This window comes from Streptomyces sp. XY006 (assembly GCF_002237655.1).
Classification (GTDB): domain Bacteria; phylum Actinomycetota; class Actinomycetes; order Streptomycetales; family Streptomycetaceae; genus Streptomyces; species Streptomyces levis.
On the sequence record NZ_NOKT01000015.1, the window covers coordinates 114,137 to 207,843 of the forward strand.

Genomic DNA, 93,707 nt, shown 5'->3' on the forward strand with positions numbered 1-93,707 from the left:
TTCTTCAGCAGCTCGGCCTTCTCGTCCCCGGACGCCTTGGGGATCAGCTTGCCGAGCGCCTTCTGCTCGGCGCGCAGCTCGTCGAAGCGGACGCCGGACGACCTGCGCCGCTCGTCGGCAGACAGGAGGGAGTCGACGAGCGCGACGTCCTCTCCACGGGCGCGCTGGGACGCGCGCACACGGTCGGGGTCCTCACGGAGCAGGCGAAGGTCAATCACGCGCCCCAGGCTACCGGTGTGGGATGACCGCCCACGACTCACTATTCCTGTCGCGCCTTACGTACCGTTATGAGGCAATTGCGTGCAGTGTCAATAAAAGAGGATGCCTCTCCCCGGAACGAGGCATCCGGCGGGCGTCGCCTTGACTCGAATCCCTTGTGGGAAGCGGGACTTGGGGTTTGGTTGTCCACAGGGATCCACACCCGCGGAAGAGTTATCCACAGGCTGTGTGGAAGATCTGTGGACGTCGGAATTGATCACTTCGGAAGGCGGGATCGTCCTTGAGAATTCCCGCCGCAAACCCCCTCTACCCTCACTTTCGAGTGGAAACGGGTCACTCCAAAGAGTGACGCAAGGGGAAACGGTGGACGAAGGGTGACCTGCCCGTCGATGGACGCATCAGGGGCCTGTAGGGCGATTTGTCGACTGCCTCATGGTTCGTTGTCGACTTGTCCCCAGGTCGAGAAGCGGACCTGTGGATAACTTCTGTGGATAACGACTATCAGCAGGTACGACCGCCCAGGAGCGCCCACGACCACCCCGGGAAGCGACCGCTAGAAGCGGCCGTCCTGGCACCGGGCGACCCAGTCCGCCGCCGCCACGAACTCCTCGTCCGACGTACCGAGCCGCGGCGGCCGCACCTCCGCCGGCTGCATGTCGGCACGCGGATACGAGCCCAGGTAGCGCACCTGGAGACAGATCCGCTTCAGGCCCATCAAGGCCTCGGCCACCCGGCGGTCGGAGATGTGGCCCTCGGCGTCGATGCAGAAGCAGTAGTTGCCGATGCCGGCACCGGTCGGGCGGGACTGGAGCAGCATCAGGTTGATGCCCCGGGTGGCGAACTCGCCGAGCAGGTCGCGCAGACCGCCGGGGTGGTCGTCGCGCTGCCACAGCACGACGGAGGTCTTGTCCGCGCCGGTCGGGGCGGCGGGCCGTGCGGGCCGGCCGACCAGCACGAACCGCGTCTGGGCGTTCTCGGCGTCGTGGATCCCGGTCTCCAGGGCCTCGAGACCGTAGCGCGCGGCGGCGAACTCACCCGCGAAGGCGGCGTCGTACTGGCCCTCCTGGACCAGCCGCGCGGCGTCCGCGTTCGAGGCGGCCGACTCCCAGTGCGCGTCCGGCAGGTGCTTCCGCAGCCAGTTGCGCACCTGCGGCTGGGCGGCCGGGTGCGCGGAGACGGTCTTGATGTCCGACAGCGTCGTGCCCGGGCGGACGAGCAGCGCGAAGGTGATGGAGAGCAGCACCTCGCGGTAGATCATCAGCGGGGCACCGGCGACGAGCTCGTCGAGCGTGGTGGTGATGCCGCCCTCGACGGAGTTCTCGATCGGCACGAACGCGGCCTCGGCCTCGCCGGCGCGTACCGCGTCGAGCGCGGACTGGACGGACACGTACGGGATGAGCTCCCGGGTGGCGGCCTCGGGAAGCGTACGCAGGGCGACTTCGGTGAAGGTGCCCTCGGGGCCGAGATACGCATAGCTCGCTGGCATGAGCTCACCCTAATGGGCTCGCGGAAGCGCTATCCCCCACAAGCCCGCACACAGGCCAGCTTCACCCCTCCAGCAACTTCTGCCCCACGTACTCGCCCTCCGCCGCCCCGCCCGGCACCGCGAACAGCCCGCTCGACTCGTGCCGGATGAACGGCGACAGGGCGTCGCCCCGGTCGAGCTTGCGCTGCACCGGGACGAAGCCGCGCAGCGGATCGGCCTGCCAGCAGATGAAGAGCAGACCGGCGTCGGGCATGCCGTCGTGGTTGATGCCGTCGTGGAAGGAGAAGGGGCGGCGGAGCATGGCGGCGCCGCCGTTCTGGTCCGGCCGGGTGATGCGGGCGTGGGCGTTGATCGGGACGACGAGGTTGCCCTCGGCGTCCGTCTTCTCCAGGTCCATCGCGGTCGTCTCGGTGCCGCCGGACAGCGCCGCCCCGTCGGCCTTGCGGCGCCCGATGACGGCCTCCTGCGCCGTGACGGAGAGCTTCTCCCAGTCGTCGAGGAGCATGCGGATCCGGCGGACGACGGCGTAGGAGCCGTTCGCCATCCAGGCCGGTTCACCCTTCTCAGGGACGAAGATCCGCCGGTCGAAGTCGGGCTCGCCCGGCTTGGGGTTCCGGGTGCCGTCGATCTGGCCCATGAGGTTGCGGGCGGTCATGGGGTGGGCAGTGGCGCCGGGCGAGCGGTTGAAGCCGTTCATCTGCCACCGCACCTTGGCGGCCCGCCCCGCGTCCTTCTGGATCGCGCGCAGGGCGTGGAAGGCGACCAGGGCGTCGTTCGCACCGATCTGGACCCACAGGTCGCCGTTGCTGCGGTTCTTGTCGAGGCGGTCGGAGGAGAACTCGGGCAGCGGGTCCAGGGCCACCGGACGCTGCTTCTCCAGGCCCGTCCGGGCGAAGAAGCTGTGCCCGAAGCCGAAGGTGAGGGTCAGCGACGAGGGTCCCGCGTCGCGGGCCACGTCGGTGTCGCCGTGGGCGCTCGGCTCGCCCGCCATCAGCCGCCGGGCCGTCTCCGACCAGCGGCGGAGCAGGGCCGCGGCCTCCTTGCGGCCGGCGCCCGCCGCCAGGTCGAAGGCGACGAGATGGCCGCGGGCCTGGAGGCCGTCGGTGATGCCGGGCTGATGTTTCCCGTGAAACATCGCCCGGTCGGTGCCGAGTGAGGTGAGCGGAACGGCCGCCTCGGAGGGGGCGGCGGCGTATCCCGCCGCGGTGCCCGCCGTGCCGAGCACGAGCCCGGTGGCACCGGCGGTACCGAGCAGCCGCCGCCGGGAGATGCCCCCGTGGGCGGCGGCCGCCACGGCGTTCTCCGGGGCGGCCTCACGGGTGCGGGCCTGGGGGATGGACTGGTCGGGCATGGTCGTTCAGCCGATCTGCGCGTTCTTGGTGACGGTCACCTCGTCGATCTCGGAGGTCCGCACGGTCACGTCGACCTGCCAGTCGCCGGCCATGGGGATCTGCACTCCGTTCGCCGACCAGTGTCCGGCAGCGAGGTGGTCGGGGACGACGGGCAGGGGCCCGATGTCCTTGGCCTTGAGGGTGAACTCGACCTTGACCTCGGGGATGTCGAAGGCCTTGCCGTCGGGCCGCTCCACGTACGCGTGCATCTCGTTGGCACCCACGCGGGCGGGGTCGAGGTCGATGGTGACGACGCCCTTGCCGTCCTGGCCGCCGGTGTCGAAGGGCATGTTCAGGGTGAGTGCGCCGGACGTCCCCGTGTCGGCGGAGGCGGAGGACGACGACGAGGTGGCCGCCCTGGCCTCCTGCTCGGTACGTCCCGGCTCGGTCTGGGTCAGCACGGTGGTGACGGCGAGCAGGACGACCGCGATGCCGGCCTCGGCCAGCACCGAGCGGCGCAGCCCGAAGCGGTGGGGGTCCGCGTCCCGCAGCCGCTTCTGCCGGGCGGCGTCCCGGGCCGCCCGCTGCCGGGCGAGCTGCGCGGCGCGCTCGGGATCGGCGGGTTCGGGGCCGACGGGCTCGGTGGCGGGCACCTCGGCGGCGGACTCTTCGGCGGTGGGTTCACCGGCCGTGGGTTCACCGTCCGTGGGCGCGGCGGCGTCGGCGCGAGTGCCGGCACCAGCATGGGTACCGGTACCGGCGCGGGCGTCCGTCTCGCCCGAGGCTCCCGCCCCGGCCCGCACCTTCGTCCGCTCCGCCGCGGCCGGCACCGCCTCCGCCAGCCGGCCCGTCCACCGGCGCGAGATCCACGCGACGCCGACGAGGACGACGACGAGGGCGATCTTCGCCAGGAGGAGCTGTCCGTAGCGGGTGTCGGTGAAGGCCGACCAGGAGCCGAGCTGGCGCCAGGACTGGTACGTCCCGGTCACGATCAGCACGAGCACGCTGCCGAACGCGACCCGGGAGAAGCGGCGTACGGCGGACGCGTCGACCGGGGCGTCGGCGGGCGCCCGGTACAGGGCGACCAGGAGCGCGCCGAGTCCGCCGAGCCAGGCGGCGACGGCCAGCAGGTGGAGGACGTCCACCGGCATGGAGATGCCCGCCTGGAGCCCGACCGAGGCGTGCTCGGACATCGCCCAGCTCGCGGCGAGCCCCGCGGCCACGACGACGCCCCCGATGGCGAGCCCGAAGCTCAGGTCCCGCTTCTCCTGCGGGTCCTCACGCTTGTCGTACGCCCCGAACAGCACGGCGATGAACAGCGCCGCGGCGGCGAGGAGCAGCAGCCGGGAGACCAGGGCGGCACCGGTCTTGGTCTGCAGGACCTGCCCCAGCAGGGACAGGTCGAAGACGTCGGAGACCTTCCCGGAGCCGGTGAAGGAGCCGCGCAGCAGGAGCAGGGCGAGGGTCGAGGCGGTGAGCGCCAGCCAGCCGGAGACGACGAACCGCTGCACCGGCCGCACTCCGGAGCCGCGCGGCCAGCAGGCGAGCACGAAGGCGGCGCCACCGGCCATAACGATGAACCCGGCGTACGACACGTACCGCCCGAAGCCGTACAGCCAGCCGACGACCCCGTCGTCGGCGCCCTGCCCGGACACCGCGACAGACGTCTTGGAGGGGGCGCCGATCGAGAAGGTATAGGCGCCGGCGACGGGGTGGCTGTCCGCCGAGACGACCTGGTAGGCCACCGTGTAGGTGCCGTCGGACAGGCCCGACTGCAGGCGCACGGCGTAGGTCGTGCCGCCGACGCCGGACGGCTCGCCGGTGTCGACGCGCTTGCCCTCGGGGTCGAGCACGCGCAGCGAGTCGCCGGAGAGCGCGACCTGCTCGGAGAAGGTGAGCGAGATCCGGGACGGGGCCTGGTCGACCACCGCCCCCTGCGCCGGGTCGCTGCCGGTCACCGCGGCGTGCGCGGAGACCGGGCCGGCCCCGGCGAGCAGGGCGCAGACCGCGGCCAGGAGCAGCAGCACCAGGGTCCGGACGCGGGGGGCGATGGTCTGGGTCACAGGGGTCCCTCCGTCAGTGTCCGGTCGTCGGGGTGTAGGTGGCGGCCTTCACCGGCATCTCCACCTCGACGGGGTCGGAGTGGGCGAAGCGCAGCTCGACGGTGACCGTCTGGCCTTCCTTCGGCTTGCGCTTGAGCTGCTCGAACATCAGGTGGTCGCCGCCGGTCCTGAGCACCAGCCGCCCGTGGGCGGGGATCGTGAGGCTCTCGACCTCCTGCATGGCCCCGCCGGTGGTCTCGTGCACGGTGACCTGGCCGGCGATGTCGCTGCTGACCGAGGTCAGCTCGTCGTCGGAGCCGCCCTTGTTGGTGACGGTGAGGAAACCGGCCGCCATCTCGTCGGAGACCGGCTGCGGCATGTACGCGGAGCCGACGGAGAGCTTCGCCTCGCCGCCCGAGCCGCCGTCGCCGCCCGAGTCCGAGCCGCCGCAGCCCGCCAGGGCCAGGGCCCCCGCTATGACGAGGGCCGTCGGGGCGAGCCGTCGCCTCACGGGGTCTCCCCCTTGAGGATCTTGGGCAGATCCTTGCTGTAGTCCTCGACGGTGGCGTCCTCGCCGTAGAGCACGTAGCCGCCGTCGGTCTTCGGCGAGAAGGCGATGACCTGGGTGCCGTGCTCGGAGACGACCTTGCCGTTCTTGTCCTTGCGCGGCGGGTCGATGGAGATGCCGAGGGTGCGGGCGCCGGCCTGGACGGTGGCGAAGTCGCCGGTGAGGCCGGTGAAGCGGGAGTCGATGCCCTTGAGCCACTTGCCGAGTTCGGCCGGGGTGTCGCGCTCGGGGTCGGTGGTGACGAACACGACGCGCAGGTCGTCCTGCTCGGCCTTGGGGAGCTGCTTCGCGGCGACGGCGATGTTGTTCATCGTCAGCGGGCAGACGTCGGGGCAGTGCGTGTAGCCGAAGTAGATCAGCGTGGGCTTGCCCGCGGTCTCCTTGCGGAGGTCGTACTTCTTGCCCTGGGTGTCGGTGAGGACCAGGTCCGGCTTCTCGAAGGGCTTGTCGAGGACCGTGGCGGCCTTCTCGGTACCGGCCTCCTCCGACACCACGGCGACGGGCTTGTTGCTGTCGTCGCCGCTGCCGCAGGCGGTCAGGGTCAGGGAGGCGGCGGCGAGCAGTGCGGCCGCGGCGAAGGTCTTGGTGCGCATAGAGAAATGTCCCAGATGTCGGTGGCCCGGCGCGCACCGGGGTGCCTCCGTGAACCGGAGGCGGGCACCCGGCGCGCGCCGTGCGAGGAAGCGGCGTCAGGCGTTGCTGCGCCGACGCCCGGCGAGCACGCCGTAGGCGACACCCGCGGCGCCGACGACGATGCCGACGATGCCCAGGACGCGGGCGGTGGTGTCCGTGCCGTCGGAGGAGCCGGAGTCGTGCGCGGCGGTCTCGGCGGAGGCCTTCTCGGCCGACTCGGCGTCGGCGTCCTCACCGGCCGCCGAGCCGTGGTGCCCGTCCTCGGAGGCGGCGGACAGCTCCAGCACGGGGGCCGGGTTGTCGGGCTCCTCCTGGCCCTCCTGCGGCACCTCGATCCAGCGGACGACCTCCTTGTTGGAGTACGTCTGCAGGGCCTTGAAGACCAGCTGGTCGGCGTCCTCGGGCAGCTGGCCGACGGAGAGCGGGAACTTCTCGAAGTAGCCGGGCTCGATGCCCTTGCCGTCGGCGGTCCAGGTGACCTTGGAGACCGCCTCGGTGATCTTCTCGCCGTGCATCTCCAGCGGCTTGTCCAGCTTGGACTTGGTGACCTCGATCTTCCAGCCGGGCATCGGCTCCGGCATGACGGAGGCCAGCGGGTGGTCGGTCGGGAAGGTGACCTCCAGCTTGGTGGTGGAGGCGTCGTCGCGCTCGTTCGGCACCTTGAAGTCGACGACCGCGTAACCGCCCTTGGCGGCCGTGCCCTCGGGCTGCACGGAGACGTGCGCGAAGGCGGGGGCGGACAGGGCGAGAACGGTGAGACCGGCGGCGGCACCGGCCGCGGCGATACGGGAAGCCTTCATGGAAGGGAGCACTCCGCTGTGAGTCGGGATGAGGAAGAGGGATCGCGCACGCGCGCGTGCCGCACGACGGCGGCCCCTCCTCCCGGGCGTCCGGGGACCCGTGGGTTCGGAGAACCAGGGTTCCGGGACGGCACAGCGGTGGTGGTCGCGTCGCGTCAGGCGGCGAGGGCGAGTGCGGCTGCGGAAGCCGTCGCGGCGGGCGGGCCCCGCCGGATCACCGTGTGCTGGAGCGCGGCGGTGCGGGGCATCGGGGGCACGGGCCGCGCGGCGTGCGCCGGGCGCGGGCTCGCCTCGGGCGCGCCGGGGAGCCCGGCGCGCAGGGCGCGGACCAGTGCGAGCGCGGCCCGCAGCGAACGGACGGGCGCCCCTTCGGCGACGCCCTGCGCCGACAGTTCGGCCAGGCGCAGCACCGCCAGGTCGCCGCGGCGCAGCAGCCAGCCCGCGGCGAGCGCGGCGAGGACGTGACCGAGCAGCATCGGCAGGGACGGCCACAGCGAGACCGACGCCCCGGACGCGGCGTCCGCGGCGAGGTGCGCGTGCGACCCCGTGGACGGCTGCACCCGGGCGTCGGTGAGGATCCTGTGGGCCTGCGCCGGACTGATCGCCGCCGCCGTCGTGCCGCACACGAACCGTGCGGCCTGCTCGACCAGTGCGGCGTCGCTCACAGCCGCCGGCCGGGGCGCGGCGACGGCGGCCGTGCCGTGCTGGCCCAGGCCGAACAGCGTGTGCAGCACCGTCTGGCCGACCGCGAGCAGGGCGGCGATGCCCGGCAGGGTGCGGGAGCGCCCGGCGAGCGGGACGGCCACCGCGGTCACGCCGAGGAACCCGGCGCCCAGTGTCCACAGCGGGATGCCCTCGCAGGAGGCCAGTGCGTGACCTGCCCCGGCCAGCACGACGCAGACCGCGGCGAACACCGCGGCCCGCAGGATCCGGAGCCTGGCTCCGGAGCGTGTCGTGGACGTGTGGGGGGCAAGCATGGCGGGCTCATCATCGCACTGGCCCCGTGGGTCCCGTGCGGCAGGTCCACAAGATGCCGTACGACCGGAACATCACGTTCTGGCGTGGCGCGCCCCCGGTTGCGCCGATCCGTGCTCCCCCGCCGCACCGACGCACGCCCCCACATACACCGATCAGGACCAGCGCGCATCCGCCGTATGGGCGGCATCACGTCGACTTCGCGCTTACAGACGGGCACGGAGGGCAATACGTAACGGTATGTCGAGCCGCGGCCAGGAGGCTGGAGCATGAGCATCTGGTGGTCACTCCATCTGCGGCGCGAAGCCGCGAGCGTGCCCCTCGCCCGCCGCCTGCTGATCGGCACGATGGAGACCGCGGGCGTGGACCCCGACATCTCCTACGACCTCTCCGTCGCCCTCAGCGAGGCCTGCGCGAACGCCGTGGAGCACGGCGGGGACACCGGGCGCGGCCCCGGTTCGGAGGCCTATCGGGTCACCGCCTACCTGGACGGCGAGAAGTGCCGGATCGAGGTCGCCGACGCGGGCCCCGGATTTCCCGCTGCCGCCGCCGGCCGGTCCCGCCCTCCGGTCCGGCAGGCCCACACCGACGCCGAGAACGGCAGGGGGCTGTGTCTCATCGAGGAGCTCGCCGACCATGTGCACATCGGCAACAAGCCGGGCCGTGGCGGAGCCGTGGTGAGCTTCGACAAGGTCCTCAAGTGGCGCGAGGACGCACCGCTGATGGCGGTCTGACCTGCGGCGGTCGCACCTGCGGGACGGGGCGGTGTTTCACGTGAAACACCGCCCGCACACAAGCGAACCCGGAAGCGAACCCGGACGACGCCCTACAGCGCCCCCCAGTCCAGCGTCGTCCGGGCCAGCCCGGCCACCTCCGTGAGCAACGCCAGGCGCGCCGCCCGAAGGGCCGGGTCCGGGTCCATCACCAGAACCTCGTCGAAGAACGTGCCGATGGCCTCGACCAGCGGGGCGGAGACCTCGATCAGCGCGCCGAGGTCGTCCTCACGGCCCTCCAGGGCCTGACGCACGGTCTGCACGCTCTCGGCGAGACGCAGTTCGGCGGGCGCGGTCAGCAGGGACGGATCCGCCGCGCCGACACCGTCCTCGGGGAGGATCCGCACCACCCGCTGGAACGCCGCGGCGAGCGCCTCGAACGCCTCGCTGCCGACATGCCGCTCCAGCGTGGCGAGCGTCCGGTCCCCGTGGGCGGGACGGTCCGCCCACACCAGCACGGCCTGCACCAGCCGGTGCTCGTGCCCGGCGTCCGTGAGCTGCTGCTCGTAGCGCCGGGTGATCAGCTCGGCGGCCTCGGCGACCCGGTCGGCGGGCACCGCGACTCCCTGGGCGGCGTACCGCACGGCCGCGGCACGCAGTCCGTCGCCCACCCGGATCCCGGCCACGGCCGGCACGTTGCGCAACACGTTGAGCAGGCCGATCGCGGCCCGCCGCACCCCGTACGGATCGGAGCTCCCGGTCGGTGCCGCGCCGATCACGAACATGCCCGTCACCAGGTCGAACCGGTCGGCGAGCGAGAGCACGGCCCCCGCGTCCCCGGCGGGCAGCGCGCCCCCGGCGGACCGCGGCAGCTCCATCTCCGCCAGCGCCCGGGCGACCTCGGGAGACTCACCGGCCCGGCGGGCGTACTCCTCGGCCATCACCCCGGCGAGACCGGAGAACTCGATCACCATCTGCGAGGCCAGATCGAACTTGGCCAGCGCACCGGCCCGCCGTACGACCTCCACGGCCTCCTCCGGCAGCCCGGCGCGTCCGGCCAGGTCCAGGGCGAGGGACCCGAGCCGCCCGGCGCGGTCGGCGACCGTGCCGAGCCGGTCCTCGAAGGTCAGCTTGTCCAGCCGGCGGCGGAACTCCTCGGGCGCCACCTTCAGATCCGCCCGCCAGAAGAACGCGGCGTCCTCGTAGCGGGCCCGCAGCACCGCCTCGTTGCCGGCGCGCACCACGTCGTCGTCGCACAGGGCGTTGGCGAAGGTGACGAAGTACGGCATGAGGCGGTCGCCGTCCATCACGGGCAGATAGCGCTGGTGCTTGCGCATCACGGTGGTCAGAACGCTCGCGGGCAGTTCCAGGTAGCGCTCATCGAACGACCCGCGCACGGCGTAGGGGAACTCCAGGATGTCGGTGATCTCGTCGATCAGCCCGGCCTGGCCCTCCACGTCGATCCGTCCGCCCACCTCGGCCGCCGCCTCCAGGGCCCCGCGCACCACCGCACCGCGCCGGGCCTCCCGGTCGAGCAGGATGCCGTGCATGTGCAGGAAGTGCGGGTAGCCCTCGGCGGAGGTCACCCGGACCTCCGGGTAGGGAGCCTGCCGCTGCACCCGGGTCGTGTCGCCCGAGGAGAGCGAGGAGACCACCACGGGCAGGGGGGTACGGCCCAGCAGCGCCAGCAGCCAGCGCACCGGACGCGAGAACGACAGGCCCGGGTCGCTCCACCGCATGTTCCGCCCGGCGCGCAGCCCGGACACCACCTCGGCGAGCAGGTCGCTGAGCACCTCGACGGCCGGGCGCCCCGGCTCGTGCCGGGTGAGCGACACGTACTCGGCCCCGTTGAACTCGACGATCCGTACGTCGGACGGTTCGGCGCCCTGACTGCGGGCGAAGCCCTGCAGCGCGGGCGTGGGGGCGCCGTCCTTGAAGGCGGCGGCGACCTTGGGGCCGCGCACGGTCCGCACGGTGTCCCGCTCGCGCGGCTGCACGCCGTCGACCGTGATCACGATTCGGCGCGGGGTGGCCATCACGGTGATCGCCCCGTGCCCCAGCCGCGTCTCGGCGAGCTTCGCGGTGACCGACTCGCGCACCGCCTCGGTGGTGGCGACGACGTCGGCGTAGGGCAGTTCCTCCACACCGATCTCGAACAGCAGCGTCTCGGTGCCGGGCACCTTGGGCAGCGGGGCCCGTACGGCCGGGGCGGGCGCGGGCGCGATCCCGAGGGGATGCTCCAGCGCCGCCCGCCGCTTCTCCCACAGCTTGGCCGACTCGTGGGTGAGGCCGCGCATCAGCGCGAACGCCTTGGCCCGCTCGGTGGTGCTGATCGCGCCGCGCGCGTCGAGCACGTTGAAGGTGTGGCTGCACTTGAGCACGTACGTGTACGCCGGTACGGGCAGCTCCAGGTCCAGCAGCCGCCGGGCCTCGGCCGCGTAGGCGTCGAACAGCCGGTGGTTGGTGTCCAGGTCGGCGTCGTCGAGGTAGTACCGGCTCATCTCGTACTCGTTCTGCCCGAACACCTCGCCGTAGGTGATGCCCGGCGCGTAGGCGATGTCCTTGAAGTGGGACACGCCCTGGAGGTTCATCAGGATGCGTTCGAGTCCGTAGGTGATCTCCACCGACACCGGGTCCAGCGCGACACCGCCGACCTGCTGGAAGTAGGTGAACTGGGTGATCTCCATGCCGTCCAGCCAGACCTCCCAGCCCAGCCCCCAGGCGCCGAGCGCGGGGGAGGCCCAGTTGTCCTCGACGAACCGCACGTCGTGCGCGTTCAGGTCGACGCCCAGGGCGCGCAGGCTGCCGAGGTACAGCTCCTGCGGGTTGCCCGGGTCGGGCTTGAGGATCACCTGGAACTGGGTGTGGGTCTGGAGGCGGTTGGGGTTCTCGCCGTAGCGCGAGTCGTCCGGCCGTACGCTCGGCTCCACGTAGGCGACGCTCCACGGCTCCGGGCCGAGCACCCGCAGGGCCGTGGCCGGGTTGGCCGTACCGGCTCCGACCTCGGTGTTCAGCGGCTGCGTGATCATGCAGCCGTTGTCGCTCCAGTACTTCTGCAGGGTGAGGATGGCGTCCTGCATGGTCAGTGCCGTCTGAACGTTCTTCATGGTGATCGCGCCCGTCCCCGAATCGGCCCGGCAAGGTCGGCCATGATCTCACACGTCAACTTGCGCTGACCTGCTGTTATTTACGGGCGCCCGGTTCCCGGGCGCCCGTGCGGACGCGGGGAGTCAGGCCTTGAGCCCGGCCATCCACGCCTCGACCTCGTCGGCGCGCCGGGGCAGCGCGGCGCTGAGGTTGCGGTTGCCGTCCTCCGTCACAAGGATGTCGTCCTCGATCCGCACGCCGATGCCCCGGTACTCCTCCGGCACCGTCAGATCGTCGGCCTGGAAGTACAGCCCGGGCTCCACCGTCAGGCACATGCCCGGCTCCAGCACGCCGTCCACGTAGGTCTCGGTCCGCGCGGCGGCGCAGTCGTGCACGTCCATGCCCAGCATGTGGCCCGTGCCGTGCAGCGTCCAGCGCCGCTGCAGCCCGAGCTCCAGCACCCGCTCGACCGGGCCCTCGACGAGCCCCCACTCCACGAGCCGCTCGGCCAGCACCCGCTGCGCCGCGTCGTGGAAGTCCCGGTACTTCGCGCCGGGCTTCACCGCGGCGATCCCGGCCTCCTGGGCCTCGTACACGGCGTCGTAGATCTTGCGCTGGATCTCGCTGAACCGTCCGCTGACCGGCAGCGTGCGCGTGACGTCGGCCGTGTAGTACGTGTGCGTCTCCACGCCCGCGTCGAGCAGCAGCAGGTCGCCCGAGCGGACGGGGCCGTCGTTGCGCACCCAGTGCAGCGTGCAGGCGTGCGGGCCGGCCGCGGCGATCGTGCCGTAGCCGACGTCGTTGCCCTCGACGCGGGCGCGCAGGAAGAACGTGCCCTCGATGTAGCGCTCGGAGGTCGCCTCGGCCTTGTCGAGGACCTTCACCACGTCCTCGAAGCCGCGCACGGTCGAGTCGACCGCCTTCTGCAGCTCGCCGACCTCGAAGGAGTCCTTGACCAGGCGCGCCTCGGAGAGGAAGACCCGCAGCTCCTCGTCGCGCTCGGCGGTGACCTTGTCGGTCAGCGCGGCCTCGACGCCGGCGTCGTAGCCGCGCACCACGCGCACGGGGCCGGTGGCCTCGCGCAGCTTCCCGGGCAGCTCGCGCACGTCGGAGGCGGGGATGCCGTACAGCTTCCCGGCCTCGGTGAGGGAGTGGCGGCGGCCGACCCACAGCTCGCCCTGGCCGTCCAGCCAGAACTCGCCGTTCTCGCGGTCGGAGCGCGGCAGGAGGTAGATCGTCGCCTCGTGGCCCTCGCCCCTGGGCTCCAGGACCAGGACGCCGTCCTCGGTCTGGTTGCCGGTGAGCCAGGCGTACTCGACGGAGGCGCGGAAGGCGTACTCGGTGTCGTTCGAGCGGGTCTTGAGGTTGCCCGCAGGGATCACCAGACGCTCGCCCGGGAAGCGCGCGGACAGCGCGGCCCGGCGGGCGGCGGTCTCGGCGGCCTGGGGGATGGGGTCGAGGTCGCGCAGCTCGGTGTCGGCCCAGCCGCTCTTCATGTTCTCGGCCAGCTCGTCGGACACGCCGGGGTACAGTCCGTTCTTCCGCTGCTTGATCGGCTCTTCGCTCTCGTCCGGGATCGCCGGTGTGAGCTCCTCGGCCACGGTCATCCTCCTCGATACGCCACTGGACCACCGTCCACTGTACGGCCGGGCGGAAGAGGGCCCGGGCCGGTGACGAGGAGCGTTACTCGAAGCGGGCCGCCAGCAGCACCACGTCCTCGGCCCCGTCCGCGGCGTCCAGCCCGTCCGGCAGCACGCTGCGCAGGACGTGGTCGGCGATCGCGCCCGGGTCGCTGCGCAGGGCCCGGGGCACCCCGGCGGCGGCCGCGTGCAGCCGGGCGAAGGCCCGGTCCGTGGCCTCGCCGGTGCGGTGCAGCAGCCCGTCGGTGTAGAGCAGAACCGTCTCTCCCGGTTCGGCGAGGACCTCCACGCTGGGCGCCTCCCAGCAGGCGAGCATGCCGAGGGGGGCGGAGACGGAGGTCTCCACGTACTCCGTGCGGCGCTGCCCGATCAGCAGGGGCGGGCTGTGGCCCGCGCCGGCCAGCGTGATCTTGCGGGCGGCCGGTTCGCAGTAGCCGAACAGGGCGGTGGCCGAGCGGGCCGGTTCGGTCAGCCGCAGCAGCAGCTCCAGGTCGGACAGGACCGCGACCGGGTCCTCGCCCTCCATCACGGCATAAGCGCGCAGGGACGCCCGCAGCCGCCCCATCGCCGCGACGGCGCTGGGGCCCGCCCCGGTGACGGAGCCGACGGCGAGACCGAGGGCGGCGTCGGGCAGCGGCAGCGCGTCGTACCAGTCGCCGCCGCCGCGCGGGCCGGTGCGGTGCCGGGCGGCGAGCTGGACACCGGCCACCCGGGGCAGCCGGGAGGGCAGCAGCTCGTCGGACATGGTCGCCATGGACGCGCGCGTGCGCTCCAGTTCCAGGAGGCGGGCCAGGTGCTCGGCGGCGTACCGCGCGTAGAGGCCGGCGAGGTGGCGCTGCCGCTCGCCGGGCTCGGCGGGTTCGTCGTAGAGCCAGACGGCGGCGCCGAGGCGGCCGGTGGCCTCGGGGGTCAGGGGGAGGGCGTAGCTGGCGGCGTAGCCCAGGCGGGCCGCGACCTCGCGGTGGCGGGGGTCGAGTTTCTCCTCGGCGAAGAGGTCGGGCTCGGCGATCGCGTCCTCGCCGCCGGGCAGGCCGTCGAGGATCCGGCCGTGGGACAGGGCGCTGCGCGGGACGGTCTCGATGTGGCCGAGGTCGGCACGGGCCAGGCCCAGGCCGACGGTGGTGTCCGGGCCGAGTCCGTCGGCCGGTTCCAGGACGACGAGGCCGCGGCGGGCCCCGACGAGGGCGGCGCCGGCCCGCAGCGTCTCCTGCAGCGCCTCGTCGAGCACGGTCGTGCGGGCCAGGCGTTCGGTCAGTTCGTGCAGCGTGGTGAGGTCGGACACCCAGCCGGCGAGACGGTCCTGGAGTACCGCGCCGGGTGGGGCGGGTGGGTTTGCCGGGGCGGCCGGGGAGGTACCCGCGACAGGCGCGACAGTGTGTGCGGGGGCCGGAACCGTTGAATCGATTCCAGCCACTTTCGCAGGGTGCGGGGCGTTCATGGCGTCCGGCCTTCCGACCGGCGCGTACTGCTCAAAAGCATCGCAAACCCCCATGTCATTCTGCGCCGCCAGCAGTGTCTCCACATGTACACGCACTCGTGAGGAGATGTCCAGCATTGTCCTGCCGGGATTCCTGGTGTCCGTGAGGTCCGAGAGAACAACTTCCCTTCCTCTTGCGGAAATGCAAAGTTGGCTTAAAACTGCCGCAGGGGACGGCTTATTGCGGTCGACTGGGCTTGCTCGACGGAGCGTCACAACGGTCGTGATGGGTACGTACTCGGAGAAGGCCAGGGGTGGTTGGGAACCACCCGGAACCTGGTGACGGAACCGGGCGTCCTATCCACCGACGACCGTGCCCCATCCTCCCGTGGCGGAGGCGGAGAGAAATACGCGCGACGGCAAACGCCATACTTCGCCACCCCTACGCCACGCCCGTGCTTTTGACCGACGCAGTATGGGCGGGACGGCCGCGGAGGCAGCCCTTGCTCGACCCATAGGGGTTCCCCTTGCTTCAAGCAGGGGTGTGATGCGCCAACAGGTACGCACAGTGAAGTGATCGACACATGTTGTGATGTGGACCACGGTGTTGCCAGGCGTGCAACGGAAAGGACGAGCGCTCATGCGCGAGATCCCTGGAAGGCGACGCAGGCTCCTGTTCCAGCGCAGTGACGGGAGGCCTGAGCCGATCGGCGCGGCCCTGACCTACGCGACGGAATGGCAGTGGCCCGTACTGCCGGGCGTGGCGGCGGACCCGCAGGGGCACTCCCGCTGCAGCTGCCCCGACCCCGACTGCACGGTGCCCGGCGCGCACCCCTTCGACCCTGGCCTCCTCGCGGCCACCACCGACGGGCGCATGGTGCGCTGGTGGTGGAGCAACCGGCCGACGGCGCCGATCGTCCTGGCCACCGGTGGCAAGGCCCCCTGCGCGGTCTCCCTGCCGGCGCTGCCGGCGGCCCGGGCCCTCGAAGCGCTCGACCGCACGGGCATGCGGCTCGGCCCGGTCGTCGCCTCGCCCACCCGCTGGGCGATCCTGGTGAAGCCGTACTCCATGGAGCAGCTCGGCGAACTGCTCTACGCCAAGGACTTCGTGCCCGGCTCCCTGCGCTTCCACGGCGAGGGCGGCTATCTGGCCCTGCCGCCCTCCGAGACGGGCCAGGGCGAGATCCGCTGGGAGCGGGCGCCGCTGCCCGGCTCCGCCTCCCCCTGGGTGCCCGACGTCGAGGCCGTGGTGGACGCCGTGGTCGAGGCCCTCACTCGTACGGGTGTGAGCGCGCCCGAGTTCTAGGGACGTCGGGCGCGCCGGGCGCCGCACACGCCCCGGCGCGTTAAGTTCCGGGGCCATGCCGCGTCATTCCCGGGGCCGCCGCCGGGACCCCCGTAAGACCCGACTGCTCGCTCTCGCGGGCGTCGGAGTGGCCTGCGCGGTCGCCCTGCCGCTGGCGGTGGCGGCAGCCGGGGCCGTGCGGTCCGAGGGGACCCCGAGCGGTACGTCCGCTTCCGGCGCGGACCACCTCGCGCGGCGTTCCTCCCCGCCCGACGGCAAGGCTCCCGGGGCGTCCGCCGCCGTCCCGCGCCCGCCAGGCTTGGGCTTGCCGGCCGCCGTGCGCTGCGGTCCCGAACTCTCCTCCCCCGACGGCGTCGAGGCGCAGACCTGTGTGATGAGGCAGGGTGCGCGGACCTGGGCGCGGACCTACTACCGCAACGCCACCGGCGAGGCGCTGGACGCCGCGCTCACCCTGATGGGGCCCGAGGCGCGCACTGTGCGGATCACCTGTGCCGTGGGCGCCGAGGACGAGCCGGGCACCTGCGAGACGCCGCGGGAGCCCGCACGGGGCGAGCCGGCGGCGTACACGGCGGTCACGGAGTTCGCCCGGCGGGCCGGACAGGGGCCGCTGCTGCTGCGCTCGGGAAGCAACTCGCCCACGGAAACGGGCAGTTGACGCGCCATCGCGTTGCGTCAGCGTACGGGCCCATGAAAAGACCCGGTTGCTGGCGACGGGGGATGCACCAGCAACCGGGCTACAGGAACGGTAACAAGAGATCGGCGGTTCGCAAATTCGATCTCGCCCTTTCCAGTCACCGACTGGCTTGTCCGCGACGGGAGTTGTGATCCGTCGGGGGCGCGGGAGACCGGCCGGCCGGTGCCCCGGCCGGCCGTTGCGCGTGCCGGGTCTCAGCTCAGCGTGACCTGCCGGTTGGTGAGTCCGCCCCGGGCCCGGCGCTCGTCCGCCGTCAGCGGCGCGTCCGTGGCCAGGGCCGTCGCGAGGCGCTCGGCGAACTCCGCCGCCGGCTTCTCCACGTCCTCGGCCGAGACGCCGCTCGGCAGGTCCCACACCGGCACCGTGAGCCCGTGAGCGCGGAAGGAGCCGACCAGGCGGGTGCCCTCGCCGAGGCTGGAACGGCCCGCGGCGTGCAGCCGCGCGAGAGCGTCCAGAAGCTGCTCCTCCGGGTGCGGCATGACCCAGCGCAGGTGGTTCTTCTCGGGCGTCTCGCACCAGTACGCGGCGTCCACGCCCTGGAGCTTGACGGTCGGGATGGCGGCGGCGTTGGCCCGCTCCAGGGAGGCGGCCACCTCCGGCGTGGCGTTCTCCGGGTCCGGGACCCAGAACTCGAAGCCGCTGTGCACTTCTGGCTCGAAGCCGCCCTCGGGATCGAGCAGGTCCTGCAGGCGCGGACCGTCGGCGGGGGCGCGGCGGCCCTGCACCGGCGTGCCCGGCTCCGCTTCCAGGGCGCGCAGCAGCGTGTCGGCGAGGTCGCGGCTGATGTCGCCCGAGGACGTGTCGTTCTGCAGGCCGAGCAGGACCGAGCCGTCGTCGCGGCGCAGGGCGGGCCAGGCCATCGGCAGGACCGTGGCCAGCGTGACCGCGGGGACGCCTTCGGGGAGGCCGTCCTTCAGGGGCAGCGCGACCGTGGCCGCCGGGACCAGCTCGCGCAGGGCCACCCAGTCGCACTCGCCGGGCAGGCCCTCGAAGGGGCGGCGCACCAGCTCGGTCACGGCGTGGGCGGCGGCGCGGCCGTGGCACGCCTTGTAGCGGCGGCCGCTGCCGCAGGGGCAGGGTTCGCGGGCGCCGACGACCGGAACGTCTCCCTCGGCGCCGACGGCGCCGCCCGTGGTCTGCGGGCGCTTGGCCTTCGTCTGGGGTCGCTTCTTGGCCATCGATGGATCTCCCGGTTACGGCTCGTCTCGTACGGTCGCGAGCCTAGCCGTTCGTGCCCCGCGGGACGGGGTCCTGTGGACAACGCCGGGTCCCGCGGGGCGTACCGGACTCGGTCGGTCGCGGCACGTCCAGGTCGGGGCGGGCCGGGGTCGGCCCTGGTCGGCGTGTGCCGGGCTCAGTCCATGTCCTCGAAGGCGTCCGCGAAGTCCAGGCCCGGTATCCGGGACACGGACGGGGCCGTGACGCGGGTCGCGAAGTCGTCACGGCGGTGACCGGCGTCCGGGTCGTGCACGTCGTCGTGGACGACGACCCAGACCGTGACCTCGCCGCGGACGTCGTCCCGGACGCCCCAGTCGTCGGCGAGCGCGGTGATGATGTTCAGCCCGCGGCCGCCGTGTGCCGTGACGGACGGGGTCGCGGGGGCGGGGCGGGTCGGGCCGCCGCCGTCCGTGACCTCGACGATGAGCCGGCCGGCCGGGTCCACGCGCCAGGCGGCCCGGACGTCGCCGTCACCCGCGAGCGCGTCGCCCAGGGGCCTGCCGTGCTTGCACGCGTTGCTCAGAAGTTCGGAAAGGATCAGCACGGCGTCGTCGATGACCGATTCCGCCACACCGCCGCTGCGCAACTGCGCCCGCATACGGTGTCTCGCTTTCCCCACGCCCGCAGGGCCATGGGGTACGGCCATGCTCGACGACGTGGGCACCTCCTGTGCCACCACCAACGCCACCCCCGAGACCTCCTTCGCCCCACGCCACGGTGTGGATGCCCCATTGGCCTGTACCGGAAACCGGCCAATCCACGTCCGGTGACGCACTCACCACGGTCGAACACGGAGCGAACGTGCCGGAGCACTCCTGGTGACCGCGTGGCTGGAAATCGTCGGTGTGGCCGAGAGGGGAGCATCCCGTCGGTCGAGGGGTGAGGTCAAGAGGTGTGCGGGGGTCTGGTGGGACATGTGAGGCCGGCGGAGCCGTGGAGTCGTGGAGCCGTGGAGCCGTGGAGCGGGTGGAGCGGGTGGAGCGGGTGGAGCGGGTGGAGCGGGTGGAGCGGGTGGAGCGGGTGGAGGGGGTGGAGCAGGTGGAGCCGGTGCCCGGTGTCAGCGGCCCAGCTGATCGAGCACCGCGCGCGGGCGGTTGGTGATGATGGCGTCGACGCCCAGGCCCACGCACAGGTCCACGTCCTCGGGCTCGTTCACGGTCCACACGTGCACCTGGTGACCGGCCCGCTTCAGCCGCTCGATGTGGGCGGGGTGGTTGCGCACGATCCGGACCGAGGGGCCCGCGATCCGCACGCCCGGGGGCAGCCGGCCGTCGCGCAGCCGGGGTGTGACGAACTGTGTCAGGTGGACCGTCGGCAGGGTCGGCGAGGCGGCACGCACACGGTGCAGGGAGCGGGCCGAGAAGCTCATGACCCGGATCCGCGACTCCTCCGGCGAGGCCGGAGCGTCCAGGCCGAACCGCTTGAGCAGGGTCAGCAGCCGCTCCTCGACCTGTCCGGCCCAGCGGGTGGGGTGTTTGGTCTCGACGGCCAGGTCCACCGGGCGCCCGGCGTCGGCGACGAGTTCCAGCAGCCGCTCCAGGGTGAGGACGGAGGTCGCCTCGCGGTCCTCCGGGCGGTGCTCCCAGTCGGGTTCCTCGTCGCGCCCCTTCCAGGCGTCGCGCGTCTTCCAGGAGCCGAAGTCCAGGGCGGCGAGATCGGCCAGCTCCAGGGCCGAGACCGCGCCCCGGCCGTTGGACGTACGGTTGACGCGTCGGTCGTGCACGCACACCAGGTGGCCGTCGGCGGTCAGGCGCACATCGCATTCGAGCGCGTCCGCGCCGTCCTCGATCGCCTTGGTGTAAGCGGCCAGGGTGTGTTCCGGGGCGTCCTCGGAGGCGCCGCGGTGGGCCACGACCTGAATCGGATGCTGTCGTGCGTGGGTCACCGCGTCATGGTGCCACCGCGCGTGGGTACGCGTCCGGTCGGACGGACCCGACGGATGGGCGGGGCCGTACGGAGGCACTGGGATTGCATCCCTTTCGTCAGTAATGACCTATATAAAGAATGGCCCCGGACCCACAGCCACCGCTTATGGTGCTCTGACGGCCTGTGGGAAAAGCTGACGGCATACAAATACAAGGGACAAGCACAGCCGTATCGCGCCGAACCCGTCGGCCGGCGTGGACGCGTGCGACCCAGTGCGACCCAGGACGAACTGCCGTGGACCGAGGAGAGAAGCTGTGAGCACCGAGAACGAGGGCAACGCGGTACCCCCCGCCCCGTCCGCACCCCCCGTGCCGGTGGACGCTCCCGCTGCTCCGGCGCCCCAGGGGTCGTACGGACAGGGCGCGCCCGGTCAGACCGGTCACCCCGGCGTCGCGCCCGGTCAGACCGGTCAGTCCGGTCACCCCGGCGTCGCGCCCGGTGAGGCCGGTCACCCCGGCGTCTCCTCCTCCGCCCCGGACCCCTCCTGGCCCCCGCCCCCGCCGCCGGCCGGTGCGCACGACGGCGGCGGCTCGGGCCCGGGCGGCTGGGGCGCGTCGTACCAGCAGCCGGCGCCGAAGTCCGGCCGCGGGCGCGGCGGGCTGGTCGCCGGGGTCCTGATCGCCGCGCTGGTCGCGGGCGGTCTGGGCGGCGGCCTCGGCTACACGCTGGCGAAGAACAACGACGACAGCACCGGCTCGACGACCGTCTCCGCCTCCACCAGCGGCGGCGACGTCAAGCGCGACCCGGGCACGGTCGCGGGCGTGGCCGCCAAGGCCCTGCCGAGCACGGTCACGATCGAGGCCGAGAGCACCAGCGGCGAGGGCGGCACCGGCACGGGCTTCGTCTTCGACAAGCAGGGCCACATCGTCACCAACAACCACGTGGTGGCGGACGCCGTGGACGGCGGCAAGGTCACGGCCACGTTCCCGGACGGCAAGAAGTACGACGCCGACGTGGTCGGGCACGCGCAGGGTTACGACGTGGCGGTCATCAAGCTGAAGGACGCTCCCGGTGACCTGAAGCCGCTCACCCTCGGCGACTCGGACAAGGTGGCCGTCGGGGACGCGACCATCGCGATCGGCGCCCCCTTCGGCCTGTCCGACACGGTGACGACGGGCGTCATCAGCGCGAAGAACCGCCCGGTGGCCTCCAGCGACGGCAGCGGCAGCCAGGCGTCGTACATGAGCGCCCTGCAGACCGACGCGTCGATCAACCCGGGCAACTCGGGCGGGCCGCTGCTGGACGCGCAGGGCAACGTCATCGGCATCAACTCCGCGATCCAGTCCACCGGCAACGGCGGCTTCGGCACCGGCCAGTCCGGCTCGATCGGCCTGGGCTTCGCCATCCCGATCAACCAGGCGAAGTACGTCGCCCAGGAGCTGATCCGGACGGGCAAGCCGGTGTACGCGAAGATCGGCGCGTCGGTCTCCCTGGACGACAGCTCCGACGGCGCGCAGATCACCGACCAGGGCGCGGGCGGCTCGGCACCGGTCGAGCCGGGCGGCCCGGCCGCGAAGGCGGGCCTGAAGCCGGGCGACGTCATCACCAAGCTCGACGGGCACGTGATCGACTCCGGCCCCACGCTGATCGGTGAGATCTGGACCCACAAGCCGGGCGACAAGGTCACGATCACCTACGAGCGCGACGGCAAGCAGCGCACGACCGAGGTCACCCTGGGCTCCCGCGTCGGCGACAACTGACCCCCACCCGCCCGCACCGACCCGTTACCCTTGTCCCCGCGCCGCCGATCACGGCAGGCGCGGGGAGGCGTGCCCGAGCGGCCGAAGGGAACGGTCTTGAAAACCGTCGTGGCAGCGATGTCACCGTGGGTTCAAATCCCACCGCCTCCGCTTGATCAGCAGTGAGTACGGCCCCCGGCCCGGTTCTCCGGTCGGGGGTCGCTTGCGTGTCCGGTTCCGGCAGGAGCGTCCCGTATCCGGAAAGGCTGTGAGCCCCCTGTGAGTCGGTGCATCGTCGTCGTCACCGCTGTGCACGGACCCCATGCCCGCTTCCTGCCGGAGGCCTACGCGTCGCTGTGCGCGCAGCGGTTACCCGGTGGCTGGGAGTGGCACTGGGTGATCCAGGAGGACGGGGAGGGCGACGGCGTACGGCCGTATGTGCCCGAGGACCGGCGGGTGACCTTCCGACAGGGGCGGGGCGGCGGGCCCGGGGTGGCCCGGACCATGGCCCTGGCGCATGCCGAGGGTGCGTATGTGAAGGTGCTGGACGCCGACGACCTGCTCGCGCCCGGGGTGCTCGCGCGGGATCTGGCGGTGCTGGAGGGGGACCGCGGCCTGGCCTGGGTGACGTCCCGGGTGCTGGATCTGCTGCCCGACGGGTCGACGGCCGGGTTCCCGGGCGATCCCGACGAGGGGGTGATCGAACGCGGGGAGGTGCTGGAGTACTGGAAGGCCAACGGGTTCCTCGCCCAGGTCCATCCGGCCTCGCTGTTCGTGCGGCGGGAACTGCTGCTCGCGCTCGGCGGCTGGATGGCGCTGCCCGCCTCGGAGGACACGGGCCTGCTGCTTGCGCTGAACGCGGTGAGCCGGGGGTGGTTCTCGCGGGAGGTGGGGCTGCTGTACCGCAAGTGGGAGGGGCAGGTCACCGGGAAGGCCGCGCACATGGAACGGGGCGAGCGGGAGGCCCGGATGGCCGTGGTGGAGACCCGGGCGCGAGCGCTGTCCCGCCTGAAGTGGAGCTTCGGCGCGGCGCTGTGAACGGGAGTCCGTGCCCCCGGGCGAGGGGACGCGGCGCTGTGAGCGGAAGTCCGTGCCCCGGCCGAGGTCACGCTGCGCTACGACCAGAGGCCCGTGCCCCGGCCCGGGGGCGTGGGCCTGAGGCCGAGGCGGGTGTACCACTCCGTGCCCAGCAGCAGCGCCCGTTCCCGCTCCGGCAGTGCGGCGATCAGGCCCGGGGCGGCTCCCCGTTCGACCTCGGTGCGGTGCGCCAGGATCGCGGCGACCTTGCGATCGAGCCAGGGGGTCACGTCGACCGCGGCGGTGACGTCGTCGTCCGGGACCGTGTACATCCGCTTGCCGGCGGGGGCCAGGAGACCGGTCCAGGAGCGGACGGCCGAGTGCGGGTGTGTGGCCAGGTGCAGGGCTTCCGGCCGCCAGGGATCACCGGCGTCCGGGTAGAGGCGTTCCAGGCCGGCGGCGTGGACCGCGAGCAGGGTCACGCGGTGGGTGTGTACGTGGTCCTCGTGGCCGGTCAGGCCGCCGTACGCGTCATGGGTGAGGACGATCCGCGGGCGCAACGCGCGGATGTGCGCGACCAGTTGCCGCACGACGTCGTCGAGTGGGGCGTCCAGGAGGCGGGGGCGGCCCGGGGCCGAGTGCGGGACGCGGGAGTCTGCGTACCCGAGCATCCGGGGCGGGCCGGTGCCCAGCACGCGCAGGGCTTCGGCCAGTTCCGCGGCGCGCGGGGTGTCCGGGGCCCATGTCGTGGTGACGACCGTGGTGTGCGCGTCCGCCGCCGCGTGACGGGCCAGCACGCCGCCCGCTACCAGGGACTCGTCGTCGGGGTGGGCGAAGACCGCCAGGAGGGCGGACGGGGGCATCCGGTTTCTCCCGGTTACGGGTGGTCCTGTGGGGGTGTTCCGGTGAGAGCGATCGCCTGACTCGGGCATTTCTCCGCCGCCTCCAGGACGTCCGGGTCGGCTCCTTCCGTGCGCTCCCGGCCCGGGCGGACCACGCCGTACCCGTCGACGAAGTCGAAGACCTCCGGGGCCCGGTGGGCGCACTCGGCGGATCCGTAGCAGAGCTCGCGGTCGACCGAGACCCGCATGACGACCTTCATGACCCTTTGTCCCCCTCCGGACGCGTCACGAGCCGTGGACATCACCAGGTGACTGCCCAGCGGGACTTCGGTCGAACCGGACCGAGGCGGCGCCGGCCGGTCCGGCTAGCGCGTGCCCGCGGCCGTGGCGAGCCAGTGCGCGACCCGGCGTACCGCGGCCTCGTCGAGACCGTCGACGAGCGCCCGTACGGCCGTGTCGTCCTCGGGCGTGAGGTCGTACAGGCCCGCCGTGTTCAGCGCGGCGAGGAGGACCTGGTGGCGGCGGCCGGTCATCCGCTGGGCGAGGACGGTGGGTTCGCCGGGGGCGGACGCCGGGCTCGTCCGGGGTGCGGCCTCCTGCCGCGCCGGGGCGTCGTAGCGGTGCCAGGCGCCGTCCTTGGGCCCCCAGACGGCGACGGTGGCCTCCTCGCCCCGCGCGCGCAGGGTCTGGGTCATCTCGCCGACGGCGTGCAGCACGGGAGCGCGGTGCGGGGACTCGGCGGCCGCCTGCCAGGAATCCGTGGCCGGCCGGTGGAACATCGCCACCCAGCGGGGAGCACCCTGCGGTCGCGGGCTCTCGGGACGTGACTCCACTGCGCTCACCCCTGTACGTCGCTGCGAAGGCGTTACGGCAGCCCGAAGATAACTGACGGACCGTCAGTTATCCAGGGGCGCCCGGGGGCGGAAGAACCGGTCGGCGGAGCCGGAGAACGCGGTCGGCAGGGTTGCAGGGCGCCGTCCGCAGGGGAGGATCACCACGTCGTCCGACACCGGTCCCTCCCCTCGTGGGGACCGGTGCCGAACGGTGGAGTCACCGTCGTCCGACTCGGATGAAAGCTGACCGGATGGGTGCGTTGCTGCGTCCGGATCCTGCCATTTCCGGCCCTGGACGGGGAGGTTCCGGGGTCAAACGGAGGGTATTACCGCAGGTCAGCTGTATAGAGTGAGTTTTCCGGACCGGACGTCGGACGTCCCGGCGCGAGCAGTGAGGAGTGGAGACCTTGAGTTCCGACTCGGGGGCACGCACCGCCTTCGCGGAACGCCTCGCACTGCTGTACAAGGAAGCAGGCAACCCTCCACTCAAGCGCGTGTCCGAGTCGGTCGGGCGGCTGCAGCGGGTCGACGAACGCGGGCGGCCGGTGCGGGTGTCCGCCCAGCGGATCAGCGACTGGCGCCGGGCCCGGAACGTCCCCGCTCAGTTCACCGCCCTCGCGGCGGTGCTGCACGTGCTGATACCCGAGGCGCGCCGGGCGCGGCCCACGCCGGTCTCCCCCGGCCTGTACGACCTGGCGCAGTGGCAGCGGCTGTGGGAGCGCGCGGTGGCCGACCCGGTCGGGGAGCGCCCCGCGGCGTCGGCGCCGGAGGAGGGGCCCGCCGCCGAGCCGCCTCCCGCGCCGGGCGGGGTGTGCCCGTACCGGGGGCTGGCCTCCTACCGCCGGGAGGACGCCCGGTGGTTCTTCGGCCGGGAGCGCAGCACGCACGCGCTGGTCGGCCAGCTCCGGGCGGTGGGGGGCACGGGCGGTCTGGTCATGCTGGTGGGCGCGTCGGGGGCGGGGAAGTCCTCCCTGCTGAACGCCGGCCTGGTGCCCGCCCTGCGCGACGGCGCGCTGACCGGGGACGACGGCAGGGGAGGCAGGGGCGGCAGAGTCGGGGCCGCGCAGGTCGACGGCCGGCTCCACGAGGGCCCGCTCCCCGCCCCCCGGGCCGACTCGGAGGACCAGACGGACACCCCCGGCCCCGGCGGCCGGGGCGGTGACCATGGCCAGGGGGATCCGGGCAGGCCGGGCGGCAGCTCCGGGCAGGGGCAGGGTGACCAGGGCAGGCCGGGAGGCAGCTCCGGGCATGGCGGCACAGGTGGAGCCCGGGTCGACGGGGTCCGTCCGGCCGGGCACGTCGTACAGCTCGTGCCGGGGGCCGATCCCCTCGCGGAGCTGATCCGGCGCATACCGGACCTGGAGTCCGTCGTCCCGGCGAGGGCCGGGCGGGCCGCGGCCCAGCAGGAACGGACCCGCGCGCCGGCCGAACAGCAAGGGACCCGCGCCCCGGCCGGGCAGGAACGGGCCCGCGCCCCGGAGCAGCGCGAGACCCGCGCCCCGGCCGAGCACGAACAGCCCCGAGCCTCAGCCGAGCAGGAGCAGACCCGCTCCCCGGCCCAGCAGGAACAGGGCCGCGCCGAGGCCGGGCAGGAACGGGCCCGTGCCCCGGAGCAGCGCGAGACCCGCGCCCCGGCCGAGCACGAACAGCCCCGATCCTCAGCCAAGCAGGAACAGACCCGCGCCCCGGCCCAGCAGGAACAGAGCCGCGTCGAGGCCGGGCAGGAACGGGCCCGCGCCCCGGAGCAGCGAGAGACCCGCGCCCCGGCCGGGCAGCGAGAGGGCAGTGCCGCCGAGACGGGGGAGGCCCCCGCTTTCCTCCGCCCGGACGCCGTCCGCGCCGCCGTCGCCGCCTGGGCCCGGCGTGAGGCCCCCGCCGGTGGCCGGCCGGTCGTCATCGTCGACCAGTTCGAGGAGACGTTCACCCTCTGCCCGGACGAGGCGGAGCGGCGCACCTTCGTCGAGGTCCTGCACGCCGCCTGCACACCGGCCCGGCCCGGCGAACCGGCCCCGGCGGTCGTCGTCCTCGGCATACGCGCCGACTTCTACGAGCGCTGCCTGCGCTATCCCGAACTGGCCGACGCGCTCCAGCACCGCCACATGGTGCTCGGGCCGCTCACCGCCGCCGAGCTGCGCGAGGCGGTGACCGGACCGGCCAAGGCCGTCGGACTGGAACTGGAACCGGGCCTGGCGGAGCTCATCGTCCGCGAGGTCAGCGCCGACGGCCCGCGCGGGGCGCACGACGCCGGCGTGCTGCCGCTGCTGTCGCACGCCCTGCTCGCCACCTGGCAGCGCAGGAAGGCGGGCCGGCTGACCCTGGCCGGCTACCGCGCGGCCGGCGGCATCCAGGGCGCGGTCGCGGCGACCGCCGAACGGGCCTGGTCCCGGCTCGACCCGGCGGCCCGCACGGCGGCGCGTCTGCTGCTGCTCCGGCTGGTCAGGCTGGGTGAGGACACCCAGGCCACCCGGCGGCGCGGCACCCGGCGGCAGCTCGCGAACGAGTCGAACGACCCCGGCAAGACCGAGGAGTCCCTCGAAGCGCTGGTCCGCGCCCGGCTGGTGACGCTCGACGCGGAGACCGTGGAGATCACACACGAGGCGCTGCTGCACGCCTGGCCGCGCCTGCGCGAGTGGATCGACGAGGACCGGCAGGGCAACCTGCTGCGCCAGCGCCTGGAGGAGGACGGCCGGGCCTGGGAGGAGTCGGACCGCGACACCTCCCTGCTCTACCGGGGCTCGCGGCTGGAGCAGGCCGACACCTGGGCCCGATCGGCCGGGGACACGTTCCTGACCCGCAGCGCGGTGGAGTTCCTGGCCGCCTCGCTCCGGCTGCGCCGGCGCTTCCTGTGGATCACCCGTGGCGCGGTGGCGGCGCTGGTCGTGCTCGCGATGCTGGCCGTCGGGTCGGCGGTGATCGCGTTCAAGCAGCGCGACGACGCCGTGTTCGAGCAGGTGCTGGCCCAGGCCGACCGCGTCCAGGACACCGATCCCTCGCTCTCCGCGCAGCTCGACCTGGTCGCCCACCGGCTCCGGCCGGACGACGAGGGCGCGAACAGCCGCCTGATGTCCATCGTGAACGCCCCGCTGGCCACTCCCCTCATCGGCCACACGGGGGCCGTCTACCTCACGACGTTCAGCCCGGACGGCAAGACCCTGGCCACGGCCAGCTACGACCGGACCGTCCGGCTGTGGGACGTGTCCGACCCCCGGCGCCCCGAGCCCCTGGGCGGTCCGCTGACCGGCCACACGAGCTGGGTGAGCAGCGCGGTCTTCAGCCCGGACGGCAAGACCCTGGCCAGCGCCGCCGACGACGGCACGATCCGGCTCTGGGACGTCTCGGACCCGGGCCGTCCGAAGCGGCTGGGCAGGCCGCTGACCGGCCACGACGGCACGATCTACCTGATCGCCTTCAGCCCGGACGGCCGGTCCCTGGCCTCGGCCGGCGACGATCACACCGTGCGGCTGTGGGACGTGGCCGACCCGCACCGGCCGCGGGCGCGCGGAGAGCCGCTGACCGGGCACACGGCCGCGGCGCGCTCGGTGGCGTTCGCCCCGGACGGCCGGACCCTGGCGGCGGGCGGCGACGACGGCACGATCCGGCTGTGGGACGTGTCGGACGTGGACCGTCCGGAGCGGCTCGGCGCGCCGCTGACCGGCCACGGCGCCCTCGTGCACTCCGTGGCGTTCAGCCCGGACGGCAGGACGCTCGCCAGTGGCGGCGAGGACAACACCGTCCGCCTGTGGAACATGGCCGATTCTCGACGCCCGAAGCAGATCGGAGCGCCGCTCACCGGCCATACCGGCCCGATCTGGTCCGTGGCGTTCAGCCCCGACGGCACGATGCTCGCCGCCGCCAGCGCGGACAGCACCGCGAGCCTGTGGAAGGTCAGCGATCCGGAGTACCCGTCGCAGGTCGGCGGGCCGCTGGCGGGCAGCAGCGGCGAGATGTACGCGCTCGGCTTCAGCCCCGACGGGCGCACGCTCGCCACCGGCACGGGTGACAACAAGGTCCGCCTGTGGGCGGTGCCGCGGTCGGACATGACCGGCCGGACGGGTTCGTTCCGCTCCGACGGGCGGGTGCTCGCGACGGCGGGCCGGGACGGCCGGGTCCGGCTGTGGGACGTGCGCAGGCCCGGCGGGCCCGTACGGATCGGTGAACCGTTCCGGCCCGGCAAGGACGGCGTGCGCACGCTGGAGTTCTCCCCGGACGGCCGCACTGTCGCGGCCGTCACCGGCGACCGGACCGTGCGGCTGTGGAACCTCAGCGATCCGGAGCACCCCGTTCCGTACCGCTCCTCCATCCCCCTGCGCATCCGGTACGCCGACCCGCTGGCCTTCAGCCCGGACGGACGCGTGCTGGCCACCGCCCACGACGACCGGACGATCCGGCTGTGGGACATCGCCGACCCGTCCCGGCCCCGGCCGCTCGGCGCGCCCCTCACCGGTCACAAGGGCTATGTGAACTTCCTGGTGTTCAGCCCCGACGGCCGTACGCTCGCCAGCGGCAGCGCGGACGGCACCATCCGGCTGTGGAACGCGGGCGACCCCGCCCGGATCACCCTGATCGGCACCCCGCTCAGGGGGCACCGGGGAGCCGTGAACGCCCTCGCCTACCGCGGCGACGGCCGGACGCTGGCCAGCGCCGGCGACGACAGCACCGTGCGGCTCTGGGACGTCGCGGATCCCGCCCGCGCCTCCGAGGAGAAGCGCCTCACCGGCCACACCGAAGCGGTCGTGTCCCTCACGTTCAGCCGCGACGGCCGCACCCTGGCCAGCGGCGGCAACGACAGCACCGTCCGGCTGTGGGACGTCGCCGACCCCTCCGGGGCCACCGCGATCGGCCAGTCGATGAGCCCCGGCGCCAAGACCGGCAACTTCCTGGCGTTCAGCCCCAGCAGCCATCTGCTCGGGGTGTCCAGCGGCGCCGACACCATCCGGATCTGGGACCTGGACGTCGGCCGGGCGGTGGACCGCATCTGCTCGATGACCCGGGGCGTGCTCACGCCGGACACCTGGCGCGCCTATCTGTCCCGCCTCTCGTACGACCCGCCGTGCGACGGCTGAGCCGCCCGGTTTTCTCAACAGGCCCAATTGTCAAGGAAGTTGCGTGATACCGCTCACAACTCCGATTTACCGGCGGTCAGTCGTCTCGCAGTGGGCAAGCGCTTGTTACCCTTGGCCATAGCCCGACCGCTGGTGCATCCCCCGTCGCCAGCGGTCGGGCCTTTGCGTCAGCGCAGGTCCCGCCGCATCAGGACCCGGGGATGACCGGCCAGGACCGAGGTGGTGGCCGCCGCCCAGGTGAAGCCGGCGCGTTCGAAGTTCTTCCGCAGACCGGCGTAGGCCATGGTCAGGTCGACCCTGGCGTCGCCGTTGTCGAGCGGGTACGCCTCGATCACCGGCGCCCCGTGGGCCCGGGCGAAGTCGACGGCTCCGGCGATCAGGGCGTGCGAGACGCCCTGCCTGCGGTGGCCGGGGCGCACCCGGACGCACCACAGCGACCAGACGGGCAGGTCGTCGAGGTGCGGGATCTTGCGGTTGCGGGCGAAGGAGGTGTCGGCGCGCGGGGCGACGGCGGCCCAGCCGACCGGCTCGTCACCGTCGTAGGCGAGCACGCCCGGGGGCGGGTCCGCGCGGCACAGCTCGGCGACGAGGGCACCACGGGCCGGGCCGCGCAGCTCGTTGTTGAGCTTGGAGGGGATCCGGTAGCTCAGGCACCAGCAGACGTTCGCGGTCGGCGACTTGGGGCCGAGCACGGCGCGGACGTCCTCGAACTCCGTCGCGGGGCGCACCTCGATGCTCATGCCCTCACGATGCCACGGGCCGTGCGGCGGCGCCGCCGGATCACGGCCTCGGCCGGCGGCACGGCCCGGCCGAACAGGGTGTGCAACGGCCGGGCCGTGTCCGCCCACTCCGGCGAGCGGCCTCCGCGCGGGTCGTGGGCGCGAGGTCAGTGCGGTGGACGTACCGCCGAGGCCGCCCGCAGCAGCCGCAGCCGGCCGATCTCGGTCACGTTCCTGGTCAGTTCGGTGTTCACCGAGGCCACCATGTGCGCCACGGTGTACCGGGGGTCCTCCGGCCAGGGGAAGGGCGCCGTGGCGTCCAGGTCGGACTCGGTCAGGCCGTCCAGGACGGACAGCCACCGCGTGCGCAGCTCCCGCAGCCAGGTGACGGTGGGGGCGCCCTCGCCGGGCCGGACGACGTCCGCGCGGTCGCGGGGCGGGCGGCCCTGCGCGTGGTCGAGGGCGACGCTCCACCACCAGCCGATGTGCCGGCTCACTCGAACAATGACCAGGTCGACCGGAACTGCTCGCGCAGCAGTTCCGTGCGGGAGACGCTCATCGCACGACCCTACGCAACGGTCCGGGCGTCCCGGGCCAGTCCCGCCCAGTCGAGGTCCCGCAGCGCCGGCTCGGCGTCGCAGCCGGACGGCAGGCGGGTCGTGGCCTGGAACCAGACGACGACCAGGCGCGAGCGGTAGGTGACCGGGTCGCGGCCGGGGTCCAGGGCCGTCGACTGGAACGTGCCCAGGCAGGCCACGGCCGGCAGCACCTCCACCGGCCCGAGACCGCCCGCGTACTGGTCGGGGTACTCGCGCGCGGGCGGCACCAGATGGACCGGCGTACCGGGGTGGGCCCGCTCGGCGGCACGTACCAGGCGGGCGATGCGCAGGTCGTTCACCGGCTTGCAGGGGTAGCCGGCCGGGAGATCGCCGTAGGTCGACGAGAAGCGCAGCTCGGCGAGATCCACCGAGCGGCCCGAGGCCAGGACGAGGCGGGTGAGCGCCATGGCCGGCGTTTTGCCGTACGGGTGCATGGGGGTCTTTCGGTGCTCAGGGGCGGTGCTCCGGTCACGGCCGGTGTCCCGCCGGCCGGGCCGCCGACGGGGCCGGTCACGGCCGGTGTCCCGTCATGCGGGCCGCCGACGGGGCTCGGGTCACGGCCGGTGTCCCGTCATGCGGGCCGCGGACGCGATCGTCGCCCGGGCCTCACGCTCGGACAGGCCGGTGTTCAGGGCCGCCTCGACCAGGGGGTCCACGAGCGCCGGGCCGATGCCGTCCTCGTAGGCCCGGCAGGCGGCCCAGAACAGGCGGGTGTTGCGCTGGCCCTCGTGCGCGGCCAGGACGAACTGGACCAGGCCCTGGCCGTGTCCGTCGGCCGCCGCGGACGCGGGGTGGTGGGCGCGGGGCGGCGGGAGCAGCAGCCGCAGCAGGGAGCGCGGGCAGCGGGCGGGGGGCAGATGGGCGGTGCCGGGCGCGGCGGCGTACACGCCCCGGTCCGTGCGGGAGCCGGGGCCCACGAGGTAGCCGCCGGCGCCCCGGATGTCGATGCCGGGGGCGAGGCGGCCCGCCGAGTTGGGGACGACCACGTCGGGCGGGCCGCTCAGCCACAGGTGACGCCCGCCGGAGGGGGTCAGCACCACCACCGTCGGGGGGATCGTGAACAGGTGCCGCAGGGCCAGCTCGCGCAGGGCGGCCGAGGAGTCCGTGCCGGTCTTCACGTCCAGGTCGACGCCGATCAGGTGGTGCGGGGGCAGACCGCAGGCGATGCCGTAGCCGGTCGCCCAGGGCGCCGCGGCGAACAGTTCGCGGATGCGGGCCGGGTCGCTGGAGGCGTCGTACACCCCGTGGCCGAGGCGGCCGCACTCGCCGTGGCAGGGGGAGGGGACGGGTTCGTCGCGGTGGGGGGAACGCAGCGCGGGCAGCTTGGTGCGCGACAGGGGGATGACGGCCAGCCCGCGCTCGGCGGCTGACAGGGCGTGTGCGAGGGCCAGCGTCGTGGCCTGCCGGTCGGTGGTGGCCATGACTCTAGTTTCGTACGTACGTTCGAAAAAGGAAAGGGGGAGCGGCTGCGACGCGCCGGGGTGAGGTGCTCTGCCCGAAAAGTGCGGGAACGCTTCGTCCCTTGCGGCACCCGGGTTCGAACGCCCCGTTGCACCCCACTTCGGGACGGAAGTGAAGCGAAGTGGTTTATCGACTTGTCCTCACGCTTGCGTGCGAATGGCGGCTTCCGGGGTGGTTCGCCGGGGATTCGGTGGGCAACTCTGGACTCGCGACGTCGCGCAGAAAAGCCAGGGCGGCCGGCCGACTTCCCTGGTGGCAGCAGTACTTCAGCAGCACTTCGCGCACTCACGGCCATGAGCCGGTGCGCACCGTTCTCGGAGTCCTGGAGGGACCACAACATGGCAAGCATCCGTACCGCCCGCGTCATCGCCGCCGTCTCCGCCCTTCCGCTCGCCGCCGCTCTCTTCACCGGCGTCGCGACGGCGGACAACGGCGCCTTCGCGGACAACGGATCCATCGCCGCCGTCACCGAGGCCGAACAGGGCATCCTCGGCAGCGGAGTCGGCGGTGACAACTTCGGCAACGCGGCGACCACCCAGCAGCAGGCCGTGGGTGAGGGCGCCTCGAACCAGAGCAACACGGCCCAGGTCAACGGCTCGGCGTTCACGGCCGTCAACCAGGGCAATGCCAACACCGCCGTCAGCTTCGCCCCGCTGTGGTGGTGAGCTGAGCGGGCCGGTGCGCCGGCCCGCCATCCGTGTGGGGTGTGCTTCGTGGGGTGACAAGCGTCTGAGCGGCGGTGCTCCGGTACCGCCGCGCAGGCGTTTTTCCTTGCCTGTCCGCCCTCTTGACGGCTCGACGGATCTGACGGACAGTCAGAAACCGTGAGTGGTGAGCCGGAGATCCACGAGGAGTTCGAGGCACGCCTGAAGGCCTGTGCGGGCCGGCCGGCGGCCGCCACCGGGGTCGGCCGCGACCCGGTCAACGAGCCCATGATCAGGCACTGGTGCGAGGCCATGGGCGACACCAACCCGGCCTACAGGGGACCGGACGCCATCGCTCCGCCCACCATGCTGCAGGCCTGGACCATGGCGGGCCTGTCCCGCCGCCCGGAACGCGCGGCGGCCTACGACGAACTCCTCACCCTGCTCGACGCCTCGGGCCACGAGGCCGTGGTCGCCACCGACTGCGAGCAGGAGTACCTGCGCCCCCTGCGCCCGGGCGACCGCGTCACCTACGACTCGGTGATCGAGTCGGTCTCGGAACGCAAGACCACCCGGCTCGGCACGGGCTACTTCGTCACCACCCGCACGGACGTCCGGGCCAACGGCGAACCGGCCGGCACCCACCGCTTCCGCATCCTCAAGTACGCCCCCGCGCACCGGCCGGACCCGCCCCGGGAGAAACGCCCCCGCCCCGTCGTCAACCGCGACAACGCCGGCTTCTGGGCGGGCGTGGCCCGCCACGAGCTGCTCATCCAGCGCTGCTGCGGCTGCGCCCGGCTGCGTTTCCCCTGGCTGCCGGGGTGCAACGACTGCGGCTGTCCCGACTGGGACACCGTCGCCGCGCGCGGCACGGGCACCGTGTACTCCTGGGTCGTGATGCACCACCCGTCCTTCCCCGCCTTCGACCCGCCGTACGCGGTCGGCCTGATCGAGCTCGCCGAGGGCGTGCGGATCGTCGGCGACCTGGTCGGGGTGGAGCACGAGCGGGTGCGGATCGGCATGCCGGTACGGCTGGAGTTCCGGCGCTTCGACGAGGAGCTGGTGCTGCCGGTGTTCCGCGGGGTGGCGCCGTGAAGGCCGGCGACCGTCTGCCGCCCCTGGAGATCCCCGTGACCCGCACCCTGATCGTCGCCGGGGCGATCGCCTCCCGCGACTACCAGGACGTCCACCACGACCCGGACGCGGCCCGGCGCAAGGGCTCCCCCGACGTCTTCATGAACATCCTGACGACCAACGGCCTGGTCGGCCGCTACATCACCGACCACTTCGGCGCCCGGGCCGAACTGCGCCGGGTGGCCATCCGGCTCGGCGCGCCCAACCACCCCGGTGACACGCTGGTGCTGACCGGCACGGTGGAGGAGGTCGACGGCGACCTCGCGACCGTCCGGGTCACCGGCGCGAACGGCATCGGTACGCACGTCACCGGCACGGTGACGGTGAGGGTCCCGGCGTGAGCCCGCGCGGACGGCCCGACGCTCTCGGCGGGCGCGCGGCGATCGCCGGCATCGGAGCCACCGCGTTCTCCAAGGACTCCGGCCGCAGCGAGCTGCGCCTGGCCGTCGAGGCGGTGCGGGCGGCCCTGGCGGACGCGGGCCTGGCCCCGGCCGACGTGGACGGCATGGTCACGTTCACCATGGACACCAGCCCCGAGATCACCGTCGCCCAGGCGGCCGGCATCGGCGAGCTCTCCTTCTTCTCCCGCGTCCACTACGGCGGCGGCGCGGCCTGCGCCACCGTCCAGCAGGCCGCCCTCGCCGTCGCCGCGGGCGTGGCGGAGGTGGTGGTCTGCTACCGGGCGTTCAACGAGCGCTCCGGCCGCCGCTTCGGCTCCGGCGTACGGCACCGGGAGCCCTCGGCGGAGGGCGCGGCGCTCGGCTGGACCCTGCCGTCCGGCCTGCTCACCCCGGCCTCCTGGGTGGCGATGGCGGCCCGGCGCTACCTGCACGTCCACGGCCTGACACCGGAGGCCTTCGGGCACGTGGCCGTCACCGCGCGCGCCTACGCGGCGACCAATCCGGCGGCGTACTTCCACGGCCGGCCCCTCACCCTCGCCGAGCACGCCGCCTCCCGCTGGATCGCCGAACCGCTGCGGCTGCTCGACTGCTGCCAGGAGACCGACGGCGGGCAGGCGCTGGTCGTCACCTCCGTCGAGCGGGCCCGTGACCTGCCCCGCCCGCCCGCCGTGATCGCCGCGGCCGCCCAGGGCGCCGGACGCGCGCAGGAGCAGATGACCGGCTTCTACCGCGGCGACCTCACCGGGCTGCCCGAGGCCGCGGTCGTGGCCCGGCGGCTGTGGCGGACCTCGGGGCTCACGCCGGCCGACATCGACGTGGGGATCCTCTACGACCACTTCACGCCGTTCGTGCTGATGCAGCTGGAGGAGTTCGGCTTCTGCGGGCGCGGGGAGGCCGCGGACTTCGTGGCTGGGGCGCGGCTGCCGCTCAACACCCACGGCGGCCAGCTGGGGGAGGCGTACCTGCACGGCATGAACGGCATCGCGGAAGCCGTCCGGCAGATCCGGGGCACGGCGGTGAACCGGGTGCCGGACGCCCGGCGGGTCCTGGTCACGGCCGGCACCGGCGTCCCCACGTCGGGACTCGTCCTGACCGCCGACCCCCAGGGGTGAACCCGCAGTACGCCGGGCCCTCCGCTCCACCTACAGGAGGTGCAGTCACCCCCACCCCTACAACCTGAGGGGGACCCCGCTTCGGGACCTGCGGCCGATCCGCCCGGCACCGCCCCGCTCATAGCGTTGAGCCATGACCCCACTCGTCTGCACCAGCGCTTCGAAGGCGGCCGCACCCGCGGCGCAGACCCTTCCGTACCCGTCGTTCTCGTCGTACGTCAGGGCCCGCCAGCCGGTGCTGCTGCGCACCGCCCGCTCGCTCACCGGCAACCCGAGCGACGCGGAGGACCTGCTGCAGACCGCGCTCGCCAAGACGTACGTCGCCTGGGAGCGCATCGAGGACCACCGCGCCCTCGACGGCTATGTGCGCCGGGCGCTGGTCAACACCCGGACCTCGCAGTGGCGCAAGCGCAAGGTCGACGAGTTCGCCTGCGACGAGCTGCCCGAGCCGGACCCGGTGGCCGGCGCGGACGACCCGGCCGAGCAGCAGGCGCTGCGGGACGCGATGTGGCGGGCCATCATGCGGCTGCCGGCCCGGCAGCGGGCGATGGTCGTCCTCAGGTACTACGAGGACCTCAGCGAGGCCCAGACGGCGGAGGTGCTCGGCGTGTCGGTGGGCACGGTGAAGTCGGCCGTCTCCCGCGCCCTCGGCAAGCTGCGCGAGGACGCCGAACTGGGGCTCGTCCGCCAGTGAGTCCCGCGGTGACCCGTCGGCACTTCGTCGACGGCCGCTCCGGCGACCTCCTCGGGTGTGACCGCCGGTAGTCCCAGGTGGGAGCCCGGCCGGACGCCGTCCGGCCCCGCTGTGAGCTGCTCCGCCCGCATGGCGTGATGCGATCGATCACCCGGTCCTAGTGACATACCGCGTGGTATGTGCGCAGAATCAGCGCAACCTTTACCACCGCGTAGGCAATGTCGCCCCGGGAGGACGCCGTGCTGAGCACCATGCAGGACGTACCGCTGCTGATCTCGAGGATCCTGACCCACGGGTCGACGATCCACGGGACATCGCAGGTGACCACGTGGACCGGTGAGGACGAACCGCACCGCCGCTCCTTCGCGGAGATCGGCGCCCGAGCGGCCCAGCTGGCCCACGCGCTCCGCGAGGACCTCGGCGTCACCGACGACGAGCGCGTGGCGACCCTCGCCTGGAACAACGCGGAGCACGTCGAGGCGTACTTCGCGATCCCGTCCATGGGCGCGGTCCTGCACACCCTGAACCTCCGCCTCCCGCCCGAGCAGCTGGCCTGGATCGTCAACCACGCCGCCGACCGCGTGATCATCGCCAACGGTTCGCTGCTCCCCCTGCTCGCGCCGCTGCTGCCGCACCTGAAGACCGTCGAGCACGTGGTCGTCACCGGCCCCGGGGACCGCTCCCTGCTCGCGGAGGCCACCGCGCGGGTCCATGAGTACGAGGACCTCCTCGCCGGGAAGCCGACCTCCTACGACTGGCCCGAGCTGGACGAACGCCAGGCCGCCGCCATGTGCTACACCTCCGGCACCACCGGCGACCCCAAGGGCGTGGTCTACAGCCACCGCTCCATCTACCTGCACTCCATGCAGGTCAACATGGCCCAGTCGATGGGCCTGACCGACGAGGACACCTCGCTGGTCGTGGTCCCGCAGTTCCACGTGAACGCCTGGGGCCTGCCGCACGCGACCTTCATGACCGGCGTGAACATGCTGATGCCGGACCGCTTCCTGCAGCCCGCCCCGCTCGCCGCGATGATCGAGGGCGAGAAGCCGACCCACGCCGCCGCCGTCCCGACCATCTGGCAGGGCCTGCTCGCGGAGCTGACCGCGCACCCCCGGGACGTCTCCTCCCTCACCCAGGTCACCATCGGCGGCTCGGCCTGTCCGCCGTCGCTGATGGAGGCCTTCGACAAGCTGGGCATGCGGGTCTGCCACGCCTGGGGCATGACGGAGACCTCCCCGCTGGGCACGGTCGCCCGTCCGCCGGCCTCCGCGGTCGGCACCGACGAGGAGTTCGCCTACCGCCTCACCCAGGGCCGCTTCCCGGCCGGTGTCGAGGCCCGGCTGACCGGCCCGGGCGGCGAACGCCTGCCGTGGGACGGGGAGTCGGCCGGTGAGCTGGAGGTGCGCGGCGCCTGGATCGCGGGCGCCTACTACAACGGGCCCGACGCCGAGCCGCTGCGGCCCGCCGACAAGTTCAGCGAGGACGGCTGGCTCAAGACCGGCGACGTCGGCACCATCTCCCCCGACGGCTACCTCACCCTCACCGACCGGGCCAAGGACGTCATCAAGTCCGGCGGCGAGTGGATCTCCTCGGTGGAGCTGGAGAACGCGCTGATGTCCCACCCGGACGTCGCCGAGGCGGCCGTCGTCGCCGTCCCCGACGACAAGTGGGGCGAGCGCCCCCTGGCCACGGTCGTCCTCAAGGAGGGCGCGAGCGCCACCTTCGAGACCCTGCGCGCCTTCCTCGCCGAGGAGGGCAAGATCGCCAAGTGGCAGCTCCCGGAGCGCTGGACGGTGATCGAGGCGGTCCCGAAGACCAGCGTCGGCAAGTTCGACAAGAAGGTGCTGCGCCGGCAGTACGCGGAGGGCGAGCTGGACGTCACGTCCCTCGCCTGACCGGCCGCAGGAAGGAGCCTCCGGCGACCGCCGGGGGCTCCCGCGTTTCCGGTGACCGCCTGATCACGCTTCTGAGTACCGGTACTCATGCGCCGGCCGGTGCCGCGCCGGGAGGGTGGGGGCGGAGGTGCGCCGATGCAGAGGACCACGCCGTCACCCAGGCGCCGAGTGCGCGCACCGCTGCTGGTGTCCGCGCTGGTGGCGCTGACCGCGGCGTGCTCGTCCGGGCCGTCCGAGGAGGAGTTGAGGCGGGAGGCGACGTCCCCGGCGGCGGCGTCCCGCCGGGCTGCGGAGGAACGGAAGGCGCGCGGCCTGGTGGAGCGCCTGTCGGCGGTCGAAGGCCTTGAGCACGTACTGACCCGCTTCACCGACACCTGCGCCCGGCCCCCGGAGGACTCGCTCCTCGAACAGGACGCCTCCCCCCACGCCCTCGTCTGCGACATCCGCGCCGACGCCTACTTCGGCGTCCGGGGCGACATCACGGACGTGCTGCGCCGCATCCGCGCGGCCGGTCTCGCCGAGTGGGGCCCGCACGACGGCACGGGACGGGAGATGCCGAACGCCGCTGGCACGGTGACCTACGCGCTCGCCTACCACCGGGCGCACGGCCGGTTCAAGGACGGCAGCCTCATGCCCGGTCCCGCGCTGGAGGCCCCCGGGCTGCGGATCGACTGGGACCGCGACCGGCTGCCCCTGCCGAACCGGATCGAGGAGCCCGCTCCGTGTCCCCCGCGCAAGGGCGTCATCCACGAGCGCTGCTCGATCACGCCGAAGCCCTCGACGACCGTGTCAGCCGCCCGCGCCCGCCACGGCACCGTCCTGACCCTCCACCTGGGCGGCCCGGGCGCGACATGGCACGAGTACTTCACGGTGCCGCGCGGGGACTGAGTACGGAGGGGCCGGTGGCCGGTGGCTGACGGTTCACGTGGGATGGGAGACGGCGGCCGGCGGCCCCGGGTGGGATGGGCCGGTGGCCGATGGTCCCGGCGGGACGCGAAGGCGCCCGGGACGAGGGACGCGCAGGCGAGGGCGCGCAGCACGAGGGCGCCCGGGAGGGCGCGCAGCACGAGGGCGTGCAGTACGCGAGCGCCCGGGACGAGGGCGCGCAGCACGAGGGCGGGCAGTACGCGAGCGCGTCGCCGCCGTCTCACCGCCGCGACCAGCTCAGCCCCCACCCCAGCACCAGCCACACCCCGGCGACCACGCTCACCCCGACCCAGCCGAAGTGGCTGTACGCGGTCCCCGCGAGGGCCGACGCACCGGCGCCGCCCGCGAAAGAGGCCACGACATAGGCCGTGTTGGCGGTGGCCGGAGTGGAGGTCGCGGTCAGCGCGAGCGTCTGGTTGGCGACGTGCGAGGCGACCAGCGCCGCGTGGATCAGGACCGCGGCGGCGAACAGGGCGGCCAGCACGTGCCCACCCAGCCAGAACAGCGGCACCGACACGGCGGCCAGCCCATACGCGGTCCGCACGACCCGCGCCGCCCCGAACCGGTCCACCAGCCCGCCGGCCAGCGGCGCCACCGCGGTCGCCGTCAGCCCGAACAGCCCGAAGAGTCCGGCCGTCGCGGTGGACAGCCCGTACGCCGGCCCGGTCAGCAGCAGCGCGAGCGACGTCCACAGCGCGCTCCACGCACCGAACATCCCGGCCTGCCGTACGCAGGCCCGCCACAGGTCGGGCGAGCTGCGCAGCACCGACGGCAGGGCGGCCGGGCCCGAGAGGAACGAGCCGGTGCCGCGCCGCAGCGAGGGCAGGACGGCGGCGGTGGCGAGCCCCAGCGCGAGCGTGAGCAGGGCCGCGCCGGCGAACACCCAGCGCCAGCCGAAGGCCTGCCCGGCCAGACCGCCCAGCACCCGGGCCCCGACGATGCCGGTGAACAGGCCCGCGACCACGGCGGCGACATGCCGCGCCCGCCGGTCGGCCGGAGCGCGTTCGGCGACCAGCGGCACGAGCAGCTGCGGTATCACGGTCGCCGCCGAGGCGACGAACACGGCCACCGCCAGCACCCCGACGCCCGGCGCGAGGGCACTGGCCCCCAGCGCGGCGGCGGTCACGAGCGTCAGGACGGTCACCAGCCTGCGCCGGTTCGCGCTGTCCCCGAGCGGGGCGAAGAACAGCAGGCCGACGGCGTACCCGAGCTGGGCGACCGAGGCGATCCAGGCGACGGCGGAGGGCGCCGAGCCGAAGTCGCGGGCCATGAGCGAGAGCAGCGGCGCGGCGAGATAGATGTTGGCGGCGGTCACCGCGCTGCACACGGCGATCAGCGTGAGGAAGAGAGCGGGGGCGGGCGTACGGCCCCGCCGCGTGGGGGCCGTGCGGCGCGGTGCGGTCGTGGTCGCTGACGACATGAGGGGAGGACTCCTTGGAGTCGGCTCTAACAACTAACTGGTTGGTTGGCTATCTGCCGAACAGCATGGGCGGCCCGTTCATTCCTGTCAACCAAACGGTTGGTTACCTGGCGCGCTACCCTCTCCCCATGGCAGCAAGGGACCCCGAGGCCACCAAGGCCCGGATCTTCGAGGCGGCGGTCGCCGAGTTCGCCCGGCACGGCATCGCCGGTGCCCGGATCGACCGCATCGCCGCCGAGGCGAAGGCCAACAAGCAGCTCATCTACGCCTACTTCGGCAACAAGGCGGAGCTGTTCGCCATCGTCCTGGAGCGCAAGATGCTCCACCTCGCCGAGGCCGTTCCGGTCGACCCGGACGACCTGGAGAGCTGGATCGACCGCCTGATGGACTACCACGCCGACCACCCCGAGCTGCTGCGCCTGCTCTTCTGGGAGGGCCTGGAGTACGGCAGCGCCGAACTGCCCCACGAGTCCGACCGCCAGGAGCACTACCGCCGCAAGGTCGCCGCCCTCCGGGACGGCCAGGCCCGGGGCGTGGTCACCGACGCGATCCCGGCGGCCGACCTGCTCTTCCTGCTGACCGCCCTGGCCAACTGGACCGCCGTCGTCCCGCAGATGCGGCGCATCCTGGTCGGCGAGGAGGACACCGACCGGGACCGCCTGCGCGCCTCGGTCAAGGAGGCCGCCCGCAGGCTCGCGGCCCGCTGAACCCCCGGGCGTACGGCTAGTTGGTGCCGATCCGGCTGAGCAGTTCCACGATCCGGGACTGCACCTCGCCGCTGGTGGACCGCTCGGCGAGGAAGAGCACCGTTTCTCCCGACGCGAGCCGCGGCAGGTCGGCCTGGTCGACGGCGGCCGTGTAGACGACGAGCGGGGTGCGCTTCAGCTGCCCGTTCGCCCGCAGCCAGTCGATGATCCCGGCGAACCCGGGCTGCCGCCGGTGCACCTGCATCAGGTCCATCACGACGAGGTTCGGCCGGAACTGCCCCGCCAGCGTCACCGCGTCCGCGTCGCTCGCGGCCCGCGCGACCTGCATCCCGCGCCGCTCCAGCGTCGCCGTCAGCGCGAGCGCGATCTCCGCGTGCTCCTCGATGAGCAGCACGCGCGGCGGATGCTGCTCGCTGTCCCGGGGCGCCAGCGCCTTCAGCAGCACCGCCGGATCCGCGCCGTACGCCGCGTCCCGCGAGGCCTGCCCGAGCCCGGCCGTGACCAGCACCGGCACCTCGGCGGCCACGGCGGCCTGGCGCAGCGACTGCAGCGCCGTCCGCGTGATCGGCCCGGTCAGCGGGTCGACGAACAGCGCCGCGGGGAAGGCCGCGATCTGCGCGTCGACCTCCTCGCGCGAGTGCACGATCACCGGCCGGTAGCCCCGGTCGCTCAGCGCCTGCTGCGTGCTGACGTCCGGCGCCGGCCACACCAGCAGCCGCCGCGGGTTGTCCAGCGGCTCCGGCGGCAACTCGTCGTCCATCGGCTGCGGCCGCGGCGGATCGGCCACCTCGACGGCACCGCCCGGCCCGTCCAGCGGCTCGGGCCCCTCGGCGGCGTTCTCGTCCGGGGCGCCTATGGCGTACGAACGTCCGCCGCCCTCGGCCGGCTGCGCCAGCCGGGACTGTCCGGCCAGGGACGGCTGCGCCGGAACGGGTGCGGAGACCTGCGCGGGCACCTGCGCCTGCCCCGGCGCCGGCGCGGGCGTCGGCTCGCCCGCCGGATGCGCGCGGGCGGCCTGCTCCGGACGGGCCGCCTGCTCGGGGCGGGACGCCTGCTCCGGTCGGGCCGCCTGGTCCGTACGCGTGGCCGGGTCGGGCGGTGTGCCGAGCTTGCGGCGCCGGCCCGAGCCGCCCGGCTGGTGCGGGGGAGGCGTCGCCGACGGCTGCCGGACCTGGGCCGCCTGCCGGTTGAACGGCACGCCCTGCCCCAGCGTCCGCACGCTGATCGCCCGTCCCTGCGTCGAGTGGGGATCGGCGGGCGCCGCGGCCTCGGCGGGCAACGGCTGCGCCGCCCGCGGCATGCCCTCCGCGGGCAGCGGCGTGCCCGGCGCCGGCGTCGTACCGGGCTGCGGGGCGGCGCCGTTCGGCGGTACGGCGACACCGGCGACACCGGCTCCCGAGGTGTCGTCGGCGGCGGGCCAGGACTGCGGCGCGGGGGTGCCCTGGGCCGGGGTCGTGGGGGCGGGGCCGGCGGTGTGCGGCCCGGCGGGTGCGGCTTCGGCGGGCAGCGGCTGACCGGCGGAGACCTGCGCCTCCGGCGCGACGCCGCCCTGCTGCGGCAACGGCTGAGCACCGTGCGGCCCGGCGTGAACCGGCACCTGCGGCACCTGTCCCGGAAGAACGGCCTGCACACTCTCCCCGAGCCCACCCTGAGCGGGCACGGACACGACCTGCGGCTGCACCCCGACACCCTGCGGCGGCGCGGCAGCGCCCTGGGGCGGTACGGCGACACCCTGCGGTGGTACGACGCCCTGCGCAGGTGCTGCGACGCCCTGGGGCGGTACGGCAGCGCCGTGCGGCGGTACGGCGACGCCCTGCGGTGGTACGGCGGCGCCCTGCGCAGGCACGGCGACGCCCTGGGGCGGGACCGTGCCCTGAGGGGGAACGGCCGTGCTCTGCGGCTGGGGGAGGGCGCCCTGCGGGACGGCGCCCTGGGGGGCGTTGCTCTGCGGGGCGATGCCCTGCGGCGGCACGGCCGCACCCGGCGCCATCCGACCGGCGGGCACCCCGCCCTGCGCGGGCACGCCCTGCCCGAGGCCGACCTGACCAGGAGGGATCTGCTGACCAGCAGGGACCTGACCAGCGGCGTTCTGCTGCGCGGCAGCGGCCGGCTGAGGCCCGGCGGGTACGGCACCCGGCACGGCACCCACGGCCGCCGGCGGCACGGGCTGAACACCCCCGGCCGCACCAGGACCTCCGGCGCCCGGAACTCCCGCACCCGGAACTCCCACACCCGGCGCCTGCGCCTCTGTCGTCCCGGCGGCCCCGGGGGTCCCGGTCGCCTCGGCCGGCTGCGGAGCGACGGCTCGCCTCCGGCGCCCGGTCGGCGCGCTCGTGGGATGCGGCTGCGGGGGTGTGTGATCGGCGGACTGGTCATGCGGCACGGCGTCATGCCGCCCCTCATCGGCAGTCCCGCCCCCGGCCACCCCGGCGGCCCCGGCGGCCTGGGCAGACCCGTCGGAAGCCACCGCCCCGGGCGGGACCGTCACGCCCGTCTGCCCGGACGGAGCCGTCTGGTCGGCCTCGGCGGGCGGAAGCGCGAACACCGGACGCGGCCCCGCCGCCTGCTGTGCGGCCGCAGCCCTCTCGTTCGCGGCGGCCAGCGCACGCCGCCGGCGCCCGGTCGGCTGCTGAGCCTGCCCCTGCGCCGCGTCGCCGGGGCCACCGGAGGCCTCACCGGACGACGGCGCGGGCAAGGCCGGCGGCAGCGCGTGCTGCTCACCCGGCTCCCGCCGGGCCCGCCGCCCGGACGGCGGCGCGGGCACACCCTGCGGCGGCACCGTCCCGCCCAGCCCCGTACCCGAGGCCGCGGTCCCGGCCGCGTGCTCGGCGGCCGTGACGACGGCCCCCTCGGCGACACCCTGGACGGCACTGCCGATGGCGGCGGGGGCACCCGCGGCAGCGGCGTCCTCGGCCGCCCGGCCGCGCCGCCGCCCGGTGCCGCCCGACACCGCGCCTTCCTCGGACGCCTGCGCGGGAAGAGCGGCCGGTTCCCCGGCGGCCCGCCGCCGACGCCGCCCGGTCGGCACGCCCCCTTCGGAACCACCAGGACCACCGGCACCACCGGCACCACCGGCACCATCACCAGCACCGGCCGCGCCTGCCGCACCGGCACCGGCCGCACCGACGGCCCCGTCACCCTCAGCCGCCGGAACATCTGGAGCATCCCCGTCGAGGAACGCGTCGGTCGAGCCGCGCCGAGCCCTGCGGCGTCCTCCCCCGGAGGTCTGCTCCTCCGGAGCGGCGGCGCCGACCTCGTCCGCCGGCTGCGCGGCGACGGCCCCGGCCCCACCCCCCAACGGCACTTCCAGGACGTACGCGCTGCCGCTCATCCCCGGCACCTCGTGCGTCTGCAGCACACCGCCGTGCGCCCGGACGATCCCTCGCACGATGGGCTCATGGACGGTGTCGCCCCCGGCGTACGGTCCGCGCACCTCGATGCGGACGACCTCGCCGCGCTGCGCCGCCGCCACCACGACGGTGTTGTCCAGATAGCCGCCCGCCGACACGGGCGTGTTGCCGGTCGCGTCGACACCGGCCACGTCGGCGACCAGATGCGCGAGGGCGGTCGCCAGCAGCCGCGGGTCCACCTCGGCCTCGATGGGCGGCGCGTGCACGGCGAACTGCACCCGCCCGGGCCCGATGAGCTCGACGGCCCCGTCGACACCTGCGGCGACGACGGCGTCCAGCATCACCTTCGTCCGGGCGACGTTCTCGCTGCCGGCGTCGAGCCGCTGGTAGCCGAGGACGTTGTCGATCAGCGTGGTGATGCGCGAGTAGCCGGCCGAGAGGTGGTGCAGCACCTGGTTGGCCTCGGGCCACAGCTGCCCGGCGTCGTCGGCGGCGAGCGCGGCCAGTTCGCGGCGCAGCTCCTCCAGCGGCCCGCGCAGGGAACGCCCGAGCAGGGTCAGCAACTGCTCGTGCCGGGCGGCGAGCGCCTCGAAGCGGTCCTTCTCCCGCTCCCCGAGGGCGGCGTAGCGCTCCTCGTTCGCGGCGAGTTCCTCGGCGTGCCGCTCGCGCAGCTCCTCCACCTCGGTGACGTGCTGCTGGCGCAGGGCGGTGAGCTCGGAGGCGTGCTCCTCGGCGATCCGCTCCAGTTCCTCGGCGTGCGCCCGCTCCGCCGCCTCCTTCTCCTCGACGACGGAGTCGTAGGGCCGCCGGTCGGTGAAGGTCATCACGGCGCCGACGAGCTGGTCGCCGTCGCGCACGGGCGCAGTCGTCAGGTCGACCGGCACCTTCGAGCCGTCCTTGGCGTACAGCACCTGTCCGCGCACCCGGTGCTTGCGGCCGGAGCGCAGCGTGTCGGCCAGCGGCGAGTCGTCGTAGGGGAAGGGGGAGCCGTCGGGGCGGGAGTGCAGGACGAGGGTGTGTAGCTCGCGCCCGCCGAGGTCGCTGGCCCGGTAGCCCAGTATCTGGGCGGCGGCCGGGTTGACGAGCACGATCCGTCCGTCGGTGTCGGTCCCGACGACGCCCTCGGCCGCGGCCCGCAGGATCATCTCGGTCTGCCGCTGCGAGCGCGCGAGCTCGGCCTCGGTGTCGACGGTCCCGGACAGATCGCGTACGACGAGCATCAGCAGCTCGTCGCCGGTGTAGCCGTAACTGTCGTAGGCCTGTTGCCCGTTCTCCAGATTCGCACTGGTGACCTCGACGGGGAACTCCGTCCCGTCGGTCCTGCGCGCGACCATCCGGGTGGGCTTGGTCCGGGCCCGCGGGTCGAGGTGTTCGGGCCGCCGCATGGAGCCCGGGATGAGCTTGGAGTCGAACTGCGGCAGCAGATCCAGCAGGCCCCGCCCCACCAGGGCGGTCCCCGGGGTCTCGAAGGCCTCCAGGGCGATGGTGTTGGCGTTGACCACCGTCCCGTTGGCATTGACCAGCACCAACGCGTCCGGGAGGGCGTCCAGTATGGCTGCGAGGCGAGCAGCGCCTCGGGATGGCCTGCTGCTCACGAGACGCTTCCTCCCTGTTACCGCACCTTGCCGACCGCTCGGGCCATCTTGCCAACCGTCCCGCGGCGTGTCACGCGAGGGAGTCTAAGGGCTGCGGTTGCGCTCGCGACGCCGGATGAGAGGGAGGTCGCACGAGGAAGTGACCCCGAACTGACGACCGAGTAAGCGTCAGACGCCCGCCCTCCTGCGACGACGTCGCGGGACCTTCGCGGGACCTTTACGAGAGCGGCGTTTCTGTACGTTTCGGCCGAGCCGCCCGGAGCTGGCGGAATGAGGACGGAGCCTGGCGCAAACGCCCCGGAACCGGCCGCCCTCCCACCCCGGGCCGCGCCTCACCGCTGTCGGCCCGGTGTCAGCCCTTCCCCGCGGCCTTCATGTCCGGCAGCAGCGGCACGAGCCGGTCCCAGCGGGAGATCCCGCAGCCGTCGCGGCGGTCGTAGGTCGCGTCCACGGGGCGTCCGGCCCAGGTGCCGGTGACGTGCGCGGTGGCCGGCCCGCCGTACTGCATGGTGCAGAAGCCGCCGTCCGGGGCGGGCGCGAAGAGGTCCTGCCCCCAGCGCGTGTCCCGCTGCAGCGTGGCGCAGGCTCCGCGCGGGTCGGGGTGGCTGCCGCCGTCGGGGTCGCAGTACAGCTCGTAGGTCCCGTCGGCCCCGCCGCCCGCGTTCCGCACGGTCACGGTGAGGTGGTCGCGGTCCGGCCCGGCGTCGACGCGGGCGGGCGACGACGGTCCGGCCGCGTCGGCCCGGGCGTACGCGGTGGGGGAGACGGCAGCCAGCGACCCGGCGGCGGCGACGGAGGCGGCGGCACCGACGAGGAGGCGCCGCAGGGCGGGGCGGGCGGTGGCCCGGGGAGTGGCACGCAACATGCCCTGACTAACGCGGCACGCGCCCGGACGTTGCGCACGCCCCCGCGCACGCCCTCCCCCGGGCCTCCCGCGCCCTCCGGCCCCGGGCCCTCCCCGGCCCCGCCGCAGCGGGGTCGGCCGGGGCCGGGCAAGGCCTTTGCCCTGCGCCCTTCCCGCCTAGTACCGTGGGGGTCGATTGGTGACACCCCGCTCGACTGTGTCATCATCGGCACGCACCGACCCGCGCTCGCGCGGGTGGATGTGTGGAGGCGTCGCCTAGTCCGGTCTATGGCGCCGCACTGCTAATGCGGTTTGGGCCTTAAAGCCCATCGAGGGTTCAAATCCCTCCGCCTCCGCCGTGATCACGAAGCCCCGGTCAGCCGACCGGGGCTTCGCCGTTCCCGGGGTTGCCGCACACCCCGCCCGGACGGCCTTTCCCCAGGTCACAAGGGGTACGGCTAACGGATTTCACATGGCGGCGGCAGTCATGTAATGTTCTTCCTGTCGCCGCGAGCGAGCCGGAAGGCCCGGGAGCGGCGATAAAACAGAACAAGCACTCGTAGCTTAACGGATAGAGCATCTGACTACGGATCAGAAGGTTGCAGGTTCGAATCCTGCCGAGTGCACAGCACACCAGAGGCCCTGTGGAGAGATCCACAGGGCCTCTGGCGTTTGTCTTGACGAGGTGATCGACGGTCACTCTCTTCTCTGCCGATAGAACCCGGTACGTGCAGAGGCGCGGCTACGGGAACTCCTCCCGCCGGTCAGCGGATCGCTTCATCCATGAGCAGGTAGAGCAGGCCCACGAGCGATCCACTACTCACAACCTCGCGGCGGTCGATCATCCCGCGCACCTCGGAGAGGGGGATCCACTCGATGCGGTCGGACTCGTTCTTCTCCGTGGGCGGACCGGCGTAGGTGGCGCCGTCGATACGGAACACGTGGTGCTGCGAGTCGGTGATGCCGTTGGCCGGCTCGGCGTAGATCAGGGGCTTGACGGGGCCGGGGCGGTAACCGGTCTCTTCCAGCACTTCGCGGGCAGCGGCTTCCTCCGGGGTCTCCCCGTCCTCGACCAGGCCCATGGGCAGCTCCCAGGCCCACGAGTTGGTGATGAAGCGGTGCCGCCACATCATCAGGACCTCTTGGCGATCATTGACCACGGCGGCCACGGCCAGGTGCCGGAGGCGGACGACGTGGTACTCCCACCTGCGTCCGTCCGGCTGCTGGACGTCGACCAGACAGAGATTCACCCACTTGTTGGTGTAGACCTGACGCTCGCCGTGCGTCTTCCACTCCATACCTGCGGCCCCTCTCGATCGGTCTCCAGGATCTCAGACCGATCTGGAGCCAGGTGCGTGTTCCCCTTTTTTCGCGTCACCTTGACGAGATGGGCTGCACGAGGCCCCGCCCTCGGCTTGGTGCCTAGAGTCAGACGGGCACGCCGTTCAACTCCGGTCGTGCCCCCGTCCGTTCGCATTACGATCACGGCGCTGGTGCTGGGCATGACATTGCGAGGGGACACGGACGTGCGGAGAAGCGAGGGGCACGGTAGCCACCGTCGGAGCGGGGGCGTGGGCGCGTTGGCTGTTGCCGTGGTGCTGGTTCCGCTGGTCGCGGGGTGTGGTGGAGGGCATGACAAGGCCGACACCGGGGCCGAGGGCCCTCGGGCGAGTGCCGGACAGCCGGGCGGGGGAAGGAGCACGGACCGTGGGAGCGGGGACTTCCCGGAGAGGGGGGTGATCGTCACCGCCTCCTGTTCCGTGCCCGCGAGCAATCCGGCCCGTGTGACGGTCACGGGCTGGGATCCGGCGACGTGGGAACAGACCGTCTCCCGGACGTTCACCGTCCCGGCCGAGGCCGTGGTCGCGGAGGCCGACGACGTCGCCTCCCCGCTGGTGGAGCTGTGCGCTGACAATTTCCCCGGTGCCGGCACGTCCGAGGAGGGGCCGCGCGCCGTCGCCGACACCCGGCTGCGGCAACTCTTCGACAAGGACTTCTCCCGGATGGCCGTCGTCCTCGTCGATCGGGAGACCGAGGCGACCGGGGTGGGTTACGTCGACACGAGCGGCAAGCTGACCAGGCTGTCCGGCGAACCGAGCGAGGACTTCGGCGACACGCCCAAGGAGGAGAACGCCGTCTTCGCCCAGGACGGCAGTGCGGTCTGGTTCACCGAGACCGACTCCTCGGACCGGGTGCGGATCGCCAGCCGGTCCCTCGCGGGAGAGCACGCGGTGACCGAGCGGGCGGTCGGAGACGCCGACTACATGGACGGGGCCGGACTCGCGCTCGCGGGTGACCCCGTGCGCGGATTCTTCGGCAAGGAAGTCCGGGTCAGTCCCGACGGGAGCAAGGCGACGGCCTTCATCACGTGGAAGGGCTACAACGTGGTTGCCACGCCGCGGCGCAGTGCGCTGTTCAAGGTCGACGGTGTGACGGCGACCGGCATTCCCTCCGGGGCCGACTGCCACCCCTACGGCTGGGTCGACGACAGGAACGTGCTGTGCGGGCCCCGCCTCGGCAAGACCGAGGAGCCGAAGCGGAAGAACTCCTTCTGGACGCTGGACACTTCCCGGCTCGACGGCACGGCGGATCTGCCGAAGGGTGCCCTGGGTGATCCGATCATCCCGGCGACCGACCGGAAGAACACGGTGCGGGCCATCTCGCCGGACGGAAAGCAGCTGATCTTCGCCTCGCTCCAGGGCACCCGGCTCGAGTTCTTCGTCTCGGCCGTCGCTCCCGGGGCGACGCCGAAGAAGATCACTGCGGCCGCCGCCGACAAGGCGCTGGGCGTGGGGGACGTCGTGGAGTGGCGGTAGAGGCCGACCGGCGCCGGGACGTCCGCCGGCCTGCCGACCGGCCAGGCGCGCGTTCCGCATCCGCCGCCCGGCCTGCGGTTCTCAGTCGGTGCGGCAGTGTTCCTCCAGGTAGTCCGCCGCCAGGGTGCTCGCGCGGTTGAACCAGTCGGTGAGGACCGCGATCTCGGCCGGGGAGTAGTCCGCGAAGAGGTCCATGAGGCGGGCGTAATACGGCTCGTAGACCTCGCGGACGCGGGCGACCGCGTCGGGCTCGGCCGCCACGCGGATCCGGCGGCGGTCGTGCGGGTCGGGGCGGCGGGTGATGTATCCGGCGCGCTCCAGGCGGTTGAGGATGCCGGTGACCGCGCCCGTGGTGACGTGGACGCGGGCCGCCAGGTCGCCGGCGGTGGGGAGGTTCTCCCCGGCCTGGATGACGTACGCGAAGCATGTGAGGTCGGTCACGCTCAGGCCGACCTGCTGGGCGATCTCGTGCTGTCCGACCAGGTGAGTCGCGATGAGGTGATCCATCGCCGACAGTGCCTGGTCCGGCGTGGCGGCCGGACGCGGCTTGGCTTGCATTCCCATTTCCCTTAGTTCGTGAGAGGTTCGCGCCGTAAAAGTCTTAGCAAGTGAGGGGTTCCGGGTATTCCTCCGGGCAAACCCCGTGGCTGAGGGGGAAGCACGTGAGCGCACATCAGTATGACCACGGGCACACCGTCGCGGGCTGGGTCGGCTTCGGCATCGCGAGCGTCGGCGCCGGCGTCGTGGGAGCGGGGGTCTGCACGGTCTCGGGCCTGCTGATCGCCGGGGGGCTCGGCATCGGTGCGGTGAGTCTGCTCGTCACCTGGGCGCTCCATCTCTCCGGGTGGGGCAAGGGGCCCGGCGTGCGGCCCCGGCCGGAGTGGGACTGGCGGGTACGGGACTCGGCGGCGCCGGGCGGCCACGCGGACTGCCTCGGCTGCCGGCTGGCCGGCCGCGGCCGGAGCGGCGGCCGGGCCGACGGCACGCCGGACCTCTCCATGCCGGCCCAACGAGAGGGCGAGCAGGAGCCGGCAACGACCCTGCGAGCGGACTCCGCCCGCTGACGCGGGGTGTGTGGACGCCGACTCCGGGGCGGACGGCGACTCCGGGGCGGACGCCCGTCCCCGAGCCGCGTCCCCAGCGCCGGGCCCTTGCCGCGCGGCGTGCCGCCACCGGCCCGGGCCTGGCCGCGCGGCGTGCCTCGCGCCGGGCTCTTGCCGTACGGCGTGCTCCGCGCTTGGCGCTTGCAGCGGACGCCGTCTCCGGGGCGAGCGCCCGTCCCCAAGCCGCGTCCCCAGCGCGGGGCTCTTGCCGCGCGGCGTGCCGCCACCGGCCCGGGCCTTGCCGCACGGCGTGCCTCGCGCCGGGCCCTTGCCGTACGGCGTGCCGTCACCGGCCCGGGCCTTGCCGCGCGGCGTTACGCGGCCCGCCCCGCCCCTGCCGTGCGGTGGCTCATCCGTCCGGATCCCCGTTGTCAGTGGGCCCCTCTACTCTCGTCGGTGATGGCGCACGCATGGAAGTGCTCGGGACTGCGGTGGTCCGTGGAGGGGCCCGAGCTGGTGTGGGACGGGGGGCGGCGCAGTGTGCTGGCCCGGGGCAGACGCGTGGCCTTCGGGGTCGCGGAAGGGGGCGTGCGGGCGTGCTCGGGGGCCCGGGGGCACGCATGCCCCGTGGGGGCCGTCGTCGCGGCGCGCAGTACGGGGGCGCGATGCGAGGAGTGCGCGCGGCTGGACCGGGCGCACTCCGTCGCGGCGGACACCCTCGCGGACGACCCGCGGCCGTACCACGTGTACCTGGCGTGGTTCGGGCCCGGCATGCTCAAGGTCGGGATCACCGCCGTGGAGCGGGGCCCGGCCCGGCTGCTGGAGCAGGGAGCCGTCTGTTTCAGCTGGCTCGGTGCCGGGCCGCTCATGGCCGCACGGCGTACGGAGGAGCTGCTGCGGGCCGCGCTGGCAGTGCCCGACCGGATCCCCTACGCGGAGAAGCGGGCCGTACGTGCCGCCCTGCCGGAGTCGGCGGCCGACCGGGCCGGTGAGATCGCCGAGGTGCACGCGCGGGCCGTCGCGCTCGCCGGGTGGCCGGAGTCGCTGGAGCGCAGGCCGCTGGACGTGGTCGATCACGTGGACGTGTTCGGGCTCGCGGGCGTTCCCGCCGCCGTCGGGGAGGTGACCGCGCTGGCCGCCGGGGGTGTGGTCGGCGGGGAGCTGCTCGCCGCGGCCGGGCCCGATCTCCACCTGTCGACCGGGGCCGGCGTCGTCGTGCTCGACACGCGGCTGATGACCGGCTGGGAGCTGGTGCCCGCCCCGGACGGCGGACTGACCGTGCCCATACGGGAGTTCAGGGCCGCGGCGGGCGTACAGGACGGGCTGTTCTGACCCACGCGCCCCCAAGCCAACACCCCCCAGCCACGCGCCCCCAAGCCAACACCCCCCAGCCACGCCCCACCGGCCAACACCCCCAGCCAGCACCCCAGCCACGCCCCTCCACCCAAGCCCCTCCACCCAAGCCTCCCAGCCCCGAAATGCAGGCCCGCCCAGCCCCGAAATACAGGCCCGCTCAGCCCCGCTCCCCAGCCGTCCCCTGAGAGGACCCTGTGGGTTTCTCAGATAAATCACAGGCGAGGGAAAGGGCGCTCTCAGAGGGGCTCGACATCGTGTTCGCATGACCACGACCTCGCCCCAGGGGCGCACCGAACTGCTGAGGCCGGACGGGAGCCCCGTCCGCGTGCTGGTGGTGGACGACGAGATGTCGATCACCGAGCTGCTCTCCATGGCACTGCGCTACGAGGGATGGCAGATCCGCAGTGCCGGTGACGGCACGGGCGCGATCCAGACCGCGCGCGACTTCCGGCCCGACGCCGTCGTCCTCGACATGATGCTGCCGGACATGGACGGGCTGACCGTGCTCGGCCGGCTGCGCCGCGAACTGCCGGACGTGCCCGTGCTCTTCCTCACCGCCAAGGACGCCCTGGAGGACCGCATCGCCGGGCTGACGGCCGGCGGGGACGACTACGTCACCAAGCCGTTCAGCCTGGAGGAGGTCGTCGCCCGGCTGCGCGGGCTGATCCGCCGCTCCGGCGCCGCCGACCGGCGGTCGGAGTCCACCCTGGTCGTGGGCGACCTCACCCTGGACGAGGACAGTCACGAGGTGACCCGGGCCGGGGAGCACATCCACCTCACCGCCACGGAGTTCGAGTTGCTGCGGTTCCTGATGCGCAACCCGCGGCGCGTGCTCAGCAAGGCGCAGATCCTCGACCGGGTGTGGTCGTACGACTTCGGCGGCCAGGCCAACGTCGTCGAGCTGTACATCTCGTATCTGCGCCGGAAGATCGACGCCGGGCGGGAGCCGATGATCCACACCCGGCGCGGTGCCGGCTACCTGATCAAGCCCGCGGCGTCATGAGCGGACGGCGACGGCCGCGGACGCAGCGGGCAGCCGGGAGGCGCGCGGGCAAGCCGCGCACGCTGCGCACCAGGCTCGTCGTCGCGTCCGTGGCGCTGATCGCCGTGGTGTGCGCGGTGATCGGGACCGTGACGACCCTCGCCCTGCGGTCGCATCTGTACGAGCAACTGGACGGGCAGCTCGACGAGGTAGCGGCCCGGGCCGCGCTGAGCCCTCCCAAGGATCCCGGCCGGGACGCGGGTGACACCCCCGCGGAGCCCAAGCAGAGCAGCCTCACCGACTTCGTCACCCGGGGACCCCAGCCGAGCGGCACGGTCGCCGCCGAGATCCGGAACGGGACGATCGCGGACTCCGCGCGCGGCGAGAAGTCCGACGACAACTTCCGCATGACCGCGAAGTCCCTCACCCCCGCCCAGACCGCCGCGCTCGCCACCGTCGCGCAGGTCGACGGGACGATCGAGACCGTCTCCCTCCCGGGCCTGGGCGAGTACCGGGTCGAGTACAAGTCCGGTGACAAGGGCAGCTACTACGTCGCCCTCCCCACCACCGACGTCACCGGCACCGTCAACACCCTCATCCTGGTCGAGGTCAGTGTCACGGCGGCCGGGCTGGCCGCCGCCGGACTGGCCGGTTCCGTACTCGTCGGCGTCGCCACCCGCCCCCTGCGCCGCGTCGCCGCCACCGCCACCCGGGTCTCCGAACTGCCCCTCCACACGGGCGAAGTGAACCTCAGCGAACGCGTCCCCGACTCCGAGACCGACCCGCACACCGAGGTCGGACAGGTCGGCGCCGCGCTCAACCGGATGCTCGACCACGTCCACGGGGCGCTGCAGGCACGCCAGCGGAGCGAGACGCGGGTCCGGCAGTTCGTCGCCGACGCCAGCCACGAGCTGCGCACCCCCCTGGCCTCCATCCGCGGCTACGCCGAACTCACCCGGCGCGGACGCGAACAGGTCGGCCCCGACACCCGGCACGCCCTCGGCCGGATCGAGTCCGAGGCCGGGCGCATGACCCTGCTCGTGGAGGACCTGCTGCTGCTCGCCCGGCTGGACGCCGGGCGGCCGCTGCAGTTCGAGCAGACCGACCTCGTGCCGCTGGTCGTCGACACCGTCAGCGACGCCCGCGCGGCCGGCCAGGACCACGTCTGGCGGCTCGACCTGCCCGACGAACCCGCGCTCGTGTCGGCGGACGCCGCCCGGCTGCAGCAGGTCCTGGTCAATCTGCTGGGCAACGCCCGCACCCACACCCCGCCCGGCACCACCGTCACCGCCCGTGTCCGGCGGAGCGGCCCCTGGCTGCGCGTGGACGTCGAGGACGACGGGCAGGGCATCCCCGGGGAGTTGCTCCCGCACGTCTTCGAACGGTTCGCGCGCGGCGACTCCGCGCGCTCCCGCGCCACCGGCTCGACCGGTCTCGGCCTCGCCATCGTGCAGGCCGTGGCGGCCGCGCACGGCGGTGCCGTGACCGTCGACAGCGTGCCCGGGCGGACGGTGTTCACCGTGCACCTGCCCGCGCTGCCGCCCCGGCCGCAGCCGGACATGGCGTGGCAGCCGCACTCACAGGCACGCCACAGCGTCACCACATGGGCACGACAGGGCGCCTGACGACAGTCGGTGCCATGCGAACCGACTCTTCTCCCGGCACCCTGCCGGCGCGGGAGCACCTCCCGGCCGCACCAGCCGGAACGCCTGTCCTGGACGTAGTGATCCCCGTCTACAACGAGGAGAAGGACCTCCAGCCCTGCGTGCGCCGCCTGCACGAGCATCTCGCCCGCACGTTCCCGTACGCGTTCCGCATCACGATCGCGGACAACGCCTCCACGGACACCACCCCGCGGGTGGCCGCGCGGCTGGCGGCACAGCTGCCCGAGGTGACCGTCCGCCGGCTGGAACAGAAAGGCCGCGGCCGGGCCCTGCGCACCGTCTGGTCCGCCTCGAACGCCCCTGTCCTCGCCTACATGGACGTGGACCTGTCCACCGACCTCAACGCCCTGCTCCCGCTGGTGGCGCCGCTGATCTCCGGCCACTCGGACCTCGCGATCGGCTCCCGGCTGGCCCGCAGCTCGCGTGTGGTGCGCGGCCCCAAGCGGGAGTTCATCAGCCGGGCCTACAACCTCATCCTGCGCGGCTCGCTCCAGGCCCGCTTCTCGGACGCCCAGTGCGGCTTCAAGGCGATCCGCCGCGAGGTGGCGCAGGCGCTGCTGCCCCTGGTGGAGGACACCGGCTGGTTCTTCGACACGGAGATGCTGGTGCTCGCCGAGCGGGCCGGCCTGCGGATCCACGAGGTGCCGGTCGACTGGGTCGACGACCCCGACTCGACCGTGCACCTCGTCAGGACCGCCACCGACGACCTCAAGGGCGTGTGGCGGGTGGGCAGGGCCCTGGCGACGGGGTCGCTGCCGCTGGACCGGCTCACCCGGCCGTTCGGCGACGACCCGCGCGACCGTGAGATCAAGGACGTGCCGAAGGGACTGGCCCGCCAGCTCGTCGGGTTCTGCGTGGTCGGCGGCCTGTCCACCCTCTTCTACCTGCTCCTCTACAGCGGCTTCCGCGTCTTCACCGGCTCGCAGGCGGCGAACGCGCTCGCCCTGCTGGTCTCCGCGGTCGCCAACACCGCGGCCAACCGGCGGCTCACCTTCGGGGTGCGCGGGCGCGGCGGGGCGGTGCGGCACCAGGCACAGGGCCTGGTCGTCTTCGGCATCGGACTCGCGCTGACCAGCGGCTCGCTCGCCGCGCTGGGCGCCGCCACGTCCGAGCCCGCCCACTCCACGGAACTGGCGGTGCTCATCGCCGCCAACCTCGCGGCGACCGTGCTGCGCTTCCTGCTCTTCCGGGCGTGGGTCTTCCCCGACCGGCGCGAGGGCGGCACCGCGCCGGCCGGCCCGTACGCGTACGACACCACTCCGCTCCGCGCCGGTGACGCCGCGGACCCCTGGCGGGACGTGACCGCGCAGCTGCTGCCGGCGCGCCCGCACGACACCGATGCGAGGGACCTGCGATGACCGTCCACTACGACCAGCCGGCCGACGGAACGGCCGCGCGTCCCGGGACGTGGAAGCGGCCCCCCGCACCCGTGACCGCCCCCGAGAGCGGTGAGCCGAAGCGGTCCCTGCCGCGGCGGCTGTGGCACGGGCGCCCCGAGGACCCCCGCTGGGCCCGCCCGGCCTTCCTCGCCCTGCTGCTCGCGACCACCGCGCTCTACCTCTGGAACCTGAGCGCCTCCGGATACGCCAACTCCTTCTACTCGGCGGCGGTGCAGGCGGGCAGCCAGTCCTGGAAGGCGTTCTTCTTCGGCTCGCTGGACGCGGCCAATGCCATCACCGTCGACAAGCCCCCGGCCGCGCTGTGGCCGATGGCCCTGTCCGTGCGGCTGTTCGGGCTCGGCTCCTGGGCGATCCTCGTCCCCGAGGTCCTCATGGGCGTCGGCACGGTCGCCGTCGTGTACGCCGCCGTGCGGCGCCGGTTCAGTCCCGCGGCCGGCCTGATCGCGGGCGCGGTGCTCGCGCTTACCCCCGTCGCGGCGCTGATGTTCCGCTTCAACAACCCGGACGCGATGCTGGCCCTGCTGATGGCGGTGGCCTGCTACCTGGTGATCCGGGCCCTGGAGGACGGCCGCACCAAGTGGCTGTTGTGGGCCGGTGCCGCGATCGGTTTCGCGTTCCTCGCCAAGACGCTCCAGGCCTTCCTGATCCTCCCGCCGCTCGCCCTCGTGTACGGCGTCTGCGCCCCGGTCACGGTGAAGAAGCGGATCGGGCAGCTCGCCGCCGCCCTGGCCGCGATCGTGGTCTCGGGCGGCTGGTGGGTCGCGATCGTCGAACTCTGGCCCGCGTCCTCCCGCCCGTACATCGGCGGCTCGCAGAACAACAGCTTCCTGGAGCTGACCTTCGGTTACAACGGCCTGGGCCGCCTCAACGGCGACGAGACCGGCAGCGTCGGCGGGGGCGGCGGAGGCGGTGGGGGCAACTGGGGCGAGACCGGCTGGGACCGGCTGTTCGGCTCCTCCATCGGCGGCCAGATCTCCTGGCTGATCCCGGCCGCGCTGATCCTGCTCGTCGCCGGGCTCGTGGCCACCCGCAGGGCCGGGCGCACGTCGGCGACCCGGGGCGCGTTCCTCGTCTGGGGCGGCGCGCTGCTCACCACCATGCTGGTCTTCAGCTACATGCAGGGCATCTTCCACGAGTACTACACGGTGGCCCTGGCCCCCTATGCCGCCGCGGTGACCGGCATGGGCGCGGCGCTGCTCTGGGAGCAGCGGGCCCGGGCGTGGGCGTCCCTGACCCTGGCGGCCGCGACGACGGCGACCGCGGCCTGGGGGTACGTCCTGCTCAACCGCTCCACCGACTACCTGCCCTGGCTGAAGTGGCTGGTCCTGGCCGGCGGTCTCACGGCCGCCCTGGGCCTGATCTTCGCCGGGCGGCTCGGGCGGAGGCTCGCCCTGGGCGCGGCCGGGCTGGGCCTCGTCGCGGCGCTGGCCGGGCCGGCGGCGTACACGCTCACCACGCTGAACGAGGGCCACACCGGCTCCATCGTCACGGCGGGCCCGTCGGTGGCGGGCGGCCGCGGCGGCCCGGGCGGCGGAGGCGCGCCCGGCGGCGGAGGCCCCGGCGGCTTCCCCGGAGGAGGCCGGAACCAGCAGGGCCTGAACGGCCAGAACCAGCAGGGCGGCCAGGGCTTCCCCGGCGGCGGCATGCCCGGCCAGAACCAGAACCAGAATCCGAACCAGAACCAGAATCCGAACCAGAACCAGAATCCGAACCAGAACCAGACCCCGCAGAACGGTGACGGCGGCCGTCCCGACGGGATGGGCGGCATGGGCGGTGGCGGCGGCATCGGTGGCCTGCTCAACGGCGCCGGCGTAAGCACCGAGGCCAAGAAGCTGCTGCAGACGGACGCCGACGCGTACACGTGGGCCGCGGCGGCCATCGGCTCCCAGAACGCGGCGAGTTACCAGCTGTCGACCGGAGAGCCGGTGATGGCCGTCGGCGGCTTCAACGGCACGGACCCGTCCCCGACCCTCGCGCAGTTCCAGCAGTACGTGGCGGCCGGGAAGATCCACTACTTCATCGCCTCCGGCGCGGGCGGCGGCATGGGCGGCAGCGGCGACGGCACGTCCGCGCAGATCACCTCCTGGGTCGAGGCCAACTTCAAGAAGGTCACCGCCGGTTCGGCCACCTTCTACGACCTCACGCAGAAGGCGGGTGACTGACCCCGGACCCGTAGGGCGAGGGGCGGTGGCCGGAAGCCACCGCCCCTCGTGGAACTCCGTTGTACACCGTATGGGAGCTGTTCTACGGTGTACAGCATGACGACGTCCTCCCAGGAAACGGCCCTGCCGCCGACGGCGCACGGCGGGCATCCCCAACGCTGGCTGATCCTCGGTGTCATCTGCCTCGCGCAGCTCACCGTGCTGCTCGACAACACGATCCTCAACGTGGCGATCCCCTCGCTCACCCGCGAGATGAACGCCTCGACCGCGGACATCCAGTGGATGATGAACGCGTACTCACTGGTCCAGTCCGGTCTGCTGCTCACCGCGGGCAACTCCGCCGACCGCTACGGCCGCAAGCTGATGCTGATGTCCGGCCTGGCGGTCTTCGGCGTCGGCTCGCTGGCGGCCGGCCTGTCCCAGAGCCCGGCCCAGCTGATCGCGGCCCGCGCGGGCATGGGCGTCGGCGGTGCGCTGCTGATGACCACGACCCTCGCGGTCGTCGTGCAGATCTTCGACGACCGGGAGCGGGTGAAGGCCATCGCGCTGTGGTCGACGGTCAGTTCGCTCGGCTTCGCGGCCGGCCCGCTGATCGGCGGCGTGATGCTGAACCACTTCTGGTGGGGCGCGATCTTCCTGATCAACATCCCGGTCGCGGTGCTCGGCCTGGTGGCCGTGGCCGCGCTGGTGCCGGAGTCCCGGCACAAGGCCGGGGACCGGCCCGACCTGCTCGGGGCGGTGCTGTCGACCATCGGCATGACGGCCGTGGTGTACGCGATCATCACCGGGCCCGAGCACGGCTGGACCTCCGGGCAGGTGCTGGTCTCCGCGCTCACCGGCGTGCTGGTCCTCGGCCTGTTCGTGCTGTGGGAGCTGCGCACCGAGCACCCCATGCTCGACATGCACTTCTTCCGCAACCAGAAGTTCATCGGCGCGGTCGCGGGCGCGATCCTCGTGGCGTTCGGCATGACCGGGTCGCTGTTCCTGCTCACCCAGCACCTGCAGTTCGTGCTCGGCTACGAGCCGCTGGACGCGGGGCTGCGGACCGCGCCGCTGGCGCTGACCGTGGTGGCCCTGAACTTCACGGGGATCGGGGCGAAGCTCGTGCTGAAGGTGGGGACACCCGCCGCGATCGCGCTCGGCATGACCCTGGTGTCGGCGGGGCTCGCGGCGATCGCGCTGCTCGGCGGGCACGGGTACGGGGGCATGCTGCTCGGCCTGGTCGTCATGGGCGCGGGGGTGGCCCTGTCCATGCCCGCGATGGCCAACGCGATCATGAGCGCGATCCCGCCGGAGAAGGCCGGGGTGGGAGCGGGCGTCAACGGCACGCTCGCGGAGTTCGGCAACGGGCTGGGCGTCGCCGTCCTCGGGGCCGTGCTCAACTCCCGCTTCGCCTCGCTGGTCGCCGTCTCGGCGGCGTCACTCCCGGCGGCGCTGGCCGCGGCCGGCAGCCCCGAGGAGAAGGCGCGCATCTCCGACGCGTTCGCCTCCGGCCTGGAGACGAGCCAGCTGGTCGGCGCGGTCGCCGTCCTGGCGGGCGGACTGGTCGCGGCGGGGTTGCTCCGGCGGGCGGAGCGGGCAGAGTCCGCCTGACGGGCGCTTAGCATGACCGGCAGCAGCACGACGAGGAAGGTGCGCCATGGCAAGGGCAGCCGACAAGGCCGCGCGAACCAGCGTCTGGCTGGAGAGCAAGGCGCACCGGCGGCGCGGTGGCGGACAGCCCTCGGGGCTGGACAGGGACCGGATCATCGAGGTGACCGTCCGCCTGCTGGACGCGGAGGGACTGGCCAAGTTCTCGATGCGGCGGCTGGCCGGCGAGCTGAACGTCACCGCGATGTCCGTCTACTGGTACGTGGACACCAAGGACGACCTGCTCGAACTGGCCCTGGACGCGGTCATGGGCGAGATGCGGCTGCCCGACCCGGACTCGGGCGAGGACTGGCGCGAGCAGGTCCGGGCGCTCGCGCGGGAGTACCGGACGCTGCTGGTGCGGCACCCCTGGGTGTCCGCGCTGGTCGGTGTCTTCCTCAACATCGGCCCCCACAACCTGGCGTTCTCGCGGGTGGTCCAGCGCGTCGTCCGCGGCACGGGGATGCCCCCGCAGCGCCTGACGAGCACGATCTCGGCCGTCTTCCAGTTCGTCTACGGCTACGGCACGCTGGAGGGTCACCTGGCCACCCGGGCGGCGGCCGGCGGCATGACCGTGGACGAGTACTTCCAGCAGGCCCTGAGCACGGTGAGCGAGGCCCCGCAGGCCGCCGAGGTCATCAGGGAGTCCCAGGAGATCATGGCGGCGCGCGGCGGCGACACGGTCGCCGAGATGCTGGAGCGCGACTTCGAGTTCGCCCTGGAACTGCTGATCGCGGGCATCGAGGCGATGGTCGCCCGGGGCTGACCGCCCCCGCCGCCTACTCCCCTTCGACCAGCCGCGCCGGGAAACCGCCCGTCGCCACCGGCCCCCACCGCTGCGGTGTGATCCGGATGATCGACTTGCCCTGCCTGACCATGGCCGCGCGGTACTCGTCCCAGTCGGGGTGCTCCCCGGCGATGTTCCGGTAGTACTCCACGAGCGGCTCGACCGAGTCGGGTGCGTCGACGACCTCCGCCGTGCCGTCGATCTGGACCCACGGGCCGTTCCAGTCGTCGCTGAGGACGATCAGGCTGACCCGCGGGTCCCGCTTGGCGTTGCGGGTCTTGGCGCGCTCCGGGTACGTGGAGACCACGATCCGCCCCGAGTCGTCCACCCCGCAGGTCAGCGGCGAGCCCTGGGGGCCGCCGTCGGAGCGGCGGGTCAGCAGGATCGCGTGGTGCCGGGGCCGTACGAAGTCGAGCAACTCGTCCAGGGAGACCCGGGTGTTCGTCGCGATGTTCGGTGCCATGCCCGGCAGCCTACGACGCCAGCGCCTCCGGGAGGTTGTCGTACACGGGCACGTCCCGGCGCATGCCGGTGAGTTCCAGGACGCGGCTCGCGATCCCGTCCGGCCGGGCCACCAGCCGGACCCGGGCCCCGGGACGCAGGCCCTCGCGTATGTCGTTGATGAGGCGGACGCCCTGGGAGTCCATGAAGGAGGTCGCCCTGAGGTCCAGGATGAGCACGTCCAGCCGGTCCCCGCGGGCCTCGGCCTCGGACATGACATGCGGGAGCAGTTCCGGGGCGGTGCAGTAGTCGATCTCGGCGGGCATCGTGAGGTGGACGCGGCCCGGTAGGTCGCGCAATTCTGTGGGATTCGTGAAGAAGGTCACGGCACTCACCTGGCAGACGTTCGTCCGGTTTCGGTAAGGCCGCTTCCTGACCCGTCGCCATTCCACCATGCCGGGGGGTGGCCATGGAAGCGGCCTGGCCCGGCCGTCGGCCGGGCGTCACTTCGAGGCAACCGAACAGTTAGAGTGCTGTCCGTCCTGTGCTCGCAGTCGGGAATGTGCTGCGGAGCTCTCCTGCGCACGGCCATGGCCGTGCATGCCGAAGAGGTTCGTGGTGGCTGCGTCCGAGTTTCCTGATTTGCCCCGTTTTCCGGTCGGCTTCGAGCTGGCCGAAGCACTGACGGTGGCTTCTCAGCAGCTGCACGAGACCTCCACTCCGCACAGCACGCTGCGCACGGCGGTCCGGCTGGCCGTCCACCTCATGCCGGGGGCCGAGCACGCCGGGATCTCCGTGATCGAACGCGGTGACAGGCTCCGCACGCTCGCCTGGACCGACGAGGTCGTCCGCTCCGCCGAGTCCCGGCACACCGGCCGCGACGGCCACGGGCACTGGGACCAGCTGTGGCACAGCCCCGTCGCGCGGATAACGGACAGCGAGGCGGACGACGGCTGGGACGTGCTGGCGGCCCTGGGTCTGCGCTCGGCGCTGTCGCTGCGGCTGCGCGCCGACAAGCGCCGGCTGACCGTGCTCACGGCCTACGCGCGCAAGCCCGGTGTCTTCGACGAGGACGCGACGCGCATCGGCCGGCTGTTCACCGCGCACGTCAGCATCGCCCTGGACTCCGCGACCGTGCGCGAGCAGCTCACCGAGGCCATGCACACCCGCGACCTGATCGGCCAGGCCACCGGCATCCTCATGGAACGTCAGGGCATCGACGCCGCCGCGGCCTTCGAGAGCCTGGTGCGGGCCTCCCAGCGGGAGAACGTCAAACTGCGCGAGCTGGCCCGCCGTATCGTCGGCACCCACAACACCGCCTGAGACCGGGGCCGGACAGCTCGGGGGGCGTGTTCGCGGGCCGACGGGATACCCGTACGGTCATGAGCTCCGAGACGTCCGACACGCTGGACCAGGCGATGGTGCGCAGCAGTGGTCTCGACACCCTGCTGCGCGATCTGACCGACCGCGCGGTGCAGGAGGTGCCCGGCGTGGCCGCGTGCAGCCTCACGGTGCGCCGCGCCGACCGGCTGCTGACGCTGGCCGGCAGCGACGGCCTGCCCAGCGGCCTGGACCTGCGGCAGTACGAGAACGGATCGGGGCCCTGCGTCGACGCGGCGGAGACCGGAGCCGAGCAGTACGCGCCGGACCTGGCCGAGGAGTCCCGCTGGCCTTCGTACACGCCGTACGCGCTGTCCCTGGGTGTGCGCTGCCTGCTGGCGGTGCCGGTCGCCGTCGAGGGCGAGACGGGCGCCGCGTTCAACTTCTACGGTGTGCGGGCCGGGGCGCTGGACACCGCCCGGGACACGGCCCGGGCCTTCGCGGCCCGGGCGGGGGACGCGATCAACGTGTCCCTGGCCATCGAGCGCCGCCGCCAGTCGGCGGCCGACGTGCGCACCGCGCTGCTCTCGCGCAGCGTCATCGACCAGGCGGTCGGCATCCTCATGGCCCGGGAGCGCATCGACGCCCGCCAGGCCATGGAGCGGCTGCGCCGGGTCTCGCAGGACCGGAACGTCAAGCTCCGGGACCTGTGCGGCCAGTTGGTGGACCGGGTCTCCCGGCCGCGCGACCCCTCCTCACGCCGCGGGCAGTGACTCGCCCTGCACGGCCTGGATGTCCAGCTCCACCCTGAGGGTGGTGCCGATGGCGGCGATGCCCGCCTGGAGGACCTGGTTGTAGTTCATCGCGAAGTCCTCGCGCCGCAGCTCGGTCGTGGCCCGGAACGCCGCCCGGGTGCCGCCCCACGGGTCCGGGCCCGTGCCCAGGTAGGCCAGGTCCAGGTCGACCGGCCGCACGACACCGTGCATGCCCAGCTCGCCGTGGACGGTCCACCGGTCCGACCCGGTCGCCGTCACCCCGGTGGACCGGTAGGTGATCTCCGGGAACCGCTCGACGTCCAGGAAGTCCGGCGACTTCAGATGCCCGTCGCGCATGCCGTTGCCCGTGTCGATCGAACCGGCCCGGATCACCGCCTCCACGCGCGACTTGGTGACGTCGTCCGGCGCGATCTCGATCGCGCCGGAGAACTCCGTGAACCGGCCGTGCACGCTGGAGATGCCCAGGTGCTGGGCCACGGCGGCCACGCTGGAGTGCACCGGGTCGATCGTCCACGGCCCCGGCGGCGGCAGCTCGGTGCCGCCCTGGCGCGCGAGCGTCACCGTGCCGACCTCGGCCCGCCCGCTCGCCGTGACGATCACACTCGACGCGGCGGGCGCGTACCCGACCGCCGTGACGATCACCGTGTACGCCCCCGGCTGCAGCGGCGCCGCGTCCCGTACGGCGCCCTCGGCGTCCGCCTCGGCCCGCAGCACCTGCGCGCCGGTCATGTCCGCCACCGTGACGACCGCGTGCGACACGGCCCATCCGTCCCGGGTACGGATCCTCGCGGTCAGTCCCATCTCACGTAACTCCTCAGAAAGAAACCGGCCCGTGGCAGGGGGCGCACCTCCGCTCAGAGCGCGCCCGCCCGCCACGGGCCGGGGTCCGTACTACTCGCCGGGGTGGGCGAGTTCGATGTCGTGGCCGTCGGCGCCGCGGCCCGTGACCGTCAGCGCGGTGGCCACCGGCGGGTAGCCCGTCGCGATGACGGTGTACTCGCCGCCGTCCAGGTCGGTGAAGGCGTACGCCCCGTCCGCGCCGGTCGTGGCCGAGCCGACGACGTTGCCCGCCTGGTCGACCAGCGTCACCCGGGCGTCGGCCAGCGGGCCGTGCGGGGCGCGGACGACACCCTGGACACGGGCGCCCGCGTCCAGGTCGATCTCGACCCGGGTGACCCCGGTGCCGCCGACCTCGACGGGCAGGGCGCGCGGCCGGTACCCGGCGGCGTTCACCGCGACGGTCACCGCCCCCGGCACCAGCTCGGCGAAGGAGAACTCGCCCTGCTCGCCGGTGGCCTGGGTGGCCAGCAGGTCGCCGCGCACGTCGGTCACGATGACCATCGCGTCCTTCACGGGCTGCCCGCTCTCGGCGGCCCGCACCAGGCCGGTCAGCCCGCTGGTGCCGCTGAGCAGGATGTCGTAGGCGAGCGGCTCGCCGTTGACCACGATCGTCGAGGCCTGTGGCTGGTAGCCGTCGGCGGAGGCGATCAGGACGTACGACCCCGCGCCCGGCGCGTCGACCGCGTAGGAGCCGTCGGACTGTGCCACGGACCGGCCCAGCTGACGCCCGGCCAGCGAGATCAGCGTGACGGCGGCCTGCGGCACGGGCGCGGACTCGGCGCCGCGGACGAAGCCGCGGACCGGGACACCGCCCCCGCCGGACGCGGGCTCCTCGGCCCGGGCCACCGTGGCGACCGCGGCGAGCCGCTGCGTGCCCTCGGGTCCGGTCCCGCCGGCGGCCTCGGTGTCCGCGACGGCCCAGCTCGGCACGGCCTTCTCGGCCGAAGCCCGGGCCGCCGCCTCCGCGGGAGCCTGCGCACCGGTTTCCGCGGCCGCGGCCTGCGCCAGCCCGCCCCTGGTCTTCAAGGGGACCTCCTTGATGAACAGCGACACCAGCAGCGCGAGCAGCGCCAGCGGGGCCGAGTAGAGGAACACGTCCGCGACACCGTGGCCGTAGGCGCTCTCCACGACGGTGCGGATCGGCGCGGGCATCGTGTCGAGGTCGGGGATGCCGCCCCCGCCCGTGCCGGCGTGGCCGAGGGCCGCGCCCTTGGCGCCGAGGCCGGCCAGGCCGTCCTGGACGTAGTCGGTGATCTTGTTGCCGAGCACGGCGCCCAGCGCCGAGACGCCCACGGCACCGCCCAGGGACCGGAAGAAGGTCACCGTGGAGCTCGCGGCACCGAGATCGCCCGGCTCCACCTGGTTCTGCGTGCAGAGCACCAGGTTCTGCATCATCATGCCGATGCCGAGACCCAGCAGCGCCATGAAGATCGCTATGTGCCAGTACTCGGTGTCGTACCGGATGGTGCCCAGCAGCCCCAGGCCCGCGGTCACCAGCACACCGCCGGCGAGCAGCCAGCCCTTCCAGCGGCCGGTCCGGGTGATGATCTGCCCGGAGACGGTGGAGGAGACGAACAGACCCGCGATCATCGGGATCGTCATGACACCGGACATCGTCGGCGACTTGTCCCGGGCCAGCTGGAAGTACTGGCTGAAGAAGACGGTCCCGGCGAACATCGCGACACCGACGAACAGCGAGGCCAGCGACGCCAGCGTGATGGTGCGGTTGCGGAACAGCCGCAGCGGGATGATCGGCTCGCTCGCCCTGGACTCGACCAGGACGAAGACCGCCAGCAGCACCAGCGACCCGCCGACCATCGCGTACGTCTGCCACGAGACCCAGTCGTACTTGTCACCGGCGAAGGTGACCCAGATGAGCAGCAGGCAGACGGCGGCGGTGATGAAGAAGGCGCCGGCCCAGTCGACCTTGACCTTCCGCTTCACCACGGGCAGGTGCAGGGTCTTCTGCAGCACGATCAGGGCGATCACCGCGAAGGGCACGCCGACGTAGAAGCACCAGCGCCAGCCGAGCCAGTCGGTGTCGGTGATGACACCGCCGACCAGCGGGCCGCCGACCATCGCCGTGGCGAAGACGGCGCCGAGGTAGCCGTTGTACCGTCCGCGCTCACGCGGCGAGATCATCGCCGCCATGATGATCTGGGCCAGCGCGGACAGACCGCCCATGCCGATGCCCTGGACGGCGCGGAAGGTGATGAGCATGCCCGGGTTCTGGGACATGCCGGCCGCCGCCGAACCCAGCACGAAGATCACCAGCGCGAGCTGGATCAGCAGCTTCTTGGAGAACAGGTCGGCGAGCTTGCCCCACAGCGGGGTGGAGGCGGTCATCGTCAGCAGGGACGCGGTCACGACCCAGGTGTAGGCGCTCTGGCCGCCGCCGAGGTCCCCGATGATCCGGGGCAGGGCGTTGGAGACGATCGTCGACGACAGGATCGCGACGAACATGCCGAGCAGCAGGCCGGTGAGGGCCTCCATGATCTGCCGGTGCGTCATCGGAGCGTCGCCGGAGGAGCCGTGGGAGCCTCCCCCGTGCTTGGCATGAGCCCGCACACCGGCTGGTGTGGTCGTTGCCATGGGCTTCCTTTACTTACGTGCTTGCGGGTGTACGGGTGGTCCGTTCGAAAGCGGGCGATGCCGCCCGGGCCGAGGGGCGGCAGTCGAAGCTGTCCCGCAGCCGCGCCATCAGCTCCGTGAGCCGGCCGACCTCCTCGTCGGTCCAGTCGCTCAGCCGCTCGGCCAGGACCTCGGTGGTCCGCCGGGACAGTTCGTCGAGCTGGGCGTGGCCCGCGGGGGTCAGGCGCAGGATGCGTGAGCGCTTGTCCGCGGGGTCGGGGGAGCGTTCGATCCAGCCCCGGTCCACGACGTGCGCGACATGGCGGCTGGTGACCGACATGTCCACCGCGAGCAGCTCCGCGAGCTTGCTCATGCGCATGTCGCCGTGGCGGCCCAGCAGGGTCAGTACGGCCGCCGACCCGCCGGGGCACTCGGCGGGCATGATCCGGCCGAGCTCCCGCTTGACGGCGCCGAAGGCACTGAACTGGCGGACCAGCTCTTCGTACTGCGCCCTCTCGGCCATGACACCTCCCGCTTTCGTTGCTTAGGGCAACCATAGAAGCCATTGGTTGCTACAGGCAAATAAAAAGGCGGGGCGCGGGACCAAAACTTGGCAAAGGCAAGTATTGCGAGAGTAAATGTGCAGGTGGCGAGCCTGGCGCTCCGGGGCGCACGGGGTCAAACGGAAGGCCAACCCCCACTTGGGGAGCCCCGGCGTTTTCGCTAGGGTCTCGGGCCATGGCTAACAACCAGGCCCCCCAGGGCAATCACGACCCTGCCGGCAGCACCCAGATGTTCCGCGCGTTCGTCGACGAGGCGCCGCAGGGGCGGCAGGCCGCTGCGTCGTCCGGCGGCCCGCGCATCGGCCTCATCCTCGGCGTGATCGCCGCGGTGGCGATCATCGCGGCGGTGGCTTGGCTGGCGCTGGGCTGATACGGCGGGTTCTCAAGCACGCGGCACCGAAGTCGAGGCCGGGTGGGTCCGCAACCCGGCGGCGCGGGGTGCCGCTGCGCCCACCCTCCCCCAAGCTCTCGGCTTCGCTCGAGCAGGGGGACCCCCATCGCCCCAGCGGCACGCATGCCCGCAGCTAAGCGGACCCGCACCTGCATACGGCGAGAAGGGGACGTGTCGGGGGGTGTCCGCCCGCAGCGGTTGGCGCGTCGACGGACAGCGAGTCGGTACGACACCCCATCGCGCCGTTCCGAGGGCGGACACCCCCCGGCGCGGCCCCGACCCACCCCCACCGTCAGGCGCGGGCCGGGCGACAGGCGACGTGCGCCCGCGGTCGCTCAGGCCGCCGCGCTCAGTCCGAGATCAGGCCTTCCCGCAGCTGCGCCAGCGTCCGCGTCAGCAGCCGGGAGACGTGCATCTGCGAGATGCCGACCTCCTCGCCGATCTGCGACTGCGTCATGTTCGCGAAGAACCGCAGCATGATGATCCGCCGTTCCCGCGGCGGCAGCTTCGCCAGCAGCGGCTTCAGGGACTCCCGGTACTCCACGCCCTCCAGCGCCGTGTCCTCGTACCCCAGCCGGTCCGCCAGCGACCCCTCGCCGCCGTCGTCCTCCGGCGCCGGCGAGTCCAGCGAGGACGCCGTGTACGCGTTCCCCACCGCCAGCCCGTCGACCACGTCCTCCTCGGACACCCCGAGCACCGCGGCCAGTTCGGTCACCGTCGGCGACCGGTCCAGCTTCTGCGAGAGCTCGTCGCTGGCCTTGGTCAGCGCCAGCCGCAGCTCCTGAAGCCGCCGCGGCACCCGCACCGACCAGGACGTGTCACGGAAGAACCGCTTGATCTCCCCGACCACCGTCGGCATCGCGAACGTCGGGAACTCCACGCCCCGTTCGCAGTCGAACCGGTCGATCGCCTTGATCAGCCCGATCGTGCCGACCTGGACGATGTCCTCCATCGGCTCGTTCCGCGACCGGAAGCGCGCGGCCGCGTACCGCACCAGCGGCAGGTTGAGCTCGATGAGCGTGTCACGGACGTACGCACGCTCGGGGCTGTCCTCGCCGAGCGCGGCCAGCCGCAGGAACAGGGAGCGGGACAGGGTGCGGGTGTCGATGGCCCCCGTGGCCGGCAGCACCGGCGCGGGCTCGGTCGCGAGCTCGGCCGGAACGTCGTCGATGGGGCCGAGTGAGTCGAGAGCATGGGGAGCTGTGTCGCTCTCCGCGAGCGTGAGCACCTTCGAGCTGCCCTGTTCTGCGGACATGCCACCCCCTTTGGGTCGCGGGACGGTCGCGGCGAACGCTCCCGTCTGAGGAACGCAGCCTTCACCTGAATACCGGAGCCGAAGCCCCGGCAAACGCGCTTCACGCAGAATGTCACATGTCGGCAACACGCTGTAGTGACATGTCGACATCTGAGACGCGAATCCGCCCTGCAAACAAGGGGTCTGACGACTTTTCGGCTCTCAACTGTCGGCAACGGCCCTGATGAGCGATTCCCTCGCCCCGGTGACCTCTCGCTCGCGTTTGCGGTTACGCGTCGATCCGGTTCGCAGACCGCAATCGCTGGAAGCTACGCGCCAGTAGCCGCGAGACGTGCATCTGCGAGACACCGAGCTCCGCGGAGATCTGAGACTGCGTGAGATTGCTGTAGTACCGCAGCAGCAGGATCCGCTGCTCCCGCTCGGGCAGCTGGACGAGCAGATGCCGTACGAGGTCGCGGTGCTCCACCCCGTCCAGGGCGGGATCCTCGTAGCCGAGCCGGTCCAGCAGCCCCGGCAGCCCGTCGCCCTCCTGCGCGGCCTCCAGGGAGGTGGCGTGGTACGACCGCCCGGCCTCGATGCAGGACAGCACCTCGTCCTCGGTGATGCGCAGCCGCTCGGCGATCTCCGAGGTCGTCGGGGTCCGCCCGAACGCGGTCGTCAGGTCCTCGGTCGCGCTGTTCACCTGCACCCACAGCTCGTGCAGCCGGCGCGGCACGTGGACCGTGCGGACGTTGTCGCGGAAGTAGCGCTTGATCTCGCCGACGACCGTCGGCATCGCGAACGTCGGGAACTGCACGCCCCGGTCCGGGTCGAACCGGTCGATGGCGTTGATGAGCCCGATGGTGCCGACCTGGACGACGTCCTCCATCGGCTCGTTGCGGGAGCGGAACCGGGCGGCCGCGTAGCGCACGAGCGGCAGGTTCGCCTCGATGAGCGCCCCGCGCACGCGGTCGTGTTCCGGCGTGCCCGGCTGGAGCTCCTTCAGCTGGGCGAAGAGCACCTGTGTCAGGGCGCGGGTGTCCGCGCCACGGCTCCGCTGGGGAGTCGCCGGGGCAGCCGGGGCGGCCGGGACGGCTTCCGAGGTGGGTGCCTGAGGTGCGGTACTGGCCAGCACGGTCAACTCCACCTCGTCATCATCAACTCATCCGTCAACTCTTCCATCAAAAGCGGTCATAGCATCACAAGACATGTGCACTGTGTGCAAGCACCCCATAACTACGTGTTGAGGGATGAATGGCGCATAAATGAACTCACGCCACACAGAAGCCCCCTGTCTCACCGACAGGGGGCCGGAAGTGAAGAGGAGGCCGGGCGGAGGCCGGACTCAGAACTCGTAGTCGGCGATCACCCACGTGGCGAACTCCCGCCACAGCGCCACGCCGGCCTGGTGATCGGGGTGCTCCACGTACCGCCGCAGTGCCTCTGCGTCGTCGAAGGCGGAGTTGATGGCGAAGTCGTACGCGATGGGGCGGTCGCTGACGTTCCAGCCGAGCTCCCAGAAGCGGAGCTCGGGGATCTTGCCGTCGAGGGCGCGGAAGGCCTCGACGCCCTGCACGACCCGGGGCTCGTCGCGCTGGACGCCCTCGTTGAGCTTGAACAGGACCAGGTGGCGGATCATCACTTTCCTCCGTTGGCGACCCAGGTGGCGAAGTCGCCCAGGGCCCGGGCGGCGTCCGAGATGCCCTGGAACCCTATCTGGACGTAGTCGGCGGCCTTGGCGGGGTCGGTGATGATCACGTACAGCGCGAAGACCACGACGACGTAGACGGCGACCTTCTTCGCGTTCACCGCCATCGCGGCCTCCCCTGTCCCTGGTGTTTCGAACAGCGCACATGATCGCACGAAGGATCGATCACACGAAGGGTCGGATCGCACGAAGGGCCCCGTCTCGCGACGGGGCCCTTCTCAAGCGGTAGCGGAGGGATTTGAACCCTCGGTGACTTGCGCCACACTCGCTTTCGAGGCGAGCTCCTTCGGCCGCTCGGACACGCTACCGAGGGAGACCTTACAGCAAGGTGCCGCGTGCTTCGAAATCGGTTTACGGCGACCACCCGGCGACCACCCGGCGACCACCCGGCGATCGACCGACGAACGCCCGGCGCCCCCCCCGGCCACCCCCGGCGGCCGCTCAGCGGTCGCGGAAGAACGTGGTGAGCAGGGCGGCGCAGTCCTCGGCGAGCACGCCCTCGATCACCTCGGGCCGGTGGTTGAGGCGACGGTCGCGGACGAGGTCCCAGAGCGAGCCGGCCGCACCGGCCTTCTCGTCGCGGGCGCCGTAGACGAGCCGGTCGAGGCGGGACTGCTGGATGGCGCCCGCGCACATCGTGCAGGGCTCCAGGGTCACCACGAGCGTGCAGCCGGCGAGCCGCCACCGGCCGAGGGCGGCGGCGGCCCGCCGCAGGGCGAGGACCTCCGCGTGGGCCGTCGGGTCGCCGCCGGCCTCGCGTTCGTTGTGCCCGGCCGCGAGCACGGTCGTGCCGTCCGGGGCCAGGACCACGGCGCCGACCGGGACGTCCCCGCCCCGGACGGCCTCGGCGGCCTCGTCCAGGGCGAGGCGCATCGCGGGCCGCCAGGGGTCCCGTACCGGGTCCGGGGGCTGCGGGGTGGTGCGAGCGGTCAGCGGACGGTCTCCAGCGTCTCCGAGGCGCCCAGGGACTCGGCGATCTCGGTGACGGCGTCCGTCGACATCAGGCGCAGCTCCTTCTCGCTCACGCCGAGGTCGTCCAGGATCTGCGCGTCGCCGACCGGGCCGTGCGGCACGGACTCGGCGGAGCCGGCCACGGGGTCGGCGTCGTCGGCCTCCTCGTCGTCCGACTCGCCGTCCTCGGTGCCGTCGAGGTCGAGGGCGTCCAGGTCGTCACCGTCGTCCGGGTCCCGGCCGAGCAGTTCGTCGGTGAGCAGGATCTCGCCGTAGCTGCTGCGGGCAGCGGCGGCGGCGTCCGAGACGTAGATGCGAGGGTCCTCCTCGCCGTCCACGCGGACCACGCCGAACCAGGCGTCCTCCTGCTCGATGAGCACGAGCACCGTGTCCTCGTCGGGGGAGGCTTCACGGGCCAGGTCGGCCAGATCCGACAGGGTTTCCACATCGTCGAGCTCTGTGTCGCTCGCTTCCCACCCGTCTTCGGTGCGCGCGAGCAGTGCGGCGAAGTACACCGTGACTCTCCCACTGGTCTTAGGCGTGCCGGTTGGGGGTCCCCCCGGCGGAGGTTACGGGCGGGGAGTGCTCGTCCGAGCCCCACCCACTCGGAATCGTGGCAGAAACAAGGCGTTCAGGGGACGTCTTCGGCTCCCTGTGTCCGGCAGTCGCGCTCGCACGCTCGTTGCCGCCACCTGCGGATCGTACGCGGCTTTGCCCTGCTCCACGCACGGTCACCCGCCACAACGTCCGCGCGGTTCGTGATCTTCCCCGGCGGTTCTCCCGCCCGTTCCCTACCAGCGGAACGTGCGCATGCGCATCGCGTGCCGCAGCCGGGCCGTCTTGGCGCGGCGCGGCTGGACCCGGTCGCGCAGGGCCCTGGCCTCGGCCAGGTCGCGCAGGAACCGGGCGCGGCGCCTGCGGCGCTCGGCGTCGGACTCGTCCGCGCCGGTCCGTCCGGCTGTTCCGTCGGGCCCGGCCCGTTCGGCCGTGCGGTCGTTCTCCGGGTCCGCCCCGGGCCATGTGCGCGGTGACGGATCGTGTCGGGTCTCCCGGTCGGGCATCTGGTTCACCACCCCCACTCCGTCTCTCCCACATTCCCCCGGACGAGCGGTTTGACGCCAGCGAACGGGTGACGGCCGGGCGGCGTACTTGCCGTGCGGCCGGGGCCGACGGGCCCGGTTACTGTTGTGGACATGCGTCTCCACGTCGTCGACCACCCCCTGGTCGCCCACAAGCTCACCACGCTGCGCGACCAGCGCACCGACTCCGCGACCTTCCGGCGTCTCGCCGACGAGCTGGTCACCCTGCTCGCCTACGAGGCCACGCGCGACGTGCGCACCGAACAGGTCGACATCCAGACGCCGGTCGCGCGGACCACGGGCGTCAAGCTCTCCCACCCGCGCCCGCTGGTGGTGCCGATCCTGCGCGCGGGTCTGGGCATGCTGGAGGGCATGGTGCGGCTGCTGCCGACCGCCGAGGTGGGCTTCATGGGCATGATCCGCAACGAGGAGACGCTGCAGGCCTCCACGTACGCGACGCGCATGCCGGAGGACCTGTCGGGCCGTCAGGTGTACGTGCTCGACCCGATGCTCGCCACCGGCGGCACGCTGGTCGCGGCCATCCGGGAGCTCATCCGGCGCGGCGCCGACGACGTCACCGCCGTGGTCCTGCTGGCCGCGCCGGAGGGCGTGGAGGTCATGGAGCGCGAGCTGGCGGGGACGCCGGTGACGGTCGTGACCGCCTCGGTCGACGAGCACCTGAACGAGCACGGCTACATCGTCCCCGGCCTCGGCGACGCGGGCGACCGGATGTACGGGGCGGCCGAGTAACAGCCCCCGGCCCCTCCGGGCGGCTCGCAGGAGCCGCTCCGCTCACCGGCTCGGAAGGCCGCTTAGGGGCTCGTAAGGCCGCTGAAGGGCTCGGAGAGCCGTTCAGCAGCCCTTCTTCTTCGTCGTCGGCGCCGGCTCGGGCGTGGCCAGCTTGGTCAGTGCCCGGTCGGCGTCCGGCTTTTTCGCCAGTTCCTTGAAGGCGTCCCCGATGACGAGGTCGACGGCGGCGCCCTTGCGGGCCGCCTCGGTGCGCCGTTCGGCGCCGGGGAGCTGGGTGCCGAGCACCGGCAGCGCGGTGTCCAGGGCGGACGCGGGGCCGAGGAGCAGGCCGGTGCCCTTGACCTTCTTGTCGTACTCCTTGGTCGCGTTGCCCACGTCGCCGATCCTGAAGCCGCGCTTCTTCAGCTCGTCGGCGGTCTTCTTCGCCAGGCCGCTGCGCGTGGTGGCGTTGAAGACGTTGACCGTGATCGTGCGGGGCTCGGGCAGGGCCCTGGCGCTGGGCGAGGGGCTCGCCTTGGTCGCGGGGGCGCAGTCCGTGCCGCCGGCCGCCGAAGCCTTTCTGCCGCCGCCGGTGAAGACGTCGATGAGCTGCAACGTGCCCCAGCCGCCCACGCCCAGCACGACGACGGAGGCGATGCCCACGGCGACGAGCCTGCCGCGCCGCCTGGGCCGGCGCATCCGGGGATACCTGTTGCCCGTGATGCGGTATTTGCCGCCCATGCCGGGGGGAGTCAGCATGCTCATGAGCGCAGCGTAGTGCGCCCGGGCGACGATGCCTACTAGATGATCATTCGACGTCGCCCAGCGGAACCCGAAAGGGTCAACCCGTGACCGGCGGGGGTCAGTCGAGCTCGAGCACGCGGGCGTGCAGCACCTGGCGCTGCTGGAGCGCCGCCCGCACCGCGCGGTGCAGGCCGTCCTCCAGGTACAGGTCGCCCTGCCACTTCACGACGTGCGCGAAGAGGTCGCCGTAGAACGTCGAGTCCTCGGCGAGGAGGGTCTCCAGGTCGAGCTGCTGCTTCGTCGTCACGAGCTGATCGAGGCGGACCGGGCGCGGCGCCACGTCCGCCCACTGCCGGGTGCTTTCCCGGCCGTGGTCGGGGTACGGCCGGCCGTTTCCGATGCGCTTGAAGATCACACGGAAAGCCTACCGGTCAAGACCTTCCGGGCGCAGCCATGGCGACGGAGTACGACGTCGAAAAAAGCCCCACAAGGCGGTACGAACCGCCTCAGGGGCACGCATATGCCGGACTCGGCCCCGTGTCGTGGGCGGCAGGTCAGGGCCGTTTTTCCGGGAGGCGGTCACCCGGGCCGCGCGCCTGATTCCCCCGAAAGGGGTCGGGGCCCCCGTTCCGTGACGTGGACCCCTGGGCGGCGGAGGCGCCGCGCGGGCCGCCTCCGCCGTCGCGGACGGGTCAGCCGCGGCGCCGGTCCTTCGGGGCCGGGGGCTGCGGCTCGCGCTCGGCGGGCGGGGAGGCCGGCTTGGGGGCGCTGCGGGCGGCCTCCGCGCGCAGCAGGGCGCGCAGGACCGCGTACGGGTCTTGGAGCATGGCTGTGTTCCTCGTCCTTGTCGCTGCGTCTGGTGGTCCCGTGCGGGACCGGTGGACCGGTGGACGGTCCGCTCAGCAGCGCAGGACCTCGGAACGCAGGGGGCGAGGGTCGTGCGGGGGGTTGGGCGGCACGGGCGCGGGGCGCCGTGCGATGCACGCGGGCGCGGGGCCGGGGAGCGGGGCCGGGCGCGGCGGGACGGCGGCGCGGCGGGCGCCGCGGGGGGCGGGGCGCAGGACGGTGTCGAAGGCGTCGTACTCGACGGCCGTGCTCTCCGCGGCGGCGAGGGCCGCCGGGCTCGTGTGGGCGGCGGCATGCGCGCCGGGCACGAGCAGGGCGAGCAGCAGGACGAGCACCCGCGGCCATGTGTGCCGGCGGGTGCCGCGGGAGACCGGCTGCGCCGCGGGGTGCACGGGAGGTCATTCCCCGCCGCGGGCGCGCCGTTCATCGCGCGGACCGGGAGTTCCGCCCGCTCGGCGTAGGGAGCACATGGCCCGTTCGCAGGGGGTGCGGCGGCCCGGTGCGCCGGGGGTGTGGTCCGGTCCCGGGGGCTCGCCGGTCGGTGGCTCGGTCATGCTTCATGCTCGGACCGGGCCGCGGACGCCCGCCATCCGGAGCGGGCCACGCGGATGACGCCAGGCCGAGTCCGCAAGGCCCCTCCTGCCCCGCGACGCCTGGCACGCACTCCCGCCGCACCGGACACAGTCCCGGGTACGCCCGGGTACGCGGACTGCGTCCGGCACGCCGGGAGGGCACGCACCCGACGCCGCAGGGCCCGCCCTCCGGGCGGACCCGGGGACTTCGCGGACGCGTCCTACGCGCGGGCGGCCTTCGCGGCCTTGGCCGCCGCCTTCATCTCCTGCTTGTGCGCCCGCACCTTGGCCAGCGACTCGGGGCCGGTGATGTCGGCGACCGAGCGGAAGGACCTCTCCTCGCCGTAGGAGCCGGCCGCCTCGCGCCAGCCCTCGGGGCGCACCCCGAGCTGCTTGCCCAGCAGGGCGAGGAAGATCTGGGCCTTCTGCTTGCCGAAGCCCGGCAGTTCCGCCAGCCGCTTCAGCAGCTCCTTGCCGGTGCCGGCGTCCTTCCAGACGGCCTCGGCGTCACCGTCGTAGTGCTCGACGAGGTACTGGCACAGCTGCTGGATGCGCTTGGCCATGGAGCCCGGGTAGCGGTGCACGGCCGGTTTCTGCGAGAGCAGCGCGGCGAAGGCCTCCGGCTCGTGCGCGGCGATCTCGTGCGCGTCCAGGTCGTCCGTGCCGAGCCGCTGGGCGATCGTCGCCGGGCCCTTGAACGCCCACTCCATGGGGATCTGCTGGTCCAGCAGCATGCCGGTCAGCGCGGCGAGCGGACTGCGGCCGAGCAGCGCGTCCGCCTCGGGGTCCTGGGCGAGGTGCAGGGTGACGTCCATGCCCCGATCATCCCCCGGGGCGGGCCCGGCCGCGTCCGGAGCCCGGGTCAGGGGCGCCAGTACCCGAGGGCGTGCACGCGCTGCTTGGGCAGGCCCAGTTCCTTGCGGACGTACGCGGCGAGCGTCCGGGTCGTCGCCGTGTCGCAGGCGATCCAGACGTACGGGTCGGCGGTCGTGCCCAGCAGTCCGGGCAGGTCCGCCTTGACGCGGTCGACGAGGTGGGCGCCGGAGTCCTGGCGGGGCACCTTGCGCAGCTCGTGGCGGTCCGGGTCGGTGCGGAACGGCAGGTCGTCGTCGCCGCCCTCGAACCAGACGGTCGCCGGGGCGGTGCCCAGGGCGTCCAGGAGGGAGTTGATGGCCGGCAGCGAGGCCGGGTCGCCGACGGCGAAGACGTGCGTGGGCGCGGGGCTCGGGTGTTCGAAGCCGGTGCCCTGGACGGTCGCCTCGATGGTGTCGCCGGGCTTCGCCGCCCGGGCCCAGTCGCTGGCGCACCCCTCGTGCAGGGCGAACTCCAGGCCGAAGGTCCCGGCCTCGGGGTCCGGGTCGACGAGGGTGTAGGCGCGCTGGTGCGGCTTGCCCGCGTTGTCGAACCAGAGCCGGACCCACATGGTGGGGTGCACGCCGGTCGCCGCCAGCAGGCCGCCGTCGGTGAAGCGCAGCCGCCGGTAGTCCGGGGTGACGTCCTCCGTGTCCGTCACCGTGAACCGGAAATCCTTCGCGCGCAGCAGTTTGAGGACCGCGCCCTCCCAACCCCGCCCCTGCCCCATCGCGTTTCAGCCCTTCGCGTACGATTCCGGCCACACAGCTATGACTTAGGCAAGGCTAACCTAAAGGAAGGTGGGGGTACAGGGTGGCGATCGAGATCTACCGTGACGCCTGGGGCATTCCGCATCTGCGCGCGGACAGCGCGGCCTCACTCGCCCACGCGCAGGGCCTGGTCACCGCCCGCGACCGGGCCTGGCAACTGGAGGTCGAACGCCACCGGGCGCAGGGCACCTCGGCGTCCTTCCTCGGCGAGAGCGCCCTGGCCTGGGACCGGTTCGCCAGACGCGCCAGACTCGACGACACGGCCAGACACTGCTTCGAGGACCTGGAGAGACGGGACCCCGAGACGGCCGACTGGGTGCGCGCCTACGTCGACGGGGTCAACGCCGGGCTGGCCGAGGGCGACGGATCGGCCCGGGCTGCCGCTCCCGAGTTCGCGCGCACCGGCCTCGCCCCCGGGCGCTGGCACCCCTGGACCCCGCTCGGCGTCTGGCTCGCCACGCACATCCTCTTCGCCGGGTTCCCGGCCAAGCTCTGGCGCGAGCAGGTCGTCACGCACCTCGGCGCGGACGCCGTCGGGCTGTTCGCCACCGACGGGCCCGGCACCTCCGGGAGCAACGGCTGGCTGGTGAGCGGCGAGCGGACCGTCACCGGGCAGGCGGTCATCGCCGGCGACCCGCACCGCTGGATCGAGGACCCGGGCGTCTACCAGCAGATCCACCTGTCCTGCCCGGAGTTCGACGTCGTGGGCCTCGCCGTCCCCGGCGTCCCCGGCATCGCCCACTTCGCGCACACCGGCACGGTCGCCTGGGCCATCACCAACGCCATGGCCGACTACCAGGACCTCTACCGGGAGCGGCTGCGGCGCACGGGTGCCGGGGTCGAGGCGCTGGACCCGGACGGGGTCTGGCGCCGGGCGGCCCGGCACACCGAGGTCGTCGAGGTGGCGGGGGAGGAACCGGTCGAGGTCGAGGTGATCGAGACCGGCCGCGGCCCGGTGGTGATCGGAGGGCCGGAGGGCCTGGCCGACGGCACCGCCGACCCGGGCCTGCCCCCGGTCGCCGTCAGCCTGCGCTACCCGCCCCGCGTCACCGGCGACCTCGGCTTCAGCGCCCTGCTGCCCCTGCTGCGGGCCCGCCGGGTCGCCGACGTGGACCGGGCCTTCGACCGCTGGGCCGAGCCGGTCAACGTCGTCCAGGCCGCCGACACCGAGGGCGGGGTCCTGCACCGCGTCGCCGGGTACGTGCCGCTGCGCGCCGAGGCCAACCGGCTGCGCCTGGTGCCCGCCTGGGAGCCCGGCCACGAGTGGCGCGGCCGGCAGGAGACGCCCCGCGCCGGGCTCACCGACGGTGTCGCCGTCATGGCCAACCAGCGGGGACCGGCCGCACCGCTCGGTGTGGAGTTCGCCCCGCCCCACCGCCACGACCGCATCGCCGCGCTGCTCGCGGACCGGGAGCGCTGGTCCGCCGCCGACATGCCGGCCATCCACACCGACACCCACCTGGCCTCCGCGGCCGCCCTCCTGGACCACCTGCGCCCCCTGGCGGACCTCACGCCCGGGGCCGCCGCGCTGCGGGACCGGCTCCTCGCCTGGGACCGCCGCATGGACGCCGGCAGCGCCGACGCGGCCCGGTACGCGGAGGTGCGCTCGGCGGTCGTACGGCGGCTCGCGGCCGAACCGGCCTTCGCCGCGCTCGCCACCCCGCCGGCGTACCCGGACGTCTTCCAGCCCTGGCTCGCCCTCCTGCCGCGGGTCGGCTTCGCCCTCGAACACCTGCTGACCGCCCCGGAGCTGTACGGCATCGACCGCCCCGCTGCCGTCCGCGCGGCCCTGGAAGAGGTGGCCGGGCGGCCGCCGGCCGGGGTCTGGGGCGACACCCACCGGCTCGCCCCCTGGCGCGCCCTGGACCCGGAGACGCCGTACGCCGAGCCGGGGCTGTCCGGCGACCACGACTGCGTGCTGTGCACCTCGGGCGTGCCGGGCCTGACCGACCTGGCCGCGCGCGGCCCGGCCGCCCGGTACGTCTGGGACCTGGCCCGGCGCGAGGACAGCCGCTGGGTGGTGCCGTTCGGCGCCTCGGGTGTCCCCGGCTCCGCCCACCACCGCGACCAGCTCCCCCTGTGGCTCGGGGGAGACCTCGTCCCGGTCGTCACCGACCGGGCCCAGCTGACCAAGGAGACCGATGTCTGACCCGTACGCCTCCCGCACCGCCGTCCACGAGCAGGTGACCGACGGCTTCGGCACCGTCCGCGTCCTGCCCGTGGACGCCGAGGCCGACGCCGGCGTCATCCACCGCTGGGTGAGCGAGGAGCGGGCCTCCTTCTGGGGCATGACCGGCCTCACCGAACGTCAGGTCGCCGAGATCTACGCCCACATGGACACGCTCCCCACCCACCACGCCTTCCTCGTCGTGCGCGAGGGCGAGCCGGTGGCGCTCCTGCAGACCTACGAGCCGGAGGCCGACCGCGTCGGCGAGTGCTACGCCGTCCGGCCCGGCGACATCGGCGTCCACCTGCTGCTCGCGCCCGCCGGGCCGGACGGCGGCAGGCCCGGCTGGACGGCCGGACTGATCGCCGTCGTCGCCGCGTACGTCCTGGTGGGCCTGGACCGCCGCCGGGTGGTGGTCGACCCGGACGTCCGCAACGAGAAGGCGATCGCCCGCTTCCTCAGGCAGGGCTTCACGGCCGGGCCGGTCGTCGTCCTTCCCGAGGTCGACCTGCCGGACGTGTACCTGCCGGAGAAGAAGGCCCAGCTCGCCTTCCTGGACCGGGAGATACTCTTCCCCGCGTGACGCCCGACGAGCTCATCGCGCACTACGGCCTCGAACCGATCCCCAGCGAGGGCGGCCTGTTCCGCCAGACCTGGGCCGGACCCGAACGCCCCGACGGCAGACCGGAGGGCACGGCGATCGTCGCGCTCCTCACGGCGGACGACTTCTCCGCCCTCCACCGTCTGCCCACGGACGAGATCTGGCACTTCTACGGGGGCGATCCCCTGGAGCTCCTGCTCCTCTCCCCGGACGGAAGCGCGCGCACGGTGGTCCTGGGGCCCGAGGTGCTCCGGGACCAGCACGTGCAGGTCACGGTCCCGGCCGGCACGTGGATGGGCGGCAGGGTCCGGCACGGCGGCGCGTGGACCCTGTTCGGCTGCACGATGGCCCCGGGCTTCACGTTCGAGGGCTACGAACACGGAGACGGCCCGGAGCTGGCAGTGGGCTATCCGGAGGTAGCGGACGCGATCACCGCGCTGTCCCGGCCCGCCGCCTAGACCGCCCGGGCCGGGGACCCGTCGAGCGCCGCACGTCCCGTCGAGCGCTCCACGGACGCCCGGGCCGTCGAGCGCTGCACGGGACCCTTGAGCGCCGCCCGGGCCGTTGAGCGCTGCACGCTTCCCGTCCGTATCTGACCAGGAGCCGTACAGCCCGACCCCGGAGACCCACGTGGAGCGCAATGTCGGACACCCCCGGCGAGCCCGAGCCCTGGTGCTGCTCGGCACCGTGCTGGTACTGCTCCTCGGCGGAGCCGCCCCCGCCCCGGCCCACTCCGCCCTCCGCGGTACCGACCCCGAGGACGGATCGGTCGTCCCCCGCGCCCCCCGCCACCTCACCCTGACCTTCACCGAGTCCGTCGGGCTGCTCGACGACTCCTTCCGGGTCTTCGGACCCGACCAGCGCCGGGTCCGCACCGGCGAGCCCACGCACGCCGACGGCCGTTCCGACACCGCCCGCATCCGCCTGACCGGCAAGCTCGCGCAGGGCACCTACGCGGTCGCGTGGCGGGTCGTGTCCGCCGACAGCCACCCGGTCTCCGGCGCCTTCACCTTCTCGGTGGGCAAGCGCTCCGCGACCACGGTCCAGGTCGACACCGGCCCGGAGGAGGACCCCCTCACCGACGGCCTCTACGACCTCGCCCGCTACCTCGCCTACCTCGCCGCCGCCCTGCTCGTGGGCACGGCCGCGTTCGTGTCGCTGTGCCGCCCGGACGGCACGGCCCCGCTGCGCCGGCCCCTGGTCGTCGCCTGGTGGACGCTGCTGGGCGCCACGGCCGCCCTGCTCCTGCTGCGCGCCCCCTACGAGAGCGGCGCCGGCCCCCTCGCGGCCTTCGACACCGCCGCCCTGGACCGCACCCTGTCCAGCCGCCCGGGCCGGGCCCTGCTGGCGCGGCTGGTGATCCTGCTGCTGATCGCGGCCTTCCTGGTCCGGCTGTCCCGCGGCCGTGACCACCACCGGCCCGCCGTCCGGGCCTCCGGCACCGCCCTGGCCGTCGCCCTCGCCCTGACCTGGGCGGTGGCGGAGCACGCCTCGGCCGGCATCCAGGTGCCGCTGGCCATGGCGTCCTCGGTGCTGCACCTGCTGGCCACGGGCGTCTGGCTCGGCGGACTCGTGGCGCTGCTGCTGACCCTGCGCCGCGCGTCCGTCGACGGACTGTCCGAGGTCGTGCCCCGCTTCTCCCGGGTCGCCTTCACCTCCGTGGCCGTCCTGGCGGTCACCGGCCTCTACCAGTCCTGGCGCGGCCTCGGCTCGCTGTCCGCGCTGACCGGCACGTCGTACGGACGGCTCCTGCTCGCGAAGCTGGCGGCGGTGTCCCTCCTGCTGCTGGCGGCCGGCCACGCCCGGCGCTGGACGGCCCGGATCGCCGCCCCGACGGCCCCCGCCGCCCGGACCGCCGCAGCGGCGGCCCCCGCCCGGACCGCCGTACCGGTACGGGTCGCGCAGCCGGTCGGCGCGCACGCGGTTGCCTCGGGCCCGGCGACCACCGGGGCGGCGGCCACCGAGACGGCGGCCACTGGGGCGGCGGCCACCGAGACGGCGGCCACTGGGGCGGCGGCCACCGGGACGGCGGCCACCGAGACGGCGGCCACTGGGGCGGCGGCCACCGGGACGGCGGCCACCGGGGCGGCGGCCACCAAGACGGCGGCCACCGGGGCGGCGGCCACCAAGACGGCGGCCACCGGGGCGGCGGCCACCAAGACGGCGGCCACCGGGGCGGCGGCCACCGAGGCGGCGGATGCCGGCCCGGGAGGCGCGGAGTCGCGAGATACGGAGTCGCGAGATGTGGCGTCGGCAGGTCCGGACTCGGGCCGTGCGGGACCCGAGGGGTCCGGGAGCCCGGCCGGCCGGGCCCCGGCACCGGGCGGCGAGGGCGGCGAGGGCGGCGCCGCGGACACGTCCTCCGGCGAGCCCGGGGACCCCGACGCGCGGCGGCGCGGCCTGCGCCGCTCCGTGCTCGTGGAGGTCGCCGTGGCCGCCGTGGTGCTGGCGATCACGACCGTGCTGACCGGCACGCTCCCCGGCCGCGCCGAGGCCGAGGCGGCACGGCAGGCCCCGGCGGGCGCGCTGCCGCCCACCGCCCAGGTCACCGTGCCCTTCGACACGGGCACCGGCGGGGTGACCGGCCGCGGCACGGTCCAGGTCACCCTGGACCCCGCCCGGGTCGGCGACAACGGCGTCCAGGCCGTGGTCTACGGCTCCGACACCGGCCTGATCGTCGTCCCCGAGGTCCGCGTCACCTTCAGCCTGCCCTCCCGCGAGCTCGGCCCGATCGACGCCGAACTGAAGGACCAGGGCGGCTACTGGGGGACCAATGCCGTCAATCTGCCGCTTGCCGGGACCTGGACGATGAAGACGACCGTGCGGGTGTCGGACGTGGACCAGGTGACGGAGGAGAAGCGGGTGCGGATCGTGCCCTAGGCACCCGCGCCCCCGCCACGGGCCCGTCGTCGCCGAGGAGCCGCGTCATGGTCTCGGCGGCCCGTACGGCGGCGTCGCCGCAGCAGTTGTTGAACAGGACGTGGACCTGCTCGGTCCGCTCGGCCAGCCGCCGCACGCGGGGCAGCCACTCGGCGAGTTCGTCCTCGCCGTACACGTGCCGGAACCGGTCCTCCTTGCTGCCGGTGCCCCAGGCGGTGCTGCGGCCGTGGAACCGTACGACGGACAGCCGCCGCGAGGTCACCGGGGTCACCGGCGGCACGGAGGACGGCAGGGTCTGGGTCATGTCGACGGCGACCGCCGCCATGCCGTGCCGGGCCAGCAGCGCCTCGGTCGCCTCGGCCCGGCCCGGCTCCCACCAGGACGGATGCCGGAACTCCACGGCGACGGGCCAGCCGCGGGTCCGCTCCGCGCACTGCGCGAGGAACGTCTCGGCCCGCTCGCCCGGCCGGAACCACGGGGGGAACTGGAACAGCACGCTCCCGAGCCGTCCGGCGCACCGCAGCGGCTCGACACCGGCCGCGAACCGCGCCCAGACCGCGTCCAGCACGGCCGGGTCCCGGTGCTCGGCCGGCAGCCCGTCCGGCATCACCGCCTGCCGGGTGGGGTGCCCGGTCAGCAGCGAGAACGCCTTCACGTCGAAGACGAACCCGTCCGGGGTCCGCTCGGCCCACAGCACGCTGTTCCGCTCGCTCGGCAGCGCGTAGTAGGAGGCGTCGACCTCGACGACCGGGAACCGCTCGGCGTAGTGCCGTAACCGCCCCTCGGCGTCCCGCCGCCCGGCCGGGTACCAGCCGCTGCCGAGCAGCGCCCGGTCGGTCCAGGAACACGTGCCCACCAGGATGTCGCCCAGGATCTCGCCCATGGGGACGCGGTTACCCGGGCCGGGCGCCGGCAGGCTCCGCCGCCGGCCGGTGGCGGCACGGTGAAAGCACTCGAATCGGGGTAATCAGGTCATAGTTGTCCGTGTTGTCCATTGCGGTGCCATCGCCGATGCCTCCGCGAGAGCGAGATGACCGAACATGGAGCAGCCCGTCACCGTCGGCCGGGCCGGCCGGCCGCCCGGCGGAGCCCCCGAGGTTCCCGGAGCCGCCGAAGCCCCCGAGGCCTCCGCCGCCCTCGACGCCCTGGTCGCCGCGGACCTCACCGCCCGCGTCACCCTCGACGAACAGGGCAGGGTGACCGGCTGGAACGCGGGCGCCGAGCGGCTTCTCGGCCACCCGGCGGAGCAGATGCCCGGCCGTCGCGCCGCGGACCTGCTGGCCGAGCCGATCCCGGTGCGCGGCGGCATGCCGGCCCTCGCCGGGCTGCCCCGGTGGAACGGCGACGTCGCCCTGCGCCACCGCGACGGCCGCAAGCTGACCGTCCGGATCCTCGCCCACCACCGCACGCCCGCCGACGGCGCCCCGGCCTGGCTCATCGTCTCCGCGCTGCCCGGCCCGGACCCGCGGCCCGGCCTCGACGAGTCCCTGGTGAGCTGGAGCTTCGCCCAGTCCCCGTGCTGCGCCCAGGCGATCTACGACACCCGGCTGCGGCTGCGCCGGGCCAACGCCGGCATGGAACGCTCCACGGCACTCACCGAGGAGGAGATGCGGGGGCTGCGCGTCTGCGAGATCGTCGACCACGCCGCCGGCGAGCAGGCGGAGCGCGGCATGGCCCGGGTGCTGCGCACCGGGGAGCCGCAGTACGAGGAGCACTGTCTGCGCGCCCCCGGCGAGGACCACGAGCACGCCTGGTCGGTCTTCCTGTCCGCGCTGCGCGACCAGGAGGGCACGATCCGGGGCGTGTGCCTGTCCGCGCACGACATGACCGAGCAGTTCTGGGCCCGCAAGCGGCTGCAGCTGATCGCCGAGGCCGGGCGGCGCATCGGCAGCACCCTCGACGTGACGCGCACGGCCCAGGAGCTCACCGACGTGACCGTCCCGGCCCTGGCCGACTTCGTCAGCGTCGATCTGCTGGCCGCGCTGGACGACGTACCCGAACCGCCCGTCCCGGCGCTGCCCGCCGACGGGCCGCTGCGTCTGCGGCGGGTCGCGCTGCGGTCCGTCACGCCGGGCGCGCCGGAGGCGGTCGTGGCGGCGGGCGAGGTGGACTCCTACCCGGCCGGATCGGCGCCGTTCGAGAGCCTGCGCACGGGACGGCCCACCGTGCAGGAGGTGACCGACCCGGCCCTGATCGCGTGGTTCGCGCGCGATCCGGCCCGGGCCGCCCGGATCCGCGGCTTCGGCGTCCACTCGGTGCTGACCGTGCCGCTGGCCGCCCGCGGGACGACCCTGGGCGTCGCCTTCCTCGTCCGGTACCGCAACCCGGACCCCTTCCAGCACGACGACCTGGTCCTGGCCGGGGAACTGGCCGCCCGGGCCGCGGTCAGCATCGACAACGCCCGCCGCTACACCCGTGAGCGCGCCACCGCCGTCACCCTCCAGCGCAGCCTGCTGCCCCAGCGGCTGCCCCGGCAGGCGGCGGTCGAGGTCGCCTCCCGCTATCTGCCGGCGGGCGGACAGGCCGGCGTGGGCGGGGACTGGTTCGACGTCATCCCCCTGTCCGGGGCCCGGGTGGCCCTGGTCGTCGGCGACGTCGTCGGCCACGGCCTGCACGCCTCGGCGACCATGGGCCGGCTGCGCACGGCGGTCCGCACCCTGGCCGACATCGACCTGCCCTGCGACGAGCTGCTGACCCACCTGGACGATCTCGTGGCCCGCCTGAACACGGAGGAGGGCGACGGGGAGCGGGGCGGGTCCGCCGAGGCCGCGGAGACCTCCGCCGACGTGGGCGCCACCTGCCTGTACGCCGTCTACGACCCGGTCTCCCGGCACTGCTGCTTCGCCGGGGCCGGGCACCCCCCGCCCGCCGTGGTGCGCCCCGACGGCACCGTCGACCTGGTCGACCTCCCGGCCGCGCCCCCACTCGGCGTCGGCGGCCTGCCCTACGAGGCGACCGAGGTCGAACTGCCCGAGGGCAGCCTGCTGGCCCTCTACACCAACGGCCTGGTCGCCACCCGCGAGCGGGACATCGACGCCGGTGTCCTCGGCCTGCGGGAGGCCCTCGCCCGCCCGGCGCCCTCGCTGGACGCCCTGTGCGACCGGGTGCTCACCGAGCTGCTGCCGCAGCGCCCGGGCGACGACGTGGCCCTGCTCATCGCCCGCACCCGCGCGCTCCACGCCGACCAGGTCGCCACCTGGGAGGTGCCCTGCGACCCGTCGGCGGTCGCCCGGACCCGCAAGGACGTGGTGGAGCAACTGGAGCGGTGGGGCCTGGCCGACGCCGTCTTCGTCACCGAGCTCGTCGTCAGCGAACTGGTCACCAACGCCATCCGCCACGCCGAGCCGCCCGTCCGGCTGCGCCTGATCCACGACACCACCCTCGTCTGCGAGGTCTCCGACGGCGGCAACACCGCTCCCCACCTGCGGCGCGCCCGCAGCCACGACGAGGGCGGCCGCGGCCTGCTCCTCGTGGCCCAGCTGACCGGGCGCTGGGGCACCCGCCAGAGCGCCACGGGCAAGACCATCTGGGCGGAACAGACCCTGACCCTCCCGTGAGGAGCCACGGCCATGACCACCCCCACCGACCGCCCGACCGCCCGCACCCAGGCCCCGCCCCCGGACCCGGCGGACGACCGGCCGCGCCGCGGCACCGGCCGGCGCCCGGCGCGGTGAGGGGACGGACCACGGTATGCAGACCTTCCTGCCCCACCCCGACTTCCGCGAGACCGCCCTGTCCCTGGACCGCCGCCGGCTCGGCAAGCAGCGGGTCGAGACGCTGCAGGTCCTGCGCGGCCTGATCGTGCCGGGCTACGGCTGGCGCCGGCACCCGGCCGTGCGGATGTGGGCCGGTTACGAGGAGGCCCTGGTCCGCTACGGCCTGGAGATCTGCCGGGTCTGGCGCGAGCAGGGCCACCAGGACAGCTGCGCGGCCACCCTGGTCGCCGACCTCGCCACCGCCCGCCCCCACGCCCCGGTCCGCGACCAGCACGACCTGGCCGCCGAGGGCGAACTGCCGCCCTGGCTCGGCGACGGTCCCTTCCACCGCAGCCACCGCTCGGCCCTCGTGCGCAAGGACCCGGACACCTACGGGGCGCTCTTCCCCGGCGTGCCGGACGACCTGCCGTACGTCTGGCCCGCCTCCGACCGCCCCGCCTAGGCGCACCGACCCCTCCGGTCAACTCCCTTCCGTGCAGCACCCGTTGTCGGTCCGGCGGTTCCGTGTTCCACTGGATCTTTTCCGGCACAGCGGTCACGGGTTCGGGCGGGCGGGACGTCATGGGGGAACCGTGTGTGAGGAACTGGGCTTCGAGACGCTCCTCTCCGACGAGGGCTTCTTCGCAAGGCTGTTCGGGCGGGCGCCCTCGGGTGCCGGACGGGAGCCGCTGTACGGTCCCGATCTGCCCGTGGTGCTGCTCACCGGCGGCCCGGGCATGGGCAAGGGCCGGCTGCTGCGCGCCGTACGGGACCGGTTCGCCGCCAAGGTGCCGGTGATCCACCTCGACTGCGCCTCGCCGGTGTACGAGGACCGGGCCGGCCCGGAGCCCGGCGCCCGCTCGGCCGCGACCGAGGCGCTGGTCGAGGTCGCCCGGCGGCTGTGCACCTGGCAGGGCACGGGCGGCTCGTTCGCCTTCCCGCGCCTGTTCACCGGCCTCGCCATGATCGCCACCGGCGTCGCGGACGGCACGCCCCAGGCGGTCGCGACGGAAGCCGAACGCTACGAGGACCTGCCCCAGCGGCGCCGCGTACGGGGCCTGGGCGGCGGCGACTTCTGGCGGGGCATGCTGCGCGGCACCATCCGCAACCTGCTGGCGACCCTGTACGGGCAGGCGTTCGACCCCTACTCGGCGGCCGTGAGCAACGCCCTGCTGGACGCCGTCTTCGACCGCGCGGCCCCCCGGGGCAGGGCGGAGCTGGAGCGGGTCTACGGCGCCTACCCCGGCGCGGCCGGCCAGCCCCGGATCGGGCTGCGCATCCTCGCCGCCGACTTCCGGGCGGGCGGCGAGGCGCGGGAGGTCGCGGAGAGCTTCCTCTTCCGGGCCCTGCGCGAGGACCTGGAGGCCGCGTACGCCTCGCCCTCGGGCTGGCTGCGCCGGGTCGGCCGCCCGGGCCTGCTGCTGGACCACGCCGAGTCGCCGCTGGGCGAGCAGCTGCTGCGCGCGGTGCTCACCGACCGCCGGGGCGGCCGGCGCGACCGGGTCGTCGTCGTGGGCACGGCCCGTCGCGCCGACGGCGGCGCCTTCCTGCACGGCGGCCTGCCGCCCGGGTCGACCACGCCCCCGGCCGAGTACCGGCCCGCCGACGGCGCCCCGCCGGCCTGGACCCGCCGCATGGAGGAGGGCGCCGACCGGGCCCCGCTCGCGGACGGCGTGCTCCTGCTGCGGATGCCGCTGCTCACCGGCGACCAGCTGCGCCGGGAGACGGTACGAAGACAGCAGCACGCCGAGCCGGAGGGCGGCGTCAACCGCCGCCGGATCGACGCGGCCGTGGCCCGGCTGAGCGGCGGCCGCCCGCACACGGTGATCCGGCTGGCCGCGGCCGCGGCGGCGTTCCGCATGCCGGCCGACGCCAACGACCGGGACCTCCTGGACGCGCCCCTGCGCCTGCCCGGCGACGACGCCGAACTCCCGGTCGCCGAGGTGCTGTTACGGGAACTGATCCTGGACCAGCTGCCCGTCCGGCTCCCGGCCGAGCACCACGCCCACTGGCTCGACCTCCTCACCCATCTGTCGGTCGCCCACGACACCGAGTGCGCGGACGTGCTGCTCCGCCACCACCAGGCCGGGCACGTGCACCACCTGACCGCCCATCACGTCTCCCGGCTCCTGGCCGACACCGGCTGGCCCACCTGCGAACGCCACTTCATCGGCGACTTCGGCCTGCGCCAGCTCCTCGTCCACCGCCTCTACGGCCTGCTCCCCGACGGCGCCGCCTGGTACGCCGACCACCACCTGCTGCGCGACCACTACGCCCGGCGGGCGGCGGGGGAGCAGCGCACCCGCGACGAGGACCTGCCGGGCGACGACACGGCCGGCGACGGCACCCCGCGCGACACCGCCTTCCGCTCCCTGACCGCCCACCGGATGAACCACCACCTGGTCTCCGGCGGCGCCGACGACGTCGTCGGTCACCTCGCCGCCACGCTCCCCGGCCGCCCCCGCGCCTGGTGCGCCGAACTCCTGGAGATCGCCCAGGCCCCGTACCCCGGCGGCGCCGACGCCCGGCGCGAGCGCGCCCAGGGCCTGGTCGCCGCGGACGGCCCACCGCTGCGCCGCACGGTCGACCAGCTGCTGCACGCGGTGTGGCTGTGCGAGGAGCGCACCCGCCCGACCGGCAGGGAGACCGCCCGCACCCTGGCCAAGCTGCTGGACCTCCTCTCGATCATGGACTTCGACGGTGCCGGCCGGCTCAGCAGGACCGCGGCGGACTGGAGCGCCCTGGCCGAGAACGAACAGCCTCTGCTGCGCTGCACCTGCACCGAACAGCTCCGGCGAAGGAGATGACGGCATGCCGAGATGGAAGAAGATCCTCTACTCGCTGTTAGGGGTGCTGGTCCTCGTCGCGGGCGTCACGCTCACGACCTCCCTGGTCCGCAAGCCGGACACCTGCGCCGACGGCGTGGAGCGGATCGACGGCGAGTGCGTCGGCGTCAACGGCGAGGGCTACGACTTCGGCACCCCGGAGATCGCCGACGTGGCCCGCGCGGTCGCCCGCGAGAACGACAGGATCGAGGACCAGCCGCACGTCACGGTCGCGATGATGCTGCCCCTGCAGTCCGGCCGCGAGGCCCTGCGCCGGCAGATGCGCAGCGACCTGCAGGGCGCCTACCTCGGGCAGCGGCAGGCCAACTCCGGCGAGGGCGAACCGCCGAAGATCCGGCTGGTCCTGGCCAACCCGGGACGCGACTACGGGCACCAGGCGAAGGTCGTCGACACCCTGCTGCGGATGGCCGCCTCCCCCGAGGACCGGCTGCGCGCGGTCACCGGCTTCAACCTGAGCCTCGCCGCCACGGAGGCGGCCGTGAAACGCCTGACCGCGCACAAGGTCCCGGTGCTGGCCGCCCGGATCAGCGGCGACCGCATCGCCAACGAGGACCGGGCGGACGGCATGGCCAGACTCCGCTTCCCGGGCCTGGCCCGCATCCTGCCCACCAACAACGACGCGGCCCGGGCCCTGGCCGACTTCAACGGCGGACAGGGCCGCCGCAACCTGCGCACGGTCCTGGTCTACGACAAGCGCCCCGACGGCTACAACGAGTCCCTGGCCAGGGCGTTCAGCCGGATCAAGGAGCAGGGCCCGGCCGGCCCCGCCGCGATGTCCTTCGAGTCCCCGGCCATCGACGAGGCGGGCTCCACCGGCAACCAGTTCACGCAGACGGCCAACAACATCTGCGACTCCGAGGCCGACACGGTCTACTTCGCGGGCCGCACCCTCCACCTGCGCATCTTCGCCCTCAAGCTCGCCCAGGTGGGCTGCGAGGGCCGCCACTACACGATCGTCAGCGGCTCGGACGCGGCCTCGCTGCGCCAGGACATGACGGAACGGGACTGGGCCTCGCTGCGCGGCGACGACGGACGGCCGAAGGTCACCGTCCAGTACGCGGCCCCGGCCCACCCCGACGCCTGGACCACGGAACTCGCGGCCTGGACGAAGGACTGGAGGGCCAGGCACGGGCGCGCTCCGAAACCCCAGGAGCTCCCCCAGTACCTCACCGAACCGAAGGCGGCCCTGGACACCCTGCGGGCCCGGATCACCGCGACCCGGCGCGAGGGCATCTCCCTCGGCTCCACGCCGAACCTGGAGGACTCCCGCACGATGCTCGTGCACGACGGGCTCCTCACCATCGGCAAGGCCCTGCACCAGGCCCAGCAGGGCGCACCCGACACGACGGTCCCCTCCCGCGAGGACGTCGGCCGCCAGTGGTCCCTCCTCCACTCCCGCCACCGCGTCCAGGCCACCAGCGGCCTGATCTGCCTGACGACCGGAGGAAACGCCTACGACAAACCGGCCGCGATCGTCGAACTGGACCCGGGCCGCGAGGGCCGCGGCACGTTGAAGTTCGTGGGCCTGGGCTGGCCGACGGGCCGCCCCCAGCCGAAGAACTGCGTGATCCCGAGCGGGACGCCGTGAGCGGGACGCCGCGAGAAGGGCGGCGTGAGAAGGACGGCGTGAAAGGGACGGCGCGAGACCGGGCCGTGGGAGCGGCTAGGCCGCCCTGCGGCGCGGTGCCCGCCTGCCCGCGGAGGGCCGCGTGCGCTCGCGGTGTTCGGACTGCTCGGTGACGTCGGTCACCTCGGCCGCCTCTGCCCCGTCGGCCGGGAAGAACTCGTCCTCCCCGAAGTCGGGGGCGCGGAAGGGGTCGATCACCGGGGGCGGCGATGCCGCGGCGGAGCGGCCGGTGTGCCCTTCCGGAGCGGAGAACAGCGATGTCGAATCGATGAGAGGTCTCTCTTTCGTGGGTGCGGGCCCCTCACGGGCCCGCGCGTGCCGTGACCCGGCACGTGGTCCTACAGCTTGGTCATCTTGGCGTAGGGGCTCAGGATCCGCATCTGCGCGGAACCGAAGTCCACGAGCGCCGCGATCCCGTCCTCCACGCCGACCACCCGGCCGAGGCCGTACATGTCATGGGTGACCTGGTCCCCGACGGCGAAGTGCTTGGGAGCCGGCGCGACGGGGGCCTTGAAGGGGCTCGTAGGCAGGTGACGTTTATGTGCTGCACGCTTAGTCATCGTGCCCAGTATGCGCCTCGGCGGGTGTCCGTGGGGTTGCTGTACGGCACCGATTGCCGGAGAAAGCCGGAGGGCCGGGCCGCTTTTCGCGGTCCGGCCCTCTCGGCTGGCGGAGGATACGAGATTCGAACTCGTGAGGGGTTGCCCCCAACACGCTTTCCAAGCGTGCGCCCTAGGCCTCTAGGCGAATCCTCCGCCGGAAACATTACATGACCGAGAGGAGTGCTCGCGAACTCGTTCCCCGGCCCGGACATCAGGTAGCCTTGGCGCAGCCCCTCACGCGGCGCTATCTGACTGAACTCCCCCAGGGCCGGAAGGCAGCAAGGGTAGGTCGGCTCTGGCGGGTGCGTGGGGGGCGTCTGCGTTCCCGGGCGGGGCCCGATGTCAGTGGGCGCCTATAACCTCGTATGCGTGTCGTCTCTCGCTCTGTACCGCCGCTACCGCCCGGAGACCTTCGCCGAGGTCATCGGGCAGGAGCATGTCACCGACCCGTTGCAGCAGGCGCTGCGCAACAACCGGGTCAACCACGCGTACCTGTTCAGCGGGCCGCGCGGCTGTGGCAAGACGACCAGCGCGCGCATCCTGGCCCGGTGCCTGAACTGCGAGCAGGGGCCCACGCCCACACCCTGCGGTGAATGCCATTCCTGCCAGGACCTCGCGCGCAACGGCCCCGGCTCCATCGACGTCATCGAGATCGACGCCGCTTCCCACGGTGGTGTGGACGACGCCCGTGACCTGCGCGAGAAGGCCTTCTTCGGACCGGCCCGCAGCCGGTACAAGATCTACATCATCGACGAGGCCCACATGGTCACGTCGGCCGGCTTCAACGCCCTGCTGAAGGTCGTCGAGGAGCCCCCGGAGCACCTCAAGTTCATCTTCGCGACGACCGAGCCCGAGAAGGTCATCGGCACGATCCGCTCGCGCACCCACCACTACCCCTTCCGCCTGGTCCCGCCCGGCACCCTCCGGGAGTACCTGGCCGAGGTGTGCCGGAAGGAGGACATCCCGGTCGAGGACGGGGTGCTCCCGCTCGTCGTGCGCGCCGGCGGCGGTTCCGTGCGTGACTCGATGTCCGTGATGGACCAGCTGCTCGCCGGCGCCGCCGCGGACGGTGTGACATACACCATGGCCACCGCCCTGCTCGGCTACACCGAGGGCTCGCTCCTCGACTCGGTCGTCGAGGCCTTCGCGACCGGCGACGGGGCCGCGGCCTTCGAGGTGGTCGACCGTGTGATCGAGGGCGGGAACGACCCGCGCCGGTTCGTCGCCGACCTGCTGGAGCGGCTGCGTGACCTGGTGATCCTGGCCGCCGTTCCCGACGCCGTGGAGAAGGGGCTCATCGACGCCCCCGCCGATGTCCTGGAGCGCATGCAGGCCCAGGCCGGCACCTTCGGCCCCGCCGAGCTGAGCCGCGCCGCCGACCTCGTCAACGAGGGCCTGACCGAGATGCGCGGCGCCCACTCGCCCCGCCTCCAGCTGGAACTGATCTGTGCCCGCGTCCTGCTCCCCGCCGCCTACGGCGACGAGCGTTCCGTGATGGCCCGCCTGGACCGGATCGAGCGCGGGGTGAACTTCTCCGCGGCGGGCCCGGCCGCGATGCCCGCCATGGGGTACGTGCCGTCGCCGGAAGGCCATCAGGAGATGCCCGGCGGCGCGCCCGCCGCGCACGCTCCGGTGCCCCCGGGCGGGGGCCCGGCCGCGGCCCGGGCGGCGGTGCGCGGATCCGGAGCCCCCGGCCCGGCGGGCGCTCCCAGTGGTCCGGGCCCCGGTGCTTCCGGTGGCGTTGGCGCTCCCGGTGTTCCCGGTGGTCCTGGCGCTTCCGGTAGTCCCGGTGGTGGCCCCGGTGGTCCCGCCGGTGGCGGCACCGGCAGCGGCATGGCGCCCGCCGCAGGGCCCGCCCCCGCGACGGCGAGCCCCTCGGCAGCGGCCCCCGGCACACCACCGCAGGGACCCGGCGCGCCCGCCGGGCACACCCCCGGCGCGCCCACGCCCCCCGCCGAGACGCCCGCCCAGCCACCGCACGCACCCCAGACCACGCAGACGCAGACGCCGGCCGCTGCCGCCCCGGCCCCCGGCGCCTGGCCCACCGCCGCGTCCGCGGGCAGCGGCCG

Annotated in this window: 82 protein-coding genes, 5 tRNA genes, 1 other RNA gene and 1 pseudogene (1 of these 89 cut by a window edge); 40 read left to right on the forward strand and 49 right to left on the reverse strand. The window is 73.5% G+C overall.

Annotated features, from left to right (window positions below; all coding sequences use genetic code 11):
* From serS to CHR28_RS19090, 8 genes are all read right to left on the reverse strand, one after another.
* Positions 1–218 carry the start of a serine--tRNA ligase gene (serS, locus tag CHR28_RS19055; RefSeq protein WP_094054853.1) on the reverse strand. Its footprint begins 1,060 nt before the window's first position, so only the first 218 of its 1,278 coding nucleotides appear in the window; its start codon is at positions 216–218; the stop codon falls past the left edge of the window.
* A gap of 554 nt (positions 219–772) precedes the next feature.
* The gene (gene pheA, locus CHR28_RS19060; RefSeq protein WP_094054854.1) at positions 773–1,705 is read right to left on the reverse strand and encodes a prephenate dehydratase; all 933 of its coding nucleotides are present in this window, start codon (positions 1,703–1,705) and stop codon (positions 773–775) included.
* 61 nt (positions 1,706–1,766) lie between these two features.
* Positions 1,767–3,056: an iron uptake transporter deferrochelatase/peroxidase subunit gene (efeB, locus tag CHR28_RS19065; protein WP_094054855.1), complete on the reverse strand. Its 1,290-nt coding sequence runs from the start codon at positions 3,054–3,056 to the stop codon at positions 1,767–1,769.
* Positions 3,057–3,062: 6 nt separating this feature from the next.
* A complete protein-coding gene (locus CHR28_RS19070; RefSeq protein ID WP_094054856.1) occupies positions 3,063–5,099 on the reverse strand; it encodes a copper resistance CopC/CopD family protein in 2,037 nt (678 codons plus the stop codon).
* Between the two features lie 13 nt (positions 5,100–5,112).
* Entirely contained in the window at positions 5,113–5,589 is a 477-nt protein-coding gene (locus tag CHR28_RS19075; RefSeq protein ID WP_094054857.1) for a copper chaperone PCu(A)C, read from the reverse strand.
* Positions 5,586–6,239, reverse strand: a complete 654-nt coding sequence (locus CHR28_RS19080; RefSeq protein WP_094054858.1) for an SCO family protein — start codon at positions 6,237–6,239, stop codon at positions 5,586–5,588. The genes CHR28_RS19075 and CHR28_RS19080 overlap by 4 nt, the downstream gene beginning before the upstream one ends.
* 96 nt (positions 6,240–6,335) lie before the next feature.
* A complete protein-coding gene (locus tag CHR28_RS19085) occupies positions 6,336–7,079 on the reverse strand; it encodes a YcnI family copper-binding membrane protein (protein WP_094054859.1) in 744 nt (247 codons plus the stop codon).
* A 155-nt stretch (positions 7,080–7,234) separates the two neighbouring features.
* The gene (locus CHR28_RS19090; RefSeq protein WP_094054860.1) at positions 7,235–8,056 is read right to left on the reverse strand and encodes a hypothetical protein; all 822 of its coding nucleotides are present in this window, start codon (positions 8,054–8,056) and stop codon (positions 7,235–7,237) included.
* A gap of 267 nt (positions 8,057–8,323) precedes the next feature.
* Between CHR28_RS19090 and CHR28_RS19095 the strand changes: the two genes are divergently transcribed.
* The gene (locus tag CHR28_RS19095; RefSeq protein ID WP_094054861.1) at positions 8,324–8,788 is read left to right on the forward strand and encodes an ATP-binding protein; all 465 of its coding nucleotides are present in this window, start codon (positions 8,324–8,326) and stop codon (positions 8,786–8,788) included.
* A 92-nt stretch (positions 8,789–8,880) separates the two neighbouring features.
* Here the strand turns inward: CHR28_RS19095 and CHR28_RS19100 are convergent, their stop codons facing one another.
* The 3 genes from CHR28_RS19100 to CHR28_RS19110 all read right to left on the reverse strand — a co-directional run bounded on the left by CHR28_RS19100 (position 8,881) and on the right by CHR28_RS19110 (position 15,049).
* Positions 8,881–11,874 carry a glycine--tRNA ligase gene (locus tag CHR28_RS19100; RefSeq protein WP_094054862.1) on the reverse strand — a complete coding sequence of 998 codons (2,994 nt, stop codon included), beginning with the start codon at positions 11,872–11,874 and terminating at the stop codon, positions 8,881–8,883.
* A 123-nt stretch (positions 11,875–11,997) separates the two neighbouring features.
* Positions 11,998–13,455: an aminopeptidase P family protein gene (locus CHR28_RS19105; protein ID WP_373453363.1), complete on the reverse strand. Its 1,458-nt coding sequence runs from the start codon at positions 13,453–13,455 to the stop codon at positions 11,998–12,000.
* An 82-nt stretch (positions 13,456–13,537) separates the two neighbouring features.
* Positions 13,538–15,049: a PP2C family protein-serine/threonine phosphatase gene (locus tag CHR28_RS19110; protein ID WP_094054864.1), complete on the reverse strand. Its 1,512-nt coding sequence runs from the start codon at positions 15,047–15,049 to the stop codon at positions 13,538–13,540.
* Between the two features lie 502 nt (positions 15,050–15,551).
* On the opposite strand from CHR28_RS19110, the gene CHR28_RS19115 reads away from it, so the two are divergent.
* Positions 15,552–16,217: a bifunctional DNA primase/polymerase gene (locus CHR28_RS19115; RefSeq protein ID WP_094054865.1), complete on the forward strand. Its 666-nt coding sequence runs from the start codon at positions 15,552–15,554 to the stop codon at positions 16,215–16,217.
* Between the two features lie 55 nt (positions 16,218–16,272).
* Positions 16,273–16,872 carry a hypothetical protein gene (locus tag CHR28_RS19120; RefSeq protein ID WP_094054866.1) on the forward strand — a complete coding sequence of 200 codons (600 nt, stop codon included), beginning with the start codon at positions 16,273–16,275 and terminating at the stop codon, positions 16,870–16,872.
* 233 nt (positions 16,873–17,105) lie between these two features.
* Here the strand turns inward: CHR28_RS19120 and CHR28_RS19125 are convergent, their stop codons facing one another.
* From CHR28_RS19125 to CHR28_RS19135, 3 genes are all read right to left on the reverse strand, one after another.
* Positions 17,106–18,089 (reverse strand): DUF5926 family protein, encoded by a 984-nt coding sequence (locus tag CHR28_RS19125; protein ID WP_094054867.1) that lies wholly within the window; start codon positions 18,087–18,089, stop codon positions 17,106–17,108.
* A gap of 176 nt (positions 18,090–18,265) precedes the next feature.
* Positions 18,266–18,904: an ATP-binding protein gene (locus tag CHR28_RS19130; protein WP_094054868.1), complete on the reverse strand. Its 639-nt coding sequence runs from the start codon at positions 18,902–18,904 to the stop codon at positions 18,266–18,268.
* A gap of 282 nt (positions 18,905–19,186) precedes the next feature.
* Positions 19,187–20,014 carry a glycerophosphodiester phosphodiesterase gene (locus tag CHR28_RS19135; protein WP_094054869.1) on the reverse strand — a complete coding sequence of 276 codons (828 nt, stop codon included), beginning with the start codon at positions 20,012–20,014 and terminating at the stop codon, positions 19,187–19,189.
* Positions 20,015–20,309: 295 nt separating this feature from the next.
* Here CHR28_RS19135 and CHR28_RS19145 point away from each other — a divergent pair, with 295 nt between their 5' ends.
* The 3 genes from CHR28_RS19145 (at position 20,310) to CHR28_RS19155 (ending at position 22,772) form a co-directional block, all read left to right on the forward strand.
* Positions 20,310–21,755 (forward strand): S1C family serine protease, encoded by a 1,446-nt coding sequence (locus tag CHR28_RS19145; protein WP_094054870.1) that lies wholly within the window; start codon positions 20,310–20,312, stop codon positions 21,753–21,755.
* 63 nt (positions 21,756–21,818) lie between these two features.
* A tRNA-Ser gene (locus CHR28_RS19150) sits at positions 21,819–21,905 on the forward strand.
* A gap of 138 nt (positions 21,906–22,043) precedes the next feature.
* A complete protein-coding gene (locus CHR28_RS19155; RefSeq protein ID WP_373453364.1) occupies positions 22,044–22,772 on the forward strand; it encodes a glycosyltransferase family 2 protein in 729 nt (242 codons plus the stop codon).
* Positions 22,773–22,849: 77 nt separating this feature from the next.
* On the opposite strand, the gene CHR28_RS19160 is transcribed toward CHR28_RS19155, so the two are convergent.
* From CHR28_RS19160 to CHR28_RS19170, 3 genes are all read right to left on the reverse strand, one after another.
* Positions 22,850–23,614 carry a PIG-L deacetylase family protein gene (locus CHR28_RS19160; protein ID WP_094054872.1) on the reverse strand — a complete coding sequence of 255 codons (765 nt, stop codon included), beginning with the start codon at positions 23,612–23,614 and terminating at the stop codon, positions 22,850–22,852.
* A gap of 14 nt (positions 23,615–23,628) precedes the next feature.
* Entirely contained in the window at positions 23,629–23,841 is a 213-nt protein-coding gene (locus CHR28_RS19165; protein ID WP_094054929.1) for a ferredoxin, read from the reverse strand.
* A 117-nt stretch (positions 23,842–23,958) separates the two neighbouring features.
* Entirely contained in the window at positions 23,959–24,372 is a 414-nt protein-coding gene (locus CHR28_RS19170; RefSeq protein ID WP_094054930.1) for a hypothetical protein, read from the reverse strand.
* Between the two features lie 452 nt (positions 24,373–24,824).
* Between CHR28_RS19170 and CHR28_RS19180 the strand changes: the two genes are divergently transcribed.
* Positions 24,825–29,489 (forward strand): nSTAND1 domain-containing NTPase, encoded by a 4,665-nt coding sequence (locus CHR28_RS19180; RefSeq protein ID WP_256984302.1) that lies wholly within the window; start codon positions 24,825–24,827, stop codon positions 29,487–29,489.
* 167 nt (positions 29,490–29,656) lie between these two features.
* Here CHR28_RS19180 and CHR28_RS19185 read toward each other — a convergent pair whose 3' ends face one another.
* From CHR28_RS19185 to CHR28_RS19200, 4 genes and pseudogenes are all read right to left on the reverse strand, one after another.
* Positions 29,657–30,229, reverse strand: coding sequence for a GNAT family N-acetyltransferase (locus CHR28_RS19185; protein WP_094054873.1), 573 nt, complete (start codon positions 30,227–30,229; stop codon positions 29,657–29,659).
* A 146-nt stretch (positions 30,230–30,375) separates the two neighbouring features.
* Positions 30,376–30,705, reverse strand: a pseudogene (locus tag CHR28_RS19190) (DinB family protein); the annotation flags it as partial.
* Positions 30,706–30,776: 71 nt separating this feature from the next.
* The gene (locus CHR28_RS19195) at positions 30,777–31,214 is read right to left on the reverse strand and encodes a hypothetical protein (protein ID WP_179272491.1); all 438 of its coding nucleotides are present in this window, start codon (positions 31,212–31,214) and stop codon (positions 30,777–30,779) included.
* A gap of 147 nt (positions 31,215–31,361) precedes the next feature.
* Positions 31,362–32,228, reverse strand: a complete 867-nt coding sequence (locus tag CHR28_RS19200; RefSeq protein WP_094054876.1) for a bifunctional DNA primase/polymerase — start codon at positions 32,226–32,228, stop codon at positions 31,362–31,364.
* A 378-nt stretch (positions 32,229–32,606) separates the two neighbouring features.
* Between CHR28_RS19200 and CHR28_RS19205 the strand changes: the two genes are divergently transcribed.
* The 7 genes from CHR28_RS19205 (at position 32,607) to CHR28_RS19240 (ending at position 39,039) form a co-directional block, all read left to right on the forward strand.
* Positions 32,607–32,933, forward strand: coding sequence for a hypothetical protein (locus CHR28_RS19205; RefSeq protein ID WP_094054877.1), 327 nt, complete (start codon positions 32,607–32,609; stop codon positions 32,931–32,933).
* A gap of 159 nt (positions 32,934–33,092) precedes the next feature.
* Positions 33,093–34,007: a bifunctional MaoC family dehydratase N-terminal/OB-fold nucleic acid binding domain-containing protein gene (locus CHR28_RS19210; protein WP_094054878.1), complete on the forward strand. Its 915-nt coding sequence runs from the start codon at positions 33,093–33,095 to the stop codon at positions 34,005–34,007.
* Positions 34,004–34,387: a MaoC family dehydratase gene (locus CHR28_RS19215; RefSeq protein WP_094054879.1), complete on the forward strand. Its 384-nt coding sequence runs from the start codon at positions 34,004–34,006 to the stop codon at positions 34,385–34,387. The genes CHR28_RS19210 and CHR28_RS19215 overlap by 4 nt, the downstream gene beginning before the upstream one ends.
* Entirely contained in the window at positions 34,384–35,559 is a 1,176-nt protein-coding gene (locus tag CHR28_RS19220) for a lipid-transfer protein (RefSeq protein ID WP_094054880.1), read from the forward strand. Before CHR28_RS19215 ends, CHR28_RS19220 begins: the two co-directional genes overlap by 4 nt.
* A gap of 133 nt (positions 35,560–35,692) precedes the next feature.
* Positions 35,693–36,253, forward strand: a complete 561-nt coding sequence (locus CHR28_RS19230; RefSeq protein ID WP_094054881.1) for a SigE family RNA polymerase sigma factor — start codon at positions 35,693–35,695, stop codon at positions 36,251–36,253.
* Between the two features lie 218 nt (positions 36,254–36,471).
* Positions 36,472–38,151 carry a long-chain fatty acid--CoA ligase gene (locus CHR28_RS19235; RefSeq protein ID WP_094054882.1) on the forward strand — a complete coding sequence of 560 codons (1,680 nt, stop codon included), beginning with the start codon at positions 36,472–36,474 and terminating at the stop codon, positions 38,149–38,151.
* A 135-nt stretch (positions 38,152–38,286) separates the two neighbouring features.
* Positions 38,287–39,039 carry a hypothetical protein gene (locus tag CHR28_RS19240; RefSeq protein ID WP_094054883.1) on the forward strand — a complete coding sequence of 251 codons (753 nt, stop codon included), beginning with the start codon at positions 38,287–38,289 and terminating at the stop codon, positions 39,037–39,039.
* Between the two features lie 259 nt (positions 39,040–39,298).
* Here CHR28_RS19240 and CHR28_RS19245 read toward each other — a convergent pair whose 3' ends face one another.
* Positions 39,299–40,498 (reverse strand): MFS transporter, encoded by a 1,200-nt coding sequence (locus CHR28_RS19245; RefSeq protein WP_094054884.1) that lies wholly within the window; start codon positions 40,496–40,498, stop codon positions 39,299–39,301.
* Between the two features lie 128 nt (positions 40,499–40,626).
* On the opposite strand from CHR28_RS19245, the gene CHR28_RS19250 reads away from it, so the two are divergent.
* Positions 40,627–41,205, forward strand: a complete 579-nt coding sequence (locus CHR28_RS19250) for a TetR family transcriptional regulator (protein WP_094054885.1) — start codon at positions 40,627–40,629, stop codon at positions 41,203–41,205.
* A gap of 16 nt (positions 41,206–41,221) precedes the next feature.
* Here the strand turns inward: CHR28_RS19250 and CHR28_RS19255 are convergent, their stop codons facing one another.
* Together CHR28_RS19255 and CHR28_RS19260 are read right to left on the reverse strand one after the other, a co-directional pair.
* On the reverse strand, positions 41,222–46,150 hold the full coding sequence (locus CHR28_RS19255; RefSeq protein ID WP_094054886.1) for a response regulator: 4,929 nt from the start codon (positions 46,148–46,150) through the stop codon (positions 41,222–41,224).
* A 352-nt stretch (positions 46,151–46,502) separates the two neighbouring features.
* On the reverse strand, positions 46,503–47,015 hold the full coding sequence (locus CHR28_RS19260; protein WP_094054887.1) for an SSI family serine proteinase inhibitor: 513 nt from the start codon (positions 47,013–47,015) through the stop codon (positions 46,503–46,505).
* A 244-nt stretch (positions 47,016–47,259) separates the two neighbouring features.
* Between CHR28_RS19260 and CHR28_RS19265 the strand changes: the two genes are divergently transcribed.
* A tRNA-Ser gene (locus CHR28_RS19265) sits at positions 47,260–47,350 on the forward strand.
* Between the two features lie 197 nt (positions 47,351–47,547).
* Positions 47,548–47,620 (forward strand) — tRNA-Arg (locus CHR28_RS19270).
* Positions 47,621–47,758: 138 nt separating this feature from the next.
* Here the strand turns inward: CHR28_RS19270 and CHR28_RS19275 are convergent.
* The gene (locus tag CHR28_RS19275; RefSeq protein ID WP_094054888.1) at positions 47,759–48,292 is read right to left on the reverse strand and encodes an NUDIX hydrolase; all 534 of its coding nucleotides are present in this window, start codon (positions 48,290–48,292) and stop codon (positions 47,759–47,761) included.
* Positions 48,293–48,730: 438 nt separating this feature from the next.
* Between CHR28_RS19275 and CHR28_RS19280 the strand changes: the two genes are divergently transcribed.
* On the forward strand, positions 48,731–49,810 hold the full coding sequence (locus tag CHR28_RS19280; protein ID WP_094054889.1) for a hypothetical protein: 1,080 nt from the start codon (positions 48,731–48,733) through the stop codon (positions 49,808–49,810).
* Between the two features lie 81 nt (positions 49,811–49,891).
* Here the strand turns inward: CHR28_RS19280 and CHR28_RS19285 are convergent, their stop codons facing one another.
* The gene (locus CHR28_RS19285; RefSeq protein ID WP_094054890.1) at positions 49,892–50,368 is read right to left on the reverse strand and encodes a MarR family winged helix-turn-helix transcriptional regulator; all 477 of its coding nucleotides are present in this window, start codon (positions 50,366–50,368) and stop codon (positions 49,892–49,894) included.
* A 104-nt stretch (positions 50,369–50,472) separates the two neighbouring features.
* Between CHR28_RS19285 and CHR28_RS19290 the strand changes: the two genes are divergently transcribed.
* The 8 genes from CHR28_RS19290 to CHR28_RS19325 all read left to right on the forward strand — a co-directional run bounded on the left by CHR28_RS19290 (position 50,473) and on the right by CHR28_RS19325 (position 60,812).
* The gene (locus CHR28_RS19290; RefSeq protein ID WP_094054891.1) at positions 50,473–50,874 is read left to right on the forward strand and encodes a hypothetical protein; all 402 of its coding nucleotides are present in this window, start codon (positions 50,473–50,475) and stop codon (positions 50,872–50,874) included.
* A 438-nt stretch (positions 50,875–51,312) separates the two neighbouring features.
* Complete coding sequence (locus tag CHR28_RS19295; RefSeq protein WP_094054932.1) at positions 51,313–52,185, forward strand: DUF2797 domain-containing protein; 873 nt, start codon at positions 51,313–51,315, stop codon at positions 52,183–52,185.
* 286 nt (positions 52,186–52,471) lie between these two features.
* The gene (locus tag CHR28_RS19300; RefSeq protein WP_094054892.1) at positions 52,472–53,212 is read left to right on the forward strand and encodes a response regulator transcription factor; all 741 of its coding nucleotides are present in this window, start codon (positions 52,472–52,474) and stop codon (positions 53,210–53,212) included.
* Positions 53,209–54,816: a sensor histidine kinase gene (locus CHR28_RS19305; RefSeq protein ID WP_094054893.1), complete on the forward strand. Its 1,608-nt coding sequence runs from the start codon at positions 53,209–53,211 to the stop codon at positions 54,814–54,816. The genes CHR28_RS19300 and CHR28_RS19305 overlap by 4 nt, the downstream gene beginning before the upstream one ends.
* A gap of 14 nt (positions 54,817–54,830) precedes the next feature.
* The gene (locus tag CHR28_RS19310) at positions 54,831–56,213 is read left to right on the forward strand and encodes a bifunctional glycosyltransferase family 2/GtrA family protein (protein WP_094054894.1); all 1,383 of its coding nucleotides are present in this window, start codon (positions 54,831–54,833) and stop codon (positions 56,211–56,213) included.
* A complete protein-coding gene (locus CHR28_RS19315; protein ID WP_094054895.1) occupies positions 56,210–58,417 on the forward strand; it encodes a glycosyltransferase family 39 protein in 2,208 nt (735 codons plus the stop codon). The genes CHR28_RS19310 and CHR28_RS19315 overlap by 4 nt, the downstream gene beginning before the upstream one ends.
* A 96-nt stretch (positions 58,418–58,513) precedes the next feature.
* Positions 58,514–60,010 (forward strand): MFS transporter, encoded by a 1,497-nt coding sequence (locus CHR28_RS19320; RefSeq protein WP_094054933.1) that lies wholly within the window; start codon positions 58,514–58,516, stop codon positions 60,008–60,010.
* Between the two features lie 46 nt (positions 60,011–60,056).
* The gene (locus tag CHR28_RS19325; protein ID WP_094054896.1) at positions 60,057–60,812 is read left to right on the forward strand and encodes a TetR/AcrR family transcriptional regulator; all 756 of its coding nucleotides are present in this window, start codon (positions 60,057–60,059) and stop codon (positions 60,810–60,812) included.
* Between the two features lie 13 nt (positions 60,813–60,825).
* Here the strand turns inward: CHR28_RS19325 and CHR28_RS19330 are convergent, their stop codons facing one another.
* Both CHR28_RS19330 and CHR28_RS19335 read right to left on the reverse strand, forming a co-directional pair.
* A complete protein-coding gene (locus CHR28_RS19330) occupies positions 60,826–61,296 on the reverse strand; it encodes a PPOX class F420-dependent oxidoreductase (protein WP_094054897.1) in 471 nt (156 codons plus the stop codon).
* A 10-nt stretch (positions 61,297–61,306) separates the two neighbouring features.
* Positions 61,307–61,669, reverse strand: coding sequence for an STAS domain-containing protein (locus CHR28_RS19335; RefSeq protein WP_373453366.1), 363 nt, complete (start codon positions 61,667–61,669; stop codon positions 61,307–61,309).
* 205 nt (positions 61,670–61,874) lie between these two features.
* Here CHR28_RS19335 and CHR28_RS19340 point away from each other — a divergent pair, with 205 nt between their 5' ends.
* Both CHR28_RS19340 and CHR28_RS19345 read left to right on the forward strand, forming a co-directional pair.
* On the forward strand, positions 61,875–62,597 hold the full coding sequence (locus CHR28_RS19340) for a GAF and ANTAR domain-containing protein (RefSeq protein WP_094054899.1): 723 nt from the start codon (positions 61,875–61,877) through the stop codon (positions 62,595–62,597).
* A 59-nt stretch (positions 62,598–62,656) separates the two neighbouring features.
* Entirely contained in the window at positions 62,657–63,367 is a 711-nt protein-coding gene (locus tag CHR28_RS19345; RefSeq protein ID WP_094054900.1) for a GAF and ANTAR domain-containing protein, read from the forward strand.
* Here the strand turns inward: CHR28_RS19345 and CHR28_RS19350 are convergent.
* From CHR28_RS19350 to CHR28_RS19360, 3 genes are all read right to left on the reverse strand, one after another.
* Positions 63,350–64,171 (reverse strand): YceI family protein, encoded by an 822-nt coding sequence (locus CHR28_RS19350; RefSeq protein WP_094054901.1) that lies wholly within the window; start codon positions 64,169–64,171, stop codon positions 63,350–63,352. The genes CHR28_RS19345 and CHR28_RS19350 overlap by 18 nt on opposite strands.
* Before the next feature lie 90 nt (positions 64,172–64,261).
* Entirely contained in the window at positions 64,262–66,802 is a 2,541-nt protein-coding gene (locus CHR28_RS19355) for an MFS transporter (protein WP_094054902.1), read from the reverse strand.
* A gap of 13 nt (positions 66,803–66,815) precedes the next feature.
* Positions 66,816–67,304: a MarR family winged helix-turn-helix transcriptional regulator gene (locus CHR28_RS19360; protein WP_094054903.1), complete on the reverse strand. Its 489-nt coding sequence runs from the start codon at positions 67,302–67,304 to the stop codon at positions 66,816–66,818.
* 215 nt (positions 67,305–67,519) lie between these two features.
* On the opposite strand from CHR28_RS19360, the gene CHR28_RS19365 reads away from it, so the two are divergent.
* The gene (locus CHR28_RS19365) at positions 67,520–67,714 is read left to right on the forward strand and encodes a hypothetical protein (RefSeq protein ID WP_094054904.1); all 195 of its coding nucleotides are present in this window, start codon (positions 67,520–67,522) and stop codon (positions 67,712–67,714) included.
* Positions 67,715–68,084: 370 nt separating this feature from the next.
* Here CHR28_RS19365 and CHR28_RS19370 read toward each other — a convergent pair whose 3' ends face one another.
* From CHR28_RS19370 to CHR28_RS19405, 8 genes are all read right to left on the reverse strand, one after another.
* Positions 68,085–68,990: an RNA polymerase sigma factor SigF gene (locus tag CHR28_RS19370; protein ID WP_094054905.1), complete on the reverse strand. Its 906-nt coding sequence runs from the start codon at positions 68,988–68,990 to the stop codon at positions 68,085–68,087.
* A 268-nt stretch (positions 68,991–69,258) separates the two neighbouring features.
* Positions 69,259–70,116: an RNA polymerase sigma factor SigF gene (locus tag CHR28_RS19375; protein WP_094054906.1), complete on the reverse strand. Its 858-nt coding sequence runs from the start codon at positions 70,114–70,116 to the stop codon at positions 69,259–69,261.
* Positions 70,117–70,314: 198 nt separating this feature from the next.
* Positions 70,315–70,608 (reverse strand): Dabb family protein, encoded by a 294-nt coding sequence (locus tag CHR28_RS19380; RefSeq protein WP_094054907.1) that lies wholly within the window; start codon positions 70,606–70,608, stop codon positions 70,315–70,317.
* Positions 70,608–70,784, reverse strand: a complete 177-nt coding sequence (locus CHR28_RS19385) for a hypothetical protein (RefSeq protein ID WP_094054908.1) — start codon at positions 70,782–70,784, stop codon at positions 70,608–70,610. Before CHR28_RS19385 ends, CHR28_RS19380 begins: the two co-directional genes overlap by 1 nt.
* Before the next feature lie 116 nt (positions 70,785–70,900).
* Positions 70,901–70,985, reverse strand: a tRNA-Ser gene (locus CHR28_RS19390).
* Positions 70,986–71,118: 133 nt separating this feature from the next.
* A complete protein-coding gene (gene tadA / locus CHR28_RS19395; RefSeq protein WP_094054909.1) occupies positions 71,119–71,550 on the reverse strand; it encodes a tRNA adenosine(34) deaminase TadA in 432 nt (143 codons plus the stop codon).
* Positions 71,551–71,606: 56 nt separating this feature from the next.
* Positions 71,607–72,143 (reverse strand): tRNA adenosine deaminase-associated protein, encoded by a 537-nt coding sequence (locus tag CHR28_RS19400; RefSeq protein ID WP_094054910.1) that lies wholly within the window; start codon positions 72,141–72,143, stop codon positions 71,607–71,609.
* 276 nt (positions 72,144–72,419) lie between these two features.
* Positions 72,420–72,689, reverse strand: a complete 270-nt coding sequence (locus CHR28_RS19405; protein WP_094054934.1) for a hypothetical protein — start codon at positions 72,687–72,689, stop codon at positions 72,420–72,422.
* 132 nt (positions 72,690–72,821) lie between these two features.
* Between CHR28_RS19405 and upp the strand changes: the two genes are divergently transcribed.
* Positions 72,822–73,457 carry a uracil phosphoribosyltransferase gene (gene upp / locus CHR28_RS19410; RefSeq protein ID WP_094054911.1) on the forward strand — a complete coding sequence of 212 codons (636 nt, stop codon included), beginning with the start codon at positions 72,822–72,824 and terminating at the stop codon, positions 73,455–73,457.
* A gap of 102 nt (positions 73,458–73,559) precedes the next feature.
* Here the strand turns inward: upp and CHR28_RS19415 are convergent, their stop codons facing one another.
* The 6 genes from CHR28_RS19415 to CHR28_RS19435 form a co-directional block, all read right to left on the reverse strand.
* A complete protein-coding gene (locus tag CHR28_RS19415) occupies positions 73,560–74,177 on the reverse strand; it encodes a LytR C-terminal domain-containing protein (protein WP_094054912.1) in 618 nt (205 codons plus the stop codon).
* Positions 74,178–74,298: 121 nt separating this feature from the next.
* Positions 74,299–74,595, reverse strand: coding sequence for a type II toxin-antitoxin system VapB family antitoxin (locus CHR28_RS19420; protein WP_004943146.1), 297 nt, complete (start codon positions 74,593–74,595; stop codon positions 74,299–74,301).
* A gap of 277 nt (positions 74,596–74,872) precedes the next feature.
* Positions 74,873–75,007, reverse strand: coding sequence for a hypothetical protein (locus tag CHR28_RS38410; RefSeq protein ID WP_256984303.1), 135 nt, complete (start codon positions 75,005–75,007; stop codon positions 74,873–74,875).
* 72 nt (positions 75,008–75,079) lie between these two features.
* On the reverse strand, positions 75,080–75,418 hold the full coding sequence (locus CHR28_RS19425) for a hypothetical protein (protein ID WP_256984304.1): 339 nt from the start codon (positions 75,416–75,418) through the stop codon (positions 75,080–75,082).
* Positions 75,419–75,819: 401 nt separating this feature from the next.
* Complete coding sequence (locus CHR28_RS19430; protein WP_094054913.1) at positions 75,820–76,413, reverse strand: HhH-GPD-type base excision DNA repair protein; 594 nt, start codon at positions 76,411–76,413, stop codon at positions 75,820–75,822.
* Between the two features lie 47 nt (positions 76,414–76,460).
* A complete protein-coding gene (locus CHR28_RS19435; RefSeq protein ID WP_094054914.1) occupies positions 76,461–77,180 on the reverse strand; it encodes a siderophore-interacting protein in 720 nt (239 codons plus the stop codon).
* A gap of 83 nt (positions 77,181–77,263) precedes the next feature.
* Here CHR28_RS19435 and CHR28_RS19440 point away from each other — a divergent pair, with 83 nt between their 5' ends.
* The 4 genes from CHR28_RS19440 (at position 77,264) to CHR28_RS38805 (ending at position 82,868) form a co-directional block, all read left to right on the forward strand.
* Positions 77,264–79,369: a penicillin acylase family protein gene (locus CHR28_RS19440; RefSeq protein WP_094054915.1), complete on the forward strand. Its 2,106-nt coding sequence runs from the start codon at positions 77,264–77,266 to the stop codon at positions 79,367–79,369.
* Positions 79,362–79,970, forward strand: a complete 609-nt coding sequence (locus CHR28_RS19445) for a GNAT family N-acetyltransferase (RefSeq protein ID WP_094054916.1) — start codon at positions 79,362–79,364, stop codon at positions 79,968–79,970. The genes CHR28_RS19440 and CHR28_RS19445 overlap by 8 nt, the downstream gene beginning before the upstream one ends.
* Complete coding sequence (locus tag CHR28_RS19450; RefSeq protein WP_094054917.1) at positions 79,967–80,446, forward strand: cupin domain-containing protein; 480 nt, start codon at positions 79,967–79,969, stop codon at positions 80,444–80,446. Before CHR28_RS19445 ends, CHR28_RS19450 begins: the two co-directional genes overlap by 4 nt.
* A gap of 214 nt (positions 80,447–80,660) precedes the next feature.
* Positions 80,661–82,868: a copper resistance protein CopC gene (locus CHR28_RS38805; protein WP_441351037.1), complete on the forward strand. Its 2,208-nt coding sequence runs from the start codon at positions 80,661–80,663 to the stop codon at positions 82,866–82,868.
* On the opposite strand, the gene CHR28_RS19460 is transcribed toward CHR28_RS38805, so the two are convergent.
* The gene (locus CHR28_RS19460; protein ID WP_094054936.1) at positions 82,768–83,739 is read right to left on the reverse strand and encodes a DUF72 domain-containing protein; all 972 of its coding nucleotides are present in this window, start codon (positions 83,737–83,739) and stop codon (positions 82,768–82,770) included. The two genes, CHR28_RS38805 and CHR28_RS19460, sit on opposite strands and share 101 nt — an antisense overlap.
* A 169-nt stretch (positions 83,740–83,908) precedes the next feature.
* On the opposite strand from CHR28_RS19460, the gene CHR28_RS19465 reads away from it, so the two are divergent.
* The 4 genes from CHR28_RS19465 (at position 83,909) to CHR28_RS19480 (ending at position 90,997) form a co-directional block, all read left to right on the forward strand.
* Positions 83,909–86,425, forward strand: coding sequence for a SpoIIE family protein phosphatase (locus CHR28_RS19465; RefSeq protein ID WP_094054918.1), 2,517 nt, complete (start codon positions 83,909–83,911; stop codon positions 86,423–86,425).
* 133 nt (positions 86,426–86,558) lie between these two features.
* A complete protein-coding gene (locus CHR28_RS19470; RefSeq protein ID WP_094054919.1) occupies positions 86,559–87,026 on the forward strand; it encodes an MSMEG_6728 family protein in 468 nt (155 codons plus the stop codon).
* 130 nt (positions 87,027–87,156) lie between these two features.
* A complete protein-coding gene (locus tag CHR28_RS19475) occupies positions 87,157–89,370 on the forward strand; it encodes a hypothetical protein (protein WP_094054920.1) in 2,214 nt (737 codons plus the stop codon).
* Between the two features lie 4 nt (positions 89,371–89,374).
* Positions 89,375–90,997 carry an ABC transporter substrate-binding protein gene (locus tag CHR28_RS19480; protein ID WP_094054921.1) on the forward strand — a complete coding sequence of 541 codons (1,623 nt, stop codon included), beginning with the start codon at positions 89,375–89,377 and terminating at the stop codon, positions 90,995–90,997.
* A gap of 75 nt (positions 90,998–91,072) precedes the next feature.
* On the opposite strand, the gene CHR28_RS19485 is transcribed toward CHR28_RS19480, so the two are convergent.
* The 3 genes from CHR28_RS19485 to CHR28_RS19495 form a co-directional block, all read right to left on the reverse strand.
* The gene (locus CHR28_RS19485; RefSeq protein WP_256984305.1) at positions 91,073–91,234 is read right to left on the reverse strand and encodes a hypothetical protein; all 162 of its coding nucleotides are present in this window, start codon (positions 91,232–91,234) and stop codon (positions 91,073–91,075) included.
* 140 nt (positions 91,235–91,374) lie between these two features.
* The gene (locus tag CHR28_RS19490) at positions 91,375–91,596 is read right to left on the reverse strand and encodes a hypothetical protein (protein ID WP_094054923.1); all 222 of its coding nucleotides are present in this window, start codon (positions 91,594–91,596) and stop codon (positions 91,375–91,377) included.
* 107 nt (positions 91,597–91,703) lie between these two features.
* Positions 91,704–91,791 (reverse strand) — tRNA-Ser (locus CHR28_RS19495).
* 73 nt (positions 91,792–91,864) lie between these two features.
* Here CHR28_RS19495 and ffs point away from each other — a divergent pair.
* Positions 91,865–91,959, forward strand: an RNA gene (gene ffs / locus CHR28_RS19500) — signal recognition particle sRNA small type.
* Between the two features lie 48 nt (positions 91,960–92,007).
* A partial coding sequence (locus CHR28_RS19505) for a DNA polymerase III subunit gamma and tau (RefSeq protein WP_143655861.1) occupies positions 92,008–93,707 on the forward strand: 1,700 nt, incomplete at its 3' end.

Bases quoted from the DNA above. Each gene is read 5' to 3' on its own strand.
- CHR28_RS19120 (WP_094054866.1), top strand. From the start codon at position 16,273: ATGCCGCGTCATTCCCGGGGCCGCCGCCGGGACCCCCGTAAGACCCGA.
- CHR28_RS19295 (WP_094054932.1), top strand. From the start codon at position 51,313: ATGGCGCACGCATGGAAGTGCTCGGGACTGCGGTGGTCCGTGGAGGGG.
- CHR28_RS19310 (WP_094054894.1), top strand. From the start codon at position 54,831: ATGCGAACCGACTCTTCTCCCGGCACCCTGCCGGCGCGGGAGCACCTC.
- efeB (WP_094054855.1), bottom strand. From the start codon at position 3,056: ATGCCCGACCAGTCCATCCCCCAGGCCCGCACCCGTGAGGCCGCCCCG.
- CHR28_RS19415 (WP_094054912.1), bottom strand. From the start codon at position 74,177: ATGGGCGGCAAATACCGCATCACGGGCAACAGGTATCCCCGGATGCGC.
- CHR28_RS19305 (WP_094054893.1), top strand. From the start codon at position 53,209: ATGAGCGGACGGCGACGGCCGCGGACGCAGCGGGCAGCCGGGAGGCGC.
- CHR28_RS38410 (WP_256984303.1), bottom strand. From the start codon at position 75,007: ATGCTCCAAGACCCGTACGCGGTCCTGCGCGCCCTGCTGCGCGCGGAG.
- CHR28_RS19200 (WP_094054876.1), bottom strand. From the start codon at position 32,228: ATGGCCACCACCGACCGGCAGGCCACGACGCTGGCCCTCGCACACGCC.
- CHR28_RS19470 (WP_094054919.1), top strand. From the start codon at position 86,559: ATGCAGACCTTCCTGCCCCACCCCGACTTCCGCGAGACCGCCCTGTCC.
- CHR28_RS19115 (WP_094054865.1), top strand. From the start codon at position 15,552: ATGCGCGAGATCCCTGGAAGGCGACGCAGGCTCCTGTTCCAGCGCAGT.
- CHR28_RS19245 (WP_094054884.1), bottom strand. From the start codon at position 40,498: ATGTCGTCAGCGACCACGACCGCACCGCGCCGCACGGCCCCCACGCGG.
- CHR28_RS19125 (WP_094054867.1), bottom strand. From the start codon at position 18,089: ATGGCCAAGAAGCGACCCCAGACGAAGGCCAAGCGCCCGCAGACCACG.
- CHR28_RS19365 (WP_094054904.1), top strand. From the start codon at position 67,520: ATGGCTAACAACCAGGCCCCCCAGGGCAATCACGACCCTGCCGGCAGC.
- CHR28_RS19350 (WP_094054901.1), bottom strand. From the start codon at position 64,171: ATGGGACTGACCGCGAGGATCCGTACCCGGGACGGATGGGCCGTGTCG.
- CHR28_RS19385 (WP_094054908.1), bottom strand. From the start codon at position 70,784: ATGGCGGTGAACGCGAAGAAGGTCGCCGTCTACGTCGTCGTGGTCTTC.
- CHR28_RS19405 (WP_094054934.1), bottom strand. From the start codon at position 72,689: ATGCCCGACCGGGAGACCCGACACGATCCGTCACCGCGCACATGGCCC.
- CHR28_RS19330 (WP_094054897.1), bottom strand. From the start codon at position 61,296: ATGGCACCGAACATCGCGACGAACACCCGGGTCTCCCTGGACGAGTTG.
- CHR28_RS19205 (WP_094054877.1), top strand. From the start codon at position 32,607: ATGGCAAGCATCCGTACCGCCCGCGTCATCGCCGCCGTCTCCGCCCTT.
- upp (WP_094054911.1), top strand. From the start codon at position 72,822: ATGCGTCTCCACGTCGTCGACCACCCCCTGGTCGCCCACAAGCTCACC.
- CHR28_RS19480 (WP_094054921.1), top strand. From the start codon at position 89,375: ATGCCGAGATGGAAGAAGATCCTCTACTCGCTGTTAGGGGTGCTGGTC.
- pheA (WP_094054854.1), bottom strand. From the start codon at position 1,705: ATGCCAGCGAGCTATGCGTATCTCGGCCCCGAGGGCACCTTCACCGAA.
- CHR28_RS19240 (WP_094054883.1), top strand. From the start codon at position 38,287: ATGCAGAGGACCACGCCGTCACCCAGGCGCCGAGTGCGCGCACCGCTG.
- CHR28_RS19185 (WP_094054873.1), bottom strand. From the start codon at position 30,229: ATGAGCATCGAGGTGCGCCCCGCGACGGAGTTCGAGGACGTCCGCGCC.
- CHR28_RS19260 (WP_094054887.1), bottom strand. From the start codon at position 47,015: ATGTTGCGTGCCACTCCCCGGGCCACCGCCCGCCCCGCCCTGCGGCGC.
- CHR28_RS19300 (WP_094054892.1), top strand. From the start codon at position 52,472: ATGACCACGACCTCGCCCCAGGGGCGCACCGAACTGCTGAGGCCGGAC.
- tadA (WP_094054909.1), bottom strand. From the start codon at position 71,550: ATGCGCCTCGCCCTGGACGAGGCCGCCGAGGCCGTCCGGGGCGGGGAC.
- CHR28_RS19360 (WP_094054903.1), bottom strand. From the start codon at position 67,304: ATGGCCGAGAGGGCGCAGTACGAAGAGCTGGTCCGCCAGTTCAGTGCC.
- CHR28_RS19165 (WP_094054929.1), bottom strand. From the start codon at position 23,841: ATGCGGGTCTCGGTCGACCGCGAGCTCTGCTACGGATCCGCCGAGTGC.
- CHR28_RS19315 (WP_094054895.1), top strand. From the start codon at position 56,210: ATGACCGTCCACTACGACCAGCCGGCCGACGGAACGGCCGCGCGTCCC.
- CHR28_RS19325 (WP_094054896.1), top strand. From the start codon at position 60,057: ATGGCAAGGGCAGCCGACAAGGCCGCGCGAACCAGCGTCTGGCTGGAG.
- CHR28_RS19110 (WP_094054864.1), bottom strand. From the start codon at position 15,049: ATGCTGGACATCTCCTCACGAGTGCGTGTACATGTGGAGACACTGCTG.
- CHR28_RS19090 (WP_094054860.1), bottom strand. From the start codon at position 8,056: ATGCTTGCCCCCCACACGTCCACGACACGCTCCGGAGCCAGGCTCCGG.
- CHR28_RS19345 (WP_094054900.1), top strand. From the start codon at position 62,657: ATGAGCTCCGAGACGTCCGACACGCTGGACCAGGCGATGGTGCGCAGC.
- CHR28_RS19275 (WP_094054888.1), bottom strand. From the start codon at position 48,292: ATGGAGTGGAAGACGCACGGCGAGCGTCAGGTCTACACCAACAAGTGG.
- CHR28_RS19085 (WP_094054859.1), bottom strand. From the start codon at position 7,079: ATGAAGGCTTCCCGTATCGCCGCGGCCGGTGCCGCCGCCGGTCTCACC.
- CHR28_RS19340 (WP_094054899.1), top strand. From the start codon at position 61,875: ATGCCGAAGAGGTTCGTGGTGGCTGCGTCCGAGTTTCCTGATTTGCCC.
- CHR28_RS19355 (WP_094054902.1), bottom strand. From the start codon at position 66,802: ATGGCAACGACCACACCAGCCGGTGTGCGGGCTCATGCCAAGCACGGG.
- CHR28_RS19285 (WP_094054890.1), bottom strand. From the start codon at position 50,368: ATGCAAGCCAAGCCGCGTCCGGCCGCCACGCCGGACCAGGCACTGTCG.
- CHR28_RS19195 (WP_179272491.1), bottom strand. From the start codon at position 31,214: ATGGCGCTCACCCGCCTCGTCCTGGCCTCGGGCCGCTCGGTGGATCTC.
- CHR28_RS19320 (WP_094054933.1), top strand. From the start codon at position 58,514: ATGACGACGTCCTCCCAGGAAACGGCCCTGCCGCCGACGGCGCACGGC.
- CHR28_RS19230 (WP_094054881.1), top strand. From the start codon at position 35,693: ATGACCCCACTCGTCTGCACCAGCGCTTCGAAGGCGGCCGCACCCGCG.
- CHR28_RS19095 (WP_094054861.1), top strand. From the start codon at position 8,324: ATGAGCATCTGGTGGTCACTCCATCTGCGGCGCGAAGCCGCGAGCGTG.
- CHR28_RS19430 (WP_094054913.1), bottom strand. From the start codon at position 76,413: ATGGACGTCACCCTGCACCTCGCCCAGGACCCCGAGGCGGACGCGCTG.
- CHR28_RS19465 (WP_094054918.1), top strand. From the start codon at position 83,909: ATGGAGCAGCCCGTCACCGTCGGCCGGGCCGGCCGGCCGCCCGGCGGA.
- CHR28_RS19160 (WP_094054872.1), bottom strand. From the start codon at position 23,614: ATGCCCCCGTCCGCCCTCCTGGCGGTCTTCGCCCACCCCGACGACGAG.
- CHR28_RS19080 (WP_094054858.1), bottom strand. From the start codon at position 6,239: ATGCGCACCAAGACCTTCGCCGCGGCCGCACTGCTCGCCGCCGCCTCC.
- CHR28_RS19370 (WP_094054905.1), bottom strand. From the start codon at position 68,990: ATGTCCGCAGAACAGGGCAGCTCGAAGGTGCTCACGCTCGCGGAGAGC.
- CHR28_RS19445 (WP_094054916.1), top strand. From the start codon at position 79,362: ATGTCTGACCCGTACGCCTCCCGCACCGCCGTCCACGAGCAGGTGACC.
- CHR28_RS19170 (WP_094054930.1), bottom strand. From the start codon at position 24,372: ATGTTCCACCGGCCGGCCACGGATTCCTGGCAGGCGGCCGCCGAGTCC.
- CHR28_RS19490 (WP_094054923.1), bottom strand. From the start codon at position 91,596: ATGACTAAGCGTGCAGCACATAAACGTCACCTGCCTACGAGCCCCTTC.
- CHR28_RS19435 (WP_094054914.1), bottom strand. From the start codon at position 77,180: ATGGGGCAGGGGCGGGGTTGGGAGGGCGCGGTCCTCAAACTGCTGCGC.
- CHR28_RS19235 (WP_094054882.1), top strand. From the start codon at position 36,472: ATGTCGCCCCGGGAGGACGCCGTGCTGAGCACCATGCAGGACGTACCG.
- CHR28_RS19100 (WP_094054862.1), bottom strand. From the start codon at position 11,874: ATGAAGAACGTTCAGACGGCACTGACCATGCAGGACGCCATCCTCACC.
- CHR28_RS19380 (WP_094054907.1), bottom strand. From the start codon at position 70,608: ATGATCCGCCACCTGGTCCTGTTCAAGCTCAACGAGGGCGTCCAGCGC.
- CHR28_RS19250 (WP_094054885.1), top strand. From the start codon at position 40,627: ATGGCAGCAAGGGACCCCGAGGCCACCAAGGCCCGGATCTTCGAGGCG.